This is a genomic window from Rhodoferax sp. GW822-FHT04A08 (assembly GCF_058801025.1).
Map to the genome: position 1 here is coordinate 1 of NZ_JBXAMW010000001.1, position 113,420 is coordinate 113,420.

Here is a 113,420-nt window from a genome sequence, read left to right on the forward strand (position 1 = left end):
TGTGTTGGACGCCAACGGCAAGCCGCGCGCGCTGGCTGTGCGCTTGGGTGTCAGTGACGGCAGCATGACCGAACTGTTGGCAGACGGGCAGGGCGCGCAGGATATCAGGGAAGGCGCAGAGGTCATCGTGGGCACCAAATCCATGGCCAGCGGCAGCGGATCGCGCCCGGCTGGCAGTGGTCCGCGGCCCCCGTTCTGAAGCAGCATGGCACCGACCGGCAGCGTGCTGATCCAGGCGCGCAAACTCAACAAGACCTACCACATGGGTACGCCTGCACAGCAGCGCGCAGGCGACGGCCAGGCCGTGCACGCCTTGCGCGACGTGTCGCTGGACATTGCTGAGGGTGACTTCGTCGCCATCATGGGCGCTTCGGGCTCGGGCAAGTCCACCCTGATGAACATCCTGGGTTGCCTGGATTTGCCCACCTCCGGCACCTACCACCTGGCAGGCGAGGCGGTGCAGGACATGGAGCAGGATCAACTGGCCTCCATCCGCAACCGGCGCATCGGCTTTGTGTTCCAGCAGTTCAACCTGCTGCCGCGCACATCGGCCCTGGAAAACGTGGAGCTGCCCATGGTGTACAGCGGCATCAAGGCCGCCGCGCGGCGTGAGCGCGCGCAAGCCGCCTTGCAGCGCGTGGGGCTGGGCGAGCGCATGCACCACACGCCTGCCGAACTGTCGGGCGGGCAGCAGCAGCGCGTGGCCATTGCCCGTGCGTTGGTGAACCAGCCGCAACTGATTCTGGCCGACGAACCCACCGGGGCGCTGGACTCGCAGACCAGTGAAGACATCATGCGGCTGCTGCGGGAACTCAACCAGCAGGGCATGACCGTGGTGCTGGTGACGCACGAGGCCGACATTGCCGCCTGGGCGCGGCGCAAGCTGGTGTTCAAGGATGGGCAGGTGGTGCAGGACGTGGTGCAGGAGGCGGCGGCGTGAACAGCATGGCCGCGCTTCGTAGCGCCTTGCGTGCGTTGGGCGCCAATGCCTTGCGCAGCGTGCTCACCATGCTGGGAATCATCATCGGCGTGGCCGCGGTCATCACCATGATTGCGGTGGGGCGGGGCGCCACCGATAGGGTGCAGGAACAGATGAAGGGCCTGGGCTCCAACATCATGCTGGTCATTCCCGGCGGCGTGTCGCAGGCCGGCGTGCGCCTGGGCGCGCAGACCCGCCAGCGCCTGACCGAAGAAGACGCCACCGCCATTGCCGTGGAAATTCCCGAGGTGCAAGTGGCCGCGCCCACCTCGCGCACCAGCGGCCAGTTGGTCTATGGCAACACCAACTGGGGCACCAGCATCATCGGCGTGAACAACGACTATCTGGAAGCGCGCGACTGGCCGCTGGCCAGCGGCCGCATGTTCGATGCCGCCGAGCTGGCCGGCTCGGCCAAGGTGGCATGGATCGGAAGTACCGTGGCGCGCGAGCTGTTTGGCGACCAGGACCCGGTGGAGCAGATGATCCGGGTGCGCAACATCCCCATGACGGTGATTGGCGTGCTCTCTACCAAGGGACAGAACTCCATGGGTCAGGACCAGGACGACGCCATCATGGTGCCGCTGTCCACCTTGCGCAACCGCATCTGGGGCGGCGACGCCACCAGCCGCCTCAAACGCGTGGGCGCCATCTCCGTCAAGGTGCGCGAGGGCGAGGACATGAAGGCGGTGGAGGCCAGCATCACCGACCTGCTGCGCCAGCGCTTCAAGGTGCCCCCCGGTAGCGAAGACCCGTTTGCGGTGAAGAACCTCACCGAAATCCTGCAGGCACAGGAGGAGTCCAGCCGTGTGATGACGCTGCTGCTGGCGGCTGTGGCCGGTATCAGCCTGCTCATAGGCGGTATAGGCATCATGAACATCATGCTGGTGAGCGTGACCGAACGCACCAGAGAGATCGGCCTGCGCATGGCTGTTGGTGCACGCGGGCGCGACATTTTGGTGCAGTTCCTGATTGAAGCAGTGACGCTGAGCCTGATTGGCGGAGCCATCGGCGTGGCGCTGGGAACCGTGGCAACCTGGGGCGTGGGCGCGTTTGCCGGCTGGCAGGTGAGCTTGAGCGCGGGCTCGGTGCTGCTGGCCGTGGGCTTTTCGGCGGGGGTGGGCGTGTTCTTCGGTTTTTACCCGGCGCGCCGTGCATCTAAACTGCTGCCGATTCAAGCCTTGCGTTACGAGTAATTTTTTGGAGAGTATTTTGGATATTGTTTTGCTGATCAAAGCCACCATCATGGGCATCGTGGAGGGTCTGACCGAGTTCCTTCCCATCTCCAGCACGGGGCATCTGATCCTGACCGGCGCCCTGCTGGGCTTTGATGACGACAAGGCCAAGGTCTTTGACATTGCCATCCAGACCGGCGCCATTTTGGCCGTGGTCATCATCTACTGGGAAAAGCTGCGCAGCACCCTGGTGAACCTGGGCAGCAGCCACCGCGCGCAGCGCTTTGCGGCCAATGTGTTCATCGGCTTCCTGCCTGCGGGCATTGTGGGCTTCACGGTCTACAAGATCATCAAGAACTACCTGTTCACGCCCGGCGTGGTGGCGGGCGCCTTCATCGTGGGCGGCTTCATCATCCTGTGGGTGGAGAAGGTGGCCAAGCCGGTGCCGCGCATCCATGACATCGATGACATGTCCGGACTGGACGCGCTCAAGGTGGGACTGGTGCAGTGCCTGGGCATGATCCCCGGAACCAGCCGCAGCGGCGCCACCATCATTGGCGGCATGTTGCTGGGCCTGTCACGCAAGGTGGCGGCGGAGTTCTCATTCTTTCTGGCCATCCCGACCCTGGTGGGCGCGGGTGTCTACAGCCTCTATAAGGAGCGCGCCAACCTCAGCATGGCCGACCTTCCGCTGTTTGGTGTGGGTTTTGTGGTGTCGTTCATTGCGGCATGGCTGTGCATACGCTGGCTGCTGAGGTTCATTGCCTCTCACAGCTTCGTGGGCTTCGCCTACTACCGCATCGCCTTTGGTGCAGTGGTGCTGGCCACGGCCTACTTCAACCTGGTGCAGTGGTCGGCGTAGCCATCGCGCGAATGGCTGCCTCGATGGCGGCGGCGGTGGCTACCGGTTGCTCCATGGGGAAGAGGTGGCTGCCTTCGAGCATGGTGATGTGCTCACCCACCACCTTGCGCGTCAAGGCCATACCCACTTGCCGCATTTCCTCGGACTCGGTGCCACCAATGAAGTGTGCCGGGCATTGCAGCGGGTGGCGCTTGAGCTGACGCTCCAGGTTGTGCGGCAGGCCGTTGTAGATGGCGGTTTCCACGTCGCGGTCAAAGGCCAGCACGCGCTTGCCGTGGTGCTCCACTGTGCCGTGGTTCACATAGTCGTGCAGTACCTGCTCATCCCATTTTGCAAAGGGCTTCTTGTGGCGGAAGTGGGCGAAGGCCTCTTCGGTGCTGTCCCATGTGGTGCGCCTGCGCTTGCTCACAGCACCGGGTGAAAACGAGCCCACCAACTGGGTGCGTTTGGCGATGGCCACCGCGTTGGATTTCCAGCCCCCCAGCAGGGGCGAGTCGATCATCACCAAACCCTTCACCCGGGCGGGCACGCGCATGGCGGCCATCAGGCTCAGGTAGCCGCCCAGCGAGTGGCCCACCAGCCAGGCCGGCTGGCCGGCCCTGTCGGTTTCCTGCTCGATGAAGTCACACAACTGCCGCACCAGATACGGCCAGTTGCTGGTGACCGGATAGTGCGGGTCGTGGCCCACCTTCTCAATGGCCTTGACCGTGAAGCCGCGGCCCCGCAGGCTGCGAAACAGCACTCGGTAGGTGCTGGCGGGAAAGCTGTTGGCGTGGGAAAAGATGATCACGGCGAAGGTTCCGCTTTAGATCAGCTTCTCGTCCGGCGTGGTGATTTTTTTGAGCGGCAGGCTGCGGGTGGGAGCAACCATCAGCGGAACTTCGGTCTTGCCGCCGTCCCAGGTCGGGTCTTCGATGCTGTCAAAGACTTCGCGCAGCTTCTGGCCCCAGCTACCGTGCAGCATCTGGAAGTAGGGGTTGTTCTCGTCGATGCAAACCACCTTGTCGGTGTGGAAGGTGCCGGCTTCGTATACCACCATGTCCAGCGGCAGGCCCACCGAGAGATTGGATTTGAGGGTGGAGTCCATGGACACCAGCGCACACTTGGCGGCTTCGTCCAGCGGCGTGGTGGGCGTGATCACGCGGTCCAGCACCGGCTTGCCGTATTTGGATTCGCCGACCTGGAAGTAGGGCGTCTCGGGTGTGGCTTCGATGAAGTTGCCGGCGGAATACACCTGGAACAGGCGCATGCCTTCACCCTTGATCTGGCCACCAAAGATCAGCGAGACATTGAAGTCCACGCCCGCCAGCTTGAGCGATCCGGCATCGCGCTCATGCACCTTGCGGATGGCCGAGCCCAGCACCCGGGCGGCGTCAAACATGCTCTTGGCATTCCAGATGGTGATGCCTTCGTCTTCGTCATGTTCCTTGAGGCGTTCGACCTGCAGAATCTCGCGCACCGACTGGGAGATGCTCAGGTTGCCGGCCGACAGCAGCACCATGAAGCGGTCGTCTGCCTTCTCATAGACGATCATCTTGCGGAAGGTGCTGATCTGGTCGAGCCCGGCGTTGGTGCGGGAATCGGAGAGGAAAACCAGGCCAGCGTTGAGCTTGATGGCTACGCAATAAGTCATTTTTTGGGGGAAGCGATAAAAGGTAGGAGTGTAAAGGGCCTACCTTTCACCACGGGCTCAGGCTGGCAAGGCCAGATAGGAGCTGTTCCCCACTTTGAATACCGACACGGCTTCCACCAGTTCTGCGGCTTGGTTGCGCAGGGTGTTGGCCGCAGCGGAGATTTCTTCCACCATGGCCGCGTTCTGCAGCGTGGTCTGGTCCATGTTGGAGATGGCACCGCCCACCTGCTGCACGCCGTTGGCCTGTTCGATGCTCGAGTGGCTGATCTCGCCCATGATATGGGCCACCTTCTGGATAGCCTCCACCAGCTCCTTCATGGTCTGGCCTGCCAGGCCGACCTGCGAGCTGCCGTGTTCCACCCGCTCCACGCTGGCGTTGATCAGTTGCTTGATTTCCTTGGCGGCTTCGGCGCTGCGTCCGGCCAGGGAGCGCACTTCGGACGCCACCACGGCAAAGCCGCGGCCCTGTTCACCGGCACGGGCTGCCTCCACTGCCGCGTTGAGCGCCAGGATGTTGGTCTGGAAGGCGATGCCATCGATCACGCTGATGATGTCGGCAATGCGGCGCGAGCTGTCGTTGATGCCCTTCATGGTCTCCACCACTTGGTCCACCACGGCTCCGCCGCGCACGGCCAGGCTGGACGCGTTCTGCGCCAGCTGATTGGCCTGGCGGGAGTTCTCGGCGTTTTCTTCCACGGCACCGCTCAGGCGCGACATATGGGCGTTGGTTTGCTCCAGTGCGGTGGCCTGCTGTTCGGTGCGGTTGGACAGGTCCTGGTTGCCCGAGGCAATCTCTTCGCTGGCCGAGGACACGCTCTCCGAGCCATGGCGCACCTTGCTGACCACTTCGATCAGGCTCTTCTGCATGTTGTGCAGGGCATGCAGCAGCTGGCCGGCTTCGTCCTGGGTGGTGGCGTGAATCTCCGAGGCGAGGTCGCCGGAAGCCACGCGTTCAATGGCGTTCACCGCCTCCGACAGCGGGCGGGTGATGGAGCGGATCAGCACAAAGGCGGCACCGGCTGCCAGCGCCACGCCCACTACTGCAATGACCAGCATGGCAACGCGGGCCGTGGTGTAGGAAGTGACGGTCAACGCACTCTCGTCAGATGCCCCCTTCTGGCTGATGGCCACCAGTTGGTCCAGTGTGGCGGTGGACTTCTCGAACAACTTGGCAGCGGTGGTGTTGAGCAGGCGCTTGCCCTGGTCGGCCTGGAACTGCTTGGCCAGCGTAATCACCTGTTCGTGGATTTGCAGGTAAGCCTTCCAGTCGGCGGAAAAGGAGTCAAACAGCTTGCGCTCGTTGTCGTCGCTGATGCTGTCGGCAAAGGCCTTGCTGTCGGCCTGAAAAGCGGCCTGGATCTTGGCCATCTTCTTTTCGAGGTCGGCCATATCGGAGTCCACCGTGCTCATCACGTGCTGCAGCTCGGCCATGCGAAAGCTCGCAAGCTCCGAGCTCATCTTGTTCACCGCCACCGATTTGGGTAACCAGACGCTGGAAATCTCATCGGCGTTGCGCCACATGAGTCCCATCTGGAATACCGCTGTTACAGCGATTGCCAGCATGGCCAACACCACCATGGCAAAGGTCGACGTCAGGCGCGTCGAAATCTTGAGGTTATTGAGCGTGTTAATGGCAGCCTCTTTCGGTATGGATGTATCTTGGAGCGGCTCCGTTCTGGGTGAAGGAGCCGCAAATCATCATACGGATAGGGGCCACGGTGAAATGGCAAAAAGCGGCGTCTATTCGTCCATTCGCGACAAGATGTCAGCCTCTGTTGGCCAGCGCCTTGAGCTGGTAGAGCGCTTCCATGGCTTCGCGCGGGCTCATGGCGTCCGGGTCGATGGCAGCAACCGCTGCTTCCACTGCACTGGCAGCAGGTTCTTCTACCTGCGGAGGTGGTGCAAACAGATCGACCTGGCGTTGCGACGCCGTGGCCTGTGCCTCCAGCGCATCCAGCGTGTGCCGAGCTTGGTTCAGCACCGCTGCGGGCATGCCCGCCAAGCGCGCCACCTGAATCCCATAGCTGCGGCTGGCAGGGCCCGGCTCGATGGCGTGCAGGAACACGATGTCGCGCCCGGCCTCGGCAGCGCTCACATGCACGTTGACGGCGGCATGGTGCGTGGCCGGGAACTCGGTCAGCTCGAAGTAGTGGGTGGCAAACAGTGCAAAGGCCTGCGTCTTGTCGTGCAGGTGGGTGGCAATTGCGCTGGCCAGTGCCAAGCCGTCGAAGGTGGAGGTGCCGCGGCCGATCTCGTCCATCAGCACCAGGCTTTGCGGCGTGGCGGCGTGCAGGATCTGGGCGCCCTCGGTCATTTCCAGCATGAAGGTGGACTGGGCGTTGGCCAGATCGTCCGCCGCACCAATGCGGGTGTGGATGGCATCGATGGGCCCCAGCGTGCAGGCACTGGCCGGCACGTAGCTGCCCATGCTGGCCAGCAGCACGATGAGCGCGACCTGGCGCATATAAGTGGACTTACCGCCCATGTTCGGGCCGGTAATCACTTGCATGCGCTGCTTCGGCCCCAAGTGGGTGTCGTTGGCGATGAAGTTTCCGCTGGACAACTCGGCCAGCCGCGCCTGCACCACGGGGTGGCGGCCCTGGGTGATGTCGATGCAGGGTTGCTCCACAAAGCGTGGGGCGCACCAGTCCAGCGTCAGCGCACGCTCTGTCAGCGCGCATAGCGCATCCAGCGCGGCCAGCGCCTGTGCGGTGCGGGTCAGCGCCGGGACAAAGGGCTGCAACTGGTCCAGCACCTGTTCGAACAACCACTTCTCGCGGGCCAGGGCGCGCTCCTGCGCGCTCAGGGCCTTGTCTTCAAAGGCCTTGAGTTCGGGGGTGATGAAGCGCTCGGCGTTCTTGAGGGTCTGGCGGCGGCGGTAGTCATCCGGCACCTTGTCGGCCTGGCCGGTGGTCACCTCGATGTAGAAGCCGTGCACCCGGTTGAATTGCACCCGCAGGTTGGCAATGCCGGTGCGGGCTTTCTCGCGCACTTCCAGGTCCAGCAGAAAGGCATCGCAGTTGGTCTGGATGGCACGCAGCTCATCCAGCTCGGCGTCGAAGCCGCTGGCAATCACGCCGCCGTCGCGCACCAATGCGGCAGGCTCGGGGGCAATACCGGCGGCTATCAGCGCGGCGCACTCGGGTGGCGCCAGCAGGGCGTTGGCAATATCGAGCAGGTAGCCGTTGAGGCCCTGCAGTTGCGCTGCCAGCGCCTGGGTCTTCTGCAGGGTGAGCAGCAGGGCCACCAGCTCACGCGGGCGTACCTGGCGCAGCGCCATGCGGGCGGTGATGCGTTCCACATCGGCACAGCCCTTGAGCTGCGCGCGCAAGCTCTGCCATAGGTTGGCGTGGTTGCCGGTGTGCAGCGTCTCGATGGCGTGCAGCCGCTGCATCGCCTCGCTGCGGTCGCGTTGGGGCTCCAGCAGCCAGCGCTTGAGTGCGCGGCTGCCCATGCCGGTCATGCAACTGTCCAGCAGCGAGAACAGGGTGGGGGAGTCTTCGCCACGCAGCGTTTGCGTCAGCTCCAGATTGCGGCGGGTGGTGGCAGGCAGGTCGATGAGCGCGTCGTCGCACTGCACCTGCACGCTGCTGATGTGGGTGAGGCTGCGGCCCTGCGTGTGCTCGGCGTAGGCCAGCAGCGCTGCCGCGGCGGCGTGGGCCAGAGGCAGGTCCTGCGCATTCCAACTCACCAGGCTGGCGGCCTGCAAGGCATCGAGCAGCTTGCGCTGGCCCAGGGCACTGTCGAACTGCCATTCGGGGCGGGCCGTCAGGAAGACCGCAGTGCCCATGCGCATGCGCTTGAGCCGGTCTTCAAAGCTGCCGGTCACGGTGGCGCTGTAGGCCAGTTCGCTGGGCGCAATGCGGCTAACCCAGGCACCCAGCGCATCGGGTGCGCACTCGGCCAGAAACACAATGCCCTGCGTGACCGACAGCCAGGCCAGGCCGCAGCGGTTGCGCGGGCCCTGGTGCACCGCCATCAGCATGGACTCGGTCTTTTCGTTGAGGAGCTCGGAATCGGTCAGCGTGCCGGGCGTAACCACCCGCACCACCTTGCGCTCCACCGGGCCCTTGCCGCCGACTTCACCCACCTGCTCGCAGATGGCCACCGACTCGCCCTGGCGGATCAGCTTGGCCAGATAGCCTTCCATCGCGTGAAAGGGCACACCGGCCATCTGGATAGGCTGCCCGGCGGATTGGCCGCGCGTGGTCAGCGTGATGTCCAGCAGCCGCGCCGCCTTTTCGGCATCGGTGTAGAACATCTCATAGAAGTCCCCCATGCGGTAGAACAGCAGCGTGTCCGGGAAGTCCGCCTTGAGGGCGAGGTACTGCTGCATCATGGGGGTGTGTTGCTTGGTGTCTTCTGTCATCGCAGAGAGTCTAGCAACAAGAAGCCGACCGCAATGGCCGGCGCCCATGCGGGTGTGCAACTGTGGAGGGGCAAACAAGCTGCTGGCCGTACCAGCTCCAGGGTCAGGGCCGCCTGCTTTTCAGAAGTGACCATAGGGTCACGCTGACCATGGCGGCAGACAAGGGGAAGACCAGCCCATTGACAGTGCCCCAGCCGCTGGCGTCAAAAGTGGCGCCGGCCAGCAGGGAGCCGATAGCCACAGCGGCAAAGGTCAGGAATTCGTTTGCTGCCTGGGCCCGTGCACGATCGCCGGCTGACGCGTGGGCAAGTACCTGCGTCAGCAGGTTGGTGCCCCCCACAAACGAGAAGTTCCAGGCCACGCCATACAGGGCCAGCGCACATACAAAGGTGGATAGTGTGGTTCCTGTCAACGCCACCACACCGCCCAGCACATACAAGGCGCCCCCTGCAAGCTGGATGGAGTAGACACCCCAGCGCTCTATCAGACGCCCGGTAAAGAACCCCGGCGCAAACATGGCAAGCAGGTGCCACTGGATGACCGATGCTGCATTGCCTACCGTGAGCCCGCAACCCAAGACTGCCAGCGGAGTTGCCGTCATCACGAAGATCATAGTGGCGTAGCCAAAGGTGCTGTTGGTGACTGCAGCGATGAAAGAGGGATTGCGCAGGAAGACACGCAAAGGCGTAGATGCCGTCTGCGCCGGACCGGGCGCGTTGCGCGGCAGCTTCAGACGCGACAAGACCAGTGCTGAGGCTGCGGACAGCGCCAGAACCGATAGGTAGGAGCCAGCGAACGTGTGGGGTGCCAGGGCGTCGCGGGCCCATGCGGCCAATGTGGGGCCGGCTACCGCAGCCACCACACCACCTGCAATGACCAGACCAATGGCCTTGGGTCGGAAATCCAGGCTGGCTGCTTCGGTGGCCGCAAAACGGTAGTACTGGGCACTGGCCTGAAACACGCCCAGGAACAGATTGGCGATGCAGAACCACAGAAAGCTGGACTGGACGATCGCCATTGCCGCAAGGCATCCGCCCGTGACGCCGGCAAGCGTGCCAAGCAGGAAGAGCGGCTTTCTGCCCCAACGCGCCATGGACAGGGAAACCGGAATGGTGCTCAGCGCCGTGGCCACGGTAACCAGGGCAAAGGGCAATGTGGCCAGGCTGCGGGCGGGGGCCAGCATCGCGCCCACCAGACCGGTCAAGGTCAGTCCGATGGCGGAGGCACACAGATACAAAGCCTGGCACACGACCAGGAGCGCCACGCTGCGATTGGGTTTGAGAAATATTTGCATACCCGTAGCCTAGGTGTGGGTAGCATGGCGGTTAGGACAACATAACCGCAAAATCAGCCATGACGAAAAAACCTGCAGATTCTGAGGAACGAACCCGCGTGGTTGTTCTGGTGGCTTATGACGGTTGCCAGTCACTGGATTTCACCGGGCCCTGGGAGGTGTTTTCCAAAGCCTCGCGATATGCCGCCGACAAGGGCCTCGGACCCGGCTACCGGCTGGTGCTGGCGTCGCCGCGTGGCGGTAAGGTGGTGACCAACTCCGGGCTGCAACTGGCGCATTCCACGGCCATTGCAGATATCCGTGGTCGGGTAGACACCATCATGGTGGTGGGAGGTGATTCCAGGGTGTTTGAGCCATCCGGTTCTGCCGTCGATGTACTGCCATGGCTCAGGCAGTGGTCGGGTTCCGCCAGGCGAATTTGCAGTGTGTGCACCGGCGCATTTGCCCTGGCCGCTGCCGGTTTGCTGGATGGGCGCAGAGCGACCACGCACTGGAACGCATGTGCGGAGTTGGCCAACACATATCCCAAAGTCAAGGTGGAGCCCGATGCCATCTATGTGGCCGATCCACCGTTCTACTGTTCCGCCGGCATTTCCTCCGCCATCGATTTGTCTTTGGCGCTGGTTGAAGCGGATCTGGGGCAGCCCGTCGCGCTGGCCGTGGCCCGTGAGCTGGTTGTGTATCTGCGCCGCCCGGGCGGCCAGTCACAGTTTTCCGCGGGGCTGCAGGCGCAAATGTCCTGCTCGCATGTTTTGCGCGATTTGATGATGTGGGTGGTCGAGCACCCAAAGCACGATTTGAGTGTGGCCGCGCTTGCAGACCGCGTGGCGATGAGTGAGCGGCATTTCTCGCGCCAGTTCCTGCGTGAAACCGGTCAGACGCCGGCGCGGTTTGTGGAAGCGGTGCGTCTGGATCACGCCAAGAACCTTCTGGAACAGACCGCCTGGCCGCTGGTCCGCGTGGCGCAGCGGTCGGGGTTTGGCTCGGTGGACAGTCTGCAGCGCAGCCTGCGCCGCCACACAGGTATTTCACCGGAGTTGTATCGCCAGCGGTTTGCCCGACTACCCACGCCCTAAAGCGCGCCAGCTTGACTCTGGTCAACGTCTTTTGCGGGCTGCAGTTCATAATTTGCCGGAGTGCTTTGAGGGCAATTCCATGAATGTGAGTACCCAACGGCCCGGCTCTTCCCGGGCATCGTCCGGCGCGCCGGCTTCGCAGAAGGCCAATGCCATAGACCAGGCGTTTCACGCCCAGTTGGCCCGTTTCACCCAAGGTATTTCGCCAGCATCCCTGCTCAGTGCCTACCTGGACTGGATGGTGCATCTGGCCGTGTCGCCGGGCAAGCAAAGCGAACTGGTAGCCAAGGCGCTGGATGATGTGCGCCGGCTTGCTGTAGCCGCAGTGCCAACGGCAGGGGAGGCGGGCCAGCCTTGTATTGAGCCGCTGGTGCAGGACAAGCGCTTTGAAGCGCCCGAGTGGCAGACGTGGCCGTTCAACCTGATTTACCAGGCCTTCCTGCTCAACCAGAGCTGGTGGCACACCGCCACCAAAGGGGTGGAGGGCGTCAGCGCCCACCACGAGCAGTTGACCAACTTCTTTTCGCGCCAGTGGCTGGACATGGTGTCGCCCTCCAACTTTCTGGCCACCAACCCGGAAGTATTGGCAGAGACCGTCAAGACCGGGGGCATGAATCTGTTGCGCGGTGCGCAGAACCGCTTCAATGACGCCCTGCAGAACATCCGGGGCGAACCGGCGCCGGCCATGCGCCTGTTCCGCCCGGGGCACGAGGTGGCCGTCACGCCGGGCAAGGTGGTCTACCGCAACCGGCTGATCGAGCTGATCCAGTATTCGCCTGCAACCGACACGGTGTACGCCGAGCCGGTGCTCATCATCCCGTCCTGGATCATGAAGTACTACATCCTGGACCTGTCGCCACAGAACTCGCTGGTGCGCTACTTGGTGGAGCACGGTCACACGGTGTATATCGTTTCCTGGAAGAACCCCGACGCGTCTGACCGGGACGTGGGTATGGATGATTACCTGAAGCTGGGCGTCATGGCCGCTGTCGATGCCATTTCCGCAGCGTTGCCCCGGCGCAAGATCCAGGCGCTGGGCTACTGCCTGGGCGGAACCCTGCTGGCCATTGCTGCGGCCTATATGGCGCGCAATGGCGACAACCGGCTGAAGTCGCTCTCGCTGCTGGCGTCCGAGCTGGACTTTACCGAGCCAGGCGAACTGGCACTGTTCATCGACGAAAGCCAATTGGCTTACCTGGATGATGTGATGGCCGAGAAGGGCTACCTGGACGGAAAGCAGATGGCCGGCGCCTTTGCGCTGCTCAACTCGCGCGACCTGGTGTGGTCGCGCATGCAACACGAGTACCTCATGGGGAGCACCATGCCCGTGAGCGATCTGATCGCCTGGAATGCGGACGCCACGCGCATGCCGTACCGCCAGCACCACGAATACCTGCGCAGCCTGTACCTGCGCAATGACTTGGCCGAGGGCCGCTACCTGGTGGACGACAAGCCGGTGGCGCTGTCGGACATCCGGGTGCCGGTGTTTGCGCTGGGCACGCAGCGCGACACGGTGTCGCCCTGGCGCTCGGTGTACAAGATCCACCTGCTGATGGACACCGACGTGACCTTTTGCCTGTGCACCGGCGGGCACAACGTGGGCGTGGTCAACCCGCCCGGACCCGGAGTGAAACGCAGCTTCCAGCTCGCGCGGCATGCGCATGGGGAGCGCTATGTGGACCCCGATAGCTGGACCGAAAAGGCGGCTGTGACCGAAGGTTCCTGGTGGCCCGCCTGGCAGGAATGGCTCGCGGCGCACAGCGGCCGTCGGGTGGCACCACCGCCCATGGGCATTGGGGCGCACGACGGCGAAGCCCTGGACGACGCACCGGGCCGGTACGTGCTGGCCGCCTGAGAGGAGCGCAATTTTGGACAACACCCCAGTTCGCTACATCGCCGGAGCACCCGATCCGGACTTTCTGGAAAACCGGACCTTCCAGGAAATCCAGGTAGGCGACACCGCTAGCATGGAGCGCAAGGTCACCCAGCGTGACATCCAGCTGTTTGCCGCCGTGTCGGGCGACGTCAATCCGGCCCATGTGGATGCGCTGTATGCCAAGAGCAGTCGGTTTCACGGCATCATCGCCCACGGCATGCTGGGAGCGTCGCTGATTTCCACGTTGCTGGGCACGCGCTTTCCGGGCCCTGGCACGATTTACCTGGGGCAGTCGCTAAAGTTCCTCAAGCCGGTGCACATCGGCGATGTGCTCAGCGTGACGGCCACGGTCAAGTCCATGGACGCGATCAAATACCGGCTGGTGCTGGACACGTACTGTGTCAACCAGGATGGAGAGACGGTGATCGCAGGAGAGGCTGAAGTGATGGCACCCCTGGAGAAGCTGCACATCCATCGCACAAGCCTGCCAGAACCTCTGATGGCCGACAAGAACCTGCGCTACAACGAGCTGCTGCAGGCGGCCAAGCGTTGGAGCAAGATCCGTATGGGAGTCGTACATCCGTGCAGTCAGGACGCGTTGGAAGGTGCGGTGGACGCCGCGGCCCTGGGCCTGATCGACGCGGTGCTGATCGGTCCGGCAGAGCGCATTCGGGCAATCGCCGCAGAGCACCGGATTGACCTGGGTGGAGTCGCGCTGGTGGATGTGCCGCACAGCCATGCCGCAGCCGCCAAGGCTGTTGCCATGGCGCGCAATGGGGAAGTGGATGCCCTGATGAAAGGCAGCCTGCACACCGATGAGCTGCTTGCCGAAGTGGTGAATACCCAGACCGGGCTGCGCACTGCGCGGCGCATCAGCCATGTGTTTGTGCTCGACGTTCCGCGCTACCCCAAACCCCTGCTGATCACCGATGCGGCCATCAATGTGGCGCCGGATTTCGAATCCAAGGTCGACATTGTTCAGAACGCCATCGACCTGGCGCACGCGCTGGGCATCCCTTGTCCCAAGGTGGCGGTGCTTTCTGCCGTGGAGACGGTCACTCCCAAGATGCGCTCAGCCATGGATGCAGCCGCCCTGGCCAAGATGGCCGACCGTGGCCAGATCACCGGCGGGCTGGTGGATGGCCCGCTGGCGTTTGACAACGCGGTTTCCATGGCCGCAACCCGGACCAAGGGCATCCAATCCGCAGTGGCCGGTGATTCCGATGTTCTGGTGGTGCCGGACCTCGAGTCGGGCAACATGCTGGTCAAGCAGCTCGAATACCTGGGGGATGCGCAAGTGGCGGGCATCGTGCTGGGTGCCACCGTACCTATCGTGTTGACCAGCCGTGCGGACACGGCCCATTCACGCATCGCGTCGTGCGCGATTGCATTGTTGTGGGCCGCCTTCAAGCGCGCCAATCCGGAATGAGCACAGCCTTGGCCCCAGCGGGCGAAACCATTGTTGTGCTCAACGCGGGCTCTTCGAGCATCAAGTTCGCAGCCTTCGCCCGCAGCATGGACGACGCGGTAGACCCGCCACGCATACTGCACGGCGAGATCGATGGCCTGGGCAAGGAAGCCAGACTGCTGGCCTGGCGTGACGATGGGCAGGCTTTGCCATCCGGTGGTCTGTCCGGTACGGCGGAGGCCGGACAGTGGTACGCCAGTGAATTGCGCATGCTGTTCGAGTGGCTGGAGCAGCAATTGCCAGGCCACAGCTTGTGCGCGGTGGCGCACCGGGTGGTGCATGGTGGCACGCGCTTCACCAAGCCGGTGCGGGTCACTGCGGAAGTGCTGGAGCAGCTCAAGACGCTCTGCCCGTTGGCGCCACTGCATCAGCCACACAACCTCGCGGCGATCGAAGTGATTGCGGCGCTGGAGCCTGCCTTGCCTCAGTTCGCCTGCTTTGACACGGCATTTCACGCGGACCAGCCATGGGAGGCGCAAACCTACGCCTTGCCGCGGCGCCTGCGTGATGCGGGCGTCAAGCGCTACGGTTTTCACGGGCTGTCGTATGAATACATCGCCAGTGTTCTGCCGGCGCACCTGGGTGCCTTGGCGGACCAACGCGTGGTGGTGGCGCATTTGGGCAACGGAGCCAGCATGTGCGCTCTGCGCAACCGCCGCAGCGTAGCCACCAGCATGGGCTTTACGGCACTGGATGGACTGATGATGGGCACGCGCTGCGGCAGCCTGGATCCCGGCGTGGTGCTCTATCTCGCTACGGAACTCGGCATGGACGCAAAGGCCATCGAGCACATGCTCTACCACGAGTCCGGTCTGCTGGGTGTGTCGGAAATATCGTCCGACATGCGTGTGCTGGAGGCCAGCGACGACCCTAGGGCCAAGGCGGCCATAGATTTATTCGTGCACCGTATCTATCGGGAGTTGGGCAGCCTCGCCGCCGCACTGGGCGGTCTGGACGTGCTGGTGTTCACCGCGGGAATCGGCGAACACAGCAGTCTGGTCCGGGAGCGCGTGTGCCACGCCGCGTCTTGGCTGGGTATTGCGCTCGATGAAGAGGCGAACCGGGCCGGGGCGCGCCGCATCAGTTCGGCAGCCAGCCGCGTGTCCGCCTGGGTGATCCCGACCAACGAGGAATTGATGCTGACGCGCCACGCCCAGGACCTGCTGCTGCAAGTGTGTTGACCCGCATGCCTCGCGCGAAGATACTCCGCCCCATGCACACTGATTGCCCTCATGGACGAATTGCCTAGTACCCCGGTTGCAGCCGCCGCACCAGCCTATCTGCTGGAGCCCTTCAAGGATCTGGCCGGTTGGACCCGCTTTTTTCTTCAAGCCGAAGTTCCGGTGCTGGAAAAGACCTCGCTTGCACTCGAAGAGTTGCGAGCCCGGGAAGAAGATGTGGATGCCAGCATGTTGGCCGATCTGGTGGACTCCGATCCTCTTTTCACCATCAAGGTGTTGGCCTATGTGTCGGCCAAGCGCCGCAATACCGATTCGACGCAGACCGAAACGGTGATCACGTCCCTGGTGATGATGGGCGTGGCGCCTTTTTTCCGCGAGTTCGGCAAGCAGCCCACGGTGGAAGAACGCCTGTGCACGCAACCGGCAGCGTTGGTGGTCCTGCAGGGCCTGATCCGGCGGGCACGGCGTGCGGCGCACTTTGCCACCGGCTTTGCAGTGCATCGTGGCGATACCGATGTGGCCGTGATCCGTCAGGCGGCCTTTCTGCACGACTTTGCGGAAATGCTGATGTGCTGCTACGCCCCGGCCATGGAGATGGAAATCCGGGCCATGCAACAGGCCAATCCGACCCTGCGCACCATCAGTCTGCAACGGTTTGTCTTCAACATCGACTTGAACGACCTGCGCCAGGCCTTGATGAAGCACTGGGCACTCTCCGAGCTGCTGGTGCGCATCAGCGATGGCAAGCACCCCGAGCACCCGGCCGTGCGCAACGTGTTGCTGGCGGTGCGGCTGGCGCGCCATACCGAGAGCGGCTGGGACAATGCGGCTTTGCCGGACGACATCGACGACATCGCCGTTCTGCTCAATTCAACGGCGCGCGTGGCGCGGGCGTTTGTCTACAAGATCGACCAGACGGCGTAGTGCAGCTCCCCTGTGAGGGCAGCTTTGTACAAGTTTCGACAGGGGTTGATGTAAAACAAAGTAATTTCCGGCAGGTGGGCATGTGGGTACCCAGCCTGCGGGCACCGCGCAACGTAAAATCGCTTCCTGTCCGCAGCAAAGCGCCAAATGGTCTCTCACCGCAATACAACATCCAGCTTATTGGCTGGCTTCTCCCTTTTCCTGTTCCTGACATGCGCCGCGCCGGCCCAAGCCGCAAGCGCTGCCTCGGGGTCGGTGTTTCTGGAGGACCTCACTTCGTTTGAATTGCGCGCCATGGTTGCCAAAGGGGCGACCACGGTGCTGGTGCCCATAGGCGGAACCGAGCAAAACGGTCCGCATATGGCGCTGGGCAAGCACAATGTGCGGGCCAAGGCGCTGGCCGGGCAGATTGCGCAGCGCCTGGGCAACGCGGTGGTGGCGCCGGTGCTGGGTTATGTGCCGGAGGGGTCCATCTTTCCGCCGGTCGCGCATATGCGCTTTAGCGGCACCATCTCCATTTCCGAGGCGACATTCGAGTCCATTCTGGAGTCCACCGCCCGCAGCTTCAAGCAGCACGGTTTTCACCACATCGTTTTTCTGGGTGACCACGGCGGTTACCAGAAGAGCGAGGTGCGGGCTGCCGACAAGATCAACAAGGAATTTGCCAAGGGCGGCGATTTCCACGCCCTGGCGCTGACCGCCTATTACGAGGCCACGCAGGCGCCGTTTATCCGTGATCTGCGCGCCAAGGGCTTCTCGGACGCCGAGATTGGAACCCACGCCGGTCTGGCTGACACCTCGCTCATGCTGGCCATTGACAAATCGCTGGTGCGCATGGACCTGCTGGCAGAGGGCGCCAAGACAGGCCCGTCCGACGGTGTCTACGGCGATCCGCGCAAGTCCACGGCGGAACTGGGGCAGATCGGCGTACGCCACATCGTGGACCAGTCGGTGCAGGCCATCCAGGAAGCCATCAAGCAAGGCAATTGAAGTTCATCTGATACATCGAGTCTTTCCTCATGCACTACAAAAAACTCAGCATCGTTTCTTTCTGCGCAGTGGCCGTAGCCGCGCTGGCGACCTTGGGCAATGCGGCCAGCAATGCGCCGGCCACGACCAAGTCTGCAGTCAATACCGTTCCTGGAATGCCCGTTGTGGCAGACCCGGACAACCTCTACAGTGAAACCCGCGCCGACCAGATGCTGCCCGAGGTCAAGGCCGATCTGGAGCGTGTCTATGTTCCGAACCTGCGCGGCAACAACGTCACCGTCATCGATCCCGCCACCTTGAAGGTGGTGGATACGTTCAAGGTGGGACGTGCACCGCAGCATATTGTTCCTTCCTGGGACATGCGTACCCTGTGGGTTGCCAACAACGCAGAGCGGGGCAGCGATGGCAGCCTGACGCCGGTGGACCCGCGCACAGGCAAGCCCGGCAAGTCCATTCCGGTGGACGACCCCTACAACGTCTACTTCACGCCCGACGGCCAGTCCACCATCATCGTGGCCGAAGCCAAGCACCGTCTGGACTTCCGTGATCCCAAGACCCTGAAGCTCCAATACGCGATCGAGGCGCCCAAGTGCGGTGGCATCAACCACGGCGACTTTTCCATCGACGGTCGCTATGCCATCTTTACCTGTGAATTTGAAGGTAGCGTGGCCAAGATCGACCTGGTCAACAAGTCTCTGGTGGGCTACCTGAAACTGGAATTGCCCAAGACACGTTTCAAGGACAACCCCAAACCGTTCAACCCGCTGGAGACGGAAATCTGCACGGCCAAGAAAGGCATGCCACAGGACATCCGCATCTCGCCCAACGGCAAGACTTTCTATGTGGCAGACATGGAGTCCGACGGCGTGCATCTGATCGACGGGGAATCGTTCAAGGAAGTCGGGTTCATCAGCACTGGCGTGGCAGCGCATGGCCTGTATCCCAGCCGCGACGCCAAGCAGATGTATGTGGCAAATCGTGGCTCCCACGCCATCCACGGCAAGCGCAAGGGCCCGGGCAGCGTGTCGGTGATTGATCTGGCAACCAACAAGGTGCTCACCACTTGGCCCATCCCCGGCGGTGGCAGCCCGGACATGGGCAATGTCAGCAATGACGGCAAGTGGCTGTGGCTGTCTGGACGCTTCGATGACGTGGTCTACCGCATCGAAACCGCCTCGGGCAAAGTGGATCAGATCGCTGTGGGTCAAGAGCCACACGGTCTGGCGGTGTGGCCGCAACCTGGCCGATATTCACTGGGCCATACTGGCAACTTCCGCTAGGGCGTTGCCAAGGCGATGATCCGCTCCACTTGGATGGCAATGGGGGTGGGCACCGGTAGGGCGCCACTCAACACGGACTGGATGTAGGCCGCCGTCGTTGGTGCATCGCAACTGGTGGGCAGGTCGGGTAGGGTGCTCAGAGTCCCGGCCTGCTGCTCCTGCACCGAATCCACCACCCCTTCGCGCATGCACGTCATCTTCGGAAGACGGCGTGGGTCGGCCACGGCCTCGCCCTCGGTACCGCGTATCAGCATGGCGCTGGCTCCCAGCACTTGCAGTACTGCGGCCATGGAGACGGCGTATTCCGGATGCGTGTAACTGGTCACCAGCACTTGTGGCCCTTCGCACGGCAATAGCAATTTGACCAGGCTGTGCGCCGGGTTGCGCAACTGCACCACGCGGCGAACATCCAGCAATGCCTGCAGTCCGCGGTGCAAGGCCTTGGTTGGGACAAAGGCTACCTCCCCTGGATGCACCGGTGTGCTGGCGTCGCGCGGCAGGATTCCGAGTGCCGCGAGCACATCGGATGTAAACACGCGCTGCCCCTCCGTTGCGTTGCCGTGCAGGGCGACTGCAAACCCTTTGCGCGCCAAAAGCAAGGCCAGTAAAGGCGTGAGCACCGGCAACTTGCGTGCGCCGTTGTAGGTTGGTATGACGATGGCCGGCCGGGATTCCTTGGCGGGCGCAATCCGAATCTTGGCGATGCGCTGCTGCGTCGCGTCCCAGAATCCGCACATTTCTTCGGTGGTTTCACCCTTGATGCGCATCGCCAGACAAAACGCCCCAATCTCTAGGTCCGAGACCGCTCCGTCCAGTATCTGGCCAAACAAGTCTGCCGATTGCTCTCTGGAAAGCGCGCGTGCGCCGTCTTTTCCGCGCCCGATTTCTTTGATGAAGTGTCCTATTGCCATGGGCCCATTGTCGACGAAGCAGGCCAGTTTGGGTTGAGCGCCCGGGCCACGCCTTCGCGCGGATTCCTTCAGACCATCAATTTTTGATCAAGTAGTTTTTTGAGGCCGTGGGCAAGATGCCGCGACGCTAACCCTGAGGCGGCTGCCGCAAAGGCATCCGAGGTAAACATGAAATGCAATCAAAATTCAAACCAGGCGCTGCAAGTGGTGCTTGGCAGCCAGACTATCAAGGCTTTCGTGGCTTCGCCCAAGGAATTCAAGGTAATCGGGATTGTCCGCATGGGCATGGAATTCGGGCTCCTCGCGACCTCGGCCTCCGGCGCATACGTGAGGGTAAACGGGTCCACGGTACAGCGCCTGAATAGTGCCGCAGTGGAAGAAGCCATCCGGATAGCGCGCATCAGTGGCAGAGGCGAATCGTATGCGGCTTCGCGTGCGCATACGCCCGCAGCAGCGCAGGCACCCGCCGTCATCGTTCGAAAGCGCCGCCGCTACATCGAAGTTCCCACGGCTACAGTGGCACCTCTTCGGCCAACGCCTCGGTGCGGGTAGCAGCTGCCTGAAGTTACTTTCGCCAGTAGTGGTAACGCCAGGTGGTCTGAAAGCCCAGCCGGCTGTACAACGCGATAGCATTTGCGTTGCCTTCTTCAACCTGCAGGAAGCACCTGTCCAGATTTCTCAGGCGAGCCTGGCTGCCAAAAGCCAGGATCAGGGCAAAGGCAGCGCCTTGGCCCCGCACCCTCTTCAAAGTACGCAAGCCATGCAAACTCATCCAGCCTTGGCTGAAGGACGCCGTACCTGCGGCCACGGCGCCGCTCGAATCCTCAATCCATCCATATTGCAGAAAACGGCTGCGGCTTAGCGCTTTCAGCCGGTTGGCACCGTCTATCGGATCAAAGTCGTCTGCAAGATAGACGGATTCCCAACCGGCCGATGGCTTGTCGTCCTGTTGGACCGTCCATGCAGTGGTTGCTTGCGGCCAATCCCGGATATCGCTCACCATGGTCAGTGTGGGTTGGTGCGCGGCGTAGCCTCGCGAGCGCAAGGCGGCATGCAGCTCGCTCAGGCCAGCCACGTCGGCCACACGGAACTGCGCCTTCCACCCTTTGGAAACGTAGCGGGATTCGATCAAGGCGATGTCGCCGGGGTTCACGCCGTCATGGCGCAACGGTACGGCTGAAATGGCGCGGCCCACCGTGGTGCTGTCAAAGGGCAGTGCCCAGTTGGGGAGAAACTCGGTAGCCTCGGGTGCAACTGCGTCCAATGTGGCTTTTTCCAAGGATTCAATTTCGATGTGCATGGGGCGTACTCTAAACTCTGGCCCCATGTCACAAAAGTTGTTGGTACTGGGGATTGAGTCGTCTTGCGACGAGACGGGCGTCGCCCTGGTGCAATGCCATTCCGCAGAACACAAGGGTGAGGTGCCGGAGTTGTTGGCGCACGCACTATTCAGCCAGATCGAAATGCACAAGGCTTTTGGCGGGGTTGTTCCGGAATTGGCCAGCCGCGACCACATCCGGCGCGTGCTTCCCCTGGCGCAGGAAGTGTTGAAAGGCTCAGGGCGCAGTTTGTCGGAAGTGGATGTGGTTGCCTATACCCGCGGCCCCGGTCTGGCAGGTGCCTTGCTGGTGGGGGCTGGTGTGGCTTGCGCACTGGGTGCTGCTTTAGGTAAGCCGGTTCTGGGGGTGCATCACCTGGAAGGGCATTTGCTGTCGCCATTTCTGAGTGCTGACCCACCGGAGTTCCCTTTTGTTGCCCTGCTGGTTTCCGGCGGCCACACCCAGCTTATGCGGGTGGATGGCGTGGGAAGCTATGTGCTGCTGGGTGAGTCGATTGACGATGCTGCAGGCGAGGCGTTTGACAAGTCAGCCAAGCTGATGGGGCTGGATTACCCCGGCGGGCCGCTCCTGGCGCGCATGGCGGAGACTGGTAGTCCTAAAGCCTACGCCTTGCCCAGGCCCTTGCTGCACAGCGGGAACCTGGACTTTTCTTTCGCTGGGTTGAAGACAGCGGTGTTGGTGCAGTCGCAAAAGATGGTTGCCGCTGCGGGCGTTTCCGCCTTCAAGGACTTGCCGCAGGATGAGCAGCACGATCTGGCGGCTTCCACGCAGGCCGCCATTGTGGAGGTGCTGGTGAAAAAGGCCATGATGGCCCTGAAGCAAACCGGCCTGAAGCGGCTGGTGGTGGCTGGGGGAGTGGGGGCGAACCGGCTGCTACGTGCGCAACTCAACGAAGCCTGTGGTGTGCGCAAGATTCGGGTGCATTACCCGGAGCTGCATTTGTGCACCGACAATGGTGCCATGATCGCCTTGGCTGCAGCCATGCGGCTGCAAAGTGGCAAACAGCAAGCCAGCGCGAACTATGCTTTTGACGTCAAGCCGCGCTGGCCCCTGGATTCACTGTAGGTCGCCTGTTACTGGATGGTGATTTCGGCAGCATTGCTGACGGGAATCTTCTTGGTCAGCTTCAGGGTCAGCACGCCGTTTTCCAGCTTGGCTTCGCTCAGGGTGGGCTCAATGTCCTGGGGCAATTCGTAGGCCACACGGTACTGGCGCGGTGCACCTTCGCGGCTGGAGATGCGCACTACGGAGCCTTCGATGGAGATGCTCAGTTGGTCACGTGCAATGCCGGGAACGTCCAGGCTGAGGTGAAAAGCGGTCTCATCCTGCTTGTATTGGGGGGCGGGCTGGCGCGAATCCAGCGCGGCATTGCTCAGAAAGCGCTCCAGTGCACGTCCTGCAGGTGCATAGGCATTGCGGCGAAAAGCGGGGTGGGCGGTGGCAAACATCATGGTGAACTCCTGGTTCTTGGCGCGCCGCTCACCGTGAGCGCCGCATGGTCCACAACTGCGTCCTGCCGCTGCGAATTCAAGAGAATTTCAAGGTGTTTATTGTTGCGTCCACGGGCTTGAAAATCGTCGTGATGGCGCTATTTGCGTTGGCCCACGCATCTCGGTCAAAGCGGCGATTTGGCTACCTACGGAGGCTCGGCTATAATCTCAAGGCTTTGCATACCGCAAGGCGCACGTTTGGAGCAGTTCCAGCACCAGACGCAAGTTCAACCACCGGGACGTCACTCGCAGGAGCGGGGTCGCCCAAATCAGGAAGTAAGACATGATCGCATCCAGCATCAAAGCAGCCGTTGTCAAGGACAATGCACGTAGCGCCGGCGACACCGGATCCCCCGAAGTTCAAGTAGCACTGCTGACCGCACGCATCAACGAACTCACCCCCCACTTCAAGACCCACGCCAAGGACCACCATGGTCGCCGTGGTCTGTTGCGTATGGTGAGCCGTCGCCGCAAGCTGCTGGACTACCTGAAGGACAAGGACGCTGACCGTTACACCGCGCTGATCGCCAAGTTGGGTCTGCGCAAGTAAGCGAAAGCCAAAATAAGTGAGGCGCCTGAGTTAGGTCACTAGCTCAGGCGTTTTTTACTTCGGAGACGGCAAAAGCAGAGCGAAGCTGTGTCATTCCAGCGTCATTTGACGCAAGTGCCGCTGGAATGGCATCGTGGACTGCGACGTTGAATCCGGGCTTGGGCGAGGTGGCCTGCACCTCCCAATTCATATCCGTAATCAATGGAGATAAGCAATATGACGATGTTCAAAAAAGTAAGCAAGACGTTCCAGTGGGGCCAACACACAGTCACCATGGAAACCGGCGAAATCGCCCGTCAATCCAGCGGCGCCGTGCTGCTGGACATGGACGGCACCGTGGTGCTGGCCACCGTGGTCGCCAAGACCGAAGGCAAGGCCGGTCAGGACTTTTTCCCCCTGACCGTTGACTACCTCGAAAAGAGCTATGCCGCTGGCAAGATTCCCGGCAGCTTCTTCAAGCGCGAAGGCCGCCCCAGCGAATTCGAGACCCTGACCAGCCGCCTGATCGACCGTCCAATCCGCCCCCTGTTCCCTGAAGGCTTTTTCAACGAAGTGCACGTGGTTGTGCATACCGTGTCGCTGAATCCTGAAGTCGATGCCGATATCGCTGCCATGATCGCCGTGAGCGCCGCACTGTCCGTCAGCGGCGTGCCTTTCAGCGGCCCCATTGGTGCCGCCCGCGTGGGTTACGTCAACGGTGAATACGTGCTCAACCCTGGCCAGACTGCCCGCAAGGATTCCTTGATGGATCTGGTGGTGGCTGGTACTGAAGCCGCAGTGCTGATGGTCGAGTCCGAAGCCCAACAACTGTCCGAAGAAGTCATGCTGGGTGCTGTGGTTTACGGCCACCAGCAAGGCAATATCGCCATCAACGCCATCCATGAACTGGTGCGTGATGCGGGCAAGCCGGTGTGGGACTGGAAGGCTCCTGCCAAGGACGAAGCACTGATCGCCAAGATCGACAGCCTGGCCAAGGACAAGCTGGTTGCCGTATACCAGATCCGCAACAAGCAAGCCCGTACGCAAGCGTGCCGCGCGGCTTACGCTGACGTCATGGCCGCCCTGAAGGCCGATGGCGCTGCGTTTGACAGTGTGGCTGTCGAAGGCCTGCTGTTTGAAATCGAAGCCAAGATCGTGCGCAGCCAGATTTTGGCAGGCGAACCCCGTATCGACGGCCGCGACACCCGTACCGTGCGTCCGATCGAAATCCGTAACAGCGTGCTGCCGCGCACCCATGGCTCTGCCCTGTTTACCCGTGGCGAGACCCAGGCTTTGGTGATCACCACCCTGGGCACCGAGCGTGATGCGCAGCGCATTGACGCACTGTCCGGTGAGTACGAAGACCGCTTCATGCTGCACTACAACATGCCTCCCTTCGCCACCGGTGAAACCGGCCGCGTCGGAACCCCAAAGCGCCGCGAGATCGGCCACGGCCGTCTGGCCAAGCGTGCCCTGGTTGCCGTGCTGCCGAACAAGGAAGACTTCCCCTACACCATGCGTGTGGTGTCGGAAATCACCGAGTCCAATGGCTCCTCTTCCATGGCTTCCGTTTGTGGCGGCTGCCTGTCGCTGATGGATGCTGGTGTGCCGATGAAGGCCCACGTGGCTGGTATCGCCATGGGTCTGATCAAGGAAGACAACCGCTTTGCCGTGTTGACCGACATCCTGGGTGACGAAGACCACCTGGGTGACATGGACTTCAAGGTGGCCGGTACCACCAACGGTATTACTGCTCTGCAGATGGACATCAAGATCCAGGGCATCACCAAGGAAATCATGCAGGTTGCTCTGGCCCAGGCCAAGGAAGCCCGTATGCACATCCTGGGCAAGATGCAGGAAGCCATGTCCGAAGCCAAGACCGAAGTGTCCAACTTCGCACCGCGCCTGTTCACCATGAAGATCAACCCCGAGAAGATTCGTGACGTGATCGGCAAGGGCGGCGCAGTCATCCGTGCGTTGACCGAAGAAACTGGCACCCAGATCAACATCGAGGAAGACGGCACCATCACCATCGCTTCCGCCGATCCAGCCAAGGCTGAAGAAGCCAAGCGCCGTATCGAACAGATCACCGCAGAAGTGGAAATCGGCAAGGTCTACGAAGGCCCGGTTACCAAGATTCTGGACTTCGGCGCCCTGGTCAACCTGCTGCCCGGCAAGGATGGCCTGCTGCACATCAGTCAGATCGCCCATGAGCGCGTCGAAAAGGTCACGGACTACCTGTCCGAAGGTCAGATCGTCAAGGTCAAGGTTCTGGAGACCGACGAAAAGGGTCGTATCAAGCTGTCCATGAAGGCGCTACTTGACCGTCCGGCAGCAAACGGCGAACAGCAAGGTTAAGTACGCAAGCAAGCCGGGGTCTCTGAGTCCGTCTCGGACGACCCCTGCGGTACACACTTCATGAAAGTCGTCGAAATAGCATCCTTTGGCGCGCCGGACGTTTTACGTCTGGCAGAGCGCCCCATGCCGACAATGGCGGCGGGGGAGCTGTGTCTGCGCGTGTCTGCCAGCGGGGTGAACCGTCCCGATGTGCTGCAGCGTGGCGGACACTACCCTGCGCCCGAGGGGGCATCCGACATTCCCGGACTGGAAGTGGCCGGGACGATCGTTGATGGCGATGCGCAGGCGCTGGCGGCCGCAGGTTTGCATGTGGGAGACCGCGTGTGTGCGCTTGTGGCGGGCGGCGGCTATGCTGAATTCTGCGTGGCACCGATTGCGCAATGCCTGCCCGTTCCGCGGGGCTTGAGTGATGTCGAGGCTGCGAGCCTGCCGGAGACTTTCTTTACCGTCTGGAGCAATGTGTTTGACCGCGGCCGCCTGGCCGCTGGTGAAACCTTGTTGGTGCAAGGCGGTACCAGCGGCATTGGCGTAACCGCCATTCAGTTGGCCAAGGCTTTGGGGGCCAAGGTGATTGCCACCGCCGGCAGCGATGCCAAGTGCGATGCGATCCTTGTGCTCGGTGCTGACCATGCCATCAACTACAAGACGCAGGATTTTGAAGCCGAAGTCAAACGCCTGACCGATGGCCGCGGCGTGGACGTGATACTGGACATGGTGGCGGGAGCCTATGTGGCACGTGAAGTCAATTGCCTGGCTGAGGACGGCCGTCTGGTCATCATTGCCGTGCAGGGTGGTGTGAGAAGTGAAATCAATGCAGGTCTGGTGATGCGCAAGCGCCTGACGGTGACCGGTTCCACGCTGCGCGTGCGGCCGGTGGCCTTCAAGCAGGCCATCGCACAAGCCTGTCTGCACAAGGTCTGGCCGCTGCTGGAATCCGGGCGCGTTAAGCCGGTGATCCACAGCGTATTTGCTGCGGTGGATGCCGCAAGCCCGACGGGAAGTGGAGCGGCTGCAGCGCATGCATTGATGGAGTCCAATCGGCATGTGGGGAAAATTGTTTTGAATTGGGGAACAGCATGAAAAAGAAGCTGATCGCTGGCAATTGGAAGATGAACGGCAATGCAGCCTCCAATGCCGCTTTGCTGCAAGCCTTGCTGGTTGGTTCTGCAGATTGGAAGAGCCTGGTGACGGTGTGTGTGCCCGCGGTCTATCTGGCGCAAGTTCAACATTTGGTTGAGGGTACCGCCATTGCCCTGGGCGCACAGGATGTCTCGGCGCAGGAGTCCGGTGCTTATACCGGTGAAATTTCTGCTGCCATGCTCAAGGACTTTGGCACTCGCTACGTGATCGTGGGTCATTCCGAGCGTCGTCATTACCATGGCGAGACAGATAGCACAGTGGCAACCAAGGCCCAGCGTGCCTTGGCGGCAGGCATTACTCCGATCGTGTGTGTGGGTGAGACCTTGGCGGAGCGTGAGGCTGGTCGTACGGAAGAGGTGGTCAAGCGCCAGTTGGCGGCGGTTATTCATGCCAATGGCCATTGCATAAGTGAAATCGTTGTGGCGTACGAGCCTGTCTGGGCCATTGGTACTGGCAAAACTGCGACGCCCGAAATGGCACAGCAAGTACACGCTGTGCTAAGGGCGCAACTGCATGCCGCCAGTGAGAAGGCTGACCGCGTCCACATTCTGTACGGCGGCAGCATGAATGCAGCCAATGCGGCCCAATTGCTGGCGCAGCCGGATATTGATGGCGGCCTGGTTGGCGGAGCCGCACTCAAGGCGGCAGATTTTCTTTCCATCATTGCCGCAGCCAACTGATGCGCGCGGCAGGTTTACGAATTAGGAGAAGAGTATGAGTATTGTGGTTACGATTATTTTGACGGTTCAAATGTTGTCTGCTTTGGCCATGATCGGCCTGATTTTGGTACAGCACGGCAAAGGTGCGGATATGGGTGCTGCCTTTGGTAGCGGAAGCTCTGGCAGCTTGTTCGGCGCCAGTGGCAGTGCCAATTTCCTGTCGCGAACAACCGCTATCCTGGCCACGGTGTTCTTTGTGTGCACGTTGGCTTTGGCCTATTTCGGCAACCAGCGCCCCAGCAGTTCTGGCAGTGTCTTGGAGTCTGTGGCACCTGCTGCGCCGGCTGCCGCTGTGGCCCCGGCTGCGCCTGCAGCCCCTGCATCGGGCGCCGCACAAATTCCATCGAAGTAATTCCCTTCACCCCAGGGGAACCGGGGTGATTTCAGGGTAAACTCTAAGGTTGCTGGATGAGCAAAAAGCCGTGGGGCTCCTCACGCAAGTCCTGCAACATAAAGCCGCCGTCGTGGTGAAATTGGTAGACACGCTATCTTGAGGGGGTAGTGGCGAAAGCTGTGCGAGTTCGAGTCTCGCCGACGGCACCAAATGTGGTGACTTCACTCCGGAGTTCTCCGGTGTGAAGCAATTTACGGTGATCAGATCCAAAGATGAACCTCGATCAATATCTCCCCGTCCTCTTGTTCATCTTGGTTGGTATCGGCATCGGTGTCGCACCCCAAGTCATCGGCTATGTGCTCGGCCCCAATCGGCCAGACCCCGCCAAAAACTCTCCTTACGAATGTGGCTTCGAGGCATTTGAAGATGCCCGCATGAAGTTTGACGTGCGCTACTACCTGGTAGCCATCCTGTTCATCTTGTTTGACCTGGAAACGGCATTTCTGTTTCCCTGGGCGGTTTCGTTGAAAGAGACGGGCCTGATTGGTTTCCTGGTTGGGCTGGAATTCGTGGCGGTGCTCACGATCGGTTTTGTCTACATGTGGAAAAAAGGCGCCCTCGATTGGGAGTAAACAAATGATTGAAGGTGTACTCAAAGAAGGATTTGTCACCACGAGTTACGACTCGGTGATGAATTGGGCCAAGACCGGCTCCATTTGGCCCATGACTTTTGGTCTGGCGTGCTGTGCGGTGGAGATGATGCACTCTGCGGTTGCGCGCTATGACCTCAGTCGCTTTGGCGCTGAGGTGTTTCGTGCCAGCCCCCGCCAGTCCGATCTGATGATCGTGGCGGGTACGTTGACCAACAAGATGGCTCCTGCCTTTCGCAAGGTGTACGACCAGATGTCGGAGCCACGCTGGGTGCTCTCCATGGGTTCCTGTGCGAATGGTGGCGGCTACTACCACTACAGCTATTCCGTGGTGCGCGGCTGTGATCGCATTGTTCCCGTGGATGTGTATGTGCCGGGATGCCCGCCTACAGCTGAAGCGCTGATTTACGGCATCCTGCAGTTGCAGCTGAAGATTCGCCGTACAGAGACGATTGCACGGGCGTAAAGGATCAGCATGACAACATTTTCTGTCCGTCCCGAGGCCACACGCGATGCAGTGGTGGCCGCTCTTGGCGACAAGGTTCAAAAGATATCCATTGCGCTGGGTGAGGTGACTGTTGAAGTTGCTGCTTCCGACTATCTTGCTGCCGCACGTGCACTCAAGGATTCTGCAGGCTGCAAATTTGAGCAATTGATCGATCTGTGTGGCGTGGATTACTCCGAGTACAAGAATGGGGAGCATGATGGCCCGCGTTTTTGTGCGGTGTCACACCTGCTTTCCGTGTCTTTGAATCAGCGCTTGCGTCTGAAAGTTTTTGCCACGGATGACGACATGCCGGTGGTGGATTCGTTGAGCAAGGTATGGGCTTCTGCCAACTGGTTTGAACGCGAAGCGTTTGACCTGTTCGGCATCGTGTTTGAAGGCCACGAAGACCTGCGTCGCATTCTGACCGACTACGGCTTCATCGGGCATCCCTTCCGCAAGGACTTCCCTGCCGAAGGTCACGTGGAAATGCGTTACGACGCCGAGCGTGCACGCGTGGTGTACCAGCCGGTCACCATCGAAGCGCGGGAAATCACCCCGCGCGTGATTCGTGAAGACAAATACGGGGGCCTGCAATAAGCAGTAGAGCGCATGGCTGAAATCAAGAACTACACCCTGAACTTTGGACCCCAACACCCGGCAGCACACGGTGTGTTGCGTCTGGTGCTGGAGCTGGATGGCGAAGTCATCCAGCGTGCAGATCCGCATATCGGGTTGCTGCACCGTGCCACCGAAAAGCTGGCTGAGACCAAGACCTACATCCAGACCTTGCCCTATATGGACCGCCTCGATTACGTGTCCATGATGAGCAATGAGCATGCGTATTGCCTGGCGATCGAAAAGCTGCTGGGTATCGAGGTGCCGGTGCGTGCCCAGTACATCCGTGTGATGTTTGCCGAAATCACGCGCCTGCTCAATCACCTGATGTGGTTGGGCTCGGTGGCCAATGACCTGGGTAGCTCCACTATCCTGATGTACACCTTCCGTGAGCGCGAAGACCTGTTCGACATGTATGAATCAGTCAGCGGTGCACGTATGCACGCGGCCTACTTCCGTCCGGGCGGCGTGTATCGCGATCTGCCGGAGACCATGCCGAAGTTCAAGGCCAGCAAGGTGCGCAATGTCAAGGGCGTGGAAGAGTTGAACCGCAATCGCCAAGGCTCTTTGCTGGATTACATCGAGGATTTCACACGTCGCTTCCCGGTGTGCATGGAGGAATACCACACACTGCTGACCGACAACCGCATTTTCAAGCAGCGTACGGTGGATATCGGCATCGTCACGGACGAGCGCGCACTGAATCTGGGCTTCACCGGCCCCATGCTGCGCGGATCTGGCGTGGCTTGGGATTTGCGCAAGCAGCAGCCGTATGAGGTCTATAGCGAGTTGGAGTTTGACATTCCAGTGGGCAAGACGGGTGATGTGTATGACCGTTACCTGGTCCGCATGGAGGAGATGAAGCAGTCCAACGAGCTCATCAAGCAGTGCATAAAGTGGTTGCGCGCCAACCCCGGCCCAGTGATCACGGAGAACCACAAGGTTGCACCGCCTTCGCGTGAATCCATGAAGACCAGCATGGAAGAGCTGATTCACCACTTCAAGCTGTTTTCTGAAGGCTTTCGCGTGCCGGAAGGCGAGGCGTATGCGGCGGTGGAGCATCCCAAGGGCGAGTTTGGCATCTACATCGTGAGTGATGGTGCCAACAAGCCGTACCGCATGAAGATCCGTCCGCCAGGCTTTGTGCACCTCTCAGGCCTCAACGAAATGACCACCGGTCACATGATCGCTGATGCGGTCGCCGTGATCGGCACGATTGATATTGTTTTTGGAGAGATTGATCGATGATCTCTGAAGCTACCAAAGCGCGCTTTGCCAAGGAAGTAGCCAAGTACCCCGCCGACCAGAAGCAGTCAGCCGTGATGGCTTGCCTGTCCATCGTGCAGCAGGAACTGGGCTATGTCAGCGCCGAAAGTGAAAAAGTAGTGGCTGACTACCTCGGCATGGCGCCTATGGCTGTGCATGAAGTGACCACGTTCTACAACATGTACAACCAGCGCCCGGTTGGCAAGTTCAAGCTCAATGTGTGTACCAATCTGCCTTGCCAGTTGCGCGATGGCCAAGTGGCCCTGCACCATCTGGAAAAAAAGCTGGGCATCTCCATGGGCGAAACCACGGCAGATGGTCTGTTCACCTTGCAGCAGAGCGAGTGCCTGGGCGCCTGCGCCGACTCGCCTGTGATGCTGGTGAATGACCGCAAGATGTGCAGCTTCATGAGCAATGAAAAGCTGGACCAGTTGGTAGACGGCATCCGCGCCGCGGAGGGCAAGGCATGAGCGCTCAAGACATCATCAACCAGTTCAGCGCCACTGGCGTTCAGACCTGTTTCCATGACCGCCACATCAATCCGCAAATCTACGCAGGATTGAATGGCTCCAACTGGCGCATCAAGGACTATGAAGCCCGTGGTGGCTATCAAGCGTTGCGCAAGGTGCTTGGCAAGGACGGCGGCGAAGGGCTGAGCCAGGACCAGGTCATTACGACCGTCAAAGAGTCGGCCCTGCGTGGTCGCGGCGGCGCCGGTTTTCCCACCGGCTTGAAGTGGAGCTTCATGCCGCGCAAGTTCCCGGGACAGAAATACCTGGTGTGCAATTCGGACGAAGGCGAACCCGGTACCTGCAAGGACCGCGACATCCTGCAATTCAATCCGCATATCGTGATTGAAGGCATGATCATTGCGGCCTACGCCATGGGTATCAGCGTGGGTTACAACTACATCCATGGTGAAATCTTCTCGGCCTACGAGCGCTTTGAAGAAGCACTGGAAGAAGCCCGCGCTGCCGGCTATTTGGGTGACAACATTTTGGGTAGCGAGTTCAGCTTCCAGCTGCACGCGGCCCACGGTTTTGGCGCTTATATCTGCGGTGAAGAAACCGCACTGCTGGAGTCGCTGGAAGGCAAGAAGGGGCAGCCCCGGTTCAAGCCGCCTTTCCCGGCCAGTTTTGGCCTGTACGGCAAGCCCACCACAATCAATAACACCGAGACCTTCGCGGCGGTTCCCTGGATCATCCGCAACGGCGCCCAGGCCTACCTCGAATGCGGCAAGCCCAACAACGGCGGCACCAAGATCTATTCAGTAAGCGGTGACGTGGAGCGTCCTGGCAACTACGAAGTTCCCATGGGTACGCCTTTTGCCAAACTGCTGGAGTTGGCTGGCGGTGTACGTGCCGGACGCACGCTCAAGGCCGTCATCCCCGGTGGATCTTCTTCGCCTGTGCTGCCTGCTTCCATCATCATGGAATGCACCATGGACTACGACTCCATCTCCAAGGCGGGTTCCATGCTCGGTTCTGGCGCTGTGATTGTGATGGACGACAGCCGTTGCATGGTCAAAGCGCTGCAACGACTGAGCTACTTCTATGCCCACGAATCCTGCGGTCAGTGCACACCTTGCCGCGAAGGCACGGGCTGGTTGTCCCGCGTGGTGGATCGCATCGAAGAAGGACAAGGGCGTCCTGCAGATATGGATCTGCTGGACAACGTGGCAGAGAACATCATGGGTAGAACCATCTGTGCTCTGGGCGATGCAGCGGCCATGCCGGTGCGCGCCATGATCAAGCACTTCCGGCACGAATTTGTGCACCACGTTGAGCACAAGACCTGCATGGTCACTGCCAACGTTTGAGCGAATCGAATATGACCCCCAAGCTCACTTATCGTTCGCGGCCCCCCGAGGGGGCGCATGCCTTCCTTGGGACGGCCCTGCGAAAGGCATCTCATGATTGAAATCGAACTCGACGGCAAAAAGGTTGAAATCTCTGAAGGCAGCATGATCATGCATGCTGCGGACCGAGCTGGAACCTACATCCCTCATTTCTGCTACCACAAGAAGCTCAGCATTGCGGCCAATTGCCGCATGTGCTTGGTGGACGTGGAGAAGATGCCCAAGCCCATGCCGGCCTGTGCAACTCCCGTAACGCAGGGCATGATTGTCCGCACCAAGAGCGACAAGGCTATCAAGGCCCAGAAGTCGGTGATGGAGTTCCTGCTGATCAACCATCCGCTGGATTGCCCGATCTGTGATCAGGGCGGCGAATGCCAGTTGCAGGACTTGGCTGTGGGTTATGGCGGCTCCACTTCACGTTACGAAGAAGAAAAGCGCGTGGTCTTCCACAAGGACGTCGGCCCGCTGATTTCCATGGAGGAAATGAGCCGCTGCATTCACTGCACACGTTGCGTTCGCTTCGGTCAGGAAGTGGCTGGCGTGATGGAACTGGGCATGTCCCATCGCGGGGAGCATGCCGAGATCGAAACTTTCGTCGGTCAGTCGGTGGATTCGGAACTGTCTGGCAACATGATTGACATCTGCCCTGTGGGTGCCTTGACCAGCAAACCTTTCCGCTACAGCGCCCGTACCTGGGAGTTGTCACGCCGCAAGTCGGTCAGCCCGCATGACTCCACCGGTTCCAACCTGATTGTCCAGGTCAAGAACAACAAGGTGCTGCGTGTTGTTCCGCTGGAAAACGAAGCGGTCAACGAATGCTGGATTGCCGACCGTGATCGTTTCTCCTATGAAGCCTTGAACGGTGATGACCGTCTGACCGCGCCCATGCTCAAGCAGGGCGGTGAATGGAAGACAGTGGATTGGCAGACCGCACTGGAATACGTGGCGAACGGCCTGAAACAGATCAAGACCAACCATGGTGCGCAATCCATTGGTGCGCTGGTCAGTCCGCACAGCACGCTGGAAGAACTGTATCTGGCAGGTGCCTTGGTGCGCGGCCTGGGTAGCGAGAACATCGACTATCGCCTGCGCAACGCCGAATTTGGAACCTCTGCACAAGCGCTCTATCTGGGCACCTCGATTGCATCGCTGTCGCATCTGGAGCGCGTTCTGGTCGTGGGTTCCAACCTGCGCAAGGACCATCCCCTATTTGCACAACGTATTCGCCAGGCCGCCAAGCTGGGCTGCCAGGTCAATGCACTCAATGCAGTGATGACCGACTGGGCTTTGCCAGTGGCCAACACATTGCTGGCTCCTGCGCCGCAATGGGTACAAGCGCTGGCTGATATTGCCGCTGCAGTTGCGGCAGAGCAGGGCGTCAGTGCACCAGCTGCTGGCAACGTTACTTCTCAGTCGCAAGCGATTGCGAAAAGTCTGTTGGGCGGTGCAAACAAAGCCATCCTGCTGGGCAATGCTGCGGCACACCATGCCAAGGCGTCCAGCCTGCTGGCACTGGCCAACTGGATCGCTGCGCAAACAGGCGCCACCGTTGGTTATCTGACGGAAGCTGCCAATACGGTTGGTGCGCAAATTGCGGGTGCCCTGCCGGGCACCGGTGGTCTGAACGCAGGGCAGATGCTGGCCGGCGGTCTCAAGGCCGCGATCCTGCTCAATACCGAACCCGTGCAGGACAGCGCAGCTGGGGCCAAGGCTGCCCAGGCGCTGAACCAGGCGGAAATGGTGGTGACGCTCAGCCCATTCAAGGCCAATATGGCCTTCAGCGACGTGCTGTTGCCCATTGCACCCTTCTCGGAAACGGCAGGTACCTTTGTGAATGCCGAAGGTCGCGTGCAGAGTTTCTATGCGGTTGTGCGCCCAGCTGGCGAAACACGTCCTGCGTGGAAGGTCATTCGCGTGCTGGCCAATCTTTTGGGTATTCCGGGCTTCGACTATGAGTCGGCACAGGACGTCCTGCTGGCGATGCACAAAGACGCAGGTGCTGTGCCTGAGTTTGTTCCTGCGGCCCGCTTGGGTAACGCGACCAATGCGGTCATTGATTTGACGCCGACGACTGTCGAGCCCGCGGTAGCGTCGATTTATCAACTGGACGGTTTGGTGCGTAGAGCATCCTCCCTGCAATTGACCGCCGATGCGCGATCCGCAAATGCACAGCAGTCGGCACAGGAGGCACTGGCATGATTGACACAATTTTCAATGCAGGCGCTGGCCTCAGCGGCGGAGCGTGGTGGACTGGTCTGGTCTGGCCCATTATCTGGACGCTGATCAAGATCATTGTGGTGGTGCTTCCTTTGATGGGCGCTGTCGCATATACCACCCTGTGGGAACGCAAATTCCTGGGTTGGATGCAGGTCCGTCTCGGACCCAACCGCGTGGGCCCCTGGGGCATTCTTCAGCCTATCGCTGATGCGCTCAAGCTGTTGACCAAGGAAATCCTGGTTCCTACGGCTGCGAACAAAGGCTTGTTCTTTATCGGCCCAGTGCTGACCATCATGCCGTCCATGGCGACTTGGGCTGTGGTTCCCTTTGGCCCGGACATCGCATTGGCCAACGTCAATGCGGGCTTGCTGTACCTGATGGCCATTGCCTCCTTGGAAGTCTATGGCGTGGTGATTGCCGGTTGGGCTTCCAACTCCAAGTATGCGTTCCTCGGTGCCATTCGTGCTTCGGCGCAAATGGTGAGCTATGAAATTGCCATGGGCTTCTGCCTGGTCATTGTGCTCATGGTGAGCGGCAGCATGAATCTGACGCAGATCGTGCTGGGCCAAGGCAAGGGCCAATTCGTGGATATGGGGCTGGGCTTCCTCTCCTGGAACTGGTTGCCTTTGTTGCCGATTTTTGTGGTGTACATCATCTCCGGTCTGGCTGAAACCAATCGCCACCCATTTGACGTTGTGGAGGGTGAAGCGGAAATTGTGGCCGGTCACATGGTGGAGTACTCCGGCATGTCGTACGCCATGTTCTATCTGTCGGAATACGCCAATATGTGGCTGATTTCCGTCATGGCCTCCGTGATGTTCCTGGGCGGGTGGCTATCTCCAGTGGCCGCGCTGGACTGGGTTCCCGGCTGGATCTGGCTCGGTATCAAGTCTTTTGCCATCATCAGTTTCTTCATCTGGGTGCGTGCGACGTTCCCACGGTTCCGCTATGACCAGGTCATGCGTCTGGGCTGGAAGGTGTTCATTCCTGTCACGCTGTTCTGGCTGACTGTGGTGGGCGTGTGGATGCAGACTTCCTTCAGCATCTGGAAGTGAAGGATTCAATCATGACAAGCAAAACTGTAAAGAGCATTCCTCTGCCCTTTTCCGTCAAGGATTTTCTCTACAGCTTCCTGTTGGTGGAGCTGTTCAAGGGACTGGCACTGACTGGTCGCTATCTGTTCCGTCGCAAAGTGACGGTGCAGTTTCCGGAAGAAAAAACGCCGCTGTCGCCGCGCTTCCGTGGCCTGCATGCACTGCGTCGTTACGAAAACGGTGAAGAGCGCTGCATCGCCTGCAAATTGTGTGAAGCGGTTTGCCCGGCTATGGCCATCACCATTGAGTCTGATGTGCGTGCCGACGGCTCCCGTCGCACCACGCGTTACGACATCGATCTGACTAAATGCATCTTCTGCGGCTTTTGCGAAGAGAGTTGCCCGGTGGATTCGATTGTGGAAACGCATATCTTTGAATACCACGGTGAAAAGCGTGGGGATCTGTATTTCACCAAGGACATGCTGCTGGCCGTAGGCGATCGCTATGAGAGCGAAATTGCTGCAAGCAAGGCCGCAGACGCCAAATACCGATAAGACCAATGACAGAAAGAATTTGAACCATGAGTGTCACGACAGGTCTTTTCTATATTTTTTCCACGGTCCTGCTGATTGCAGCGTTCCGCGTCATCACCGCGCGCAATCCGGTGCATGCCGTGTTGTTTCTGGTGCTGACATTTTTCCAGGCTGCCATGATTTGGATGTTGCTCAAGGCTGAGTTCCTGGCCATCGTGCTGGTACTGGTCTACGTGGGTGCTGTCATGGTGCTGTTCCTTTTCGTTGTGATGATGATGGACATCCATCTCGATACGTTGCGACAGGGTTTCTGGAAGCACTTTCCCTTTGCGGCCCTGATCGGTGTGGTCATCGCGCTGGAAATGTCTGCCGTTTTGATGGGGGGCTTCCGCGGTACGGATCTGGCGGCCGGAGCCGCTGGTGCTCCTTCCATATCCAACACCCAGGAGCTGGGCAAGGTTCTTTTCACGCAATACCTGTTCCCGCTTGAAGTGGCCGCTGCGATTCTGATGGTCGCCATGTTCGCTGCCATTGCGCTCACCTTGCGTGCACGCAAGGACAGCAAGCATGTGAGTGCTGGACATCAGGTTCGCGTGAAAGCCAAGGATCGTATGACAGTGGTGAAGATGACTGCTACGCAGGCAGCACCCGAGCCCGAGTCGCAAGCTGCGGAGGTAAAAGCATGACGCTCACACTGGGTCACTTTCTCACATTGGGCGCCATTCTGTTCGCCATGTCGGTAGTGGGTATTTTTCTGAATCGGCGCAACCTGATCGTGTTGCTGATGGCCATCGAACTGATGCTGCTGGCGGTCAATACCAACTTCGTGGCGTTTTCCTATTACTTGCATGACATGCATGGTCAGATCTTCGTGTTCTTCATCCTGACCGTCGCTGCCGCTGAGTCCGCCATCGGATTGGCGATTCTGGTCTTGCTGTTCCGTAACAAGTCCACCGTCAACGTGGATGAACTTCATTCGCTCAAGGGTTAATAAGATGAGTCAAACCCTTTCTGCTTCGACCCTGATCTGGGTTCCCTTGGCGCCATTGGCGGGCTCGGTGCTGGCCGGTGTGCTGGGTACCAAGTTCGGTGGCAATCGTATCGGGCGCGCTGGCAGCCACACGCTCACCATTTTGGGCGTGTTGATTGCCTTTGTACTGTCTGCCATGACGCTGATGAGCGTGGTGCAAGACGGTGCCCATTTCAATGAGACCCTGTACACCTGGATGTCCGTCGGTGGTCTCAAGATGGAAGTTGGCTTCCTGGTGGATGGCCTGACCGCCATGATGATGTGTGTGGTGACCTTTGTGTCCCTGATGGTCCACCTCTACACCATCGGTTACATGCATGAGGACGAGGGCTACAACCGCTTCTTCGCCTACATCTCATTGTTCACCTTCTCCATGTTGATGCTGGTGATGAGCAACAACCTGCTGCAACTGTTCTTCGGTTGGGAAGCGGTGGGTCTGGTGTCGTACCTGCTGATCGGTTTCTGGTTCAACAAGCCCACGGCCATCTTCGCCAACATGAAGGCTTTCCTGGTGAACCGCGTGGGTGACTTTGGCTTCATTCTGGGCATCGGGTTGATCGTTGCCTTTGCCGGCACCCTGAACTACACCGAAGTATTCAGCAAGTCCGAAGAACTGGCCAAACTGACCTTTCCGGGTACGGACTGGATGCTGATCTCCGTGACTTGCATCTGCCTGTTCATCGGCGCCATGGGCAAGTCGGCCCAGTTCCCGTTGCACGTGTGGCTGCCTGACTCCATGGAAGGCCCTACACCCATCTCCGCGTTGATCCACGCTGCAACCATGGTGACCGCCGGCATCTTCATGGTGGCACGTATGTCGCCACTGTTCGAGCTCTCCGATACGGCGCTGAATTTCATCATGGTGATCGGCTCCATCACTGCCTTGTTCATGGGCTTCCTGGGCATCATCCAGAACGACATCAAGCGCGTGGTAGCGTATTCCACGCTGTCGCAACTGGGCTACATGACGGTGGCGCTGGGCGCATCGGCCTACTCGGTCGCCGTGTTCCACCTGATGACGCACGCGTTTTTCAAGGCGCTGCTGTTTCTTGGTGCTGGTTCGGTCATCATGGGCTGCCACCACAACCAGGACATCCGCTGGATGGGTGGTCTGCGCAAGTACATGCCCATCACCTGGATAACCTCCTTGCTGGGTTCGTTGGCGTTGATCGGTACGCCGTTCTTCGCAGGTTTCTATTCCAAGGACAGCATCATTGAGGTGGTATCTGAGAGCCATCTGCCGGGCGCAGGCTTTGCATCCTTCGCCGTATTGGCTGGTGTATTCGTCACGGCGTTCTACTCCTTCCGCATGTATTTCCTGGTGTTCCATGGAAAAGAGCGCTTTGACCAGAATCCGGACGCACACCACCATGGCCATGACGACCATGGTCACCATGGCGATCACCATCCGCATGAGTCGCCCTGGGTGGTGTGGGTACCTCTGGTCTTGCTGGCTATTCCCTCGGTCATCATTGGTTTCCTGACCATTGACCCCATGCTGTTTGGCGATTTCTTCAAGGGCGCGATATTCATCGATGCCGAGAAGCATCCTGGTATGGAAGAGCTGGCCCATGCATTCCACGGCCCCGTTGCCATGGCCCTGCACGCGCTGACCAGTGCACCTTTGTGGCTGGCGCTGGCGGGTGTGGCCTTGTCCTATTACATGTATATGGTGAACCCAGCACTGCCCGCTGCCATCAAGCGCGCCGTGTCGCCTATCTACACCCTGCTGGAAAACAAGTACTACATGGACTGGTTCAATGAAAATGTGCTGGCACGCGGTGCGCGTGGCCTGGGTACCGGTCTGTGGAAGGGCGGCGATCAGATGCTGATTGATGGTGCCGTGGTCAACGGTTCCTGGAAGCTGGTGGGATGGGTGTCGGGAGGTATTCGCAGAATCCAGACCGGCTATCTGTACCACTACGCGTTGGCCATGATTCTGGGCATCTTTGTCCTGATGACGTATTTCGTTTGGCTCAAGTAGGAGAAAGAAAAAATGGGATTGTTGAGCCTTGCGATCTGGACGCCTATCGCGTTTGGTGTTGTTCTTCTGGCCCTGGGGCGTGATGACCAGGCAAAAACCGTACGTTGGGTGGCGCTGATTGGCGCAGTGGTCAGCCTGCTGGTGACCTTGCCCTTGTATGGGCAATTCGACAACCACTCTGCGGCCATGCAGTTTGTGGAAAACACGCCCTGGATTGAGCGTTTCAATGTCAGCTACCACCTGGGCCTGGACGGCATTTCCTTCTGGTTCGTGTTGCTGACCGCCTTCATCAACGTCGTCGTGGTGATTGCGGGCTGGGAAGTGATTACCTCCCGTGTCAACCAGTACATGGGTGCCTTCCTGATCCTGAGTGGATTAATGATTGGCGTGTTTTGCGCACTGGACGGCATGCTGTTCTATGTGTTCTTCGAAGCGACGCTGATCCCGATGTACCTGATCATCGGTATCTGGGGCGGTCCGAACAAGATCTACGCAGCGTTCAAGTTCTTCCTCTACACCTTGATGGGTTCCTTGCTGCTGCTGATCGCCCTGATTTATCTGTACACCCAGTCGGGTGGCAGCTTTGATCTGTCGGTCTGGTACGCTTTGCCGCTGGGTCGCACGGCGCAGACATTCATCTTCTTTGCCTTCTTTGCAGCCTTTGCGGTCAAGGTGCCGATGTGGCCGGTGCACACCTGGTTGCCCGATGTGCACGTGGAAGCGCCTACTGGTGGTTCTGCCGTTCTGGCCGCCATCATGCTGAAGCTGGGTGCTTACGGTTTCCTGCGCTTTTCGTTGCCCATCGCCCCGGACGCAGCGCATGAGTGGGCCGGCTTCATGATCACGTTGTCGCTGATTGCTGTGGTCTATGTGGGGTTGGTGGCAATGGTCCAGCAGGACATGAAGAAGCTGGTGGCTTACTCTTCCGTGGCACACATGGGTTTCGTGACCTTGGGCTTCTTCATCTTCAACGATCTCGGCATTTCCGGTGGCATTGTTCAGATGATTGCGCATGGCTTTGTGTCGGGTGCCATGTTCCTTTCGATCGGCGTCTTGTACGACCGCGTGCACTCCCGTGAGATTGCAGCCTACGGTGGCGTGGTTAACACCATGCCCAAGTTTGCCGCTTTTGCGTTGCTGTTCTCCATGGCCAACTGTGGTTTGCCGGGAACCGCAGGCTTTGTGGGTGAATGGATGGTGATCTTGGGGGCGGTGAAGTTCAACTTCTGGATCGGCTTTGTTGCAGCCAGCGCACTGATTTTTGGTGCAGCCTATACGCTGTGGATGTTCAAGCGTGTGTACCTGGGTGCCATTGGCAACGACCATGTACGTGACCTGCTGGATATCAATGCGCGTGAGTTCCTGATGCTGGCCCTGTTGGGCGCAGCAGTGCTGTACATGGGTATCTATCCCAAACCCTTCACCGACGTGATGGATGCATCGGTTGCGCAACTGCTCAAGCAGATTGCGGTTTCCAAATTGCCCATTTTGAATTGATCACACTGAATTGAGAGATACAAGATGATTGACAACATCAGTTTGATCGCGGTTCTGCCCGAGCTTGTTTTGTTTTTGATGGCGTGCTTCATCGCCATATTTGACCTGGGCGTCAAGACGCCGTTGCGTGGTGCAACCTACGTTCTGACCCTTCTGACGCTGGCCGTGGTTGCCTATCTGGAATTGACGACTGCTTCCAGCGGTGAGACGGTCTATGCGTTTGGCAACATGGTGGTCAGTGACTCCATGGGAAACTGGCTCAAGTGTTTTGCCACGGTTGCGGTCATGGTCACCTTGGTCTATGGTCGTCCCTATGCCGGTCAGCGTGACATGCTGCGCGGTGGAGAGTTGTTCACACTCAGCCTGTTTTCGCTGCTGGGCATGTTCGTCATGATTTCCGGCAACAACTTCCTGGTGATCTACCTGGGATTGGAGCTGCTGACGCTGTCGAGCTACGCGCTGGTAGCATTGCGTCGTGACCATGTGGTGGCTACAGAAGCTGCGATCAAGTATTTTGTGCTCGGTGCCATGGCCTCCGGTTTCCTTCTGTATGGCATGTCCATGCTGTACGGAGCTACTGGCTCGCTGGATATCACTGCGGTGTTCAAGGCAATCGCTTCCGGTCATGTAACCCACCAGGTGCTGGTCTTCGGTGTGGTGTTCATCGTGGCGGGTCTGGCGTTCAAGCTCGGCGTGGTTCCCTTCCATATGTGGATTCCCGACGTTTACCAGGGTGCTCCCACAGCCGTTACCCTGATGATTGGCGGCGCCCCCAAGCTGGCGGCGTTCGGCATGACCATTCGCCTGCTGGTGGAAGGTATGCTGCCGCTGGCAGTGGACTGGCAGCAGATGCTGATGGTTCTGGCGATCGGTTCGTTGCTGCTGGGAAATCTGGCCGCCATCATGCAGACCAACGTCAAGCGGATGTTGGCTTTCTCCACCATTTCGCAAATGGGCTTTGTGTTACTGGGCTTCATTGCTGGCGTTGCCAACGGCAAGACCGAGTTGGCGGCAAACGCCTACAGCTCGTCCATGTTCTATGTCATCACCTATGTGCTGACGACTTTGGCCAGCTTCGGCGTGTTGCTGCTGCTGTCGCGCGAAGGATTTGAGAGCGAAGAGATTGCAGACTTCGCCGGTCTGAACCAGCGCAGTCCGCTGTATGCCGGCATCATGGCCGTGGCGATGTTCTCGCTGGCAGGTATTCCGCCTCTGGCAGGTTTCTACGCCAAACTTTCGGTGCTGCAGGCGCTGATTGCAACAGGCAGTTCTCTGTACCTGTACTTGGCCGTGTTCTCGGTTCTGATGTCGCTGATCGGCGCTTTCTACTACCTGCGACTCGTCAAGGTCATGTACTTTGATGCCCCCATTACCGCCAGCACGGTGGTTGCGGGTGCAGATGTGCGTTTGGTCTTGTGCCTCAATGGTGTCCTGATTGTTGTTCTGGGTCTGTTGCCTGGCGGCCTGATGGCCCTGTGTGCCAAGTCAGTGCTGCAGATGCTGGGAACCTGAGCCCGGTTTCTGTTCTTTTACCTAAGCGGGCTGCAGTCAATATGCAGCCCGTTTTCATTGGCAATAGGGGAATTGATTGAGCAAGCCTGAATACAAGCATCTGGTGGAAACCAGAAAGTCGTCACAAGAGCTGTTCAAGGGCAGCTTTCTGCATGCATTCCGGGATGAGGTGTTTTTGCCGGACGGTGCAGTGGCCACCCGTGAATACGTCGTGCATCCCGGCGCGGTGATGGTGGTACCTCTTTTGCAAGATGCAGATGGCACTTGGAAAGTGGTGCTAGAGCGTCAGTTCCGCTATCCCCTTGGCCAAACCATGATCGAGTTCCCGGCAGGCAAGCTGGACCCCGGGGAGGCGAGTGCTGCGTGTGCCCAGCGTGAATTGCTGGAAGAGACTGGCTATACCGCCACCGAATGGGCCCGCGCCGGCGTGCTGCATCCGGCGATCGCCTATTCGTCGGAATTCATTGATGTCTGGTTTGCGCGCGGACTGGTTGCAGGCGCGCAGCATCTGGATGCAGGAGAGTTTCTGGACGTGTTCACTGCCACGCCTGCCGAGCTGCTGCAATGGTGCATGCAAGGTCAGGTCACTGATGCCAAGACCCTGGCCGCGGCTCTGTGGTTGCAGAATGTGCTTTCCGGCGGCTGGACATTGGACTGGCAGCCGACACAGGGTTGAGCCCATAGGTGAAAATACCCGCATGAAAGTTCTGGATCTGCAATGCTCACACGGCCATACCTTTGAAGGTTGGTTCGCGTCCGAGGACGACTATCTGTCCCAATCCCAGCGCGGCATGGTGCAATGTCCCTTGTGTGGCGACGCATCGGTGCAAAAGAAGCTGAGCGCGCCGCGACTGAACCTTTCGACCCAGCGCCTGGAAAAGACCACCGAGGTGGAGATGGTGAATGGCGCCCAGCCGAATCAGGCGCTGATGGAAGCCTGGCTGGAGCTGTCCCGCAAACTCATCGCTCAAACGCAGGATGTGGGTGACCAGTTTGCCGAGGAAGCACGCAAGATGCACTATGGCGAAAAGGAAGAGCGTGCCATTCGCGGCAAGACCACGCTGGACGAGGCGCGCGCCTTGCTGGACGAGGGCATAGACGTGCTCCCCATGCTCCTGTCACCTGCGGTCAAAGAGACGCTGCAGTAAGCCGGGCAGGGCAGGCTGGCTGGCCCGCCCCCGGGCCGGGATCAGGGATACAGGCCGCGCAGCTCACGCGCACGCAACATGCGTGTGCAGGCCACAATGAAGGTGGCGGTGCGCAAGCTGACCTTCTTCTCCTGCGCCACATGCCAGACGCCGGCAAAGGCTTCCTTCATGATGCGCACCAGACGGGCGTTGATCTCGTCTTCGGTCCAGAAGAAGCTGGAAAAGTCCTGCACCCATTCAAAGTAGCTCACCGTTACGCCACCTGCGTTGGCAATCACGTCTGGCAGCACCAGGATGTTGCGTTCATGCAGGATGTCATCTGCCTCGGGCGTGGTGGGACCATTGGCCCCTTCAATGACCATGCGGGCCTTGATGCGCCCAGCATTCTTGCTGGTTATCTGCTGCTCCAAGGCCGCGGGAATCAGGATGTCGCAGTCTACGTCCCAAAAAGTATCGGGTTCAATGGATTCTGCCTGTGCGAACCCGGCCACACTGCCTTGCGTGGCCACATGGGCCAGCAAAGCCGGCACGTCCAGACCCGCCTCACGGTAGATGGTTCCGCCATGGTCCTGCACCGCGACGATGCGAGCGCCTGCCTGCGCAAACAGCTTGCCTGCGATGCCCCCCACATTGCCAAAGCCCTGCACGGCAACGCGGGCCTTGGAGATATCCATACCCAGGTGATGTGCAGCCTCGGCACCTACGGTAAACACGCCACGGCCCGTGGCTTCCCGCCGGCCCAGGGAACCGCCCAGATCAATCGGCTTGCCCGTCACCACGCCCGTGGCCGTGGCACCTTCGTTCATGGAGTAGGTGTCCATCATCCAGGCCATGATTTGTTCGTTGGTGTTGACGTCGGGTGCCGGGATGTCCTTGGTAGGTCCGATGATGATGCCGATCTCACTGGTGTAGCGGCGTGTCATGCGCTCCAGTTCACCGCGCGACAGCGTCTTGGGATCGACCCGGATGCCGCCCTTGGCGCCACCGTAGGGCACATTGACCGCAGCATTTTTGACTGACATCCAGGCGGATAGGGCCATGACTTCAGACAGCGTGACGTCCTGGTGAAAACGCACGCCACCCTTGCCGGGGCCGCGCGAGGTGTTGTGCTGGACCCGGTAGCCCTCGAAGTGGGCGATGGTTCCGTTGTCCAGTTCAATGGGGACGTCCACGATCAGGGCCCGCTTGGGGCGCTTGAGGGTTTCGGCCCAGCGCGCCAGATGGCCCAGATAGGGGATGACACGATCCACCTGTTGCAGATACACGCCCCAAGGCCCCAGATTGTCCGCCTGCAGATAGGAGGGCAGCGAGTGACCGTAGGGATTGGGAATCTGATTGATGGGTGCCAGATTAGGGGTGTTTGCGTTCATGTTGCTCCAGTGAGTGCTCTTGTGATGCCCGCACTGTATGCCCCTGCCGACCAACTGTCTAAGGCCGGAATAATCTCAAACTATGCAAAAAAATTATGACCTGGCTTGAGGGCACGTGGCGCCGCATCAGGCCGTCTGATCGACAAATCTGCCGCTTTTCGGGTTCTGGCTGAGCGAAGCCCAAGGGTTGCTGCTCGTTTGCAGCGGATTGCTAGGAAAGGAAAAACTGTTGTCTGCGGCCGCAACCACTGGCGCCAGAAAGTCCTGCACCTTCTTGGATTCGGACACTGCGACCTTCTTACGCAGCTGCGAAGCGTAAGTGCTGTCTGCCTGGGCCAACTGGTTGCTCAGAGTGTTCACTTTGGCCTGGCTTTTTTGTGCATCCTGCTCGGCCTGGTCTGCCTCGGTACGCAACTGCTTGGCTTCGGACTCCGCCTCGTCGGCTTCACGGCGCGCCTGTTCCAGCTTGGCACGGCCCTGCCACGCCTGGGCAGAAGGCGTGGCGTAGGTGGTGGCGGTAATGGCGACCATGGTGCGCTTTGCCGTTTTGGGTGTGAAACTCAGGCGACCGCGTTCAGATGCTGCCCCAGCTTTTCGCCGCGCGTGTTGGTGGTGGGTTTGGGCTGGGCGTCGGCAGACTTCTTCGCCGCATTGGCGTCTGGTTGCACTTCAGTGCGGTCCTTTTGTGCGGACTGCTTGGGTTTGCTGCTTTCGGTCGCCTGCACCGGGACCGTGGACTTTGCCTTGACTGGATCCATTGCGCGCTCCTGAAGTGGATAGGGTTACACCGCCAAGTGTACGAGCGCAGAGGCACCAATTCAAGCGCGCAGAGCCCCTTCCACCGGGGCCCGGTGCCTCAGGCGTTGAATTGCAGGGCGGCCAAGCCAGCGTATACACCGCCCAGCGCAACCAGTTGCGCATGGGTGCCTTGCTCCACCAGGCGACCGTGGTCCAGCACCACAATCAGATCGGCCTTTTGCACGGTGGCCAGGCGGTGCGCAATGACCAGCGTCGTACGGTTTTGCATGGCGGACTCCAGTGCTTCCTGCACGACACGTTCACTCTCCGCGTCCAGCGCGCTGGTGGCTTCGTCCAGCAGCAGCAGAGGCGGGTTCTTGAGCATGGCACGCGCGATGGCGATGCGCTGGCGCTGTCCCCCTGAAAGGCGTACGCCGCGTTCACCCAGAAAGGTGTCATATCCCTCCGGCAGGTTGGCGATGAAGGTGTCGGCAAAGGCCGCCTTGGCTGCTGCCCGCACCTCGTCGTCGCTGGCACCCGGTTTGCCGTAGCGGATGTTTTCCATGGCCGTGGTGGAGAAGATGACAGCATCCTGCGGAACAATGCCCACACGCTGGCGCAAGGCGTGCAGCGACATCTTTCGGGTATCGACTCCGTCGAGCACAATGCGGCCGCTTTGCGGGTCATAAAAGCGCAGCAGCAGCTGGAACACCGTGCTCTTGCCCGCGCCGCTGGGACCGACGATGGCCACGGTCTGCCCCGGTTGAATGACCAGCGAAAAATCGCTCAACGCCGCCTGACCCGGCCTGGATGGGTAGTGAAAGCCCAGTGCCTCAAAGGCAATGGCGCTGCCACTGACGGGCATGGGCGCCTCAGTCGGACTGGCTGGCGAGGTCACGGGCGATTGCGTATGGAGCAATTCCATCAGGCGTTCGGTGGCACCCGCAGCCCGCAGCAAATCCCCGTACACCTCGCCCAGCACTGCAAATGCCCCCGCCAGAATGATCACGTAAACCACGGTCTGACCCAGATGCCCCGCGGTGATACGCCCGGCAACTACGGCCTGCGTGCCCTGGTACAGGCCCCACAGCAGCGCTGCAGAAGTGGCAATGATGATGAAGGCCACCAGCACCGAGCGTGCACGTGTGCGGCGCAGGGCGGTGTCAAATGCCTGGCCGGTGGATTGGGTGAAGCGGTCGGATTCACGGTGTTCGGCGGTATAGCTTTGCACCACCGGAATGGCGTTAAGCACCTCAGCCGCAATGGCACTGGAATCGGCCACGCGGTCCTGGCTGGCGCGGGAGAGCTTGCGCACGCGGCGCCCGAACCACAGGCTGGGCAGCACGATGAGCACCAGCACCAGCGCCACTTGCAGCATGACGACCGGGTTGGTCCATATCAGGATGCCCAGTGCGCCCACTCCCATCACGAGGTTACGCAGGCCCATGCTGAGTGAGGAACCCACCACGGTCTGCACCAGCGTGGTGTCGGCCGACAGGCGCGAGAGCACTTCACCGGTCTGCGTGGTTTCAAAAAATTCGGGACTTTGATGCAGCACATGCCGGTACACCGCATTGCGCAAATCCGCAGTGACCCGTTCACCCAGCCAGCTCACCATGTAAAAGCGTGCAGCAGACGTCAACCCCAGCGCCACCGCGACCGCGAACAGCACCGCGAAATGCTCCCGCAAAGCCATGACCTGTTCACCCTTGTTGGCCTGTACCAGGCCTCCGTCGATCAGGCTGCGCAGTGCCAGGGGAAACGCCAGCGTCGCCATGGCTGCCAGAACCAGAAACACCAGAGCCAGGCCAATGCGGCCACGGTAGGGCCTGAGAAACGGCAGAAGACCGGAAAGGGATTTGGGATTGCTGGCTTTGGGGCGTTCTTTGGTCATGGCAGCGAAGGTGGGGGCGATTGCTGCAATAGCAACCGCCAATTTGCAGGGATTGGCAAGCGGGGATCAGCCCTGGAGTCTGAGCGCCGAAGCATATCCGGTCATTTCCAGATATCCACGGCCGACCCGGTGGTTGTTGCTGTCCCACACTTCGCACAGGCCTTCCCAGTAGATCGCGCCCGTGGAGTTACGGCTATCGAGTTCCTGGTTGTCCACCACGGCCTTGACCGTATAGAAATCAGCGGGGGTGCGCACCACCCATTCCACCGGGTAGCGGGCCTGGCTCAGCGGACTTTGCCAAAAGCGTACCGGTTTGAAGATCACCTCGCCCTGGCTGAAGGTGTACTGGGTGACGCCGGAGCGGAACGAGCCGCCATCCCAGATGGCGTTGCCACGGTTGTCGCGCAGACGAAAGGCTGTGAGGGCGCTGCCGTCAAACAGGTTGATGCCCATCCAGTCCCACCCCACGGCGCCACCGGCCAGCATTTCCTCGCTCCACTCATGGTCCAGCCACGCAGTGCCCGTATCCGCCTTGGCGGGCGTGCCTTGCAGCGTCAGTACGCCGCTGGCCTTGAGCTGCGGCAGGCTGTAGTAATAGCTGGACTGGCGCGTATCTGGCCCTTTGCGCGAGAGGCCTTGCTGACCCTGCAGAAGCACTGCCTGGGTGGTGCCAAAGCGCAGGTCCATGGAGAAGTCCTCGGCCGTCACGCGGGCCCGCAGATCGCTTCCCTCACGCAGCAGGGACCAGTCGCGCAGGACGACCCCCGTGTCCAACATGCTGGCCGAAGCATTGTCGGCAGGGTTTTGTCCGGGTGTTTCACCAGACCAGCGGGCGATGCGCTGGTCGTGCCACATGCGCTTGCCCTGTACATCGGTGATGGCCGCATGGGCGAACAGCAGTTGTCGCGCTGCCAGGCGTGATTGCATGCCCTGTGTGCCGTCCACACGGCTGCGAAAGAAGGTGATCTGAAAGCCATGGCTGGCTTCCGGTTGGCCCAGCCAGCCGGTGATGTACCACCACTCTGTCTTGAACTCCGGGTGGGCGCCGGCATCCCGCGGAAACACCAGGTGGCGCGGCCTGACTTCGGCCACCGACGTTGCTGCTGGCGCGGCACGCAGATCGGTAGCGCCCAAGCCAGACCGGGCTGCCAAGGCACCCAGCAAGCCCTTGCCCAACAGGCGTCGACGGCTTGCGTTGGTCATTCAGGAAGCGCTATTTGCTATTCCCCAGCTTGGCCAGTCGGGGTGCCAAGGGCATGGGCGGCGTTCCAGAGAATTGGTCCAGGCGCTGCCCCATGGCGACTTCCAGTTGATCCAGGCGGACTTGGGCCGGTGGATGGGTGCTCATCTGCAAGGTGAACATGGGGTTGTCGGGCGCAGCCGTGCGCAGTTGCGTCAGGACGGCCACCAGACCATAGGGGTCGAAGCCGGCGCGTGTTGCCAAGGCCACGCCATTGCGGTCTGCTTCCAGTTCGTCGCTCTGGTCCAGACCCTTGGAGTAAAGGTCCCGCCCGATATTGAGCAATTGCTCGGACAGGCCGGCTGGCACGTTCTTGCTGAGTTGGCTGGCCACCAGCTTGGTCAACAGACCGGTCTGCGCCGATTTGCGGATCGCCTTGAGATGGTGCTTGGAAATCACGTGGTTGATTTCGTGCGCTAGCACACCGGCAAGTTCGGACTCGTCCTTGAGCGAATCAATCAGCCCCTTGGTCACAAAGATGTAGCCACCGGGGGCGGCAAAGGCGTTGTAGCCGTTGTCATCCAACACGGTAAACGTCCAGGGCAGGTCCGGACGCGAGGATTGCAGGCTGATCCAGCGTCCCAGCCGGTTGACGTAGCGCTGCAGCGCCATGTTGGGATGCATGGGTTTGGCACCCAGCAACACCGCGGCCAGGTTGCGTCCGATTTCGATTTCCTTGGGCTCGTCGATCTGGTCCAGTGACTGCGTCAGCAGGCCAACCAGATCTTGCCCTTCGGACTTGGCGTTGTTGGTCGGCGCAGCATTGTTGCTGCCGTTGAGGTTGAGCAGCTTGCCCAGACCTTCGGAATTGCTGCTGTTGGAATTGTTGCCGGACTTGCCCAGGTTTTGCAGCAATCCCCCCAGGGCCGATCCCAGATCCTGAGCTTGTGCACCGCTCAGCAGGGCACAGCTCAATCCCAGCGCGAGTGTGAGAGTTGGTATGGCGCGTTTCATCAGTTTCTCCGTTTGCCGGTGCCAAATACGTCATCCCCAGCCGGGGCCGCCGCCGGAGGTTGCGGCGCAGGAAGTGGGTCCACCGCCCTTGCCGTCAATTGTTCGTCGCTGGCAAAGCGTTTGGCTTGTGCCGCGTCCACACGCAGGCCTTCGGCCTGCTTCAAGGTCTGCATATTGGGTTGCGAATTGGCAATGTCCTCGGCGCCCAGGCCGCGTATGCCCACGGTGGATGTGGCAGTAGTGGTGGTCTTGGCGCCGTTGTTGACAAAGAAGTTGGTCAGCCCGCGCAAGGCACCGCTGGCGCCGCCGCCTGAACTGGCGGTGGACGCTGCCGAACCCACGTCGAACATATGGATCCAGCCGACCTGTCCGGCATCGGTCTTGACGTGCATCCACGGGCCCTGACGTTCAGGCAGGCGCGTGATCTGTGTTTGTGCTGGCAGGGAGATCACCGTCGGTGTGGTTTCTGAAGGGCCTTGCCGCAATTCGGCGGCGCGTTTGACCATCAGGGTCTCGGTTTGAGCATGTGCCCCCCACGCCACCAGAGCGGCGCAGGCAAGGGCAATCGACTTCCATCGCATGTTGCGTTTCCTTCCCGGAGAGTACAGGGCGCGGCAAAGCCATCAGCCCGTCGTTTATATGGCTGCCATTGTCGGCCATGGCGAGGCCCCAGGCAACCTGAGCCAACCTTCAATCCGACGCATTACCAGTCTTCCTTGACGGCCATCAGCGAGTCGCGACCGGCGGCCGATCGCCCGGACACCCAGGCGGTGATGGTGCCTGCCGCAATAACGGCCACAGAAAGCGTTAGCATACGTAACCACGGAATGGTGAGCTCCATGGTCCAGTGAAAGCTTTGCGGATTGACCACGTGCACCAGCACCACGGATACGGCCAGGCCGAGCAGCACACCTGCCAGTGCGCCCAACGCGGTCCATGTCGCGCCCTCCATGGCAACCACGCGCAGAATCTGCCGCCGAGTCAGCCCCAGATGGGCGAGCAACCCGAACTCCTTGCGCCGTGCCAATACCTGTGCACTGAAGCTTGCCGCCACGCCAAACAGGCCTATACCCACTGCCACCGCCTGTAGCCAGTAGGTGACGGCAAAGCTGCGATCAAAAATCTTCAGCGTGATGGCACGTATTTGCGCTGCCGAGCCGAATTCCAGCAACTGACCCGCATGGCCGCCGCCCGCGGGGTCCAGTCGGTCGGCCAGATCGCGCAGGGTTTGTTCCACGCCATCCACGCTGGCTTCGGGTGTGAGCCAGAACGCAATGTCGTTGACCCGGGTGTCATCGCTGAGCCGGGCAAAGTCAGCCCGGTCCAGTGCAATGCTGCCGAACTGGCGGGCGTAGTCACGCCATACACCGGCCACGAAAAATACCGGCGCGGCAGCGGAGCCTGGGTGAGGGGCTGCGGCAAATATCTTCTCCAGGGGCGTGAATCGGGTGCCCGTCCGCGCGCCGTACAAATCCACCATGGCTTCGCTCACATAGATGCCAATCTGTCCTACGGGCACCGGCAACGCTTCTCCCACCAGCGGCAGGCCCAGCACACCGCTTGCAGGGTCGCGCAGGCTGCGCACCATGAGGGCAACCGCAGGGCGCGAATCGTCCAGGTTCAAAGGCACGTTGCGCTGCACGCTGACGCGCTCCACGCCTGGCACATGCGATGCAGCCTGCACGAAGGCGGCATCGAAGTAGCTCAGCTCATTGGCGCTGCCATGCACGGCGCTGCGCACGTAGAGGGATGCAGGCAGCACGGTGTCCAGCCAGCTGGTCACGGAAAGCCGGAAGCTGCTCACCATGACGGTCAACGCCACGGCCAGACTGAGGGAGGCAACCACGCCGCTGACGGCCACGGCCGCACTCTCCCGCACGCGGCGCGCGCGCTCCACGGCGAGCATGGGCAAGGCCTTGTGGGCCACCCAAGGCGCCAGCCGATCCAGTACCACGCCCACCAGCCAGGGTAGGGCGACGATGCCGCCCATCAGCAACAGGCCCACGCTGACGTAGGCCGCCAAGGGCACTCCAGCCACGGGTGGCATCAAGGCCAGCAAGACACCCGTCAACAGTACCAGCGGTCCGACCCAGGCGCGCTGGTGCCGCGCCAGCGAGGCACCGAGCCCCTTGAGTGTTTGCGCCGGGGGCAGCGCCTGAGCCAGGCGGGCAGGCCACCAGGCTCCCAGGAGGGCCGTGGCAACGCCCAGGGTGGCGAAGACCATGGCAGCGACATAGCTCCACTGCAATGCTGGCGCAGCGCCGGAAAAATAACCGCCACCCAAATCCCCGCCCAGCAGTCGAAGCGCTGTGGCGGCCAGCCCGGTCCCCAGCGCGATACCCAGTGCACTGCCCAAAAGCCCCAGCACGGCGGCCTCGAGCAGGACCAGTTGTAGCCGTTGGCGCCCGGTCAGGCCCAGCACGCCCAGCAAGGCAAACTGCTGTGCCCTGCGCGACACACTCAAGGCCAATACGGAAAACACCAGAAAGCCGCCAGTGAACAGGGCGATCAACGCCAGCACCGTGAGGTTGACACGGTAGGCGCGCGAGAGGTTGCCGACGCGCTCGGCCGCATCACCGGGTGGGGATAGCACGACATCCTTGCTCCAGCCGGGTGTGGACTGCACGGCGCGCACGAAAGCGTCTCGGTCGGTGCCGGGCTTGAGGCGTATGTCCACGCGGCTGAGCTGCCCTTGTCTGCCAAAAAAGTCCTGTGCTGCCCCAATGTCCATCACCGCCAGCGGACTGCCACCGGCCCGCACCGTGCCTTCCACCCGCGCAGACTTCAGTTGCATACCCTGCTGCAGGTTCACTTGGGTGCTGCCCAGACGCAGGCTGGCCATTGCATTCAGGAATACCGTGTCGGGAGCAAACAGGGCCATGCGACCGTCATTGCCCGACGGCAGTGGCATAAGGTCCGGCGCCAGCAGGCCCATCTGCAAGGCGTCCACGGCGACGATGCGCAGCAGCTGACGTTGTGGCGGTTTGCCGCCGGTGCCGTCGAGTAGGGCGTAGGTGCTGAGCTCCAGCACCGGTGCTGCAATGGAAACCTCAGGGCGTTGCAGCAAGGTGGACAGGATCGCTTCACTGAATTCGGCATTGACCGATGTACTGCGCAACTCCAGATCTGCCTTTCCATCCACGGAACGCACCGCCTGCGAGAACTCGGCCAGTGCGGACGCGTTGATCAGGTGGACGGCAAATGCCAGTGCCACACCCAACATGACAGACACCACGGCGGCCACATTGCGCCAAGGGTGGTGCAAAAGCTCCTGCAGGGAAAACGTCTTGAGCAGTGGCCACAAAGGGGAAAACATCCCCGCATTGTGCGGGTTTGCGGGCGCGCCCGTGGTGCCACGCCCAAACCTAGTTTCTGCGTTGGCTGCTGGCGAACTGGGCAGCGGGCACGTGGCCGCGAAACAGCTCGGTAATGGCTTGAATCTTTCGGGTGGCCAAGGTCTCACCGCAATAGTCACACAGCAGGTGCATGACTTCGCTACGCAGATACCACAGCGACTGTATGTCGGGCGCATTCATGACTTTGCGCCATACCGGGCGCTGCGTGCAATGGCGGTCCAGGTAATCGGCCATGCAATCCATCATGCGTGCGCGTATCAGTTCGGTCTGGGAAGGAGCTTGCGTTTCGACATCCGCATCACGCAGGAGCCCCAGCAGGCTCGATGAAAAGCGTGAAATTTTCCAGCTCATGGGTCGGGTTTCCTCCAGTCCCGCCGAGCTTAATTGCTGCCCGCGGGAAATGGCCTGCCCAAGGTGTAACAGTCTGTGAGAATCCGCGGCAATTGCAACCGGCGCCCAGGCCGCATGCCCTAGCCAGCAAGCGGCTGCAGACCGTCGGCACGCAGTTGCAGAGCACGGTCCGCCTGTTCCGTAGCGGCTACCGAATGGGTGACCAGGACCAGGGAGGCGCCGTGGGCCCGGCATTGGTCCACCAGCGCGCGCATGACCAAGGTTGCCGTGGTCGGATCCAGATTGCCGGTGGGCTCGTCTGCCAGCAACAGGCGCGGCTTGTGCACCAGTGCACGGGCGATGGCCACCCGCTGTAACTGACCGCCACTGAGCTGCTGCGGCAGCCTCCGACCCAGCATGCCCATACCCATGGCATCGAGCATGGCCTGCACCCGTGCGTCGTCGGGCCGGTTGAGCAGCAGCAAGGGCAGGGCAATGTTCTGTGCCACGTCCAGATGCGGCAGCACGTGGAAAGCCTGGAAGACAAAGCCCACCTTTTCACGACGCAGCAGCGCGCGTGCGTCTTCGTCCAGTGTGGCGAGGTCCGTGCCTTGGAGTTGCACGCTGCCGCTGTCCCAATGGTCCAGGCCGGCCATGCAATTGAGCAAGGTGGATTTGCCCACGCCCGATTCCCCCACGATGGCTACAAACTCGCCTGGCGCCACGTCCAGCGTCACGTTGGCAAACACCGGTGTATCGCCATAGTGTTTGCTCAAGTTTCGAATGTGCAGGGTCATGGTGTGGGATGGTGCGCCCGGCAGGCCAAATCCACCTGGTGCAGTACGTGGCTCAGTGCATCTTGCTGATCGCAGGCCACGATGTGACGCTGCGGCATGGAGCGCAGCCAGGTGATCTGGCGTTTGGCCAATTGGCGCGTGGCAAAAATGCCCTTGTCGCGCAGCTCGGCCATGGGCCACAGGCCATCCAGCGCCTCCCAGGCCTGACGGTATCCCACGCAGCGCATGGAGGGCAGATCGATATGCAGGTCACCGCGCGCGCGCAGTGCCACGACCTCTTTCAGGAAACCTGCCGCCAGCATGGCGTCAAAACGCTGCGCAATGCGTGCGTGCAGCCAAGCGCGGTCGGTGGGCTCCAGGGAAATCAGGGCGCCGGTGTGCACGTTCGCGTCGCCTTCGGATTGCCGCGCATGAAAATGCGAGAGTGGCAGCCCGCTGACGCGAAACACTTCCAGCGCACGCTGGATGCGCTGGCTGTCCGCCGGCGCCAGGCGCTGTGCGGTAACGGGGTCCACCAACGCCAGTTGGGCATGCATGGCGGGCCAGCCTTTTTCCAGGGCTTCCTGCGAGAGGGCCTCACGTACGGCTGCATCGGCCGGTGGCATGTCGTCCAGTCCGTCAAACAAGGCCTTGAAGTACAGCATGGTGCCGCCCACCAGCAAGGGCAGTTTGCCGCGCGCCTGGATGTCCCGCATCAGTGCGCGGGCATCACGCACAAATTCGGCCGCGCTATAGGCCTGCAAAGGGTCGCGGATGTCGATCAGATGGTGGACTACGGCGGCACGCTCCTCAGCGCTCGGCTTGGCGGTGCCTATGTCCATGCCGCGGTAGACCAGCGCAGAGTCCACGCTGATGATTTCCACGTCCCAGCGCCTGGCGATTTCCAGCGCGGCTGCGGTCTTGCCCGAAGCAGTTGGCCCTGCCAGCGCGATGTGAAAGGGCAGGGGTGCGGACTCAGTTCTCGCCATAGCGTTGCACCAGGGTCCAGGCGCTCAGGACCAGTAGCACACTCCAAAAGCCCATGCCCCAGGCCAGTGGCAACACGCTTCCATCCATATGCGTGCCCAACCATTGCCCGGTGAAAAAAGCTGCCAGCATCATCAGAAAACCATTCATGGCAGAAGCTGCGCCAGCCGCTTGCGGGAAGGGGCCTACCGCACCACTTTGCCCACAGGGCTGGTGTATGCCATGACCGAAGATGAAGGCGCTCATGGGCAACATGATGGCCCAACCCGCGCGAAAGCCCAACCAGGCCAGCAAGGGCATGCCGATGCCGCAGGCCAGCGAAGCCAGCCCAGCCCAGGCCACCGTGCGTCGTACGCCCAGATGACGCACCATGCGGCGGCATGCAAATGTGCCGGCCAGGTAGATGGAGGAGTTCAGGAACATGGTCAGACCATATTGCGTGGTGGTGAAGCCCAGTACCTTGATGTAGACGAAGGACGATGCTGCCAGAAAGGTGAAGAGTCCGCCGTAGGAGCACAGTGAGAGTGCCGAGAAGGCAACGAATTCCGGGTTGCGCAGAATGTGCAGCCAGGTGCGCAACAAGGTTCGCCACTCCAGTGCGCGCGGATTTTTTTGGGGCACGGTCTCTTCAAAGCGCAAGGCGATCAAGACCAGAGCCAGCGCGCCAAACGCGGCCAGCGCCGACAGGGCCGCATGCCAACCCCACAGCGCGGTCAGCATGCCCCCCAGCGGCGCTGCAATGCAGGCCAGAACGCCCAGGCCGCTCAAGCCCTTGGACATGGCGGTGGCGCCTTGTGCCGGCGCATACAGGTCACGCACGATGGCGCGTGCGCACATCACGGCAGCACCCATGGCAATGCCTTGCAGCGTGCGCCAGTAGATCAGTTGCTCCATGGTGGACACCAGCGCACAGGCGATGGACGCCACCAGGTAGGCCAGCAGGCCAACCAGCAGAACCGGCCTGCGCCCGAAGCGGTCAGACACCGGGCCCCACACCAGCTGCGAAGCGCCAAAAGCCAGCAGCAGGGCAGAGAGCGTGAGCTGGGCCTGCGCCATGCTGGCCCCCAGGTCTTGTGTGAGACCGGGCAGGGCCGGCAGATAGAGATCGGTGGTGATGGGTTGCAGGCCCAGCAGCATGGAAAGCGTCAAGACCACCATGGCGGTGGACATGCGGTTGTGGGCGGGAGTGTCGGTCATGGCTATAGGCTGCATGGGTCAGCTCGCAAGAACGCGTTTGCGCGTTACGTTGTGCAGCATGAACGCCAGGCCGGTGGCAGCGACGGTCAGGCCGACTACCAGCGCAATCCAGAATCCCTGCGCTTGCATGGGCTGCGCTGGCGCAAAAGGCAGCCACTGCGGCGCTAACCCCAACACCACGCCCAGGGGTAGTGAAAAACCCCAGAAGGCCGCCAGATGCAGCACCATGGGCGAGCGCGTGACCTTGTAGCCGCGGATGGCACAACTCAGGACCACCTGTGTGCAGTCGGATATCTGGAACAGGGCGGCAAAGAGCAGCAGGTGCGCGGCCACTGCCGCAACAGTGGCGTCACTGGTATAGGCAGACGCAATGCCATGACGCATCAGTGCCATGCCGGCCGCCGACAGGATGGCAAAGGCCAGCGACACGCCCACCCCGACCCAGGCGCGAAAGCGCGCTGTCACCGGGTCCTGTGCCCCCAGACTCTGCCCCACGCGGGTCAGCAGGGCCAGCCCCAGACTGAGCGGCACCATGAAAGTCAGCGAGGTGAAGTTCAATGCAATGGCGTGCGCTGCCACCTGGGCACTGCCAAACTTGGCAACCATGAGCGCGATCAGGCTGAAGGCGCTGGTTTCGGCAAAGTAGGTCACGCCTATGGGTAATCCCAGGCGGAACAGGCTGCGCAGCTTGGCGGCATTGGGTCCTTCAAAGTGGGTGAACGGCCAGGTTCGGCGGTAGGCGGGGCTTAGCCGCATCCACAGCAACATGGCACCCAGGTTGAACCACACGCACAGCATGGTGGACCAGGCGCAGCCCACGCCGCCCAGGGCAGGAAAGCCCCCGTTGCCAAAGACCAGCAACCAGTTGATGCAGCCATTGAGCAGCAATGCCACCAGGGCAATCACCATCATGGGCTTGGTCTGGTTGATGCTGGTGCTGTAGCCGTACAGCACGCGGTAGCAGGAGAAGGCCGGCAGGCCGAAGCTGGCGACGTGCACAAAGTCCTTGGCCACCGCACGCACCTTGGGCTCCAGGTTCATGACATCAAATACCTGGGCCGCCAGATTGGCGATGCCGAAAGCCAGCAGCCCCACTGCCAGAGCCTTCCACAAACCTTGGCGCACCAGGTGGGGAATGGCATGATGCTCTTCGGCACCCACGTGGTGGGCCACTAGCGGATTGATGGACATCAACAAGCCCATCAAGGTGAGCATGGTCATGTTCCAGATGGACACGCCCAGTGACACGCCGGCCAAGTCCTGCGCGGACGCGTGCCCTGCCATGGCCACGTCGGTAACAGACATGCCAACCGTGGCCAGTTGCCCGATCAGAATGGGCCAGGCTAGGTGCCACAAGGAGCGTATTTCTGTCAGAACGCGTCGGTTGCGAGGAAGGCGCGCGGCATGCGTAGTTGTAGAGTCGGGAGGGAGGGTCATCAGCCGGATGATTCTAGTGGGCCGTTGCATCAAGGCGGGATAAAGCATGAACTGGTTGTATCTGGCAGTTGCCATCGTTTTGGAAGTCATAGCCACTTCGGCGCTGAAGGCGTCCGATGGCTTTACCAAATTGCTGCCCTCCGTGCTGGTGGTGTTGGGCTATGCCGCCGCCTTCTACACTTTGTCGCTGACCCTGCGCACCATGCCTGTGGGCGTGGTCTATGCGGTGTGGTCGGGCGTGGGTGTGGTGCTGATCACGCTGGTGGGCTGGCTGCTGTTCAATCAGGAGCTGGATGTACCCGCGTTCATCGGCATTGGATTGATCTCTTCAGGCGTCATCGTTCTCAACTTCTTTTCTCGGGCAGTGCCGCACTAAATCTGTGCGAGTCTCCCCGGCGACAGGGGTTAACCCTTAAGTATTTTGACGATTAATTTTTTTGGGCTTGCCACTGAAAATTTCTCAAGGCAAATAAGTGCCTTTTGCTATCGGCAAGCAAAAAGAACGACGGCGAAGTTTGATAAATTCGTTTAGATTACTGCATCGACCCGAACATCAGATTTGGGCGTTGACGGCAACAGTCAGCAAGCTGGTTGGCAAGCACGTCGCAGGATTTATTTTCAATATGGAGACAACATGACATTTCAATTCGCCAAACGCGCCTCCCTTATCGCCATTTCCACTGCCATCCTCGGTTTTGCCGGCATGGCACAGGCTGCAGACCCCATCAAGATCGGCGTATCTGGCCCCTTCACCGGTGGTTCTTCTTCCATGGGGGTGAGCATGCGTGACGGCGTCAAGCTGGCCGTGGATGAAATCAACAAGGCTGGCGGTGTGCTGGGTCGGCAATTGCAAGTCGTCGAGCGTGACGACGAGGCCAAGAACGAGCGTGGCGTGCAAATCGCGCAAGAACTGATCAACAAGGAAAAGGTCACCGCGACCGTGGGCTTCATCAACACCGGTGTGGCCCTGGCTTCGCAACGCTTCTACCAGGAAGCCAAGATTCCCGTCATGAACAACGTGGCCACCGGCTCCGTCATCACCCACCAGTTTGATGACCAGCCCGAAAACTACATCTTCCGCAATGCCGCGCACGATAGCATCCAGGCCCCCATGATCGTGGAAGAGGCCATTGCCAAGCGTGGCTTCAAGAAGGTCGCCATCCTGGCTGACAGTACCAACTACGGACAGCTCGGCCGCGCCGACCTGGAGGCCGCGCTCAAGCTCAAGGGTATTTCGCCAGTGGCTGTAGAGAAGTTCAACATCAAGGATGTGGACATGACGGCACAGCTGCTCAAGGCCAAGGAAGCCGGTGCAGAAGCCATCCTGACCTACGGCATCGGACCTGAGCTGGCACAGATTGCCAACGGCATGACCAAGCTGGGCTGGAAAGTTCCCATGGTCGGCAGCTGGACCCTGTCTATGGCCAACTACATCGACAACGCCGGCCCCGGTGGAGAAGGTGCACGCATGCCGCAAACCTTTATTCAAGAACCTACAACGCCCAAGCGTCAATCCTTCATCATCAACTACCTGAAGACCTTCAACCCCAAGAATGCCCGCATCGACTCGCCTGTGTCGGCAGCGCAGGGTTATGACTCCATCTACCTGCTGGCCGCCGCCATCAAGCAGGCCAATTCCACCGAAGGCCCGAAGATCAAGGCCGCACTGGAAGACCTGAAGGCTCCGGTTGAAGGCGTGGTGACCACTTACAACAAGCCCTTCACCGCCAAGGACCATGAAGCCATCACCGCCAACATCCCCGTGTTCGGTGAAGTCAAGGGCCAGCGCGTGGTGTACGCCTATGAAGCCGACTTCAAGAAGGCTTCCGAAGTGCGTGTGAAGGACGTGAACGCCAAGGGCGCTCTGGTCATCAAAAAATAAGCCTCGCATTGCTGGCAATGCTCCGGGCATCGCCCCAGTCCACAAGGCTGGCGCGGTGCCTTTTTTCAGCCGGAGCGCAGTTCATTCACTGATTTTTTGCAAGAGACCCACTTATGGAAATCCTGTTACAACTTGTCTATAGCGGTATTGCGCTGGGCATGATTTACGCGGTCATTGCCTTTGGCTACCAACTGACCTTCCAGACCTCCGACACCTTGAACTTCGGTCAGGGTGATGCGCTCATGCTGGGTGCCATGGTGGGGCTGACACTGGTCAACAAGGGTATGAACTACTGGGCCATGCTGCCGGTGGTGATTGTGTTTGGTCTGGTACAAGGTGCGGTGGTAGAGCGCATCGGTGTGGCTCCCGCCATCAAGATCAAGAGCGAGTTCGGCTGGATCATGTCCACCATCGCGCTGGGCATCATCTTCAAGAATGTGGCTGAGAACATCTGGGGTCGTGACGACCTGAAGTTCCCTTCGCCCCTGCCGGAATCTCCCATGAAGTTCCTGGGCGCCAATGTGCTGCCCATGGAAGTGCTGGTGGTGGTAGGTGCGGTGCTGATGATGCTGGCGGTGGAGTTCTTCAACCGCAAGACCATTTACGGCAAGGCCGTGGTTGCCACCTTCAATGACCGTGACGCGGCCAAGCTCATGGGTATCAATACCGGGCTGGTGATCACCTTCTCCTACGCGCTGTCGTCCGCCACAGCGGCATTTGCCGGCGCATTGATTGCGCCCCTCACATTGACCGGTGCCACCATGGGGGCGGTGCTCGGTCTCAAGGCGTTTGCGGTGGCCATCATCGGCGGCCTGACCAGCGGTATGGGCATCATCGTGGGTGGCATCATCCTGGGTGTGGCCGAGACCACCACCGGCTTCTACCTGTCCACCGGCTACAAGGACGTTCCCGGTCTGGTGCTGCTGCTCTTGGTACTGGCACTCAAACCTTCCGGCTTGTTCGGCAAAACCGCGATCAAGAAAGTCTGAACATGAACAGCAAGTCTCTAATTTCCGGCATCGTTGGTATTGCCGTCCTCGCGGCTGCGCCGCTCTACACCAGCAACCCGTATTACATCCACATGATCGGAACGATCATGATTTACGCCATCCTGCTGTTCGGTCTGGACATTGTGGTGGGGTACACAGGCCAGGTCTCTCTGGGACACGCAGGTCTGTTCGGTGTGGGCTCCTACACGGCTGGCGTGTTCTTCATGAAACTGGGTGCGCCGCTGTGGGTGATCATCCCGGCCAGCATAGGCGTGACGGCAGGCTTCGGTGCGCTGCTGGCCCTGCCGGCCTTGCGGGTGACGGGCCCTTACCTGGCCATGGTGACATTGGCCTTTGGCACCATCATCCAGATCCTGATCAATGAGATGGACTTCCTCACCGAAGGACCTCTGGGCATCAAGATCCCCAAGCCCAGCATTGCGGGAATGCAGCTCAATGAAAACGGTTTCTACTGGACCGTGCTGGCCTTGATGGTGATCTCGCTGGTGGTGGTGGACCGCATTCTCAAGTCCCAGTTGGGGCGCGCCTTCGAAGCCCTGCGTGGCAGCCCGGTCGCGTCGGACTGCATGGGCGTGTCGGTGTATCGCTACAAGGTGTATGCCTTTGTGATCAGTGCCGGCTTTGCCGGTCTGGCCGGCTGCCTGTATTCCTATTCCGAGCAATACATTTCGCCCAATACCTATAACTTTGAGTTGACGGTGCTGTTCCTGCTGGCGGTGATCATGGGCGGACGCAAGTCACGCGTGGGTTCGCTCCTGGGGGCGGCCATCATCGTGATCTTGCCCAAGCTGCTGGATGATCTGGACTTGTTCCGTCAGGTGGCCTCTACGCTGGCGGTGCTGATGCTGGTGGGAGGAGCCATTGCCATTGCTCGCAAGATGACCACGCCCAAGGCCATGGCACTGCCAGTGGTGGGCACGATGGCGCTGGCGGGCTTTTCCTTCTGGCTGCAGTCGATTACCGATTGGCGCCTATCCATCTTCGGTTTGATGATCCTGTTCGTGGTGTATTACCTGCAGGACGGCATCGTCGGCTTTGTGCGTACCCTGTTTGTACGCAAGGGTCCGCGCGCCGGCCGTGCCGTGGTGCTGTCCGCTGGCGCCCACAAGGACGCCATCATGAACGCCTCGGCCACGGACGCTGGTAAGGACTTGCTGGTGGCCAAGGGCGTGCTGATGCAGTTTGGCGGTCTCAAGGCCATCAACCAGGTCGACATCTCGGTCAAGCGCGGCACCATCCACGGACTGATTGGCCCCAACGGCTCCGGCAAGAGCACGATGATGAACGTGCTGACCGGTATTTACGTGCCCACAGCCGGCGCCATCGAGTTCGCTGGCCGCTCCGTCGTCGGCCGCACATCCTCCGACATCGCTTTGTCAGGCATTGCACGTACCTTCCAGAACGTGCAGCTATTCGGTGAAATGACGGCGTTGCAAAACGTGCAGGTCGGCTTGCACCACACCTTCCGCAGCAACATCGTGGACGTTGCCCTGCACAGCCCGCGCTACAACCGGGAAGAAGCATCTTCCATTGAGCGTGGCTTGGGATTGATCGAGTTTGTCGGTCTGGCCGATCTGGCCAACGAGGAAGCGCGCAATCTGCCCTATGGCAAGCAGCGCCTGCTGGAAATTGCCCGCGCGCTGGCGTTGGACCCTCAATTGCTGCTGCTCGATGAGCCAGCTGCAGGCCTGACCGCGCCCGACATCAAGGAATTGATCGCCATCATCCGCAAGATCCGTGACCACGGCATCACCGTGATCCTGATCGAGCACCACATGGACGTGGTGATGGGCGTGTGCGACAACGTGTCGGTGCTGGACTTTGGCCAGAAGATTGCCGAGGGCAAGCCCGCTGAAGTGCAGGCCAATGAAAAAGTGATCGAGGCTTACCTCGGTGGCACCGCTGCATAAGAACAGGATTTCACCATGTTGAGTATCAAAAATCTGGCAGCCGGCTACGGCAAGGTGCAAGTGCTGCACGGTATCTCTATTGAAGTGCCCAAGGGCAAGGTGGTCACGCTGATTGGCTCCAACGGCGCGGGCAAGACCACCACCATGCGCGCGGTCTCCGGCATGATCAAACCTACTGCGGGCGAAATCAGCCTGCATGGCAAGCGTGTGGATGGACTGGAGTCCTACACCATTGCCAAGCTGGGGCTGGCCCATTCGCCCGAAGGTCGGCGCGTATTCGCCACCATGAGCGTGACCGACAACCTGATCCTGGGCGCTTTCCCGCGCCTGACCGGAAGCCGCCCCAAAGGGGATGTGCAAGGGGATCTGGAAAAGGCCATGGAGCTGTTTCCCCGCCTGAAAGAGCGTCGCAACCAGTTGGCCGGCACGCTGTCCGGTGGTGAGCAGCAGATGCTGGCCATGGCCCGCGCCGTCATGCTCAACCCCGAGATCGTGCTGCTGGACGAACCCTCCATGGGCCTGGCGCCGATTCTGGTGGAGGAGGTGTTTCGCATCATCGAGGACCTGAAATCCCGTGGCGTAACCATGTTGCTGGTGGAGCAGTTCGCTGCTGCGGCGCTCAAGGTGGCGGACTATGGCTATGTGCTGGAAAACGGCCGTATTTCGGTGCATGGCGAAGCTGCCAAGCTGCGCGACGACCCGGCCGTGAAGGCGGCCTACCTGGGCGGCGGGCACTGATGCTCCCGATGGGGAATGGGTAGGGAAGGGTTTGCTGGAAATCGCTTGAAAAACCGCTGTCAGTCGTTAAACTGCAATTTCTTTCAAATTTTGCGGTCCTTGTGGGCCTGCAGGGTTGAAGGCAAAGGTGGCTCCAAGCCAAATCAAAAATACCCAGTGAATCCACGTGAGTTCCCGCAAGTCCCCCCCACCTGCCTCCGAAGCAGCCCCGGCCAAGGTTGGCCGGGTCCCCGAAAAATCCAAAGCCATGGATCTGGGGCTTGTCGAGCGTAGACGCACTGTCAGACCATTGCCAGTGCCCGATGCGGTGGAGAGCAATGGCGATACCGATTGGGCGACCTTTCAGGCGCTCAGCACCGATCAGCCCGACAAAACCTAACGTACCCCTATGTCCTCTGGAAAAATCCTGGTAGCCCAAGGCGGTGGTCCCACTGCAGTCATCAACCAGTCGCTTGTGGGGGTTGCCTTGGAAGCCAGACGCTTCCAGCAAGTGGCGCACATCTACGGCGCCATGCATGGCGTACGTGGCATCATCAACGAGGACTTTCTGGACCTGACCCAGGAGACCAGCCACAACCTGGAGCTGGTGGCCAACACGCCTTCGAGTGCGCTGGGCTCCACCCGCGACAAGCCCGATGTGCCGTATTGCAAAGAGATCTTCAAGGTGCTGCGGGCGCACCAAATCGGTCACTTCTTCTACATCGGTGGCAACGACTCCAGCGACACCGTGCGCATCGTCAGCGAAGAGGCGCGCAAGGCCGGCTACCCGCTGCGCGCCATCCATATTCCCAAGACCATTGACAACGACCTCGTGGGCAACGACCACACGCCCGGCTTCCCATCCGCCGCACGCTTTGTGGCGCAGGCCTTTGCCGGGGCCAACCTGGACAATGCCGCGCTCCCCGGTGTGTATGTGGGCGTTGTGATGGGGCGCCATGCCGGATTTCTGACAGCCGCATCCGCACTGGGAAAGAAATTCCCTGACGACGGTCCGCATCTGATCTATCTGCCGGAGCGCACTTTTGTGCTGGAACAGTTCCTGGCCGACGTGAAGGCAACCTACGAGCGCTACGGCCGCTGTGTCATTGCAGTTTCCGAAGGCATTCACGACGCCAGCGGTGCGCCCATTGCTACCTTGCTGGCTAAGGATTTGGAGCACGATGCCCATGGCAATGTGCAGTTGTCCGGCAATGGGGCGCTGGCAGATCTGCTGTGCGAGGAGATCAAGAGCAAGCTCAAGATCAAGCGGGTACGTGGTGATACCTTCGGTTACCTGCAGCGTTCCTTCATCGGCTGCGTGTCCGATGTGGACCAGCGCGAGGCGCGCGAGGTTGGCGAAAAGGCCGTGCAGTTTGCCATGTGGGGTGGCAAGGATGGCTCTGTTTCCATCAAGCGCACCGGCTTCTATTCCGTGGACTATGAGCTGCTGCCGCTGGACGCGGTGGCAGGCAAGACCCGCACCATGGAAGACGAGTTCATCGATTCTTCCGGCACCGGGGTGACGGACGCATTCAGGCTCTACCTGCGCCCTTTGCTGGGCTCGGGCATGCCCGACGCATTCCGGCTGCGCAACAACCGCGTACCCAAGGTTCTTTCCTGAAAGGGAAGGGGCCTAGCGGCCGCGCAGGAACAGCGCATCCAGATCGCGCAGGCTGATCTGGCGCCAGGTTGGGCGGCCGTGGTTGCACTGGTCGCTGCGCTCGGTGGCTTCCATGTCGCGCAGCAGGCCGTTCATTTCTTCAATCGTCAGCTTGCGGTTGGCCCTGACGGCACCATGGCAGGCCATGGTGGCCAGCAACTCGTTTTGCGCACGTTGGATCACCGTGCTGGCGTCGTGTTGGCTGAGTTCTGCCAATACGCTGCGTGCCAGCTCCACGGCATCTCCTTGCGCCAACGCGCTGGGCACGGCGCGCACGGCCAGTGTCTTGGGTGAGAACGGTGAAATTTCCAGACCCAGTGTGTGCAGCGTATCGGCATGCGCTTCTGCCGTTGCCACCTCGGTCGGTGTGGCGGCAAAGGTCACGGGAATCAGCAGCGGCTGGCTGGACAGACCCTGCAGCAAGCCGTCCGCTGTGCTGGCTGTGCCCAACTGGTTCTTGAGCCGCTCATAGACGATGCGCTCATGGGCTGCGTGCATATCCACCACCACCAGACCCTGCGCGTTCTCTGCCAGGATATAGACGCCTTGCAGCTGTGCCAGTGCACGGCCCAAAGGCCAGTCTTCGCTGGAAGCCGCGGGGGCAGATGCAGCACCCGTTGCAGGCGTGGATGGCGCGACGGTGGGCGCAGGGCTCTTGGACCACAGGGCGCCCAACTCGCTGACGCGGTGTCCGCCCTGGGGTTGTGTGCCAAAGGACATGCTGGGCTGCGCCGAGTACATCGGCGTGCTGATCGCCTGGTTGGACTCCGGGGCAAATGCCGCCGAACCCAAAGCAGAAGGAGACCAAGTGGGAGAGGGCGTTGCTGCAGTGCCGCCATCTCCTGCGCTTTGCGCCGCCTGTGCGCGCGGCACGGCCAGTGCGTCTTCCACCGCGTGGCGCACAGCCTGGTGCACTTCGCGGCTATCCCTGAAGCGCACCTCGATCTTGGTGGGGTGCACGTTCACGTCCACCCGGGTCGGGTCCATGGCCAGGTAGAGCGCATAGATGGGTTGGCGGTTGCCGTGCAGCACATCCTCATAGGCGCTGCGCGCTGCATGGGTGATGACCTTGTCACGCACAAAGCGGCCATTGACGTAGGCAAACTGCTGGTCTGCGCGTGAGCGTGCGGCGTCGGGGATGCCGGCACGGCCCCAGACGCGCAGCGCGGGTTGTGCGTCGGGGCGTGGCAGTTGCGACGGGTTGCGGCTGACCCATTGGATGCGAATGCTTTGCGCTACAAAGTCGGCACCCAGCACGTCGTGCAGGCGCTGGTCCAACGCGTCCATGGCCTCGGTGGAGTCCGCCACCGGGCCCGTGCTGACGTCATAGGCCACGCACCGGCGCCATTGCTCAATCAGCTTGCCCTCGTGCCAGATGGCAAAGCCCACGTCGGGGCGGGCCAGGGCATGGCGCCGCACGGATTCGATGCAGTGCGCCAGCTCGGTGGCATCGGTCTTGAGGAACTTGCGTCGTGCGGGAGTGCTGTAAAACAGCTCCTTTACTTCCACGGTAGTGCCGGTGCTGCGTGCCACTGGCCGCAATTCACCCGTGCGTCCATCCAGCAGGAACGCTTCTGACGTACCCGCAACCCGGGAAAGAATGGCGCAGTCTGCAATCGCATTGATGGCCGCCAACGCTTCACCGCGAAAGCCCATGGTTGCTACCGACTCTAGATCCAGCAGGCTGCCGATCTTGCTGGTGGCATGGCGCCTGAAGGCAATGGGCAATTCCTCGCGCACGATGCCCATGCCATCGTCCTCGACGCTGATCAGGCGCACGCCGCCAGCCAGCAGGCGCACGGTGATTTGCGTGGCGCCGGCGTCCAATGCGTTGTCCACCAATTCGCGCACGACGGAAGCGGGGCGCTCCACCACTTCACCGGCGGCAATCTGGCTGATGAGTTCGTCGGGCAGCTCGCGTATGGGGCGACGGGGGGAGGGGGATGAGAGGACGGCGTTCACCCAGCCATTTTAGGGCGATGGCCGGGTGTCACAGGAGCGGCAAACAAGCCAGAGATAATCGAAGGTTATGGACATTCTTCCCCAACTCCTTGATTTCATTCTGCATGTCGACAAGCATCTGGAGCTTTTTATCCAAAACTACGGCTTGTGGGTGTATGCGTTGCTGTTCCTGATTATTTTTGTGGAGACCGGGGTGGTGGTCATGCCCTTCCTGCCGGGCGATTCGCTGCTGTTCGTGGTGGGTGCCATGTGCGGTGCGGGGCTGATGCACTACGGCTACTCGGTGGCCTTGCTGCTGGCCGCGGCCATTCTGGGCAACCAGTCCAACTACACCATTGGCCGTTTCATTGGACCCAAGGTTTTTCACTGGGAAGATTCGCGCTTCTTCAACAAGAAGGCCTTCAACCAGGCGCATGCGTTCTATGAAAAGTACGGTGGCATCACACTCGTTGCGGCGCGTTTCATGCCTTTCCTGCGCACTTTTGCGCCTTTTGTGGCCGGCGTGGCGCAGATGACCCGTTCACGTTTCATGGTGTTTGATGTTCTGGGCGGCACCTTGTGGGTGGTGGGCATCATCAGTGTGGGTTACTTCTTTGGCAACATTCCCTGGGTCAAACTGCATCTGGACAAAATCATCTGGGCCATGATCCTGATCCCGGGCTTGGTCATCCTGGCGGGCGCATGGAAATCACGGCGCAAGACGGCGGCATGACAGCAGCGCATTCGCCAATGTGGCGCCTGGGGGTGGACATGCCGCAGCACCGCAGGGTGTTTGCATGTTTCTTCCTGTATTCGTTCTGCATGGGCGGTTTCTTTCCACGCCTTGCTGAGATCCAGCACGCCATGGGCGTAGGGGAAGGCCCTTTCGGATTGGCACTGATTGGCGTTGCCGCCGGAACCCTGATTTCGCTTACCTTTGGTGCCAACGTGATCGAACGGCTGGGGCACAGGCGCACCCTGCTCTGGCTACTGCCGTGCCTGCCCATCTTCTACGTACTGGCCTCGCTGGCGACTTCGCCGCTGATCATGTTTTGCTGCCTGTTTCCTGCCGGGCTGTTGATTGGCTCGGTGGAAGTGGTGGTGAATCTGGAGGCCGATCGCGCCGAGCACCAGAGCGGGCGTCGCCTGATGAATCGCTCGCATGCGTTCTGGAGCATTGGTTTTTTCACTGCAGCGGCTCTGGGCGCCCTGATGGCCTATCTGGGCGTGACTCCGCTGCAGCATCTCAGCGGTGTGGTGGTGCTGGCACTGCTGGGTACCGCCTTGTTGCTGGGCAAGTTTGAAGCGGCGCCTTTGCGCGAAGCCGATCACAACCATGCGCAGGCTGAGCCACAGCGTTTTGCCTTGCCAACCGCTGCCATTCTGGTGTTGGTGGTGGTCACTCTGCCTGCCATGGTGCTGGAAGGCGCCGGTTTTGACTGGTCTGCCATCTACATGCGAAACGTGTTTGGCACCAACGCATTCTGGGGAGGGGTGGCGGTGGCCACCGGTGCCGCCGCGCAGGCCCTCACGCGCTATTTCGCCGACGGCTTTGTGGAGCGCCACAGTCCGGTCACGGTGGCGCGCATTCTGGTCAGCGTATTGGCAGTGGGCGATGTGCTGGTGTTCGTGTCACCGGTGCCCTGGCTATCCTTGCTGGGCTTTGCCTTGCTGGGTGTGGGCAGCAGTGCCATCTTCCCCCTGGCCATGTCAGCTGCGGCACAGCGCACCGATCGGCCTTCCACGGTGAACGTGGCCTCGCTGGCGCAAACTGCGTTCGTGATCTTTCTACTTGCGCCGCCACTTCTGGGCTATGTGGCGCAGAGCTTTGGCATCCGCTGGTCCTTTGGCATTGCGCTGCCTTTGGTGGTGGCGAGTCTGTGGCTGAGCCGCGCCATGGGGGCTTCGGGCGTGCGACGCTCCTGATAATGGCCGTGCCTAAGGCACGCCCTCAAGCAGCCTCAGCCGATTCTGTTTCCGGTTCCTCATTCATGCGTTCCAGGCACTCGTCAATGACGGCGTGCAGACGGCTCACCAGATCCTCACCCACCCGCTCGTTGAAAGCCAACTGAGCGCGTTTCCATTCCCGTTGGGACAGCGCGCGCTTTTCACGTCCCAGTGCCGTGATGCTGACCAGGCGGCTACGTCCGTTCTCGCCGGGGCCGACCGATACCCAGCCCTGCGCCACCAGCGGTTGCAAATTGCGGGTCAGGGTGGATGCGTCCATTTCCATGGCATGGGCCAGATCGCCCGGGCGAATCGGCCCCAGCGTCTGGGTCTGGGACAGCAGCGAATACTGCGTGGTCTTCAGCCCGGCGTGGGCAACGATGGCATCAAAGTGCTGGCTCACCCGGCGCGAAAGTTGACGCAGCTTCTTGGCGCTGCAGCCGCTGGGGGCGGTATGCGGGCTGCTTGCCTTCACAGAACTTGACTTGGTTTTCATGGCATTTGATTGTATCTACAATATTTGTATATGCAACTGTAATGGAATGCCGATGATTGCCCAATTCACCACTTCTATGCTTCAGCGCCGTGGCGTCCACTACGCCTGGGTGATTGCCATCGTCACCTTTCTGGCGATGCTCACCACCTCGGCTGCGCTAGGACTTCCCGGCGCCATGCTGCAACCGTTGAGTCGTGAGTTCGGCTGGACCACTGACCAGCTTTCATCGGTTTTTGCGGTGCGCTTTGCACTGTTTGGCCTGTTGGGGCCGTTTTCTGCCATCTTCATTGCGCGGTTCGGCCTGCGCCGCATCATGGTGGTGGCCGCTTGCTGTATTGCCGTGGCAATGGCCTTGGCCACTGGCGTGACGCAGCTGTGGCAACTGTTTTTGCTATGGGGTGTGGTGCTGGGTTGCGGTACCGGCCTCACGGCGCTGGTTCTGGGAGCCATGGTGGCCAACCGGTGGTTCACCACCAATCGCGGGCTGGTTGTCGGTCTGTTTGCGGCCAGCACCGCCACTGGCCAGCTGCTGTTTCTCCCGGCAGCGGCCTGGATCATCGAGCACATGGGCTGGCGATACGCGGTGCTGCCCGTGGTCATTGCGTGCGGTGTAGTGGGTGTGTTGGCTACGCTCTTCATGCGTGACCATCCGCAAGAGATAGGCCTGCGCCCCTTTGGTGAACCCGAAGGCAAGCCCCATGAAGCGGCTCCAGCGCCTCTGCCCATGAACTTTTTGGGGCCGTTCACGATTCTGGCGGAAGTGGCAAGCAACAAGGTCTTCTGGATTCTGGCCGCCAGCTTCTTCATCTGCGGCCTGAGTACCAACGGTTTGCTGCAGACCCATTTTATTTCGCTGTGTGGCGACAACGGCCTGAGTGCAGTTCCAGCCGCATCGGTGCTGGCCATGATGGGTGCCTTTGACCTGGTGGGAACCACGCTGTCGGGCTACCTGTCTGACCGCTATGACAACCGCAAGCTGCTGTTCTGGTACTACGGTTTGCGCGGCCTGTCGTTGTTCTGGCTGCCGTTTTCAACCTTTACGTTGTATGGGCTCTCGCTGTTTGCCATGTTTTACGGACTGGACTGGATTGCCACGGTGCCCCCCACGGTCAAGCTGGCGGCGCAAACCTTTGGCAAGGAGCGGGCGGGTCCGGTGTTCGGCTGGGTGTTTGCTGCGCACCAACTGGGCGCGGCCACTGCGGCCTACGGTGCCGGGCTGACCCGCACGCTGTTGCTGACCTACAACCCCGCATTGTTCGCCGCAGGCGCAGCCTGTTTGCTGGCCGCCGTGCTGGTGATGCGCATACGACGGGCAGTGCCCATCTAGTCCCTTGGTTGTGCGGCGTTAGCGGGCCGCGCGAATGCGTTGAGTACCGGTCCACACCTGGGCCGCACCCAGCGCCACGGGGCGCCCGATCTGGGCAGCTTCCACGCACAGAAAGTGCTGGTAGCCATCTGCAGGGAGGTCCGGGGGAGGGGTGGCCTTGCTGCCAGGGTTCCATACCACCACATCGCAAAAGCCCGATTGCTGCAAGTCCATTCGCCCTGAAGCGGACTGCAGCTGCAACTGATTGGGCGCGTCATAGTAAATACGGTCTATGGCTTCCAGGGGTTTCAACGCCACATGGCGCTTCATCACCATAGGTTGCGCCTCGGTGGTATCTTCAAAATCGGATCCGTCCAGACCCGTGAGGTTGACACTCTGAATGGAGCCCACCGCCAGATAGGTATGTAGCGCCGCCTGGAAGCTGAAGGTTTCGCTTCCGTCATTGCGAACCGTCAGCGTCATGGCCAGGCTGTCGTCCTGCAACCCAATATGGAGCTCGCAGCCAAAGGCATAGGGCCAAAGGGACTTGATGACCTTGTTGCCAGGCAGCGAAAGTGTGGCACTGGCTTGGTTGTCCAGTGGCTGCGTCTCAAGCAGATTCCAGGCGCTGGTGCGGGCGAAGCCATGGCGCGGCAGCACGCCGCGCGTGTTGAACTGCGGGAACACCACCGGCACGCCGCCCCGAATGGCCTGGCCTGGCTCGAAGCGTGTGTTGGGACTGAGATAAAGCTGCTCCACGCCCGTGGGACTGGTCCACGATACGACGTGGGCACCATGGAGTGTGACCGTGGCAGTTGCGCCGTTGCTGGCGCAGATGCGTACTGCGGGCAGGCCATGAAAGAGGCAGTGTTCGAGACGGTTCATGGGGCTGTTACAGGCAGGTAGGGGGTGATGTTTGCCATGGCGCGGTCCACATAAAGCTCTTTTTCGCCGACCGGTGCCACATAGTGCATGGCTGATTTCGCTGCGTCCAGACCTTCCAGGCGGGCAATCACCCAGGCGGCCAGATACTGGGATGACAGGCATCCGCCCGCGGTCGCCACGTTGCCGGCTGCATAAAACGGCTGGTTCAGCACGTCCACGCCGGCCTCCTGCACCCAGGGTTTGGTGAGCAGATCGGTGCAGGCAGGAATCTTGTTCAACAGCCCGAGCTTGGCCAGCATCAGGGTGCCGGAGCACTGCGCGCCTATAAGCTGCCTGGCAGGGTCCAGCTTGAGCTGCGCCATGATGTGCGCGTCGTTGGCGATGTCACGGGTCTTCATGCCGCTGCCGAACAAAACGGCATCCGCATCACTTGCCTGTGCCAGACTGGACTGCGCGTGCAGAGTGACACCGTTCATGGAGGTGACCGTCTCGGTGGGGCAGGACAGGCTGACCCGCCAGTCCGGTTTTTTCACCCGGTTCAAAATGCCCAGGGCAATCAACGAGTCAAGCTCGTTGAATCCGTCAAAAGTGAGTATGGCGATATGCATGCCGTCACTGTAACCGGCACGGAAGAAATTTTTTTAACCTAGACTCGGCCGGTTCAGAATCTGCGGTCGGTTCGATCTTCAAGAAAGCGGGGTTGGCGGTGGCGAAACGTATGTTGATATTGATTTCCGGTCCCTACCTGACGGGCACGGATGGTGACCCAGTCAAGGTGGCGAAGAATCTGGCCGCCATGGAGCAGATGGCCCTACCGATCTTTGAGCGGGGTCACCTCGCATTGGTAGGTGAGTGGCTGGCCTGGCCCGTCATCCGCGCTGCGGGTGGTCTTAGTCATAACGATGCCGTATTCAAGACCTACCAGTACCCGGTTGCGCACCGACTGTTGGGCCGATGTGATGCGGTCTATCGCATCCCGGGTGCCTCCAATGGTGCAGACATTGAGGTGGCCAAGGCCAGGGAGATGGGTTTGCCTGTCTACACCAGTCTGGACGAAGTGCCCTACGTTTCCGAAGGCGACTAGGCCCCTATGTTCTCTGGCGCGCGGTAGCTTGCAAGCCACGCCTGGAAGGTCTCTGAGGGCATCGGCCTGGCGATGAAATAGCCTTGTGCGATGTCGCATCCTAGAGCAGAGAGCATGTTCCAGTGCTCCTGCGTCTCCACACCTTCGGCCACGGTCCTGTGGCCCAGGTCATGTACCAGATCGATGGTGGATCGCACGATCATGGCCGAATCGCGGTTGTTTCGCATGGCAGCTACGAAGGACTGGTCGATCTTGATGTAGTCCACCGGTAATTTTTGCAAGTAGCTGAGTGACGAGTATCCCGTTCCGAAATCGTCCACATAGAGTGGCACGCCTTCGTCGCGCAGGGCGTGCAACACCCGCAGGGCGTATTCGGCATCGTCCATCACGGTGCTCTCGGTGATTTCGGCTTCCAGCAGTCCGCGAGCCACACCGCGCTCGGATTGCCAGAGGCGGAACTTGTCGAACAACTGTTCGTCACGGAAATTGCGGGCGGAGAGGTTGACGGCAATGGGCAGGGCGCAATCTTGTGTCTGCCAGGCCTGCAAGAGGTCGAGCGTGGTGATGACTAGCCACTCGGTCAGTGGTTTGATCAACCCGGTCTTTTCCGCCAAGCCAATGAAGACACCCGGCGCCACCAGGCCGAGCCGAGGATGCTGCCAACGTACCAGGGCCTCGGCACCGCACACCTTTCCACTGGAAAATTCCACCTTGGGTTGCAGGTAGAGTCGCATCTGGCCACTTTCGATGGCGCGTCGAAGCTCGCCGGCCATGCTCAGCCGTTCGATCTGGTCCTGTTGCTGGCCCGGGTCAAACACGCAGCGGCTCACACCCCTGGATCTGGCCTGGAACAGTGCCTTGCCCATGCCGCGCATCAGATCCTGGGCGGTAGAGCCATGGTCGGGGTACAGCGCGATGCCAGCCTTGGCCGTCACATCCAGCTCAATGTCAGCGATGGCAAATGGGGTCGACAGGCTGGCCTCCAGGGTCTCGGCCAGTGCCAAGGCCGCCGCCGCATCGCAGGCTGCGGTCAGGACGGCGAACTCGTCGCCACGCAGGCGCGCAACGATGGCCGTCTCTGGTACGCTGTCGCGTAGGCGTCGGCCAAAGTCCCGCAGCACCTGATCGCCGTGGTTGAAGCCCAACACTTCATTGATTTCACCCAGGCGTTCAATATTGAATTGCAGGATTGCCACGGGTTCCTTGGCAGAAGCGACGCGGCCCACGGCTGCTTCCACTGCTTCGGTGAATTCAATAGCGTTGGGAAGGCCGGTAAGCGTGTCGTGTCGCAACATGTGATGCATTGCGGCCTGCACACGGGCCTGCCCATCGCGGGCGCGCAGGGTGGCGATGCCAAAAGCCAGGTCGTCAGCCAGCTCGGTCAGCAACGTGATTTCGTCGTCGTCAAAAGTGTCGGGCTCCGGGTCGTAAATGGTCAGCGCGCCTATGACGTCTCCGTCCACCCGCAAGGGGCAGGACAGTCCCGACTTCAACCCTTCGAGCCGCGTGGCCCAGGGCGCGTGATTCAGGTCCGACTGCATGTTGCGTACCTTTTTCACCACGCCTTCGCGTATCGCGGCAGAGGTCACACTGTTGCCCAGCGTGCTGCTGTGCGGGCTGAGGCCGAAGGTCTGCAGCATCTCCATGCCGCCGGGGTAGCCGCATTCCGCGATCGGTCGCAAAGCGGCCTGCGGATCGCTGCCCTTGAACCAGACCACGGCCATACCGTAGCCACCCGAAGTGACTACGGCGCGACACATGTTCTGCAACAGATCTTCTTCGTTGTAGGCACGCAGCATGGTGCGGTTGCCACTGCTGAGCGTGCGCAGTGCGCGGCTGACGTGCTCCAGATCCCGGACTCTTTGTGCCAGCTCGCCATTGAGCGATTGAATGCGGTTCTCGAAGAGTTTGCGCTCGGTGACATCGGTGCCCAGCACGTAATAGCCTGTCACCTCGCCATTGTCATCCTGTCTGGGGATGTAACGAATGGTTTGCCAGGAGTTGGTCGTTGGTTGCCAGTCGTAACTTTGGGGCTGTCCTTCCAGAACCTTGTCGACCAACGGGCCGGCGACTGCATAGCGCGCTTCGCCAAGAATCTCCCGCACCGTGCAACCGGAAAGGTCATCGCGCTCGGGCGCAAAGTGTTCCCTGTATTGGTTGTTGACGTAGACGTAGCGGCGCTCGGTATTCACATAGGCGATGAGGACCGGCACTGCCCGCATGATGCTGCGCAAATGGGTCTCGCTCTCGTGCAGCCGCGCGGTGCGGTCACGCACATGCGAAGCCAGAAGGGCGTTTTGATCCCGGATGATTTTTTCTGCCATGTGCTCGGCTGTCACGTCCCGAAAAATCAGGACAACGCCACGTATGGCGCCATCGGTTCCCTTGATGGGGGCGGCGCTATCGGCAATGGGATGCTCGGAGCCATCGCGTGCAATCAAGGCCGTATGGTTCGCAAGGAGCTGTGGTTCCCCCGTGGTCAGCACCTTGGCGATAGGCACTTCAGCCGGTGCTCGCGTGCCCTCGTGAATGATGTGGAACACTTGTTCCACAGGGCGCCCCATTGCCAGTTCCACTGGCCATCCTGTGAGTTGCTCGGCCACTGGATTCATGCGTGTAATGTTTCCACGGACGTCGGTTGTCACCACGCCATCGCCAATGGACTGCAGTGTGGTGGAGAGGTTTTCCTCGCTGTCTGCCAACGCGCGTTGGCTAGCTTCCGTTTCGTGCAGTTGCCGGCGTATCAGCAGGTAGGTGGCCAGCAGCAGAGCTGCCAGTGCAACTGCCACCAAGGCACCCGCGCGTACCTGGGTCTGGCGTGCATGGTCATGTGCCGCTACGCGTTCGTCCAATCGTGCCCGTTCCTCTGCATCCATTTCCTTGAGCAACTCGTAGGTGCGCGCGCGTGTGGCACGCAGCGGTGCCGTGGCAACAAAGGCACTGGCAGCCGCTTGACCCTGGGTTTTGCGCAGCTCTTCAATCCGTTTGGAGAACGCCAGACGCTGGTCCATCAGCCGGCGCAGCTCAGTCCAGTGTTGCAGCAGCTGGGCATTGTCACCAATGGATTGGCGCACTCGTTCCAGCGCACGTTCGCGTGCCGCCGCCGCCTCATCACGTTCTACAAGGCTCTGCGGGTCGCCGGTCAAGCGAAAGCTCTGTGTGGTCAATTCGGCCTGCAGCGTAAGGGCTCGTATGTTGGTCAGGTCGTTGATGATTTCATGGGTGTGGGTCACCAGGCGGGCCGCCACTGTGGCGTCATCTGCCACTTTCCAGGTCGAAGCCGCAAGTACTGCAACCACCACCATGGCCGTACCGAATGCGGTCACCACCTTGGTTTCGAAGCGGTTTGAGAGGGTCACGGTCTTTCCTTGCATATGCGTTGCCCCAGCAGTACCTGAAGCATGGAATGCATCATGCTTCCAAGCAGGAAAGACTGCTATCGGAAAGGTCGTTATTACGGGCGGAATTTTCCGCCCTGCATCGGAATTTTCTGAATGCCGGAGCCAGACTCAATCCCTCAGGCCGTGTTCGACCGCATACAGCACGAGGTCAGCCAGACTGCTCACTTCGAGTTTTTCCATGATGCGCGTCTTGTGTGAACTGACGGTTTTGTTGCTGACGCACAGGGCAGAGGCAATTTCGTTGTTGCTCAGACCCTTGACGAGAAGGCGCAAGACCTCCAGTTCCCTGTCCGAAAGACCTTCATGCGCGGCCTTTTGCTCGGAACGCGCGGAATCGAACACCATTTGCTGGGCCATTTCGGGTGCCACAAACCGGCCACCCTGGGCCACCTTGCGGATGGCCGCAATCAGTATTTCCGGTTCGCTTCCTTTGGTGACATAGCCGCGTGCGCCGGCCTTGAGCGCTCTGGAGACGGCCTGCACCGTGTTGTGCATGCTCAGCACAATGATGGGTTTGTCCGGGAAATGCGCGTTGATGCGTGCGATCAGATCCGGCCCGCTCAGTCCGGGCATGTTCAGGTCGGTCAGCAAGACGTCAAACTCCAGCGACCTGAGCAACTGCTGCAGTTCGGCGCCGTCCACGGCTTCACCGACCACTTCAATTCCTTGCGCCAGCGCCAATATCTGTTTAACACCGTTGCGCACAATGGCATGGTCTTCTGCAATGAAAACCTTGATCATGGTGCTGTTTCCTGTGCTTGCAGGCCGCAGGGAATGCTCAGATAAATTTGTGTGCCCATGCCCACCTCGCTGGAGATTTTGAGAGACCCGTTCAATGAAATGGCACGCTCCTGCATGCCAAGAATGCCGAAGGTCTTCTTGCCGCTTCGGCTTTGCACATCGAAACCGCAGCCATCATCGCTGATTGCCATGGAGACCAGCCCTTCTTTGCACTGGAGCAGGACATCGACGCGCTTGGCCTTTGCGTATTTGGTAATGTTGGTCAGCGATTCCTGAAAGATGCGGTAGACCACCATGGAGCGGGTTTCGTCTAGAACCAGATCCCGGTCCTTGATGATGAGAAAGCAAGGCACCTTGGTTTGGCGCACAAACTCATCGCGCAACCATTCGATGGAGGGCACCAGACCCATGTCCATGGCCGTGGGGCGCAGATGTGTCGCAATGCTGCGTACTTCGTTGATGGCTCGGTCCGTCATGGATGCCATGCTTTCGATTTTGGTGTCCAGGTCAGCAAATCGGTTTCCAAATTGCATGCGCACCAGGGAAAGTTCCATGCGCAGCCCGGTGAGCACTTGGCCGAACTCGTCATGCACTTCCCGCGCAATCGACTTGCGTTCGTCTTCGCGGGCCATTTCAATTTTGACGGCATAGTCGCGTAGCGTCTGGCGCGACTCCTCAATGTCAGCGAGCATGCGCTTGCGGTCTGTGTTGTCCTGCACGACGATCACAAACAAGCCGCCGTTAACAGTTCTCAAGTGCCCGAACATCACATCCGCAGTGAATGCAACCCCATCACCGCGCCTGCAATTCAGCTCCACAATGCCCAGGGGGACTTCGGGCGCGTCTAACGTGTCGCTGGGTGTATAGGCTTGTACATGGTGCGGACCATGCGGGATGAACTCTTGCAAGGGCTTGCCCTGCATCGCGGCGCGCGGCAGATCAAACAGCTGCATAGCAAGCGCATTGACCTGGACGATATGAAGGGACGGATCCGCAATCAGGAAGGCAATAGGGGAGAACTCTATGACGTCCCTGAAATTGCCTTCCAGACTGCGTCGTTGGCGGTACATGGCAATGTGCACCTTGACCCGGGCAAGCAGCGCATGGGCCTTGATGGGTTTGGCGATGAAGTCCGCGCCGCCAACCGCGTAGGCCTGGATTTCCGCCTCGACGTCGTTTTCCGCCGTCAGGAAAATGACCGGTATGTGCCGCGTGAGTTCCGATGCCTTGAGCCGATTGCACACCTCAAAGCCATCCATGTCGGGCATACGCACATCCAGCAGGATCAGATGCGGCGTGTCCTGTGCCGTCATGGCCAGCGTGGTCTTGCCGTCTTCGGCGGTTTCGACCCGATAGCCTGCCTTCTCCAGAATGGCAACCGCCAGCCTGCGGATGATGGCGGAGTCGTCCACGACCAGGACCGTACTCTGACTTTGCATCTGCCTCCCGGTGTTCGCTAGAGTGGTGTACGACGCCATTCTGGCAGCTTTTGGAAGCCTTGTTGGCTATTTGAGCAGTGCCTGGGTCCAGTCCATTGCCCACTGCGCGGCAGCTTCCAGATGCTGCTCAGCGACCGCCGTCATGGGTTCACCCAGCTCGAAGGATGAAGCGCGTATGGCCAAGACCGTTGCGAGCGGCGGGGCTTGGCTCTGCACCGTCACAAAGACCTGCAACAGCGCCTCGGGTGAAAGGGCGTGGCTGCTGATGCTGCTGTCCTGCCGGGGCCGCGCCTGGCGCACCTCAAACGGCGCAATGCAGTCCACACTGGCGTCGATGAAAAGCACGTGCTTGCGGCCCACCAGATCCAGCGCGAATTCCACCTGCAACTGGTAGTCTTCCAGGAACTCCACCCTGTGCATCAGGTGTGGTGGCAGCGCCTCGCGCAAGGCGGTCAGGCAGCGCGGCCCCAGTGCATCGTCGCCGCGGCTGAGGTTGCCCCAACCCAGCACCAACAGTTCAGGTGGGGCTGGATTCATGCCTGCAGGCCGACCGGGCTGCAGATATCGGTGCGATTCAGATGGCCCTCGCTGCCTTTTTGTACCCGGTCCAGTACCTGGCCTTGGGGGTCCAGCAGTGTGACGTCCAGCGGCATCTGCCCCAGAGCATGGGTAGCGCAGGACAGGCAGGGGTCATAGGCGCGTATGGCCACCTCAATATGGTTGAGCAGTCCCTCGGTCAGCTCGTGGCCGCTCAGATAGTCGCGGGCGACCGCGCGCACTGCCTCATTCATGGCTTGGTTGTTGTGCGTGGTGGAAACGATCAGGTTGCAGCGGGTGACGAGGTCATCGTCACCCACGTCGTAGTCGTGAATCAGCGTGCCACGCGGAGCTTCAATCATGCCCACACCGCTGCGCCGCCGCGTGCCCGTGGTCACCAGATCGCCGCTGAGCAGGGCAGGGTCCAGCAACAGCTCGGCGATCACTTCCGCCGCGTGCAGCATCTCAATCATGCGTGCCCAGTGGTAGGCCAAGGTGGCATGCACCACATCGCCTTGCCCCCAGGCCACAAAGGCCTGCCGCTCGGCTTCCGCGCGCGGCGTGGGGATGAAGTCGCAGTTCTGCACCCGCGCCAGGGGACCGACACGGTACCAACCCTGCTCGCGGCCCAGGCTGCGCAAATGCGGGAACTTCATGTAGCTCCAGGAGCGCACTTCTTCCTCGATCAGCGAGAGGTAATTCTGGTCGCTCACACCGTCAAACAGGATAGTGCCCTTGTCATCGCGAATACGCAGCACGCCGTCATACAGCTCCATGGCGCCATCTGCGCGCACCAGCGACATCATGTTGGAACGGAAGCTGGCAAAGTTGCTGTAGAGGTTGCGGTGGTTTGCATGCAGCTGTTTGGCAATGTCCACTGCGTCCTGTGCCCAGGCAAGCATCTGCGGCATATCGCGCAACAGGGCGTCTCGCTCTTCGACCGTCACCAGTTTGTTGATGCCACCTGGCACAGCGCCCGTGCCATGCACTCGCTTGCCGGACGTGATGCGAATGACCTCCTGCCCGAATTTGCGCAGCAGGATGCCTTTCTTGGCGACCTCCGGGTAGGCCTGGGCCACACCCACGATGTTGCGCTGGGCTACATCCGATTCAAAACCGAACAGCAGGTCGGGCGACGACAGATGAAAGAAGTGCAGGGCGTGGGATTGCAGCATCTGTCCGTAATGCATCAGGCGACGGACACGGTCGGCGCTGGCAGTCACCGGCACCGCACCCACGATGCGGTCAAAGGCCTTGGCTGCTGCCAGGTGGTGCGACACCGGGCAGATACCGCACAGCCGCTGCACCATGACCGGCACTTCCCAATAGGGGCGACCCTCTATGAACTTTTCGAATCCGCGGAACTCCACAATGTGCAACCGTGCCTGCTGCACCACGTTGTGCTCATCCAGCAGAAGCGTTACCTTGCCGTGGCCCTCTACCCTGGACACCGGGTCTATGGCCACGCGTCGCAGGCCTTGCGGGTTGGCGGCAGTTTCCATTGCAAAACTCATGGCGCTCATTCCTAGTCGTAATGGATCAAGCCGTGGCCCAGCGTGGGCGTGCGTCCGGCGATCAGGTCGTTCAGAAAACTCCAGATTGCGTCGCCGGAAGGCGGGCAGCCTGGCAGAAAGTAATCGATATGCACGACTTCGTGGATGGGGTGTACATGGTTGAGCGGTAGCGGCAGCTCGGGGTCGTTGGGAATCTGATTGCCCACGCTGCCCCCAGTTTGATTGCAATACACGTCACGCAGCATCTGGCCTACGTCGCGCTGGTTACGCTGGGCCGGCAGGCCGCCATTGATGGCGCAAGCACCCATGGCTACCAGCACCTTGCAGTGCGCGCGGAATTCACGCAGCACTTCCACATTCTCTGCATTGCACAGACCGCCTTCGATCAAGCCGATATCGCAGCGCCCAATGTGCTTGATATCTGTGAGCGGGGAGCGGTCAAATTCCACCAGCTCCAGCAGCGGCAGAATGCGCTCGTCGATATCCAGCAATGACATGTGGCAGCCAAAGCAGCCCGCCAGCGACACGGTGGCCAATTTCAGCTTGCGCGGCGCATGCAGTGGCTGTTGCGCTGCCGTGTCGTTCAATGCGGCGCTCATGTCTGGCCTCCTTCCACCTGCTCTGAAATGGGTTTGGCATCGAACCGGCGCTGCCCAATGGGCACCTGGAAGCCGCGACGTTTGTGCAGTATGACGCCGGTGGGGCAGATGTCGGCGGCACGGTCGGTTTCGGCAAATGTGCTGTCGCCTAATCTGCCGCTGTTGCTGTTGACCAGCAAATGTGTCTGGATGCCGTGGCCGCCAATGGCGAACACATTCTTGTGGTCTGCCTCGTGGCTGGCGCGCACGCACAGTCCGCACAGGATGCAACGATTGAGGTCCAGCATCATGTCGGGGTGGCTGGCATCCACCGGACGGTCCGGGTAAAACTCTTCGAAGTGCGGTCCCTCCATGCCCATGGCATAGGCCGTGGCCTGCAGGCCGCAATTGCCACTCTTCTCGCACGAGGGGCAGAAGTGGTTGCCCTCCACAAACAGCATCTGCAACATGGTCTTGCGCTGGCTGTTGAGTTCGTCGGTGTTGCTCTCCACCTCCTGGCCAGATGCGGCCTGCACCGTGCAGGCTGCGCCGGTGCGCCCATTGACCTTGACGGTACAGATGCGACAGCTGCCAGTGGCCCCAAATTCAGGGTGCCAGCACAGATGCGGGATGTAGTGTCCGGCACGTGTTGCGGCCTGCAATATGGATTCCCCGTTGCCGAATTCGACTTCTTCACCATCCAGTGTGAAAGTGCCGGGGGTGAGTGCATCAATGCGGTTGCTCATGCCAGTGTCTCCAGGTGTGCGCCAGAGTCATCACGCCCGGTGGCCAGACGTGCTTGCGATAGCTCAGCGTCCATGTCAAAGCCAGGCGCAAAGTGCAGTGATTTCAGATGCCGCTCGTAGGCCGGACGGAATTTTGCGATGGTGTCGCGCAGCGGATTGCAGGCAGCCGCGCCCAGGCCGCAGTGCGTGGCGCCGTGCATAAGCTTGTCCAACTCATACAAAACCTGGATATCCTCGCTGGAGCCATATCCCCGCTGGAGTTTGTCCATGCGGCGCACAACCAACTCGGTACCTACGCGGCAAGGGGTGCAAAAGCCGCAGCTTTCGTGTGCGAAGAATTGGGCAAAATTGCGCGCCACTTCAAACATGTCGCGACTGCGATCAAAGACCATGAATGCGCCTGCGGTGGGCACGTCCTCAAAGCCGATGTGGCGGTTGAACTCCAATGCAGACAGGCACACTCCCGAGGGACCACCGACTTGCACGGCCTGCGTGTCGCGCGCACCGCAGTCTTCCAGAATGCGGCCGATGCGCGTGCCCATCGGGTACTCATACAAGCCTGGGCGTTCACAGTCGCCGCTCACCGAATGGATTTTGGTGCCTGTGCTTTGCGGCGTGCCGATCTTGCTCCACCATTCACCGCCATTCAGTGCAATGTGCGTGGCAGCGCAGAATGTCTCCACGTTGTTCACCGTGGTGGGCTGGCCCAGATAGCCAGCCTCTACCGGGAATGGGGGGCGAATACGGGGCGTTCCGCGCTTGCCTTCCAATGATTCGATCAACGCCGACTCCTCTCCGCACACATAGGCCCCGGCTCCCACATGGATCTCGATGTCAAAGTCGAAGCCAGCAAGACCTTGTATGGACTTCCCCAACAGTCCTTGGTTGCGTCGACGCTGCAGAACCGCCTCCAGATGGTCCAACAGATAGCGGTATTCGCCACGCAAATACATCAGACCTTTTGCCGCGCCGACTACCAACGCCGCAATGGTCATGCCTTCGATTACCGTGTCGGCATAGCTGGCAAGCAGGACGCGGTCCTTGAAGGTTCCCGGTTCCCCTTCGTCGGCATTGCAGACCACGTAGTGCGTGGAGCCGACAGCACGCCGGCACAACTGCCATTTGGTTCCCGTGGCAAAACCGGCGCCACCACGACCACGGAGCTTGGACTTCTTGATTTCATCCAGCGTGCCCTGAGGTCCCCGCGCAATCGCCGCAGCAATGCATCGGCCTGGCACTGGCTGCGGCCCCAACTTGATGTCGGTCAAGCGGATCTGGTCTTCAACTTGAAACCATTCCGCGGGCCATTGCGACACCGGCACCTGCGTTTCAATCAGCGCTGCCACATGTTCAATGCGTGCAGGTGTAAGCCGCGTCACTACATGGTGATGGTTGATGATGGCGGCAGGTCCTTGGTCGCACATGCCGGTGCAGGACGTGGGTGCTACGCTCACCCGTCCGTCAGTACGCATGGTATTTGGCACAACACCCAGTCGTTGGCATAGCAACTGCATCAGCGCAGTGCTCCCGAGCATGCGGTCCGTGATGTTGTCGCTGAACAGCACACGATATTGGCCTACGGGCTCTCTGTGAAAGAAGCGATAAAAGCCTGCAACTCCTTCCACATGGCCCAGTGGCAAATGCAGACGTTCCGCTATGGACTGAAGTACAGGACGAGCCAGCCACTGTTGTCGCTCCTGCACTTCGCGCAACACCTGCACCAGTCGGTGCGCAGCGTATTGGTGGCGCTGAAGGATTGCGTCAATTACGGCTTCTGGATGGCTCATAGCTGCTGAACTCCCTGTCATACGGTATGGATGACGTTGCTGAGAGAGGTTTTACCATAGACCGCCAAAAAGGGCGCGCGCAGCAGGGCGTCATGTGAAAAGACGGATGCATTCCGCTCTATTACAGCCCACACCTTTTCCTTCAGTGAAATTTACATTCTTCGCATCTATCAAGGCCACTGAGGCATACCAATAGCGCAAAAAAATTCTGAAGATTGTTTCGTGGCAAACAGTCTTCAAGACTAAAAGTGAAGCGTCCACCTACGATTTGCCTGGTCTGTTTTCAAGAGGTAAATCAAAGATGGGCTTCATAGCTTTGGCGCAGGTAGTTTTGATATGGGTTGCAGTATCAATCCCCGTAAGTCTGGTCGTTGGAAATTGCATTGCAGCCAGCGGTTTGACGGAATAGATCTTGATCAGCGGATTCAGGTTACCTAAGTGCTTGAGTGCGCTTGAAACCTGATTCGTCTGGCGTCCCTCAAGTGCGCTTTGTAATTAACCATTTACAAAAGTATGCGTCCGGGACTCGTCTCGAAACAATCCGTTCCAACCAGCTGCTCCTCGTTTAATGGCGCGCCTGAAATGGCCACAGCTAGGACTTGCCGGTAGGTGTCATCCACCAAAGCGTTCGACAAATGATTGGTGATTGACAAGCAATCGATATGAAAGGGTTCTTATGACGAACACAGTAATAAACGGTATCAAAGGTTGGTCAGTGCGTACGGTGAAGGTTATGGTATTTTGCCTGGGTGCGGCTCTGGCTCTATCTGCTCAGGCACAGGTTAAGACTGACGCAACCGCCACTCAAAAGGCAAACCCTGCAGAGAAGTCCCCAGTGTCTGTACATCTTGAGCAATTCAAGGTGCAGCGTAGCGAAAAAGGCGAAGAGAAGTTTTTGGCCGCCGAATCGGTAAAGCCGGGTGATGTCATCGAGTACCGCGCGACCTACACCAATGTAAGCAAGAAGCCCGTCAAGGCCTTGGTAGCCGTATTGCCGTTACCTGAAGGACTTGAGTACATCCCCGATTCCAGCAAACCCGCAGCTCCGGCCGCAGAGGCGGCCGCCAAAGACGGTCGCTATGCGGCACAGCCGTTGGTGCGAGAGGTCAAGGGCAAAGACGGGAAGGTACATACAGAGCCTGTCCCCTACTACGAATACCGCTCACTACGCTGGAACGTGGGCGACTTGGTTGTGGGCAAGGCATTTGAAGTTAAGGCTAGGGCACGGGTGGGGACTTCCCAGCCAGATGCTCAGCCACAGGCAGCGCAGGCTCCTCCCAGGGGCTCCGTGTCGCCGACTTCAGTTTTGGCGGCTCATTAAAGAGCCACTTGAACTGAGGTCTTTCATGGACCCCAGCAGCACGGAGAAATCCGCCCGTTGTCTGGGTTTTTTTTCGCTTGAGAAAGTGCACATATGAGAAACAGTAACTCGGCGCAGAGTTTCGCTCTGAAAAGACTGAAGGCTCTGGCATTGGCAGTTGGGTTCGGTGCCGTGCTGGGGGCAGGGGGGGTATCCCAATCTGCCCATGCGGCCACACCACCCGCAAACACTGCAATATCCAACGTGGCAACCGCCAGCTATACCGACGGCAATGGGGTACAGCAGACGGCTACGTCCAACGTGGTTCAAACCATTATTCAGCAGGTCGGAAGCTTTACGCTTTCTCCACCTACTGCAACACCGGCCGCCGCCACCGGCTCGGGCTATACCAAACAGGGGGCACCAGGCTCCACCATCTATGCCCAGTACACTTTGACCAATACGGGTAACGGCAGTGATTCCTTCACTATCGCCGTAACCGACAAGAACAACACGGGGTCATTTGCCTCAACGGCTGTATATCCCGATGTGACTTCTAGTGGTCAGCCCAGCAGCACCACGCCTGTGAGCGGTGCGGTCACTGTGGGGGCTGGCAGTACCTACACCTTCGTGGTTGCCTACACCATTCCAGCATCTGCAACCGGTAGCTGGACAGATCAGGCAGACGTCAAGGTGACGGCGGCCGGGACCACGTTGGGATACAGCAATCTCACACTGACCCGTACTGATACCGTGAATGCGACGACGAATGCCGCCTACTCTGTCAATACTTCGATAGCGCTTCCGTCTTCGGGCGCTCCGAGCTATTGGACGGGTGGCACTGCAGCAGCGTCACCGGTCAGTGGCAAGGTTGGTACCTACACCGCTTACACCATCAACTATGTCAATAACGGTGGCACTGCCGGGCCGGTCTATATCAAGGATCAGTTGCCCGTAGGTTTCACTTACGTGAATGGCTCAGGTGCATGGAATGGCGCAATCGGTACCGCTTTGTCTGACACTGACACCTCCAACCCTTCCGGTATTTCCTACAAGGTGGGAGCGTATAGCGCCTCTACCGGAACGCTGGTGGAAGCCGTCGTGCAAAACGTGCAACCGGGTCAAAGTGGCACCATCAGCTTCCAGGTTCTGGCATCTGCAGGTACCGCTGGAGCTAATACTCTGGTAGGCACCGCCAGCACCAACAACACAGCCGCGTTTACCACGGGTGTTCCCACTGGTGCGAGCTGCACTGCAGGCAACTACACGGTGGCAAACTGCAATGGCTCAACCACTGTGGCAACCAACGCCGCTCCGTTTACGGTGCTGGCAAGCCGCGGTGTCATCATGACCGGTTCCGGTGATGGTGGTGCAGTAGCAGCTACCAGCGGTGCAGACGCAACAGCACCTTCTGGCGGAAATGCAGCCGGTGACGCTTTGGGCAGCAAGGACGTTGTGACGGTGTCCAGCGGAGTTCCCGGTGCTGCCATACGTTACACCTTCAAGGTCTATAACAAGGGCAATGACGTTGACACATTCCTGCTCAGCCTCAGCACTGCTTCAGGAACCAACACATTCCCCTCTGGCACAACCTTCAACTGGTTCCAGTCTGATGGCGTGACTCCATTGTTGTCCACCGCTGGCAAACCCAGTGTGGATACCGGTCCGTTGGCCGCTGGCGCAAACACCACGGTCGTATTGCAGGTAGTGGTTCCCGCTGCCACCCCTGCACCTGCTACAGGCGCTCCGCTGTACACCGCTACTGTGCAGGCACTCTCGGTTAACGACTCCACAGTCGAAGACGGTGCCAAAGCCCAGTTGACCAGCTTGAGCGCTGGCTACATTGACTTGACGCAAACTGTACTGGCCGGTACAGCTGGTTTGGACCAAGGTCCTGGCAGCACAACCGTTGTGCAAGGCATCGCCGTCACCGCCGGTGCTTCGGGCAATAACTCCAGTGCAGCCAATGGCCCCACTCCTGCTCCTACAGCGTCCGCTCTGGGCAGCGCAGTGTTCAAGCTCTACGTCAACAACAACGACACAGGCGCCCTGGACTTCGCGTTGTCGGCCAGCTCTACCAACAGCTTCCCTGGATCGCTGCCGGCCGGCTGGACGGTTGACTTCTACACCGATGCAGCTGCGGTCACCCCCGCTGGCGGTACAGCCGGTGCCCGTACTACGGGATCCATTGCAGCAGGTTCCTCCGCCACGATCTATGCCAAGGTAACGCCTCCGTCCAACGCATCTGCCAACACCTACGATGTATTCTTCCAGGTGAAGTCCACGACCAATGCGTCCAGTGGAGCACAAGTTAGCGATTACCTGCGCGACCAAGTCGTTGTTGCAGTTGCCAGCACTTACAGCATGAATCTCGCCGCCAATGGTGCTTTGCAATCGGCTGGTGGCGGTTCTGCGACCTATGCGCACAAGCTGACCAATACCGGAACCAGCACCTGTGGCTCCGTAGGTACGCCTCTGACCTTGACTGTTGCAGGTCTGCCCAATGGATGGACTTACTCTGTCTATGTGGACACGGGCGTTATCGGTGTTATCGACGGTGAAACACCTTTGACTGGTACTGGCTCCGGTGGCACCAGCCCATACACACTCCCGACTACGGTTGCTGCGGGTGGCAACATTCCTCTGTTGGTTCGTGTGTTCCCGCCAGCTGGCGCCTCGGTTGGCGATGTGGGTAACGCCACCATCACCGTGACAGATGGCAACAGCCCTGGCTGCGGCACCACCATCGTGACCGACACCACCACAGTGGTTGCCAATGGCCAACTGCAGGTTACCAAGTACCAGGCTTTGAGCAGCGGCACCTGCGGAACATGGGTTGAGCCCACATTGTCTTCCAACATCAACACTGCCAAACCTGGCGACTGCCTGATGTACAAGTCTGTGGCAACCAACCTGGGTACCACTGCGGTGACCAACGTGTCCCTGAGCGATCAAGTACCAGGCTACACCACATGGGCTGCAACCCAGCCGTCTGGTGGCACACCGGCCTGCACTACCTCTACCGGCCACACCGTGTCGCTCTCCTCGGTGAGTAGCGGTGCCGCCGCGGGTACGACGTTTGTGTGCGGATCTGAGACCAGTCTGCCACCCAACGGAACCATGACTTTGCGCTTCTCCGTGCAAATCAACCCTTAAGCAAACCTACTGAATGAGTAGCCACCGCCCCTTCGCAAGAAGGGGCGGTTTGGGGAACCTTGTTCCTTTCTTTTTAAAGAAGCCTATTCGGGTTCTTCAAAAAGAATGATGCGGCAGTTGACATTGGTATTTGGACTACACATGAGACTCTTGCAAGACACCAACTGGCGGACGCTCGCCATGCTACGCAGCTTCAAGAGCTATGCGGCCTTGGTTTGCTTACTTTTGGGGGCCTGCACATCCATGTACGTGTGCAGGAACGCACGCCTGCAGAAGTCGTGCTGCGCTTCGAGGTGAGCGATACCGGCATAGGATTGACCGAAGAACAGATACCCAGACTTTTCCAGAGTTTTGCCCAGGCCGACAGCTCTACAACCCGCCAATACGGTGGCACCGGCCTTGGATTGGCCATCAGCAAAAGTCTTGCGCAGGGGATGGGCGGCGAGGTGGGGGTCAGCAGTGTCTTTGGCAAGGGCTCTACCTTCTGGTTCACTGCCCGCCTTGGCCTTGTGGCGACTACGGGTCGGAGCCTGGACTCCATTGCTGTTGATTTGCATGGCAAGCGTGTGCTGGTCGTCGACGATAACGAGGACGCAACGTTGATATTGTGCGAAATGCTGGATGCGATGCGCTTTGTGGTGCAGCATGCCAATAGTGGAGAGCGCGCATTGCAGATGATCCAGGCGGCCCATGATCAGAACTCTCCATTTGATTTTGTGCTGATGGACTGGCTCATGCCAGGTATGGATGGCCTGGAAACCATACGGGCGATCAAGGCGATGCCACACAAGGTGGTGCCATTTGTTCTGATGGTTACTGCGCACAGGCGCCAGGAACTGGTGCGCAGTGCCGAGCTGCTGGGCGTGGAGCACGTTTTGGCCAAGCCCGTGAGCAGCTCTCTGTTGCTCAACACCATGATGGAGGTCGCAGGGAAAGCGCCGCCGCCGCCCATGTCTCTACAACCCGTGCCTCAGAGTGCGCGGGACAAGCTCGATGCGAAGCTGCAGCAGCTCAGGGGGGCACGCATTCTGCTGGTAGAGGACAACGTCCTCAATCAGCAGGTGGCTTATGAACTGTTGACCGATGCCGGCTTTGAGGTGGACATCGCGGAAGATGGACAGAAGGCGGTGAACAACGTGGAAGCACGCGCACTGGAGCACCTTCCCTACGATCTCATTCTCATGGACATGCAAATGCCGGTAATGGATGGCGTTACTGCTACACGTTTGCTGCGGCAAAACCATGGCGCCAAGGAACTTCCCATTTTGGCCATGACCGCCAACGCCATGCAGGCAGACCGGGATCGCTGCTTGGAGGCGGGGATGAATGACTTCATTTCCAAACCCATTGCGCCTGCCCAGTTGTGGGGATCCTTATTGCGATGGCTTACGCCACGTGATGGGTTGGGTCAGAAGGCCGACTTGGGCAAAGTGCAACAGGTAGATGTGCCGCACGGCTCCAAACTACAGGTCCGGTTGCCGGCCCACATTGACGGTCTGAATATGGAAAGTGGGCTTGCACTCATGGGCCATAACGAGGGTCTGTACCTCCGAACGTTGCAGTCCTTTGTTGCCACCCAACAAGGGGCCATAGAGGATATGCGGCGATCGCTGCAAACCGCGCAGGTGGCGTTGGCGGAACGGCAGGCGCACACGCTCAAGGGACAAGCGGCTTATCTGGGGGCGACTGGTCTGCAGCACTCTGCAGGCGAGTTGGAGGACATGCTCAGAGACGAGGCAAGAGATGCTGCCGGAATTGAGCGCACACTGCAGACTGCGGCGCAGCAACTGCACGCCTTATTGACATCTGTGCGTAGGGCATTGCCCAATCTGCAATCTGACGGACCTGAGCCGGTGGATGCGGCCGTCGTGACACACGGGCAACTTGACGCGCTGATGCTTGAAATGCAGCGTCTGATTCAAGGCAACGATCCCTATGCACTCGATGTTCTGGAGCACAACAAAGGTGTATTGCAGCGCCATCTGGGTGACCGATTTACCGAACTGGAGCAGGCCTTGCAGGGTTTTGATTTCGAGACTGCCGCCAAGTCTCTGAATAAATAAAGTGTTTGCGGCGCAATATGAGCCCCTGATCTTCGGGAGGTGGAGCCTGTTCAGGCTGGAGTCAAGTTTTGCGTGAAGTTGCCACCAAAAGGACACCGACACCCAGTGCGCCCAGACCCATCCAAAGCGGAATGTTGACGCGTTCCTGCTCAGTCATTTGCAAATGGATAGGGCCGATGGTGGCGGCATGGGTTTGCTTGGTATAGCTGAACCCGCCGTAGGCTGCTGCCAGCCCACCTGCGATGATGAGAAGAATGCCGATTAGCCTTGCTGTGTTCATGGTTCTTTGCTGCTAAAGAGGGCTGTTTCCGCGGATCACGCGAATCAATACAACCACGACTGCGATGACCAGCAGTATGTGGATGAAGCCTCCCATGGTGTAGGCCGTGACCATGCCCAGTGCCCAGAGCACGAGCAGAATGATTGCAATTGTTTCAAGCATCGGGATTTCCTTTTAGATGGGGTGCCATCGATGCAGTTTGCCGTGACCGGCCGGTCCTGTCCGTGTGCTGGCACACTTTGAAACTAAATGCGGCTCAGATACCATTACATTGATCGGAATCAATATATCGGTCTGTAGCTGCGGGACACTTGCTGTGTCTCCGCATTCATTACCCGCTATGGGTAGGGTGTTCTGATCGACGCAAGAATGCTCCTGAACGTGTTCAGGCTTGGAGACATAACTTTAGAGGAGTGAACATGCTGAAACTTTCGAAACTCGCCACGGCTGTGGCGTTGATGGTGGCTGGTACTGCCGTGATGGCTGGCGAAGTGGAGGTGCTGCACTGGTGGACTTCCGGTGGCGAAGCCAAATCGGTCGCGGAACTCAAGAAGATCATGCAGGAGAAGGGGAACACCTGGAAGGACTTTGCGGTCGCTGGTGGCGGTGGTGACAATGCCATGACCGTGCTCAAGAGCCGTGTGGTTTCGGGCAATCCGCCTGCCGCTGCCCAGATCAAAGGCCCAGCTCTGCAGGAGTGGGCTGCCGAAGGTGTTCTGGCCAACCTCGATCCGGTGGCCAAGGCAGAGAACTGGGATGCATTGCTGCCCAAAGTCGTCGCCGACATCATGAAATACAAAGGCAACTACATTGCAGCGCCGGTCAACGTGCACCGCGTGAACTGGATGTGGGCCAACTCCGCTGTGCTGAAGAAGGCCGGCGTCACTGCGGCACCCAAGACCTGGCCTGAATTCTTTGCCGCTGCAGACAAGGTCAAGAAGGCAGGCTTCATTGCCGTCGCACACGGTGGACAGAACTGGCAAGACTTCACCACGTTTGAATCCGTGGTTCTGGGCATTGGCGGCGCCAAGTTCTACAACGATGCACTGGTCAAGCTGGACCAGAAGGCACTGACCAGCCCGACCATGTCCAAGGCGCTGGAAACCTATCGCAAGGTACATAGCTATGTAGACCCCGCTTCGCCCGGACGTGACTGGAATCTGGCCACGGCCATGGTGATCCAGGAAAAGGCGGCCTTCCAGTTCATGGGTGACTGGGCCAAGGGCGAGTTCAGTACCGCAGGCAAGGTGCCCGGCAAGGACTACATCTGCGCCGCAGCTCCGGGAACTGACAACGCCTACACTTTCAACGTGGATTCGTTTGCCATGTTCAAGCTCAAAGATGCTGCGGCGCAAAAGGCGCAAGCCGACCTGGCCTCCAGCATCATGGGTGTGCAGTTCCAGGAAATATTCAACCTGAACAAGGGCTCCATACCGGTCCGCCTGAACATGGACATGTCCAAGTTTGACGACTGCGCCAAGCTCTCGGCCAAGGACTTCGTGAGCACCGCCAAGGCTGGTTCGCTGGAACCTTCCATTGCCCACGGCATGGCAGTGTCACCCGCTGCTGCAGGCGCCATCCAGGACGCTGTGAGCCAGTTCTGGAACGATGACAAGATCTCGGTTGCCGACGGTGTGAAGAACATCGCCAAGGCCGCCAAGACCCAGTAATCGTGTTGCAGCAAGGGGCCGCATCGCAAGGTGCGGCCCCTTGTCTGCCTGTTAAGCTCCCTCTTTTGGATTGCCCATGAAAAAGCTGGAAGACCTGTTGCCCAAACTGGTGGTGGCACCCGGATTTGTATTCGGCTTTGCCTTCATTTATGGCTTCATGATCTGGAACGGCATTCTTTCCGTTTCCAACTCGCACATGCTGCCCAATTACAGCGAGTTCGTAGGGCTGGATCAATACGCCAGACTCTGGGACATGGACCGCTGGTATGTCGCCCTCAAGAACCTGGGCATCTTCAGCAGCCTGTATGTCGGTGGCTCACTGATTCTGGGCATGGTGCTGGCAATCTTTCTGGACCAGAAGGTGCGCGCAGAAGGCTTCTTGCGCACCATCTATCTCTATCCCATGGCCTTGTCCTTCATCGTGACGGGAACGGCCTGGAAATGGATTCTCAACCCCAGCCTCGGGCTGGAAAAACTGATGCACGATTTTGGCTGGTCCAGCTTCAGCTTCGACTGGCTGGTGCAAAGCGAAACGGCTATCTACTGCGTTGTCATCGCCGGAGTCTGGCAGTCCGCAGGATTTGCCATGGCGCTGTTTCTGGCGGGTCTGCGTGGCATTGACGACAACATCATTCGGGCGGCCCAGATTGACGGCGCTTCGTTGCCCCGCATCTACTGGCGCATCATCCTGCCCATCATGCGACCGGTGATGTTCTCCATCATCCTGGTGCTCTCGCACCTGTCGATCAAGAGTTTCGATCTGGTCATGGCGCTCACGGCGGGCGGCCCCGGCTACTCCAGCGATGTGCCGGCGACCTTCATGTTCACCATGAGCTTCAACCGTGGTCAACTGGGTCTGGGGGCGGCGAGCGCCACCATGATGCTGGTGACCGTGGCCGCCATCGTGGTGCCCTATCTGTATAGCGAACTCCGCTCCAAACCCCACGAGCGCTAAGCATGAAAACCCAATCCTTTCATCGTCTGGTGGTCTACAGCTTCCTGGTCGTTGCGGCCCTGCTGTTTCTGGCCCCGATGTACGTGATGCTGGTGACGTCCTTCAAGGATGCGGACCAGATCCGCGCCGGCAACTTGATGAGCCTGCCCACGAGCATGAACTGGTCTTCCTGGCAGCTGGCTTGGGAGCAGGCTTGCACCGGCGTGGATTGCCGCGGACTGCGCCCTTATTTCTGGAATTCGGTCAGCATGGCGGTGCCGGCAGTACTTATCTCCACAGCCTGGGGCGCCATCAACGGCTATGTGCTGAGCATGTGGAAGTTCAAGGGCAGTGACGTTCTGTTTGGCTTCTTGCTGTTTGGCGTGTTCATGCCGTTCCAGGTGGTTCTGCTGCCCATGAGCCAGGTGCTTGGCTATCTGCACCTGTCGAGTTCAGTGGGTGGGTTGGTGCTTGTCCACTGCCTGGCGGGTATCGCCAGCACGACGCTGTTCTTTCGCAACTACTACACGGCCATTCCAGGTGAACTGGTGAATGCTGCGCGTCTGGACGGTGCCGGGTTCTGGCGCATCTTCTGGCGCATCGTCATCCCCATGTCCACGCCCATCATGATGGTGACCCTGATCTGGCAGTTCACCAATATCTGGAACGACTTCTTGTTCGGCGTGGCATTCAGCGGAGCCGACAGCAAACCCATTACCGTGGGCTTGAACAACATGGCCAACACCACCAGCAGCGTGAAGAACTACAACGTGGACATGGCCGCTGCCGTCATCGCCGGCTTGCCCACCATGCTGGTCTACATTCTGGCCGGTCAGTATTTTGTAAAAGGACTCACGGCCGGCGCCGTGAAAGGATAAGAACAATGGCTTCCTCTCTTGAAATCGCAGGCATCCGCAAGGTCTTTGGCAAAGGCGCTGCCGCCGTGGAAGTGCTCAAGAAAATCGACATCACGGTACCACCCGGTGAGTTCCTGATTCTTGTGGGCCCCTCGGGTTGCGGCAAGTCCACCTTGCTCAACATCATTGCCGGGCTGGAGGAGCCGACCGAAGGCTCCTTGCGTATTGGCGGACGCGACGTGATTGGTGTGGCCCCGGCCCAGCGCGACATTGCCATGGTGTTTCAGAGCTACGCTCTGTATCCGACCATGAGCGTGGAAGACAACATCGGTTTTGCGCTGGAGATGCGCAAAGTGCCCAAGGACGTGCGTACCAAGCGCATTCATGAAGTGGCGGCCATGCTGCAGATCGAGAACCTGCTGGACCGCCGCCCCTCGCAGCTCTCGGGCGGCCAGCGCCAGCGCGTAGCCATGGGGCGGGCTCTGGCGCGCGACCCGCAACTGTTCCTGTTTGATGAACCGCTGTCCAATCTGGATGCCAAGCTGCGCGTGGAAATGCGTGCCGAAATCAAGCGACTGCATCTGGTCAGCGGGATCACCAGTGTCTATGTGACCCATGACCAGATCGAGGCCATGACGCTGGGCAGCCGCATCGCCGTGATGAAGGACGGCGTGCTGCAGCAGATCGGCACACCCGACGAGATCTACCGTACGCCCATCAACATCTACGTGGCGGGATTCATTGGCTCACCGATGATGAACTTCATCGACGGGCGTGCAGAAGGCGAGGGCGCGCAAACCCGTTTCGTCTTTACCGGTGGCTCGCTAGAACTGCCCGCGCCCACGGGGCGCGCCATTACCCTGGGCCAACGCCCTGAGCACATCCACCTGGATGAAAACGCTGCTTGGCGCGGCGAGGTACTGCTGGTGGAACCCACAGGCGCAGACACCTACGTGGTGGTCAAGACGGCTGCCGGGCTGATCACGGTACGCGCTCCGGCCAATACCAAGCTCAATATCGGTGAGCACGTCGGCATGTCGGTCAGCGGCCGCCACAACAACTGGTTCGACAAGGCCACTGGCATCCGCATTGAGGCATAGACCCGCGCACGCCGCGGGCGTGCCGTCTGCTCAACTGGTCGTGCGCACCCGCGACAGCGGCGGGTTTCTGGCGAAGTAGGCTTCTATTCCGCGCATCAGCGCATCGGCCAATTTGATCTGGAACTCCTCGCTGTTGAGCTTGGCTTCTTCACTGGGGTTGCTGATGAAAGCCGCTTCCACCAGCACGCTGGGAATGTCGGGCGCCTTCAGCACGGCAAAGGCTGCCTGTTCCACCGTGCCCTTATGGAGCTTGCCCACCCGCTTGATTTCACCGAGCAGACCTTTGCCCAGCTTGAGGCTGTCGTTGATCTGGGCGGTGGTGCTCATGTCCAGCAGCGCGCGCTGCACAGTGGCGTCCTTGGCCTTGACGTTGAGGCCACCAATCAAGTCGGCCTTGTTTTCCTTGGCCGCCATCCAACGCGCTGCACTGCTGGAGGCGCCGCCTTCGCTGAGAGCAAACACGCTGGCACCCTGTGGGTCCGGGGTGAAGAATGCATCGGCATGCAGGCTGACGAACAGGTCGGCCTGCACCCTGCGTGCCTTTTGCACGCGCACACCCAGCGGCACAAAGAAGTCCGCATCACGCGTCAGGTAGGCGCGCATGGCGTTGCCCTTGACCGAGCCCTCATTGATCCGGTCGCGCAGCAAATGGGCAATGCGTAGCACCACGTCCTTTTCGCGTGTGCCGCCCGGTCCGATGGCGCCGGGATCTTCGCCGCCGTGGCCTGGGTCCAGCGCAACGATGATGAGGCGTTCGGTACCGCTGCGCAGGTCTTCGTTGTTGCGCGTGTCGGGTGCGCCAGCCACTGCAGCCGGGGCAGTTGGTTTGGTGGCTGTTGTGGGTGCGCTCGCTTCCGTCTTGGGTTTGACAGGCTTTTGTGTTTGGCGCGCCATCAGATCACCCAGCGGATCGCTGGCCGCGGTTTGGGATGCAGCGGAAGCCGGTGCAGCCGGTGGGGTCGCCGCCGCGGTGTGATCCCCGAACTTTTCGCTGATCAACGCCTCCAGCGGGTCCACCTCCTGCTCGGGGTAGAGGTCAAACACCAGCCGATGCTGGTAGGCGCCTACCGGTGTCAGGCTGAACACCTGCGGGCGGATCGGCTTCTTCAGGTCCACCACCAGACGCACGACGGTGGGGCTGAACTGGCCCACACGGATGCCTGCAATATTGGGGTCATCGGACTTGACCTTGGCCACCAGCTCCTTGAGCGTGGGGCTGAGCACCAGTCCTTCGATGTCCACGGCCAACCGCGGCGGGCTGGCGACAAAGGTTTGCCGGGCGGTGAGCGCCGTGTCGGATTCAATGGTCACGCGCGAGTATTCCGGTGCTGGCCACACGCGCACGCTCACGATGGTGGCGCCGCGCACGATGTGGGGCAGGCCCAGCGCCAGCACCACGCTGCCTGCGCGTATCAGGGCGGCGCGACGCTTCATGGTTGTGCACTTTCGCAAGACGGGGCCAAACCTTGTAGCAGTTCCTTGCCGAGTGACGTGTGGGCACTGAGCGTGACCTTGCGTGCGCCATCGGCGTCGGTTTCCAGATAGATGTCCAGGTCGGCCACGGGCAGCAGCCTAGCGGCCTTTTGCGGCCACTCCGCCAGCTTCAGGCCAGGGCTGGCAAAGATGTCGCGAAAGCCCGCGTCTTCCCATTCCTGTGGGTCGTTGAAGCGGTAGAAGTCGAAGTGGGAGACGGCACAGCGGTCCGTTTCATAGGTTCCCACAATGGTGTAGGTGGGGCTCTTGATGCGCCCGGTTACCCCCAGGGCCTGCAGCAGGTAGCGCGCCAGCGTGGTCTTGCCCGCGCCCAAGTCTCCATGCAACGTAATGAAGGCATGGCCAAGTTGTGGCTGCTGAGCCAGCGCTTGCGCAAAGGTTTGCGTAGCCGATTCATCGGCCCAGTGCAAGGTGGGCGAGGGCGCGCCGGCACGGGGTCCAAGCCCTTGGGCCGCTCCGGTTTCTACAATAGGCAGTTGATGATCCACAGCACTCCATTCAATACGGCACTGGTTGCACACATACGCGCAACGGCTCGCCAGCTTGGATTCTCCCAAATTGGCGTGAGCGGTGTGGATTTGCGTTCGGCCGAGCTCGGATTGCTCGCATGGTTGGAGCGTGGATTCCACGGCGATATGCATTACATGGCCAGCCATGGCCTCAAGCGCGCGCGACCGGCCGAGCTGGTGCCCGGCACGGTGAGCGTCATCACCGCACGCATGGACTACCTGCCGGCCACTGCGCCCGATGACTGGTCGACGCAGGAACTGAGCCGACTGCAGCGCCCGACCGAAGGCATCGTGTCGCTCTACGCCCGGGGGCGGGATTATCACAAGGTGCTGCGCAGCCGCCTGCAAAAGTTGGCCGAAGCCATAGCGCTGCAGGCAGGGCCTTTGGGCTACCGCGTATTCACCGACTCCGCCCCTGTGCTGGAGGCCGAACTGGCGGTGCGCAGTGGCCAGGGCTGGCGCGGCAAGCACACGTTGGTGCTCAACCGGGAGGCTGGGTCCATGTTCTTCCTGGGCGAAATCTATGTGGACCGCGCCTTGCCCGAATCGGCGCCGGTGCAGGAGCATTGCGGCAGTTGCAGCGCCTGCATGGACGTCTGCCCGACTCGCGCCATCGTGGCCCCGTATCGGCTGGATGCACGGCGTTGCATCTCTTACCTGACCATTGAGCATGCAGGCTCCATTCCGCTGGAGCTCAGGCCCTTGATGGGCAACCACATCTATGGCTGCGACGACTGCCAGCTGGTCTGCCCTTGGAACAAGTTTGCCAAGCGGGCTACGCTGCCGGACTTTGATAGCCGCGCGCATTTGAGCGGCCAGGGGCTGTGCCATTTGCTGGACTGGACCGAGGCGCAGTTCCTGCAGTACACCGAAGGCGGGCCGATCCGACGCATTGGACACGAGCGCTGGCTGCGCAATGTGGCAGTGGCGCTGGGCAATGCACTGCGCAACGAACCCGACTCCACGTTGCGACAAAGCATGCACGATGCCCTGCAACGCCGCGCTGCCCACGAGAGTGCCCTGGTGCGCGAACACGTGCAATGGGCGCTGGAACAGAACACAACCCTTGGCTGAAAGGACCGCTATGGCTGCCTACGACCTACTGGTGATTGACCCGCAAAATGATTTTCTGGATATCCCCCAGGCCGCGCTGCCGGTGACGGGCGCCAACGCCGATATGCAGCGCTTGGCAGACTGGCTGCTGCAGCATGCGGACGAGGTCGGCAGCATCACGGTGACGCTGGACTCCCATGCCAGCGTGGGCGTGGAGCGCACCACTTTCTGGGAGGACGCACTGGGCCAGCCGGTGCCACCTTTTACCTTGATCACGGCGGCAGATCTCGCAGCCGGAACCTACCGGCCACGCCACAAGGAATTGTGTGAGGAAGTGCTGCAGTATCTCCAGGCCTTGGAGGCGGGGGGGCAGCGCCAGTTGGTGGTCTGGCCGGTGCATTGTGTGCTGGGTACCTGGGGCCACAACATCCACACCGGCCTGTCCGAGGCGATAGCACGCTGGGAGGTGACAAGTGGCAAGACCTGCAACAAGGTGCTCAAGGGCATGCATCCGCTGACGGAACAGTACAGCGCCTTTCGTGCCGAAGTGCCGCGGCCGGACGACGCACGCACCCAGCTCAACCAAAGCCTGCTGAATACGCTGGCCGCAGGCTCACACTCTTTACTGGTGGCGGGTGAGGCATTGAGTCATTGTGTGGCCGCTTCCGTGGACGACATGATGGCCCACCTGAGCGCAGCACGGTTGTGGCAGACCGTGCTGTTGACCGACTGCATGAGTCCGGTGACTGGGTTTGAAGCGGCTGGTCAGGACTTCCTGCAACGGGCCCGTCAAAACGGCTTGCGTACAGCTGAGTTGCAGACCCTGGCGTAGGCCTGTGCCAGTTGCCAGCGTGGCTACAGCTGCCGCAAGACACCCAGCGCAAAAGGCAGGCTGAGCATGCCCAGCACGGTAGACAGGGTGACCAGCCCGGCCACGTAGGCACCGTCATAGCCCATGCGTGCGGCCAGCACGTAGCCGGTGGGGGCCGTGGGCAAGGCGGAAAAAGCCAGCAGGATGGTGGTCTGCAAGGCTGACAGCCCATACCACCGTGCCAGCGCAAAGGCCACCAGTGGCGAGATGAAGTGCCGCACCGTCAATACCGAAATGCCCAGCGCCCGGTCGCGTGTCAGCGCGCTGAACTGCATGCCTGCACCGGCGGCCATCAAGCCCATTGCCAGTGCGGCCGCGCCCACCCGTGTCACCGTGGGCTCCAGCCAAGGCGGAATATGAAAGCCCGCAATGTTTGCCAGCAGGCCCGAGGCGGTTCCAATGATCAGCGGGTTGCGCACCAGCTCGCGCAGGAATCCGCGCTCGGCGTGCCGTGCCATAGGCCACACCGCAGCCGTGTTGAAAACCGGTACGCACACACCAATCAACACGGCAATCAGCAGCAGGCCTTCAGGCCCCGCCAGCCGCTCGGCGATGGCCAGTCCAATGAAGGAGTTGAAGCGAAATCCCACCTGCGCGCAGGCCGCATGCTGGCGCTTGTCGATGTGGCGACCCAGTACTGGCAGGTAGGGCAGCACATAGGCCAGCGTGATGCCAATGGCACCCAGCGTCCAGCCCGCGCCAATCAGTCCGGAGGCGGCGCGCAGATCCAGGGTGCTCTTCACAATGGAGTGGAACAGCAGTACCGGGAACAGAAAGAAATACACCAGGGCATCCACCTGTTGCCAGACGGTGCGGTTCAGGGCCGTGTAGCGGCACACCAGAAAGCCGCACAGGATGAGGGAAAAGTCGGGAAAGAGGAGTTGGGCGTAATTCACTGCAGCGAGAATAGCAGCCTTGCCCTTACACTGCGGCACCTATGAATGCGCAACTGGTCTCCAGCCTCGAAGCAGTCGACGTCTTTATCGACGCACTCTGGCTGGAAGAGGGACTTTCCAAGAACACCCTGGCAGCCTACCGGCGAGACCTCACGCTGTATGCGCGCTGGCTGGCAGAACGTGCACGCGGCCTCAACGACAGCACCGAGACCGATCTGCAAGCCTACTTTGCTGCGCGCCATGCCGATACCAAGGCCACCAGTGCCAACCGACGCCTGACCGTGTTCAAGCGTTACTTCCGTTGGGCCTTGCGCGAGAGCCGCATTACCGTGGACCCCACGCTCAAGCTGCAATCGGCCAAGCAGGCGCTGCGCGTGCCCAAGACTTTGAGCGAGGCCCAGGTGGAAGCCTTGCTGGCGGCGCCGGATACCTCCAATGCGTTGGGCGTGCGCGATCGCACCATGCTGGAACTGATGTATGCCAGTGGCCTGCGCGTGAGCGAACTGGTAGACCTCAAGGTGTTCAACATCAGCCTCAACGACAACGTGCTGCGCGTGCTGGGCAAGGGTTCCAAGGAGCGGCTGGTGCCGTTCGGCGAGGTGGCGGCCATGTGGTTGCGCCAGTACCTGGGTGCGCCGCGTCAGGAGTTGCTGGCAGGCAAGCAGTCGCAGGACCTGTTCATCACGGTGCGTGGAGCCACGGCAGGCGAAGCCATGTCGCGTGTGATGTTCTGGTACGTGGTGAAGAAATATGCGCTGGCGGCGGGCATCCGCTCGCCCTTGTCACCGCACACCTTGCGCCACGCGTTTGCCACGCATCTGCTCAACCACGGTGCTGACTTGCGTGCGGTGCAGATGCTGCTGGGCCATGCCGACATATCCACCACCACCATCTACACCCATGTGGCCAGGGAACGATTGGCTCAGTTGCATGCGCAGCACCACCCGCGGGGCTAGGGTCTGTGCAGGCCCTAAATGGACAGCGTTTCGGCCCAGGCCAGGGCTTCCAGATGGGCCAGGTTGACCTCGCTGCTGGTCATACCCAGGGCCTTGGTTGCCGAAGCAAATGCGGTGTCATCCGAAGACTCGCAGGCCAGGGTAAGCGCCAGAAACGGCGCCAAGGGGCCGGTCTGGTGCAGCAGTGCATCAACCACCTGTTGCGGCAATGTCAGGCTGGCCAGTGCCTTGTCCATGGGCATTCCCAGCATGGTGTCCAGCAGGGAGAACACACCGGCCACAAAGGCGTTGTCGCTTTCTTCCGGAGGCAATTTCTGCAGCGCCAGCAATTCCATCAGGCGGCCACGCACCACGGCGGTGGTGCCCACCGCGGGCGGGGTATCGCCGCCTAAGGAGGTGGTCATCAACAATGCCGCCCATTTGAAGAGTCGGTTCAGGCCTAGCAACATCACAGCGTGCTTGAACGACGTGACTTCGGTGCGCATGCCAAAACCGGCTGAGTTGATGAAGCGCAGCAGGTTGAACGACAGCATGGGGTCGTGCTTGAGCACGGTTTCGATTTCGTCGGTGCTGGCTTGCTTGCGCACCAAGTCGATGAGGCGCAGGATGTTGGCCTGCGACGGACGCACACTTTGCCCTTCGACGATCACGGGCTTGGCAAACCAGAAGCCCTGGAACAGCTTGACGTCCAGCCCTTCGACCATGGCGTATTGCTTGTGGGTTTCCACCTTTTCCGCAATGAGGCGCGCCGTGGATTTGGCCTGAGCCAGTTTGACAAACCCGGCTATCGCCTCGGCCTTGAGCACGGACAGATCAAACTTGATGAATGAGGCCAGTGGCAACCATGATTCATAGGACTTGGTCAGCACCGAATAGTCAAAGGCCAGACGAAAGCCACGGCGTTGCATTTGTTGCAGATTGGGCAAGTGGTTTCCGATCTGGTCGATCTGCGACAGCGGCAGGGGCGGGATTTCCAGCACCACATGTTCGGGCTCTACCAGGTCCAGATGTCCGGCAGCCAGACTCTCGTGGGTGCAGTTCACGAAAATGGTCTTGCGGCTGGCCAGCGAGTCGTATTCGGCCAAGGACAAGGCATTGAACAGGAGTTGTGCATCGCTGGCGGCGGTGTGTTCGCTGGATTGCATGGAACGATCGAACAGTTCGTATCCGAATACGGTCCGTTTTTCGTCCAGGATCGCTTGCCGCGCAATCACCCGGTTTCCTCCGTGAGGCTGGGCGTTCAGCGGACTGGGACTCAGGTTATCTGGCATGTGTGACAGGGGTGGGCAGTTATCCGAACCATTCTAGACGTAGTGCGCTCAAATGGCATGGATTACAGAGGTGCTGTTGGCAGGGCATCGAGCTCCTGCTGGCTGAAGCCGGCTCTCTTGCGCGCTTCCAGATTGAAGGGCGGTTTGAGGCTGGGGCCACCATACTGACTGCTGGCCTGGGCATAAAAAAGGTGGCTGTCCAGCCCTTTTCGCTCGCACAACCAGTGGTACCAGTGATTACCAATGGCCACATGGCCTACTTCTTCCCGCAAGATGACATCCAGGATGGCGACCGCTTCCAAGGCCGCAGGGGAGCCGACCTTGCGCAGTTTGGTCTGGATGATCGGTGTTGCGTCCAGCCCACGCGCTTCCAGCGTTCGCGGCACCAATGCCATGCGGGCGGTCACGTCATGGCGCGTGTTCTCGGCCATAGTCCACAGCCCATCATGCGCAGGGAAATCTCCATAGGCATGGCCCAAACCAGCCAGATGGTCGCTCAACAGCTGGAAGTGTTTGGCCTCTTCCTGCGCCACGTGCAACCAGTCCAGGTAATAGGCGTCGGGCATGTCGGCAAAACGCCAGATCGCATCCAGGGCCAGGTTGATGGCATTGAATTCGATGTGCGCAATGGAGTGAATCAGCGCGGCATGGCCATCGGGCGTGTAGGGCGAACGGCGCGGCACATCCCGTGGTGACACCAGCTCGGGTTTGGTCGGGCGACCAGGGGATGTCGCGGAGTCAAAACGTATCTGGGGATCAATGGGCAGGTTCGCCTGCGGCTGCGCCAAGTCTTGCACGGCCAGTACCTTGGCACCGGGGTCGGCGCACAGGAAAGCGGCGCGTGCGCCAAAGCGGATGTCAGTCATCCCTACAATTCTAGGCAAACCAGAAAGCAGGAGAACCGATGGCCATCTACGAATTGAACAGCATTGCACCCCGTGTGGCGGAGGGAGCCTGGGTTGCCGACAGCGCGCAGGTCATGGGCAACGTGGAGCTGGGCCAGGACAGCAGCGTGTGGTTTGGCGCCGTCGTGCGTGGCGATACCGAAGGGATCCGCATAGGCCGTGCTACCAACATCCAGGACGGCAGCGTGCTGCATGCCGATGCAGGCGAGCCGCTGACCATCGGCGATGACGTTACCGTGGGCCACATGGTCATGCTGCATGGCTGTACCGTGGGTGATGGCTCTCTGATCGGCATAGGCGCGATCGTGCTCAATGGTGCGAAAATCGGTAAGGGCTGCATTGTTGGGGCTGGTGCTCTGGTAACCGAGGGCAAGGAGTTCCCGGACGGCAGCATGATCATTGGCAGTCCGGCCAAGGCGGTGCGTGAACTCACGCCCGAGCAGCAACGGGGTTTGCGTGCCACCGCGAAACACTATGTGGACAACGCCGCACAGTTCCGCAGCGGCCTCAAGAGAATCGGATAACCCGGGCAGCTGTCAGGCTGCCCTCACATTGGGAGTGGTGCATGTCTGAACTGCACAAGTTTTTATTTGACGGGCTGCCAGTGCGCGGCATGGTGGTACGCCTGACGGACGCATGGACCGAAATCCTGCGGCGGCGCGCCAGCAACAGCCAGACTGGCGCCTATGCGGAGCCTGTGCGCAATCTGCTGGGTGAGATGACTGCAGCAGCGGCACTGATGCAGGCCAATATCAAGTTCGACGGATCACTGGTTCTGCAGATCTTTGGCGATGGTCCGGTCAAGGTGGCGGTGGTGGAGGTGCAGCCTGATCTGTCGCTGCGGGCGACGGCTACCGTGACGCAAACGGTGGCTGACGACGCAAGCCTGAGCCAGATGGTCAATGCCACCAACAAGGGGCGCTGCGCCATTACCCTGGATCCCAAGACCAAATTCCCCGGTCAGCAGCCCTATCAAGGCGTGGTGCCCCTGTTTGACGACCACGGCAAACCGATTGAAGACCTGAACGCAGTGTTGGAGCACTACATGCTGCAAAGCGAGCAGTTGGACACCACGCTGGTGCTGGCAGCAGATGATAAAGTCGCTGCCGGTTTGCTGATCCAGCGCCTGCCCATGGCCGGAGCGAGCAACCTGGCGGGCAGCATGGTCTCCAAGGAAAACGAAGACCAGATCGGCATGAACGAGCACTACAACCGGATCGCCACACTGGCGTCCAGTCTCAAGCGCGAAGAGCTGTTGACCCTGGACGTGGACACCATTCTGCGTAGGCTGTTCTGGGAAGAGAGCATTACCCGCTTCGAGCCGCTTGTGGGCGAAAGTGCTCCACGTTTTGGCTGCAACTGCAGCCGCGAGCGTGTCGGCAAGATGATTGTGAGTTTGGGGCGCGAAGAGGTCGAGGAAATCCTGGCCGAGCGTGGTGACATCGAGGTGGGTTGCGAGTTCTGCGGATTGCAGTACCGCTTTGATCCGATCGATGCAGCGCAGCTTTTCGTGGATGCCATTCAGCTGGGCAGCGGCAGCGCCGACGCCCATTGACGGGCGTAGGCCGACCCCGGCTTGTCCTGTAGATGCGAGGACTTCAACGGTCTCGCAATAAGTTGCTGAAGAGCTGATGCTCGCAATCCGGATCGGAGCACTTTTCGCATGCCCAGAGCCAGCGGCTGACGGGTTGTTGCAAACCGTTGGTGATGCGCAGGTGAAATCGAATGGACATCAGCGCGTTGTCGCTGCGTGCCTTGCCTTGTCCATAGACCAGAGAGTAGGGTAGACCGTACCGGGACAGCGCGTCCCTGAAGGTCTGATCCAGGGCGCCCAAACGCGCATGGTCTGCGGAGGCTGGCAGCAGATCCAGTCCGGTCAGCAAGGTCAGATCAAAGAGTTGTCGATGCTGGCGGGCTTCATCGTCATCTGAAGGCGCGACCTGCAAGACGGTGGGGGATACAGCGTGCTGCAGCGCTGCAGCCAATGTGGATTTGCCAGTGCCGGGTACTCCCAGAATGGCGAGGCGAGGGGGCTCTGACACGGCCGCTGGCCTAGCGGGCGATCTGCACGAAGATTTCGTTGTTCTTGACCATGCCCAGTTCGCTGCGGGCTTTTTCCTCGACGATCTCCAGACCTTCTTTCAGGTCCCGGATCTCGGCACTCAGGCGGTCATTGGCCAAGGCTGCCTGTGCATTCTTGACCTTCTGGGCTTCCAGCTGGTACTGCAGCTTGCTCACATTGCGTACGCTGCCGCGGCCAAACCACAACTGCCCGTGCAGCACCAGCAGCAGGGCAATCAGAACAACGGGAACCAGGCGGTTACTCATTCAGTGGAGATGTTTCGCCGCAGGGCCGCCCCAAGGCGAAACGCGGCCCCCTAGGGGGGCAGCGAACGACTCGAAGAGCGAGAGCGTGGGGGCCACGTTACTTGAGGTTGTAGAACGCGGAGCGTCCAGGGTACACAGCCACATCGCCCAAGTCTTCTTCGATGCGCAGCAACTGGTTGTACTTGGCCATGCGGTCAGAGCGGCTCAAGCTACCGGTCTTGATCTGGCCGGCATTGGTGCCCACGGCAATGTCGGCAATGGTGGAGTCCTCTGTTTCACCGGAACGGTGGCTGATCACGGCGGTGTAGCCGGCGCGCTTGGCCATTTCGATAGCGGCGAAAGTTTCAGACAGTGTGCCGATTTGGTTGATCTTGATCAGGATGGAGTTGGCAATGCCCTTGTCGATGCCTTCCTTCAGGATCTTGGTGTTGGTCACGAACAGGTCGTCACCCACGATCTGCACCTTCTTGCCCAGACGGTCGGTCAGCAGCTTCCAGCCGTCCCAGTCACCTTCGGCCATGCCGTCTTCGATGCTGATGATGGGGTATTTGTCGACCCAGGTGGCCAGGATGTTGGTCCACTCTTGCGCGTCCAGCACCAGGCCTTCGCCTTCAAGGTGGTACTTGCCGTCCTTGTAGAACTCGGATGCGGCGCAGTCCAGGCCCAGGGCAATCTGTTCACCCGCCACGTAGCCGGCCTTGTCGATGGCTTCCAGAATCATCTGGATGGCGGCTTCGTGGTTGGCCACGTTGGGGGCGAAGCCGCCTTCGTCACCCACGGCAGTGCTGATGCCCTTGTCGTGCAGGATTTTCTTGAGTGCGTGAAACACTTCGGCGCCGTAGCGCAGGGCTTCACGGAAGCTGGGAGCACCCACGGGAATGATCATCAGCTCTTGCAGGTCCAAATTGTTGTTGGCATGCTCGCCGCCGTTCATGACGTTCATCATGGGCACAGGCATCTGTACTGCGGCCATGCCGCCAAAGTAGCGGTAGAGCGGCAGGCCGGCTTCTTCTGCAGCTGCGCGGGCCACAGCCATGGACACGGCCAGCATGGCATTGGCGCCCAGGCGGGACTTGTTCTCGGTGCCGTCCAGATCGATCAGGGTCTTGTCCAGGAAGGACTGCTCGGAAGCATCCAGGCCCAGCACCGCTTCGGAGATTTCGGTGTTGATGTGCTCCACCGCCTTGAGTACACCCTTGCCCAGGTAACGCTTCTTGTCGCCGTCACGCAGTTCAATGGCTTCACGTGAGCCGGTGGACGCGCCGCTAGGCACAGCCGCACGGCCCATGGTTCCGGATTCCAGCAAAACATCGCACTCCACCGTGGGGTTGCCACGGGAGTCCAGAATTTCGCGGCCTACGATATCAACAATTGCGCTCATGGATTTTTCTTTCTAGAACAAAACAAACAAACTATTGGCGACTCTGATCTTGCACCCATTACTGGAAATTGTTTTCCAGAAACGGTGTCTTTTTGGTTACGGAATCCAGTGCCACCAGGGTTTCCAGCAATGCCTTCATGTGCTTGAGCGGTACCGCATTGGGGCCGTCGCTCAACGCCTTGCTGGGGTCTGGATGGGTTTCCATGAACAACCCGGCCACACCCACGGCCACAGCCGCACGTGCCAGCACCGGCACCATCTCGCGCTGGCCGCCGCTACTGGTGCCTTGGCCGCCCGGCAGTTGTACCGAGTGGGTGGCGTCGAACACTACGGGTGCGCCGGTTTCCCGCATGATGGCCAGTGAGCGCATGTCGCTCACCAGATTGTTGTAGCCAAAGCTGGCGCCGCGTTCACAGGCCATGAAGTTGTCTTCATTCAGTCCGGCCGCCTTGGCGGCAGCACGGGCTTTGTCGATGACATTCTTCATGTCACCCGGTGCCAGGAATTGGCCCTTCTTGATGTTGACGGGCTTGCCGCTCTGCGCCACCGCATGGATGAAATCGGTCTGTCGGCACAGGAAGGCGGGCGTCTGCAACACGTCCACTACAGACGCGACCTGGGCAATCTGGTCCTCCGAGTGGATGTCCGTCAGTATCGGCACACCCAGTTCGCGCTTGACCTTGGCAAGAATCTCCAGCCCCTTGTCGATGCCGGGGCCGCGAAAGCTGGTGCCGCTGGAGCGGTTGGCCTTGTCAAAGCTGCTCTTGAAGATGAAGGGAATGCCCAGCGCCTGGGTGATTTCCTTGAGCGTACCGGCCGTGTCCATCTGCAATTGCTCGGACTCGATGACGCAGGGGCCCGCGATCAGAAAGATGCGGTGTTGCAGGCCGACGTCGAAACCACACAGTTTCATGCGGCAACTTTCAAGTTCTTGCCCTGGGTCTGGTGGTCCAGAGCAGCTTTCACAAAGGCATTGAACAGCGGATGGCCATTCCAGGGAGTGGACTTGAACTCGGGGTGGAATTGCACGCCGACAAACCAGGGGTGCACGCTTTGCGGCAGTTCGACCATCTCGGTGAGTTGCTCGCGCTGTGTCAGCGCAGAGATCACCAGGCCGGAGGCGCGCAGCTTGTCCAGGTAATTGACGTTGGCTTCGTAGCGGTGGCGATGGCGCTCGGTCACCACGTCGCCGTAGATGTCGTGCGCAATCGTGTGTTGGGCCACGTCGGAACTTTGTGCACCCAGGCGCATGGTGCCGCCCAGGTTGGAGTTCTGGTCGCGCGTCTTGATGGTTCCGTCCGCGTCTTTCCACTCGGTGATGAGGGCGATGACGGGGTTGGGGCTTAGCGGATCGAACTCGGTGCTGTTGGCGTCCTTGAGGCCGGCCACATGGCGGGCAAATTCGATGGTAGCAACCTGCATACCCAGGCAAATGCCGAGGTAGGGCACCTTGCCTTCACGTGCAAAGCGGGCCGCTGCAATCTTGCCTTCGATGCCACGCTTGCCAAATCCCCCGGGGACCAGAATGGCGTCAAAGCGCGCCAGCTGGGACACGCTGTCGGGCGTGATGGTTTCGGAGTCTACGTATTCGATCTTGACCTTGACGTGGTTCTTCATGCCAGCGTGGCGTAGCGCTTCGTTGAGCGACTTGTAGCTGTCCGACAGGTCCACGTACTTGCCGACCATGGCGATAGAGACTTCACCTTGCGGATGCTCGGTCTCGTAGACCAGATCGTCCCAGCGCTTGAGGTTGGCAGGCGGTGTGTTCAGACGCAGCTTGTCGCAGATCAGGCCATCCAGGCCTTGCTCGTGCAACATGCGCGGCACCTTGTAGATGGTGTCCACATCCCACATGGAGATGACGCCCCATTCGGGCACGTTGGAGAACAGCGAAATCTTTTCGCGCTCTTCATCGGGCACCTTGCGGTCGGCGCGACAGATCAGGGCGTCGGCCTGGATACCAATCTCGCGCAATTGCTTGGCCGTGTGCTGGGTCGGTTTGGTCTTGAGCTCACCGGCTGCGGCGATCCAGGGCAGGTAGCTCAGGTGCACAAACGCACTGTTGTTGGGACCGAGCTTGAGGCTCATCTGGCGCACGGCTTCGAGGAAGGGCAGGGACTCGATGTCACCCACGGTGCCGCCGATTTCGACGATGGCCACATCGACCGCATCGGGTTCGCCGTAGCGCGCGCCGCGCTTGACGAACTCCTGGATCTCGTTGGTGACATGGGGAATGACCTGCACGGTCTTGCCCAGGTAGTCGCCACGGCGCTCCTTGTCGAGCACGCTCTGGTAGATCTGGCCGGTGGTGAAGTTGTTGGATTTACGCATGCGCGTTTCAATGAAACGCTCGTAATGGCCCAAGTCCAAATCAGTTTCTGCGCCGTCGTCGGTGACGAAGACCTCGCCATGTTGCAGGGGCGACATGGTTCCAGGGTCTACGTTGAGATAGGGGTCGAGCTTGATTAAAGTGACTTTGAGGCCTCGCGATTCCAAGATCGCAGCTAAGGAGGCTGAGGCGATTCCCTTGCCAAGGGAGGACACCACACCGCCGGTGACGAAGACAAATTTGGTCATGTCAGGGGCGAACCGAAAGGTTCGATGAGGTGGTAAAGCGAGATTATACGTGTGCCCGCACGACCCTTTGACGCTCTGCTACATTGCAGCCCATCTGTATACCGCGCCCAGGCGCACACACCATGGACTTGAACGGCAAACATATTGTTCTGGGGCTCACCGGCGGCATCGCGTGCTACAAGGCTGCCGAGTTGTGCCGTGCGCTGATCAAGCAAGGCGCCACGGTGCAGGTGGTCATGACCGAGGCGGCGGCCCAATTCATCACGCCGGTGACCATGCAGGCGCTGAGCAATCGGCCGGTATTCACCTCGCAATGGGATGCGCGTGAGCCCAACAACATGCCGCACATCAACATCAGCCGTGAGGCCGATGCCATTCTGATAGCCCCCTGCAGTGCCGACTTCATGGCCAAGCTCCTGCACGGACGTGCGGACGACCTGCTCAGCCTGATGTGTCTGGCACGTCCCATGGATCGCGTGCCTCTGCTGATTGCTCCGGCCATGAACCGCGAGATGTGGGCGCATCCTGCTACGCAACGCAATATGACGCAGCTCAAGGCCGATGGCGCCACGTTGCTCGGCGTGGGCAATGGCCTGCAGGCCTGCGGCGAGACTGGCGATGGCCGCATGCTGGAGCCGCAGGAATTGTTACAGGATGTGATTGCGTTCTTTCAGCCGAAGGTTTTGGCGGGGCACCACGTGCTGGTGACTGCTGGCCCCACGTTTGAAGCCATTGATCCCGTGCGCGGCATCACCAATCTGTCCAGCGGAAAGATGGGCTTTGCCGTGGCACGGGCAGCACAGGAAGCCGGTGCCACGGTGACACTGGTTGCCGGGCCGGTGGCACTGGCTACGCCACGCGGTGTAGACCGTATCGACGTGGTTTCAGCACAGGACATGTTGGACGCATGCCTGCGACAAGCACCACTTGCCAGCGTTTTTGTCGCTACTGCGGCCGTGGCCGATTGGCGTCCGGAAAACTCAGCCCAACAGAAGATCAAGAAGGACGGTTCGGGCCAGGTGCCGCAACTTGGATTTGTGGAGAACCCGGACATTCTGGCTACGCTTGCGAAATCTGCGCGCGCGACCAGCGGGGCTTTGTATTGCGTAGGCTTTGCCGCAGAGAGCCATGATCTTCTGGCCCACGCAACGGCGAAGCGCGCGCGCAAGAACGTGCCCCTGCTGGTGGGCAATATTGGTCCTGCCACGTTCGGCCAGGATGACAATGCCTTGCTGCTGGTGGATGCCAACGGTTCGCGCGAAATTCCGCGCAACAACAAACTTGCGTTGGCACGGCAGCTGGTGGCCGACATTGCCGCCCGCCTGGCCAGCGCGACCGCTTGAATACTCAAGGGGCGCAATTCGCCTCTTTTTCCGAATCATTTCACTGAAAAGAACAAGCATGCAAATCGACGTCAAAATTCTCGACAGCCGCCTCAACGACAACATGCCGGCCTATGCCACACCCGGAAGTGCGGGGCTGGACTTGCGCGCCTGTCTGGATGAGCCGCTGACGCTGCGCCCCAACGCCTGGCAACTGGTTCCCACCGGAATGGCCATTTATCTGGCAGACCCCGGTTATGCAGCGCTCATCCTGCCGCGCTCCGGTCTGGGCCACAAGCACGGCATCGTGCTGGGCAATCTGGTGGGACTCATTGACAGCGATTACCAGGGCCAACTGATGGTGAGCGCCTGGAATCGCAGCTCCACCGCCTTCACCATCGAGCCCATGGAGCGAATCGCTCAACTGGTCATCGTGCCGGTGGCGCAGGCCCGCTTCAATATCGTTCAGGAGTTTCCTGCTTCCCAGCGCGGGGAGGGTGGGTACGGCTCTACTGGGAAGAATTGATACACCCCTGTTGCGGCTCACTGCGTGTAGCCGCCTCTCCCCTTGCAGGGGACAAACCCAGTGGCCCGGCGGAGCCGGTTCCACGGGTTTTCTGATGGCTAGTGGAGGGTGTCGTCGCCGGGGACTTCGGTGTGCAGGGGCTGGATGCGGAAGAAGCCGGTGCCGGCGGAGCCGCGGCCGATTTCTTCTTCGGTGGCTTCACGCACGGTGTGCACGTTGAGTGTGATGCGAATGGCAATGCCGGCCAGTGGGTGGTTGCCATCCAGCACGACGTGTTCCGGGTAGATATCGGTGATGGTGTAGAGCGCGTCCTTGGGCGCGTCGGGGTTGCATCCCGCAGGCAGAGCGGATCCTTCCATGGTCAGGCCTTCTTCCAGGTCGGCGGGAAAGAGCGCACGCGGCTCCAGAAAGATGAGCTGGTCGTTGAAATCGCCAAACGCCTGCTCCGGCTCAATCTGCAGATTGAGTGTGGCACCGGCACTGTGGCCCTGCAGCGCTTCCTCGATCGTGGGGAACAGGTCATGGCCGCCGATCAAAAACTCCACCGGATCGTCCAGCACGTCCAGTTCTTCGCCCAAAGTATCTTTCAGCGTCCAGGTCAGGGCAACCACGCATTGTTGAGAAATTTCCATGCAGAATTGTCCCATGAACATAAAAAACCCTCTACAGCTGCTGGGCGGCTTGTCACCAGATACCTTCATGCGCCGTTACTGGGAGAAAAAGCCCCTGCTGATTCGCGCGGCCATTCCGGGCTTTGCGCCCTTGCTGGACCGCGCCGAGTTGGTCGATCTGGCTGCGCAGGACGATGTGGAGTCGCGCTTGGTGGTGCAGGCGCAGGCCGACAAGCAGGGCAAATGGCGTCTCAAGCACGGCCCTTTCGCGCGCAAGTCACTGCCGCCTTTCAAGCAGGCAGGTTGGACGGTGCTGGTGCAGGGCGTAGACCTGCATGACGAGCGCGTGCACCAGTTGATGCAGCAATTCCGCTTCATCCCCGATGCGCGACTGGATGATCTGATGATCAGCTATGCCACGGACGGCGGTGGCGTGGGGCCGCACTTTGACAGCTACGACGTGTTTCTGTTGCAGGCCCATGGGCGTCGGAGATGGCGCATCGGACGCCAGAAGGACATGAGCCTGGTGCCGGACATGCCGGTCAAGATACTGGCCAACTTTATACCGGAGCAGGAGTTCGTGCTGGAACCGGGCGACATGTTGTACCTGCCGCCGCACTATGCACACGATGGCATTGCGGTGGGCGAGTGCATGACCTATTCGATTGGTTTTCGGTCGCCAGCCAAAGGTGAAATGGCGCGGGAGCTGCTGCAGTGCTTGGCCGAGCAGGCGGCTGATGAGGCGGGTACTGCAATCTATCGCGATCCGCAGCAGCAGGCCGTCAGCACCAGCGCGGAAATTCCGGCAGCCATGGTGCAGTTTGCCCAGGAAGCGCTGCAGGCAGCACTCAAGGACCCGTTGGCATTGCAGCGCTCGTTGGGTGAAATCCTGACCGAACCCAAAGCCCATGTGTGGTTCCATGCAGGTGAATCCAGCCAGGGCGGTGGCGTGCGTCTGGACCGGCGCACGCGCATGCTGTATGACAGCAAACATGTCTTCATCAATGGCGAAAGCTTCCGCGCTGCTGGCAGCGATGCTCGGCTAATGCGTTCGCTTGCGAATGCCCGGGAACTGTCGGCTCGGGATGTGGAAAAACTCAGCGAGCCTGCGCAGGATCTGCTGATGCAATGGTGCGAGGACGGATGGTTGCATGGTCTCGACTGAAGCCACTGGCGATGGCACCCCGGCACCTTTGCTGCAGGGGCCCTTTGCAGGTCCGTCGGCATTTGCAGATGCTGTTCGCGGTGCCTTGCTGCATGCCGCTACAGCGCAGTGGTCTGAAATGATATGGAGCGACGCCAATTTTGAAGATTGGCCTTTGCACGAGAAAGCCACCATAGACGCCCTGAACGCCTGGTCGCGCAAGGGCCGCAAACTCACGCTGCTGGCCCATCGTTTCGACGCCATGCGCCGCGTCCACCATCGTTTTGTGGAGTGGCGTATTCGCTGGGATCATCTGGTGGAGTGCCGCGTATGCAAGGGTGTGGAGCCATCGGAATTCCCCAGTGCACTGTGGACGCCTACCTGGGCACTTCGGCGCCTTGATTTGGTGCGCAGTACGGGAGCGGGAAGCACGGAGCCACGCATGCGGCTGTTATTGCGCGAGGAATTGGAGGAGCGTAAACGCCAAAGTTCACCAGGTTTTCCGGCCAGTACCTTGGGTTTATGAGGTGCCGGAAAGGGTTTTCCCTGTACGCCTGTTGCGCTTATGTATAATTCGGGGCTCTGACAAAAAGAGATCGA

107 protein-coding genes and 1 tRNA gene are annotated in these 113,420 nt (G+C 60.3%); 62 read left to right on the forward strand and 46 right to left on the reverse strand.

The genetic code is table 11. The annotated features are described in order from the left end of the window. The 4 genes from AC1RMF_RS00005 to AC1RMF_RS00020 all read left to right on the forward strand — a co-directional run. Positions 1 to 199, forward strand: a 199-nt coding sequence (locus AC1RMF_RS00005) for a hypothetical protein (protein WP_493138574.1), incomplete at its 5' end; no start/stop codon positions are given. Positions 200 to 205: 6 nt separating this feature from the next. Continuing rightward, a complete protein-coding gene (locus AC1RMF_RS00010; RefSeq protein WP_493138576.1) occupies positions 206 to 940 on the forward strand; it encodes an ABC transporter ATP-binding protein in 735 nt (244 codons plus the stop codon). 5 nt (positions 941 to 945) lie between these two features. After that, complete coding sequence (locus AC1RMF_RS00015; RefSeq protein ID WP_342621171.1) at positions 946 to 2,172, forward strand: ABC transporter permease; 1,227 nt, start codon at positions 946 to 948, stop codon at positions 2,170 to 2,172. Between the two features lie 16 nt (positions 2,173 to 2,188). After that, positions 2,189 to 3,013 (forward strand): undecaprenyl-diphosphate phosphatase, encoded by an 825-nt coding sequence (locus AC1RMF_RS00020; protein WP_342618206.1) that lies wholly within the window; start codon positions 2,189 to 2,191, stop codon positions 3,011 to 3,013. Here AC1RMF_RS00020 and AC1RMF_RS00025 read toward each other — a convergent pair. The 5 genes from AC1RMF_RS00025 to AC1RMF_RS00045 all read right to left on the reverse strand — a co-directional run bounded on the left by AC1RMF_RS00025 (position 2,988) and on the right by AC1RMF_RS00045 (position 10,309). Further along, complete coding sequence (locus AC1RMF_RS00025) at positions 2,988 to 3,803, reverse strand: alpha/beta hydrolase (protein ID WP_342618205.1); 816 nt, start codon at positions 3,801 to 3,803, stop codon at positions 2,988 to 2,990. The genes AC1RMF_RS00020 and AC1RMF_RS00025 overlap by 26 nt on opposite strands. A 15-nt stretch (positions 3,804 to 3,818) precedes the next feature. Next, positions 3,819 to 4,646, reverse strand: a complete 828-nt coding sequence (locus AC1RMF_RS00030; protein ID WP_342618204.1) for a proteasome-type protease — start codon at positions 4,644 to 4,646, stop codon at positions 3,819 to 3,821. Between the two features lie 57 nt (positions 4,647 to 4,703). After that, entirely contained in the window at positions 4,704 to 6,296 is a 1,593-nt protein-coding gene (locus AC1RMF_RS00035; protein ID WP_493139900.1) for a methyl-accepting chemotaxis protein, read from the reverse strand. A gap of 115 nt (positions 6,297 to 6,411) precedes the next feature. Next, positions 6,412 to 9,015, reverse strand: a complete 2,604-nt coding sequence (mutS, locus tag AC1RMF_RS00040; RefSeq protein WP_493138580.1) for a DNA mismatch repair protein MutS — start codon at positions 9,013 to 9,015, stop codon at positions 6,412 to 6,414. 103 nt (positions 9,016 to 9,118) lie between these two features. Further along, a complete protein-coding gene (locus AC1RMF_RS00045) occupies positions 9,119 to 10,309 on the reverse strand; it encodes an MFS transporter (RefSeq protein WP_493138582.1) in 1,191 nt (396 codons plus the stop codon). A 59-nt stretch (positions 10,310 to 10,368) separates the two neighbouring features. Here AC1RMF_RS00045 and AC1RMF_RS00050 point away from each other — a divergent pair, with 59 nt between their 5' ends. The 7 genes from AC1RMF_RS00050 (at position 10,369) to AC1RMF_RS00080 (ending at position 19,104) form a co-directional block, all read left to right on the forward strand. Further along, the gene (locus AC1RMF_RS00050; RefSeq protein ID WP_493138584.1) at positions 10,369 to 11,385 is read left to right on the forward strand and encodes a GlxA family transcriptional regulator; all 1,017 of its coding nucleotides are present in this window, start codon (positions 10,369 to 10,371) and stop codon (positions 11,383 to 11,385) included. A gap of 79 nt (positions 11,386 to 11,464) precedes the next feature. Continuing rightward, positions 11,465 to 13,240, forward strand: a complete 1,776-nt coding sequence (locus AC1RMF_RS00055) for a PHA/PHB synthase family protein (RefSeq protein WP_493138586.1) — start codon at positions 11,465 to 11,467, stop codon at positions 13,238 to 13,240. 13 nt (positions 13,241 to 13,253) lie between these two features. Then, complete coding sequence (locus AC1RMF_RS00060; RefSeq protein WP_493138588.1) at positions 13,254 to 14,690, forward strand: bifunctional enoyl-CoA hydratase/phosphate acetyltransferase; 1,437 nt, start codon at positions 13,254 to 13,256, stop codon at positions 14,688 to 14,690. After that, positions 14,687 to 15,910 (forward strand): acetate/propionate family kinase, encoded by a 1,224-nt coding sequence (locus AC1RMF_RS00065; protein WP_493138590.1) that lies wholly within the window; start codon positions 14,687 to 14,689, stop codon positions 15,908 to 15,910. The genes AC1RMF_RS00060 and AC1RMF_RS00065 overlap by 4 nt, the downstream gene beginning before the upstream one ends. 51 nt (positions 15,911 to 15,961) lie before the next feature. Further along, positions 15,962 to 16,834: an HDOD domain-containing protein gene (locus tag AC1RMF_RS00070; protein ID WP_493138592.1), complete on the forward strand. Its 873-nt coding sequence runs from the start codon at positions 15,962 to 15,964 to the stop codon at positions 16,832 to 16,834. Positions 16,835 to 16,981: 147 nt separating this feature from the next. Continuing rightward, positions 16,982 to 17,824 (forward strand): creatininase family protein, encoded by an 843-nt coding sequence (locus AC1RMF_RS00075; RefSeq protein WP_342618194.1) that lies wholly within the window; start codon positions 16,982 to 16,984, stop codon positions 17,822 to 17,824. Between the two features lie 29 nt (positions 17,825 to 17,853). Then, positions 17,854 to 19,104, forward strand: coding sequence for a YncE family protein (locus tag AC1RMF_RS00080; protein ID WP_493138594.1), 1,251 nt, complete (start codon positions 17,854 to 17,856; stop codon positions 19,102 to 19,104). On the opposite strand, the gene ybiB is transcribed toward AC1RMF_RS00080, so the two are convergent. Then, positions 19,101 to 20,015: a DNA-binding protein YbiB gene (gene ybiB, locus AC1RMF_RS00085; RefSeq protein WP_493138596.1), complete on the reverse strand. Its 915-nt coding sequence runs from the start codon at positions 20,013 to 20,015 to the stop codon at positions 19,101 to 19,103. The genes AC1RMF_RS00080 and ybiB overlap by 4 nt on opposite strands. 168 nt (positions 20,016 to 20,183) lie before the next feature. On the opposite strand from ybiB, the gene AC1RMF_RS00090 reads away from it, so the two are divergent. Further along, positions 20,184 to 20,567, forward strand: coding sequence for a hypothetical protein (locus tag AC1RMF_RS00090; RefSeq protein WP_493138598.1), 384 nt, complete (start codon positions 20,184 to 20,186; stop codon positions 20,565 to 20,567). A 13-nt stretch (positions 20,568 to 20,580) separates the two neighbouring features. On the opposite strand, the gene AC1RMF_RS00095 is transcribed toward AC1RMF_RS00090, so the two are convergent. Beyond that, positions 20,581 to 21,315 (reverse strand): GNAT family N-acetyltransferase, encoded by a 735-nt coding sequence (locus AC1RMF_RS00095; RefSeq protein ID WP_493138600.1) that lies wholly within the window; start codon positions 21,313 to 21,315, stop codon positions 20,581 to 20,583. Positions 21,316 to 21,352: 37 nt separating this feature from the next. Between AC1RMF_RS00095 and tsaD the strand changes: the two genes are divergently transcribed. Continuing rightward, on the forward strand, positions 21,353 to 22,420 hold the full coding sequence (gene tsaD / locus AC1RMF_RS00100) for a tRNA (adenosine(37)-N6)-threonylcarbamoyltransferase complex transferase subunit TsaD (RefSeq protein WP_493139903.1): 1,068 nt from the start codon (positions 21,353 to 21,355) through the stop codon (positions 22,418 to 22,420). An 8-nt stretch (positions 22,421 to 22,428) separates the two neighbouring features. Here the strand turns inward: tsaD and AC1RMF_RS00105 are convergent, their stop codons facing one another. Next, entirely contained in the window at positions 22,429 to 22,806 is a 378-nt protein-coding gene (locus AC1RMF_RS00105) for an Hsp20/alpha crystallin family protein (RefSeq protein WP_493138602.1), read from the reverse strand. A 322-nt stretch (positions 22,807 to 23,128) separates the two neighbouring features. Here AC1RMF_RS00105 and rpsO point away from each other — a divergent pair, with 322 nt between their 5' ends. The 22 genes from rpsO (at position 23,129) to AC1RMF_RS00215 (ending at position 43,756) form a co-directional block, all read left to right on the forward strand. Further along, a complete protein-coding gene (rpsO, locus tag AC1RMF_RS00110; protein WP_342618188.1) occupies positions 23,129 to 23,395 on the forward strand; it encodes a 30S ribosomal protein S15 in 267 nt (88 codons plus the stop codon). A 216-nt stretch (positions 23,396 to 23,611) separates the two neighbouring features. Next, a complete protein-coding gene (gene pnp, locus AC1RMF_RS00115; RefSeq protein ID WP_493138603.1) occupies positions 23,612 to 25,732 on the forward strand; it encodes a polyribonucleotide nucleotidyltransferase in 2,121 nt (706 codons plus the stop codon). Between the two features lie 60 nt (positions 25,733 to 25,792). After that, positions 25,793 to 26,812: an NAD(P)H-quinone oxidoreductase gene (locus AC1RMF_RS00120; RefSeq protein ID WP_493138604.1), complete on the forward strand. Its 1,020-nt coding sequence runs from the start codon at positions 25,793 to 25,795 to the stop codon at positions 26,810 to 26,812. Continuing rightward, the gene (gene tpiA, locus AC1RMF_RS00125; protein ID WP_493138606.1) at positions 26,809 to 27,552 is read left to right on the forward strand and encodes a triose-phosphate isomerase; all 744 of its coding nucleotides are present in this window, start codon (positions 26,809 to 26,811) and stop codon (positions 27,550 to 27,552) included. The genes AC1RMF_RS00120 and tpiA overlap by 4 nt, the downstream gene beginning before the upstream one ends. Before the next feature lie 34 nt (positions 27,553 to 27,586). Then, complete coding sequence (secG, locus tag AC1RMF_RS00130; RefSeq protein ID WP_342618184.1) at positions 27,587 to 27,943, forward strand: preprotein translocase subunit SecG; 357 nt, start codon at positions 27,587 to 27,589, stop codon at positions 27,941 to 27,943. A 106-nt stretch (positions 27,944 to 28,049) separates the two neighbouring features. Continuing rightward, positions 28,050 to 28,134, forward strand: a tRNA-Leu gene (locus AC1RMF_RS00135). A gap of 63 nt (positions 28,135 to 28,197) precedes the next feature. Then, positions 28,198 to 28,557, forward strand: a complete 360-nt coding sequence (locus AC1RMF_RS00140; protein ID WP_493138608.1) for an NADH-quinone oxidoreductase subunit A — start codon at positions 28,198 to 28,200, stop codon at positions 28,555 to 28,557. 4 nt (positions 28,558 to 28,561) lie between these two features. Next, on the forward strand, positions 28,562 to 29,041 hold the full coding sequence (locus tag AC1RMF_RS00145) for a NuoB/complex I 20 kDa subunit family protein (RefSeq protein ID WP_342618182.1): 480 nt from the start codon (positions 28,562 to 28,564) through the stop codon (positions 29,039 to 29,041). Between the two features lie 9 nt (positions 29,042 to 29,050). Then, complete coding sequence (locus tag AC1RMF_RS00150) at positions 29,051 to 29,659, forward strand: NADH-quinone oxidoreductase subunit C (protein ID WP_342618181.1); 609 nt, start codon at positions 29,051 to 29,053, stop codon at positions 29,657 to 29,659. Between the two features lie 12 nt (positions 29,660 to 29,671). Continuing rightward, complete coding sequence (locus tag AC1RMF_RS00155; RefSeq protein WP_493138611.1) at positions 29,672 to 30,925, forward strand: NADH-quinone oxidoreductase subunit D; 1,254 nt, start codon at positions 29,672 to 29,674, stop codon at positions 30,923 to 30,925. Then, the gene (gene nuoE, locus AC1RMF_RS00160) at positions 30,922 to 31,413 is read left to right on the forward strand and encodes an NADH-quinone oxidoreductase subunit NuoE (RefSeq protein WP_342618179.1); all 492 of its coding nucleotides are present in this window, start codon (positions 30,922 to 30,924) and stop codon (positions 31,411 to 31,413) included. The genes AC1RMF_RS00155 and nuoE overlap by 4 nt, the downstream gene beginning before the upstream one ends. Then, positions 31,410 to 32,762: an NADH-quinone oxidoreductase subunit NuoF gene (nuoF, locus tag AC1RMF_RS00165; protein WP_342618178.1), complete on the forward strand. Its 1,353-nt coding sequence runs from the start codon at positions 31,410 to 31,412 to the stop codon at positions 32,760 to 32,762. The genes nuoE and nuoF overlap by 4 nt, the downstream gene beginning before the upstream one ends. 93 nt (positions 32,763 to 32,855) lie before the next feature. Further along, positions 32,856 to 35,000 carry an NADH-quinone oxidoreductase subunit NuoG gene (nuoG, locus tag AC1RMF_RS00170; RefSeq protein WP_493138613.1) on the forward strand — a complete coding sequence of 715 codons (2,145 nt, stop codon included), beginning with the start codon at positions 32,856 to 32,858 and terminating at the stop codon, positions 34,998 to 35,000. Beyond that, positions 34,997 to 36,073 (forward strand): NADH-quinone oxidoreductase subunit NuoH, encoded by a 1,077-nt coding sequence (gene nuoH / locus AC1RMF_RS00175; RefSeq protein WP_493138615.1) that lies wholly within the window; start codon positions 34,997 to 34,999, stop codon positions 36,071 to 36,073. The genes nuoG and nuoH overlap by 4 nt, the downstream gene beginning before the upstream one ends. 11 nt (positions 36,074 to 36,084) lie before the next feature. Further along, entirely contained in the window at positions 36,085 to 36,606 is a 522-nt protein-coding gene (nuoI, locus tag AC1RMF_RS00180) for an NADH-quinone oxidoreductase subunit NuoI (protein ID WP_493138617.1), read from the forward strand. Between the two features lie 26 nt (positions 36,607 to 36,632). Beyond that, positions 36,633 to 37,271 carry an NADH-quinone oxidoreductase subunit J gene (locus AC1RMF_RS00185; RefSeq protein ID WP_342618172.1) on the forward strand — a complete coding sequence of 213 codons (639 nt, stop codon included), beginning with the start codon at positions 36,633 to 36,635 and terminating at the stop codon, positions 37,269 to 37,271. After that, a complete protein-coding gene (gene nuoK / locus AC1RMF_RS00190) occupies positions 37,268 to 37,576 on the forward strand; it encodes an NADH-quinone oxidoreductase subunit NuoK (RefSeq protein ID WP_342618171.1) in 309 nt (102 codons plus the stop codon). Before AC1RMF_RS00185 ends, nuoK begins: the two co-directional genes overlap by 4 nt. A gap of 4 nt (positions 37,577 to 37,580) precedes the next feature. Further along, positions 37,581 to 39,599: an NADH-quinone oxidoreductase subunit L gene (gene nuoL / locus AC1RMF_RS00195; protein WP_493138620.1), complete on the forward strand. Its 2,019-nt coding sequence runs from the start codon at positions 37,581 to 37,583 to the stop codon at positions 39,597 to 39,599. A gap of 12 nt (positions 39,600 to 39,611) precedes the next feature. Further along, positions 39,612 to 41,096, forward strand: a complete 1,485-nt coding sequence (locus AC1RMF_RS00200) for an NADH-quinone oxidoreductase subunit M (RefSeq protein ID WP_493138622.1) — start codon at positions 39,612 to 39,614, stop codon at positions 41,094 to 41,096. Between the two features lie 24 nt (positions 41,097 to 41,120). Next, positions 41,121 to 42,608: an NADH-quinone oxidoreductase subunit NuoN gene (gene nuoN / locus AC1RMF_RS00205; protein ID WP_493138624.1), complete on the forward strand. Its 1,488-nt coding sequence runs from the start codon at positions 41,121 to 41,123 to the stop codon at positions 42,606 to 42,608. 76 nt (positions 42,609 to 42,684) lie between these two features. Beyond that, positions 42,685 to 43,284: an NUDIX domain-containing protein gene (locus AC1RMF_RS00210; protein WP_342618167.1), complete on the forward strand. Its 600-nt coding sequence runs from the start codon at positions 42,685 to 42,687 to the stop codon at positions 43,282 to 43,284. 22 nt (positions 43,285 to 43,306) lie between these two features. Then, positions 43,307 to 43,756, forward strand: a complete 450-nt coding sequence (locus tag AC1RMF_RS00215) for a DUF1178 family protein (protein ID WP_342618166.1) — start codon at positions 43,307 to 43,309, stop codon at positions 43,754 to 43,756. Between the two features lie 41 nt (positions 43,757 to 43,797). Here AC1RMF_RS00215 and AC1RMF_RS00220 read toward each other — a convergent pair whose 3' ends face one another. The 13 genes from AC1RMF_RS00220 to AC1RMF_RS00280 form a co-directional block, all read right to left on the reverse strand. Beyond that, positions 43,798 to 45,126 (reverse strand): Glu/Leu/Phe/Val family dehydrogenase, encoded by a 1,329-nt coding sequence (locus tag AC1RMF_RS00220; RefSeq protein WP_493138626.1) that lies wholly within the window; start codon positions 45,124 to 45,126, stop codon positions 43,798 to 43,800. Positions 45,127 to 45,252: 126 nt separating this feature from the next. After that, positions 45,253 to 45,657, reverse strand: a complete 405-nt coding sequence (locus tag AC1RMF_RS00225; protein ID WP_493138627.1) for a hypothetical protein — start codon at positions 45,655 to 45,657, stop codon at positions 45,253 to 45,255. A 29-nt stretch (positions 45,658 to 45,686) separates the two neighbouring features. Then, positions 45,687 to 45,884 (reverse strand): hypothetical protein, encoded by a 198-nt coding sequence (locus AC1RMF_RS00230; RefSeq protein ID WP_342618163.1) that lies wholly within the window; start codon positions 45,882 to 45,884, stop codon positions 45,687 to 45,689. 98 nt (positions 45,885 to 45,982) lie between these two features. Beyond that, a complete protein-coding gene (locus AC1RMF_RS00235; RefSeq protein ID WP_342618162.1) occupies positions 45,983 to 47,758 on the reverse strand; it encodes an ABC transporter transmembrane domain-containing protein in 1,776 nt (591 codons plus the stop codon). A 66-nt stretch (positions 47,759 to 47,824) separates the two neighbouring features. Next, positions 47,825 to 48,961 (reverse strand): lipocalin-like domain-containing protein, encoded by a 1,137-nt coding sequence (locus tag AC1RMF_RS00240; protein WP_493138629.1) that lies wholly within the window; start codon positions 48,959 to 48,961, stop codon positions 47,825 to 47,827. Between the two features lie 10 nt (positions 48,962 to 48,971). Beyond that, entirely contained in the window at positions 48,972 to 49,952 is a 981-nt protein-coding gene (locus tag AC1RMF_RS00245; RefSeq protein ID WP_342618160.1) for a M48 family metalloprotease, read from the reverse strand. Continuing rightward, complete coding sequence (locus AC1RMF_RS00250; RefSeq protein ID WP_342618159.1) at positions 49,952 to 50,533, reverse strand: SH3 domain-containing protein; 582 nt, start codon at positions 50,531 to 50,533, stop codon at positions 49,952 to 49,954. Before AC1RMF_RS00250 ends, AC1RMF_RS00245 begins: the two co-directional genes overlap by 1 nt. A gap of 122 nt (positions 50,534 to 50,655) precedes the next feature. After that, a complete protein-coding gene (locus AC1RMF_RS00255; protein ID WP_493138632.1) occupies positions 50,656 to 53,268 on the reverse strand; it encodes an FtsX-like permease family protein in 2,613 nt (870 codons plus the stop codon). A 49-nt stretch (positions 53,269 to 53,317) separates the two neighbouring features. Then, positions 53,318 to 53,659, reverse strand: coding sequence for a hypothetical protein (locus AC1RMF_RS00260; protein ID WP_342618157.1), 342 nt, complete (start codon positions 53,657 to 53,659; stop codon positions 53,318 to 53,320). Positions 53,660 to 53,778: 119 nt separating this feature from the next. Further along, complete coding sequence (locus AC1RMF_RS00265) at positions 53,779 to 54,435, reverse strand: ABC transporter ATP-binding protein (RefSeq protein ID WP_493138634.1); 657 nt, start codon at positions 54,433 to 54,435, stop codon at positions 53,779 to 53,781. Beyond that, positions 54,432 to 55,403, reverse strand: a complete 972-nt coding sequence (gene miaA, locus AC1RMF_RS00270; protein WP_493138636.1) for a tRNA (adenosine(37)-N6)-dimethylallyltransferase MiaA — start codon at positions 55,401 to 55,403, stop codon at positions 54,432 to 54,434. Before miaA ends, AC1RMF_RS00265 begins: the two co-directional genes overlap by 4 nt. Next, positions 55,390 to 56,598, reverse strand: coding sequence for a multidrug effflux MFS transporter (locus AC1RMF_RS00275; RefSeq protein ID WP_493138638.1), 1,209 nt, complete (start codon positions 56,596 to 56,598; stop codon positions 55,390 to 55,392). Before AC1RMF_RS00275 ends, miaA begins: the two co-directional genes overlap by 14 nt. An 18-nt stretch (positions 56,599 to 56,616) precedes the next feature. After that, positions 56,617 to 57,954 carry an MATE family efflux transporter gene (locus AC1RMF_RS00280; RefSeq protein ID WP_493138640.1) on the reverse strand — a complete coding sequence of 446 codons (1,338 nt, stop codon included), beginning with the start codon at positions 57,952 to 57,954 and terminating at the stop codon, positions 56,617 to 56,619. 127 nt (positions 57,955 to 58,081) lie between these two features. Between AC1RMF_RS00280 and AC1RMF_RS00285 the strand changes: the two genes are divergently transcribed. The 7 genes from AC1RMF_RS00285 to AC1RMF_RS00315 all read left to right on the forward strand — a co-directional run bounded on the left by AC1RMF_RS00285 (position 58,082) and on the right by AC1RMF_RS00315 (position 65,175). After that, complete coding sequence (locus AC1RMF_RS00285) at positions 58,082 to 58,411, forward strand: DMT family transporter (protein ID WP_493138642.1); 330 nt, start codon at positions 58,082 to 58,084, stop codon at positions 58,409 to 58,411. A 327-nt stretch (positions 58,412 to 58,738) separates the two neighbouring features. After that, the gene (locus AC1RMF_RS00290; protein ID WP_342621169.1) at positions 58,739 to 59,917 is read left to right on the forward strand and encodes an ABC transporter substrate-binding protein; all 1,179 of its coding nucleotides are present in this window, start codon (positions 58,739 to 58,741) and stop codon (positions 59,915 to 59,917) included. A gap of 113 nt (positions 59,918 to 60,030) precedes the next feature. Further along, positions 60,031 to 60,906, forward strand: coding sequence for a branched-chain amino acid ABC transporter permease (locus AC1RMF_RS00295; RefSeq protein ID WP_342618151.1), 876 nt, complete (start codon positions 60,031 to 60,033; stop codon positions 60,904 to 60,906). Positions 60,907 to 60,908: 2 nt separating this feature from the next. After that, positions 60,909 to 62,837, forward strand: a complete 1,929-nt coding sequence (locus tag AC1RMF_RS00300) for a branched-chain amino acid ABC transporter ATP-binding protein/permease (RefSeq protein WP_493138644.1) — start codon at positions 60,909 to 60,911, stop codon at positions 62,835 to 62,837. A 15-nt stretch (positions 62,838 to 62,852) separates the two neighbouring features. After that, the gene (locus tag AC1RMF_RS00305; RefSeq protein WP_342618149.1) at positions 62,853 to 63,575 is read left to right on the forward strand and encodes an ABC transporter ATP-binding protein; all 723 of its coding nucleotides are present in this window, start codon (positions 62,853 to 62,855) and stop codon (positions 63,573 to 63,575) included. 166 nt (positions 63,576 to 63,741) lie between these two features. Beyond that, entirely contained in the window at positions 63,742 to 63,954 is a 213-nt protein-coding gene (locus AC1RMF_RS00310; protein ID WP_342618148.1) for a hypothetical protein, read from the forward strand. 9 nt (positions 63,955 to 63,963) lie between these two features. Continuing rightward, positions 63,964 to 65,175 (forward strand): 6-phosphofructokinase, encoded by a 1,212-nt coding sequence (locus tag AC1RMF_RS00315; RefSeq protein WP_342618147.1) that lies wholly within the window; start codon positions 63,964 to 63,966, stop codon positions 65,173 to 65,175. Positions 65,176 to 65,187: 12 nt separating this feature from the next. Here the strand turns inward: AC1RMF_RS00315 and mutL are convergent, their stop codons facing one another. Beyond that, positions 65,188 to 67,176 (reverse strand): DNA mismatch repair endonuclease MutL, encoded by a 1,989-nt coding sequence (gene mutL / locus AC1RMF_RS00320; protein ID WP_493138647.1) that lies wholly within the window; start codon positions 67,174 to 67,176, stop codon positions 65,188 to 65,190. Between the two features lie 67 nt (positions 67,177 to 67,243). Between mutL and AC1RMF_RS00325 the strand changes: the two genes are divergently transcribed. Both AC1RMF_RS00325 and AC1RMF_RS00330 read left to right on the forward strand, forming a co-directional pair. Then, on the forward strand, positions 67,244 to 67,888 hold the full coding sequence (locus AC1RMF_RS00325; protein ID WP_342618145.1) for a VTT domain-containing protein: 645 nt from the start codon (positions 67,244 to 67,246) through the stop codon (positions 67,886 to 67,888). Next, a complete protein-coding gene (locus AC1RMF_RS00330; RefSeq protein WP_493138649.1) occupies positions 67,858 to 69,081 on the forward strand; it encodes an MFS transporter in 1,224 nt (407 codons plus the stop codon). Before AC1RMF_RS00325 ends, AC1RMF_RS00330 begins: the two co-directional genes overlap by 31 nt. A 25-nt stretch (positions 69,082 to 69,106) precedes the next feature. Here the strand turns inward: AC1RMF_RS00330 and AC1RMF_RS00335 are convergent, their stop codons facing one another. After that, positions 69,107 to 69,598 carry a MarR family winged helix-turn-helix transcriptional regulator gene (locus AC1RMF_RS00335; protein ID WP_493138651.1) on the reverse strand — a complete coding sequence of 164 codons (492 nt, stop codon included), beginning with the start codon at positions 69,596 to 69,598 and terminating at the stop codon, positions 69,107 to 69,109. 52 nt (positions 69,599 to 69,650) lie between these two features. On the opposite strand from AC1RMF_RS00335, the gene AC1RMF_RS00340 reads away from it, so the two are divergent. Continuing rightward, positions 69,651 to 70,925, forward strand: coding sequence for an MFS transporter (locus tag AC1RMF_RS00340; protein WP_493138653.1), 1,275 nt, complete (start codon positions 69,651 to 69,653; stop codon positions 70,923 to 70,925). An 18-nt stretch (positions 70,926 to 70,943) separates the two neighbouring features. Here the strand turns inward: AC1RMF_RS00340 and AC1RMF_RS00345 are convergent, their stop codons facing one another. Both AC1RMF_RS00345 and AC1RMF_RS00350 read right to left on the reverse strand, forming a co-directional pair. After that, the gene (locus tag AC1RMF_RS00345) at positions 70,944 to 71,789 is read right to left on the reverse strand and encodes a D-hexose-6-phosphate mutarotase (protein WP_493138655.1); all 846 of its coding nucleotides are present in this window, start codon (positions 71,787 to 71,789) and stop codon (positions 70,944 to 70,946) included. Then, positions 71,786 to 72,397, reverse strand: coding sequence for a DJ-1/PfpI family protein (locus AC1RMF_RS00350; RefSeq protein ID WP_493138657.1), 612 nt, complete (start codon positions 72,395 to 72,397; stop codon positions 71,786 to 71,788). Before AC1RMF_RS00350 ends, AC1RMF_RS00345 begins: the two co-directional genes overlap by 4 nt. A 110-nt stretch (positions 72,398 to 72,507) precedes the next feature. Here AC1RMF_RS00350 and AC1RMF_RS00355 point away from each other — a divergent pair, with 110 nt between their 5' ends. Continuing rightward, entirely contained in the window at positions 72,508 to 72,873 is a 366-nt protein-coding gene (locus AC1RMF_RS00355) for a DUF4406 domain-containing protein (RefSeq protein WP_493138659.1), read from the forward strand. Here the strand turns inward: AC1RMF_RS00355 and AC1RMF_RS00360 are convergent. The 8 genes from AC1RMF_RS00360 to AC1RMF_RS00395 all read right to left on the reverse strand — a co-directional run bounded on the left by AC1RMF_RS00360 (position 72,870) and on the right by AC1RMF_RS00395 (position 83,616). Then, positions 72,870 to 76,232: an EAL domain-containing protein gene (locus tag AC1RMF_RS00360; RefSeq protein WP_493138661.1), complete on the reverse strand. Its 3,363-nt coding sequence runs from the start codon at positions 76,230 to 76,232 to the stop codon at positions 72,870 to 72,872. The genes AC1RMF_RS00355 and AC1RMF_RS00360 overlap by 4 nt on opposite strands. 150 nt (positions 76,233 to 76,382) lie before the next feature. After that, positions 76,383 to 77,015: a response regulator gene (locus AC1RMF_RS00365; RefSeq protein WP_493138663.1), complete on the reverse strand. Its 633-nt coding sequence runs from the start codon at positions 77,013 to 77,015 to the stop codon at positions 76,383 to 76,385. Further along, complete coding sequence (locus AC1RMF_RS00370; RefSeq protein ID WP_493138664.1) at positions 77,012 to 78,454, reverse strand: response regulator; 1,443 nt, start codon at positions 78,452 to 78,454, stop codon at positions 77,012 to 77,014. The genes AC1RMF_RS00365 and AC1RMF_RS00370 overlap by 4 nt, the downstream gene beginning before the upstream one ends. Before the next feature lie 66 nt (positions 78,455 to 78,520). Further along, complete coding sequence (locus tag AC1RMF_RS00375; RefSeq protein ID WP_493138666.1) at positions 78,521 to 78,991, reverse strand: hydrogenase maturation protease; 471 nt, start codon at positions 78,989 to 78,991, stop codon at positions 78,521 to 78,523. Continuing rightward, entirely contained in the window at positions 78,988 to 80,505 is a 1,518-nt protein-coding gene (locus tag AC1RMF_RS00380; protein ID WP_493138668.1) for a Ni/Fe hydrogenase subunit alpha, read from the reverse strand. The genes AC1RMF_RS00375 and AC1RMF_RS00380 overlap by 4 nt, the downstream gene beginning before the upstream one ends. Positions 80,506 to 80,516: 11 nt before the next feature. Continuing rightward, a complete protein-coding gene (locus AC1RMF_RS00385) occupies positions 80,517 to 81,104 on the reverse strand; it encodes an NADH-quinone oxidoreductase subunit B family protein (RefSeq protein WP_342618133.1) in 588 nt (195 codons plus the stop codon). Next, the gene (locus tag AC1RMF_RS00390) at positions 81,101 to 81,829 is read right to left on the reverse strand and encodes a 2Fe-2S iron-sulfur cluster-binding protein (protein WP_493138670.1); all 729 of its coding nucleotides are present in this window, start codon (positions 81,827 to 81,829) and stop codon (positions 81,101 to 81,103) included. Before AC1RMF_RS00390 ends, AC1RMF_RS00385 begins: the two co-directional genes overlap by 4 nt. Then, positions 81,826 to 83,616 (reverse strand): NAD(P)H-dependent oxidoreductase subunit E, encoded by a 1,791-nt coding sequence (locus tag AC1RMF_RS00395; protein ID WP_493138672.1) that lies wholly within the window; start codon positions 83,614 to 83,616, stop codon positions 81,826 to 81,828. Before AC1RMF_RS00395 ends, AC1RMF_RS00390 begins: the two co-directional genes overlap by 4 nt. A gap of 835 nt (positions 83,617 to 84,451) precedes the next feature. Here AC1RMF_RS00395 and AC1RMF_RS00400 point away from each other — a divergent pair. From AC1RMF_RS00400 to AC1RMF_RS00410, 3 genes are all read left to right on the forward strand, one after another. Next, complete coding sequence (locus tag AC1RMF_RS00400; protein WP_493138674.1) at positions 84,452 to 84,937, forward strand: hypothetical protein; 486 nt, start codon at positions 84,452 to 84,454, stop codon at positions 84,935 to 84,937. A gap of 93 nt (positions 84,938 to 85,030) precedes the next feature. Continuing rightward, a complete protein-coding gene (locus AC1RMF_RS00405) occupies positions 85,031 to 88,072 on the forward strand; it encodes a beta strand repeat-containing protein (RefSeq protein WP_493138676.1) in 3,042 nt (1,013 codons plus the stop codon). Between the two features lie 215 nt (positions 88,073 to 88,287). Next, positions 88,288 to 90,135 (forward strand): response regulator, encoded by a 1,848-nt coding sequence (locus tag AC1RMF_RS00410; protein WP_493138678.1) that lies wholly within the window; start codon positions 88,288 to 88,290, stop codon positions 90,133 to 90,135. Positions 90,136 to 90,196: 61 nt separating this feature from the next. Here AC1RMF_RS00410 and AC1RMF_RS00415 read toward each other — a convergent pair whose 3' ends face one another. Together AC1RMF_RS00415 and AC1RMF_RS00420 are read right to left on the reverse strand one after the other, a co-directional pair. After that, entirely contained in the window at positions 90,197 to 90,415 is a 219-nt protein-coding gene (locus AC1RMF_RS00415; RefSeq protein WP_342618125.1) for a hypothetical protein, read from the reverse strand. A gap of 12 nt (positions 90,416 to 90,427) precedes the next feature. Continuing rightward, complete coding sequence (locus AC1RMF_RS00420; protein ID WP_342618124.1) at positions 90,428 to 90,577, reverse strand: lmo0937 family membrane protein; 150 nt, start codon at positions 90,575 to 90,577, stop codon at positions 90,428 to 90,430. Between the two features lie 257 nt (positions 90,578 to 90,834). On the opposite strand from AC1RMF_RS00420, the gene AC1RMF_RS00425 reads away from it, so the two are divergent. From AC1RMF_RS00425 to AC1RMF_RS00440, 4 genes are all read left to right on the forward strand, one after another. Beyond that, positions 90,835 to 92,085 (forward strand): ABC transporter substrate-binding protein, encoded by a 1,251-nt coding sequence (locus tag AC1RMF_RS00425; protein WP_493138681.1) that lies wholly within the window; start codon positions 90,835 to 90,837, stop codon positions 92,083 to 92,085. 76 nt (positions 92,086 to 92,161) lie between these two features. Continuing rightward, entirely contained in the window at positions 92,162 to 93,040 is an 879-nt protein-coding gene (locus AC1RMF_RS00430; RefSeq protein ID WP_342618122.1) for a carbohydrate ABC transporter permease, read from the forward strand. A 2-nt stretch (positions 93,041 to 93,042) separates the two neighbouring features. Next, the gene (locus tag AC1RMF_RS00435) at positions 93,043 to 93,897 is read left to right on the forward strand and encodes a carbohydrate ABC transporter permease (protein WP_342618121.1); all 855 of its coding nucleotides are present in this window, start codon (positions 93,043 to 93,045) and stop codon (positions 93,895 to 93,897) included. 5 nt (positions 93,898 to 93,902) lie between these two features. Beyond that, a complete protein-coding gene (locus AC1RMF_RS00440; RefSeq protein WP_342618120.1) occupies positions 93,903 to 94,976 on the forward strand; it encodes an ABC transporter ATP-binding protein in 1,074 nt (357 codons plus the stop codon). A gap of 30 nt (positions 94,977 to 95,006) precedes the next feature. Here the strand turns inward: AC1RMF_RS00440 and AC1RMF_RS00445 are convergent, their stop codons facing one another. After that, positions 95,007 to 96,410 (reverse strand): N-acetylmuramoyl-L-alanine amidase, encoded by a 1,404-nt coding sequence (locus AC1RMF_RS00445; RefSeq protein ID WP_493138684.1) that lies wholly within the window; start codon positions 96,408 to 96,410, stop codon positions 95,007 to 95,009. Then, a complete protein-coding gene (gene tsaE / locus AC1RMF_RS00450; RefSeq protein WP_493138685.1) occupies positions 96,407 to 96,958 on the reverse strand; it encodes a tRNA (adenosine(37)-N6)-threonylcarbamoyltransferase complex ATPase subunit type 1 TsaE in 552 nt (183 codons plus the stop codon). The genes AC1RMF_RS00445 and tsaE overlap by 4 nt, the downstream gene beginning before the upstream one ends. Here tsaE and queG point away from each other — a divergent pair. Beyond that, positions 96,950 to 98,053, forward strand: coding sequence for a tRNA epoxyqueuosine(34) reductase QueG (gene queG / locus AC1RMF_RS00455; RefSeq protein WP_493138687.1), 1,104 nt, complete (start codon positions 96,950 to 96,952; stop codon positions 98,051 to 98,053). The two genes, tsaE and queG, sit on opposite strands and share 9 nt — an antisense overlap. Before the next feature lie 10 nt (positions 98,054 to 98,063). Then, positions 98,064 to 98,864, forward strand: coding sequence for a cysteine hydrolase family protein (locus tag AC1RMF_RS00460; RefSeq protein ID WP_493138689.1), 801 nt, complete (start codon positions 98,064 to 98,066; stop codon positions 98,862 to 98,864). Between the two features lie 23 nt (positions 98,865 to 98,887). Here the strand turns inward: AC1RMF_RS00460 and AC1RMF_RS00465 are convergent, their stop codons facing one another. Next, positions 98,888 to 99,799: an AEC family transporter gene (locus AC1RMF_RS00465; RefSeq protein WP_342618115.1), complete on the reverse strand. Its 912-nt coding sequence runs from the start codon at positions 99,797 to 99,799 to the stop codon at positions 98,888 to 98,890. 41 nt (positions 99,800 to 99,840) lie between these two features. Between AC1RMF_RS00465 and xerD the strand changes: the two genes are divergently transcribed. Then, the gene (gene xerD / locus AC1RMF_RS00470) at positions 99,841 to 100,755 is read left to right on the forward strand and encodes a site-specific tyrosine recombinase XerD (protein ID WP_493138691.1); all 915 of its coding nucleotides are present in this window, start codon (positions 99,841 to 99,843) and stop codon (positions 100,753 to 100,755) included. Between the two features lie 14 nt (positions 100,756 to 100,769). On the opposite strand, the gene AC1RMF_RS00475 is transcribed toward xerD, so the two are convergent. Both AC1RMF_RS00475 and AC1RMF_RS00480 read right to left on the reverse strand, forming a co-directional pair. Further along, complete coding sequence (locus AC1RMF_RS00475) at positions 100,770 to 102,026, reverse strand: EAL and HDOD domain-containing protein (RefSeq protein WP_342618113.1); 1,257 nt, start codon at positions 102,024 to 102,026, stop codon at positions 100,770 to 100,772. Positions 102,027 to 102,088: 62 nt separating this feature from the next. Further along, a complete protein-coding gene (locus AC1RMF_RS00480; protein WP_493138693.1) occupies positions 102,089 to 102,892 on the reverse strand; it encodes a ferritin-like domain-containing protein in 804 nt (267 codons plus the stop codon). A 38-nt stretch (positions 102,893 to 102,930) separates the two neighbouring features. On the opposite strand from AC1RMF_RS00480, the gene AC1RMF_RS00485 reads away from it, so the two are divergent. Beyond that, positions 102,931 to 103,455, forward strand: coding sequence for a gamma carbonic anhydrase family protein (locus tag AC1RMF_RS00485; protein WP_342618111.1), 525 nt, complete (start codon positions 102,931 to 102,933; stop codon positions 103,453 to 103,455). 41 nt (positions 103,456 to 103,496) lie between these two features. After that, entirely contained in the window at positions 103,497 to 104,486 is a 990-nt protein-coding gene (hslO, locus tag AC1RMF_RS00490; RefSeq protein WP_493138695.1) for an Hsp33 family molecular chaperone HslO, read from the forward strand. Between the two features lie 43 nt (positions 104,487 to 104,529). Here the strand turns inward: hslO and AC1RMF_RS00495 are convergent, their stop codons facing one another. From AC1RMF_RS00495 to pyrG, 5 genes are all read right to left on the reverse strand, one after another. Continuing rightward, complete coding sequence (locus AC1RMF_RS00495) at positions 104,530 to 104,973, reverse strand: hypothetical protein (RefSeq protein WP_493138697.1); 444 nt, start codon at positions 104,971 to 104,973, stop codon at positions 104,530 to 104,532. 10 nt (positions 104,974 to 104,983) lie between these two features. Next, positions 104,984 to 105,259, reverse strand: a complete 276-nt coding sequence (locus AC1RMF_RS00500; RefSeq protein WP_342618108.1) for a septum formation initiator family protein — start codon at positions 105,257 to 105,259, stop codon at positions 104,984 to 104,986. A 97-nt stretch (positions 105,260 to 105,356) separates the two neighbouring features. Beyond that, on the reverse strand, positions 105,357 to 106,640 hold the full coding sequence (eno, locus tag AC1RMF_RS00505; protein WP_493138699.1) for a phosphopyruvate hydratase: 1,284 nt from the start codon (positions 106,638 to 106,640) through the stop codon (positions 105,357 to 105,359). Positions 106,641 to 106,698: 58 nt separating this feature from the next. After that, positions 106,699 to 107,553 (reverse strand): 3-deoxy-8-phosphooctulonate synthase, encoded by an 855-nt coding sequence (gene kdsA / locus AC1RMF_RS00510; RefSeq protein ID WP_342618106.1) that lies wholly within the window; start codon positions 107,551 to 107,553, stop codon positions 106,699 to 106,701. Then, positions 107,550 to 109,217 carry a CTP synthase gene (pyrG, locus tag AC1RMF_RS00515; protein WP_342618105.1) on the reverse strand — a complete coding sequence of 556 codons (1,668 nt, stop codon included), beginning with the start codon at positions 109,215 to 109,217 and terminating at the stop codon, positions 107,550 to 107,552. The genes kdsA and pyrG overlap by 4 nt, the downstream gene beginning before the upstream one ends. Positions 109,218 to 109,339: 122 nt before the next feature. On the opposite strand from pyrG, the gene coaBC reads away from it, so the two are divergent. Next, complete coding sequence (coaBC, locus tag AC1RMF_RS00520) at positions 109,340 to 110,560, forward strand: bifunctional phosphopantothenoylcysteine decarboxylase/phosphopantothenate--cysteine ligase CoaBC (RefSeq protein WP_493138702.1); 1,221 nt, start codon at positions 109,340 to 109,342, stop codon at positions 110,558 to 110,560. A gap of 58 nt (positions 110,561 to 110,618) precedes the next feature. After that, the gene (dut, locus tag AC1RMF_RS00525) at positions 110,619 to 111,065 is read left to right on the forward strand and encodes a dUTP diphosphatase (RefSeq protein WP_342618103.1); all 447 of its coding nucleotides are present in this window, start codon (positions 110,619 to 110,621) and stop codon (positions 111,063 to 111,065) included. Positions 111,066 to 111,163: 98 nt separating this feature from the next. Here dut and AC1RMF_RS00530 read toward each other — a convergent pair whose 3' ends face one another. Then, complete coding sequence (locus AC1RMF_RS00530) at positions 111,164 to 111,697, reverse strand: FKBP-type peptidyl-prolyl cis-trans isomerase (RefSeq protein WP_342618102.1); 534 nt, start codon at positions 111,695 to 111,697, stop codon at positions 111,164 to 111,166. A gap of 13 nt (positions 111,698 to 111,710) precedes the next feature. On the opposite strand from AC1RMF_RS00530, the gene AC1RMF_RS00535 reads away from it, so the two are divergent. After that, positions 111,711 to 112,841, forward strand: a complete 1,131-nt coding sequence (locus AC1RMF_RS00535; RefSeq protein WP_493138705.1) for a JmjC domain-containing protein — start codon at positions 111,711 to 111,713, stop codon at positions 112,839 to 112,841. Beyond that, entirely contained in the window at positions 112,828 to 113,346 is a 519-nt protein-coding gene (locus tag AC1RMF_RS00540; protein ID WP_493138707.1) for a hypothetical protein, read from the forward strand. Before AC1RMF_RS00535 ends, AC1RMF_RS00540 begins: the two co-directional genes overlap by 14 nt. The last annotated feature ends 74 nt before the right edge of the window (positions 113,347 to 113,420 follow it).

Excerpts from the sequence above, each read along its gene's own strand:
- AC1RMF_RS00010 (WP_493138576.1), top strand. The coding sequence starts at position 206 with ATGGCACCGACCGGCAGCGTGCTGATCCAGGCGCGCAAACTCAACAAG.
- AC1RMF_RS00015 (WP_342621171.1), top strand. The coding sequence starts at position 946 with ATGGCCGCGCTTCGTAGCGCCTTGCGTGCGTTGGGCGCCAATGCCTTG.
- AC1RMF_RS00030 (WP_342618204.1), bottom strand. The coding sequence starts at position 4,646 with ATGACTTATTGCGTAGCCATCAAGCTCAACGCTGGCCTGGTTTTCCTC.
- mutS (WP_493138580.1), bottom strand. The coding sequence starts at position 9,015 with ATGACAGAAGACACCAAGCAACACACCCCCATGATGCAGCAGTACCTC.
- AC1RMF_RS00045 (WP_493138582.1), bottom strand. The coding sequence starts at position 10,309 with ATGCAAATATTTCTCAAACCCAATCGCAGCGTGGCGCTCCTGGTCGTG.
- AC1RMF_RS00050 (WP_493138584.1), top strand. The coding sequence starts at position 10,369 with ATGACGAAAAAACCTGCAGATTCTGAGGAACGAACCCGCGTGGTTGTT.
- AC1RMF_RS00055 (WP_493138586.1), top strand. The coding sequence starts at position 11,465 with ATGAATGTGAGTACCCAACGGCCCGGCTCTTCCCGGGCATCGTCCGGC.
- AC1RMF_RS00065 (WP_493138590.1), top strand. The coding sequence starts at position 14,687 with ATGAGCACAGCCTTGGCCCCAGCGGGCGAAACCATTGTTGTGCTCAAC.
- AC1RMF_RS00070 (WP_493138592.1), top strand. The coding sequence starts at position 15,962 with ATGGACGAATTGCCTAGTACCCCGGTTGCAGCCGCCGCACCAGCCTAT.
- AC1RMF_RS00075 (WP_342618194.1), top strand. The coding sequence starts at position 16,982 with ATGGTCTCTCACCGCAATACAACATCCAGCTTATTGGCTGGCTTCTCC.
- AC1RMF_RS00080 (WP_493138594.1), top strand. The coding sequence starts at position 17,854 with ATGCACTACAAAAAACTCAGCATCGTTTCTTTCTGCGCAGTGGCCGTA.
- ybiB (WP_493138596.1), bottom strand. The coding sequence starts at position 20,015 with ATGGCAATAGGACACTTCATCAAAGAAATCGGGCGCGGAAAAGACGGC.
- AC1RMF_RS00090 (WP_493138598.1), top strand. The coding sequence starts at position 20,184 with ATGAAATGCAATCAAAATTCAAACCAGGCGCTGCAAGTGGTGCTTGGC.
- AC1RMF_RS00095 (WP_493138600.1), bottom strand. The coding sequence starts at position 21,315 with ATGCACATCGAAATTGAATCCTTGGAAAAAGCCACATTGGACGCAGTT.
- AC1RMF_RS00105 (WP_493138602.1), bottom strand. The coding sequence starts at position 22,806 with ATGATGTTTGCCACCGCCCACCCCGCTTTTCGCCGCAATGCCTATGCA.
- rpsO (WP_342618188.1), top strand. The coding sequence starts at position 23,129 with ATGATCGCATCCAGCATCAAAGCAGCCGTTGTCAAGGACAATGCACGT.
- pnp (WP_493138603.1), top strand. The coding sequence starts at position 23,612 with ATGACGATGTTCAAAAAAGTAAGCAAGACGTTCCAGTGGGGCCAACAC.
- AC1RMF_RS00120 (WP_493138604.1), top strand. The coding sequence starts at position 25,793 with ATGAAAGTCGTCGAAATAGCATCCTTTGGCGCGCCGGACGTTTTACGT.
- tpiA (WP_493138606.1), top strand. The coding sequence starts at position 26,809 with ATGAAAAAGAAGCTGATCGCTGGCAATTGGAAGATGAACGGCAATGCA.
- secG (WP_342618184.1), top strand. The coding sequence starts at position 27,587 with ATGAGTATTGTGGTTACGATTATTTTGACGGTTCAAATGTTGTCTGCT.
- AC1RMF_RS00140 (WP_493138608.1), top strand. The coding sequence starts at position 28,198 with ATGAACCTCGATCAATATCTCCCCGTCCTCTTGTTCATCTTGGTTGGT.
- AC1RMF_RS00145 (WP_342618182.1), top strand. The coding sequence starts at position 28,562 with ATGATTGAAGGTGTACTCAAAGAAGGATTTGTCACCACGAGTTACGAC.
- AC1RMF_RS00150 (WP_342618181.1), top strand. The coding sequence starts at position 29,051 with ATGACAACATTTTCTGTCCGTCCCGAGGCCACACGCGATGCAGTGGTG.
- AC1RMF_RS00155 (WP_493138611.1), top strand. The coding sequence starts at position 29,672 with ATGGCTGAAATCAAGAACTACACCCTGAACTTTGGACCCCAACACCCG.
- nuoE (WP_342618179.1), top strand. The coding sequence starts at position 30,922 with ATGATCTCTGAAGCTACCAAAGCGCGCTTTGCCAAGGAAGTAGCCAAG.
- nuoF (WP_342618178.1), top strand. The coding sequence starts at position 31,410 with ATGAGCGCTCAAGACATCATCAACCAGTTCAGCGCCACTGGCGTTCAG.
- nuoG (WP_493138613.1), top strand. The coding sequence starts at position 32,856 with ATGATTGAAATCGAACTCGACGGCAAAAAGGTTGAAATCTCTGAAGGC.
- nuoH (WP_493138615.1), top strand. The coding sequence starts at position 34,997 with ATGATTGACACAATTTTCAATGCAGGCGCTGGCCTCAGCGGCGGAGCG.
- nuoI (WP_493138617.1), top strand. The coding sequence starts at position 36,085 with ATGACAAGCAAAACTGTAAAGAGCATTCCTCTGCCCTTTTCCGTCAAG.
- AC1RMF_RS00185 (WP_342618172.1), top strand. The coding sequence starts at position 36,633 with ATGAGTGTCACGACAGGTCTTTTCTATATTTTTTCCACGGTCCTGCTG.
- nuoK (WP_342618171.1), top strand. The coding sequence starts at position 37,268 with ATGACGCTCACACTGGGTCACTTTCTCACATTGGGCGCCATTCTGTTC.
- nuoL (WP_493138620.1), top strand. The coding sequence starts at position 37,581 with ATGAGTCAAACCCTTTCTGCTTCGACCCTGATCTGGGTTCCCTTGGCG.
- AC1RMF_RS00200 (WP_493138622.1), top strand. The coding sequence starts at position 39,612 with ATGGGATTGTTGAGCCTTGCGATCTGGACGCCTATCGCGTTTGGTGTT.
- nuoN (WP_493138624.1), top strand. The coding sequence starts at position 41,121 with ATGATTGACAACATCAGTTTGATCGCGGTTCTGCCCGAGCTTGTTTTG.
- AC1RMF_RS00215 (WP_342618166.1), top strand. The coding sequence starts at position 43,307 with ATGAAAGTTCTGGATCTGCAATGCTCACACGGCCATACCTTTGAAGGT.
- AC1RMF_RS00220 (WP_493138626.1), bottom strand. The coding sequence starts at position 45,126 with ATGAACGCAAACACCCCTAATCTGGCACCCATCAATCAGATTCCCAAT.
- AC1RMF_RS00225 (WP_493138627.1), bottom strand. The coding sequence starts at position 45,657 with ATGGTCGCCATTACCGCCACCACCTACGCCACGCCTTCTGCCCAGGCG.
- AC1RMF_RS00230 (WP_342618163.1), bottom strand. The coding sequence starts at position 45,884 with ATGGATCCAGTCAAGGCAAAGTCCACGGTCCCGGTGCAGGCGACCGAA.
- AC1RMF_RS00235 (WP_342618162.1), bottom strand. The coding sequence starts at position 47,758 with ATGACCAAAGAACGCCCCAAAGCCAGCAATCCCAAATCCCTTTCCGGT.
- AC1RMF_RS00240 (WP_493138629.1), bottom strand. The coding sequence starts at position 48,961 with ATGACCAACGCAAGCCGTCGACGCCTGTTGGGCAAGGGCTTGCTGGGT.
- AC1RMF_RS00245 (WP_342618160.1), bottom strand. The coding sequence starts at position 49,952 with ATGAAACGCGCCATACCAACTCTCACACTCGCGCTGGGATTGAGCTGT.
- AC1RMF_RS00250 (WP_342618159.1), bottom strand. The coding sequence starts at position 50,533 with ATGCGATGGAAGTCGATTGCCCTTGCCTGCGCCGCTCTGGTGGCGTGG.
- AC1RMF_RS00255 (WP_493138632.1), bottom strand. The coding sequence starts at position 53,268 with ATGTTTTCCCCTTTGTGGCCACTGCTCAAGACGTTTTCCCTGCAGGAG.
- AC1RMF_RS00260 (WP_342618157.1), bottom strand. The coding sequence starts at position 53,659 with ATGAGCTGGAAAATTTCACGCTTTTCATCGAGCCTGCTGGGGCTCCTG.
- AC1RMF_RS00265 (WP_493138634.1), bottom strand. The coding sequence starts at position 54,435 with ATGACCCTGCACATTCGAAACTTGAGCAAACACTATGGCGATACACCG.
- miaA (WP_493138636.1), bottom strand. The coding sequence starts at position 55,403 with ATGGCGAGAACTGAGTCCGCACCCCTGCCCTTTCACATCGCGCTGGCA.
- AC1RMF_RS00275 (WP_493138638.1), bottom strand. The coding sequence starts at position 56,598 with ATGACCGACACTCCCGCCCACAACCGCATGTCCACCGCCATGGTGGTC.
- AC1RMF_RS00285 (WP_493138642.1), top strand. The coding sequence starts at position 58,082 with ATGAACTGGTTGTATCTGGCAGTTGCCATCGTTTTGGAAGTCATAGCC.
- AC1RMF_RS00290 (WP_342621169.1), top strand. The coding sequence starts at position 58,739 with ATGGCACAGGCTGCAGACCCCATCAAGATCGGCGTATCTGGCCCCTTC.
- AC1RMF_RS00295 (WP_342618151.1), top strand. The coding sequence starts at position 60,031 with ATGGAAATCCTGTTACAACTTGTCTATAGCGGTATTGCGCTGGGCATG.
- AC1RMF_RS00300 (WP_493138644.1), top strand. The coding sequence starts at position 60,909 with ATGAACAGCAAGTCTCTAATTTCCGGCATCGTTGGTATTGCCGTCCTC.
- AC1RMF_RS00305 (WP_342618149.1), top strand. The coding sequence starts at position 62,853 with ATGTTGAGTATCAAAAATCTGGCAGCCGGCTACGGCAAGGTGCAAGTG.
- AC1RMF_RS00315 (WP_342618147.1), top strand. The coding sequence starts at position 63,964 with ATGTCCTCTGGAAAAATCCTGGTAGCCCAAGGCGGTGGTCCCACTGCA.
- AC1RMF_RS00325 (WP_342618145.1), top strand. The coding sequence starts at position 67,244 with ATGGACATTCTTCCCCAACTCCTTGATTTCATTCTGCATGTCGACAAG.
- AC1RMF_RS00330 (WP_493138649.1), top strand. The coding sequence starts at position 67,858 with ATGGAAATCACGGCGCAAGACGGCGGCATGACAGCAGCGCATTCGCCA.
- AC1RMF_RS00335 (WP_493138651.1), bottom strand. The coding sequence starts at position 69,598 with ATGAAAACCAAGTCAAGTTCTGTGAAGGCAAGCAGCCCGCATACCGCC.
- AC1RMF_RS00340 (WP_493138653.1), top strand. The coding sequence starts at position 69,651 with ATGATTGCCCAATTCACCACTTCTATGCTTCAGCGCCGTGGCGTCCAC.
- AC1RMF_RS00345 (WP_493138655.1), bottom strand. The coding sequence starts at position 71,789 with ATGAACCGTCTCGAACACTGCCTCTTTCATGGCCTGCCCGCAGTACGC.
- AC1RMF_RS00350 (WP_493138657.1), bottom strand. The coding sequence starts at position 72,397 with ATGCATATCGCCATACTCACTTTTGACGGATTCAACGAGCTTGACTCG.
- AC1RMF_RS00355 (WP_493138659.1), top strand. The coding sequence starts at position 72,508 with ATGTTGATATTGATTTCCGGTCCCTACCTGACGGGCACGGATGGTGAC.
- AC1RMF_RS00365 (WP_493138663.1), bottom strand. The coding sequence starts at position 77,015 with ATGATCAAGGTTTTCATTGCAGAAGACCATGCCATTGTGCGCAACGGT.
- AC1RMF_RS00370 (WP_493138664.1), bottom strand. The coding sequence starts at position 78,454 with ATGCAAAGTCAGAGTACGGTCCTGGTCGTGGACGACTCCGCCATCATC.
- AC1RMF_RS00375 (WP_493138666.1), bottom strand. The coding sequence starts at position 78,991 with ATGAATCCAGCCCCACCTGAACTGTTGGTGCTGGGTTGGGGCAACCTC.
- AC1RMF_RS00380 (WP_493138668.1), bottom strand. The coding sequence starts at position 80,505 with ATGAGTTTTGCAATGGAAACTGCCGCCAACCCGCAAGGCCTGCGACGC.
- AC1RMF_RS00385 (WP_342618133.1), bottom strand. The coding sequence starts at position 81,104 with ATGAGCGCCGCATTGAACGACACGGCAGCGCAACAGCCACTGCATGCG.
- AC1RMF_RS00390 (WP_493138670.1), bottom strand. The coding sequence starts at position 81,829 with ATGAGCAACCGCATTGATGCACTCACCCCCGGCACTTTCACACTGGAT.
- AC1RMF_RS00395 (WP_493138672.1), bottom strand. The coding sequence starts at position 83,616 with ATGAGCCATCCAGAAGCCGTAATTGACGCAATCCTTCAGCGCCACCAA.
- AC1RMF_RS00405 (WP_493138676.1), top strand. The coding sequence starts at position 85,031 with ATGAGAAACAGTAACTCGGCGCAGAGTTTCGCTCTGAAAAGACTGAAG.
- AC1RMF_RS00415 (WP_342618125.1), bottom strand. The coding sequence starts at position 90,415 with ATGAACACAGCAAGGCTAATCGGCATTCTTCTCATCATCGCAGGTGGG.
- AC1RMF_RS00420 (WP_342618124.1), bottom strand. The coding sequence starts at position 90,577 with ATGCTTGAAACAATTGCAATCATTCTGCTCGTGCTCTGGGCACTGGGC.
- AC1RMF_RS00425 (WP_493138681.1), top strand. The coding sequence starts at position 90,835 with ATGCTGAAACTTTCGAAACTCGCCACGGCTGTGGCGTTGATGGTGGCT.
- AC1RMF_RS00430 (WP_342618122.1), top strand. The coding sequence starts at position 92,162 with ATGAAAAAGCTGGAAGACCTGTTGCCCAAACTGGTGGTGGCACCCGGA.
- AC1RMF_RS00435 (WP_342618121.1), top strand. The coding sequence starts at position 93,043 with ATGAAAACCCAATCCTTTCATCGTCTGGTGGTCTACAGCTTCCTGGTC.
- AC1RMF_RS00440 (WP_342618120.1), top strand. The coding sequence starts at position 93,903 with ATGGCTTCCTCTCTTGAAATCGCAGGCATCCGCAAGGTCTTTGGCAAA.
- AC1RMF_RS00445 (WP_493138684.1), bottom strand. The coding sequence starts at position 96,410 with ATGAAGCGTCGCGCCGCCCTGATACGCGCAGGCAGCGTGGTGCTGGCG.
- queG (WP_493138687.1), top strand. The coding sequence starts at position 96,950 with ATGATCCACAGCACTCCATTCAATACGGCACTGGTTGCACACATACGC.
- AC1RMF_RS00460 (WP_493138689.1), top strand. The coding sequence starts at position 98,064 with ATGGCTGCCTACGACCTACTGGTGATTGACCCGCAAAATGATTTTCTG.
- xerD (WP_493138691.1), top strand. The coding sequence starts at position 99,841 with ATGAATGCGCAACTGGTCTCCAGCCTCGAAGCAGTCGACGTCTTTATC.
- AC1RMF_RS00475 (WP_342618113.1), bottom strand. The coding sequence starts at position 102,026 with ATGCCAGATAACCTGAGTCCCAGTCCGCTGAACGCCCAGCCTCACGGA.
- AC1RMF_RS00480 (WP_493138693.1), bottom strand. The coding sequence starts at position 102,892 with ATGACTGACATCCGCTTTGGCGCACGCGCCGCTTTCCTGTGCGCCGAC.
- AC1RMF_RS00485 (WP_342618111.1), top strand. The coding sequence starts at position 102,931 with ATGGCCATCTACGAATTGAACAGCATTGCACCCCGTGTGGCGGAGGGA.
- hslO (WP_493138695.1), top strand. The coding sequence starts at position 103,497 with ATGTCTGAACTGCACAAGTTTTTATTTGACGGGCTGCCAGTGCGCGGC.
- AC1RMF_RS00500 (WP_342618108.1), bottom strand. The coding sequence starts at position 105,259 with ATGAGTAACCGCCTGGTTCCCGTTGTTCTGATTGCCCTGCTGCTGGTG.
- eno (WP_493138699.1), bottom strand. The coding sequence starts at position 106,640 with ATGAGCGCAATTGTTGATATCGTAGGCCGCGAAATTCTGGACTCCCGT.
- kdsA (WP_342618106.1), bottom strand. The coding sequence starts at position 107,553 with ATGAAACTGTGTGGTTTCGACGTCGGCCTGCAACACCGCATCTTTCTG.
- pyrG (WP_342618105.1), bottom strand. The coding sequence starts at position 109,217 with ATGACCAAATTTGTCTTCGTCACCGGCGGTGTGGTGTCCTCCCTTGGC.
- coaBC (WP_493138702.1), top strand. The coding sequence starts at position 109,340 with ATGGACTTGAACGGCAAACATATTGTTCTGGGGCTCACCGGCGGCATC.
- dut (WP_342618103.1), top strand. The coding sequence starts at position 110,619 with ATGCAAATCGACGTCAAAATTCTCGACAGCCGCCTCAACGACAACATG.
- AC1RMF_RS00530 (WP_342618102.1), bottom strand. The coding sequence starts at position 111,697 with ATGGAAATTTCTCAACAATGCGTGGTTGCCCTGACCTGGACGCTGAAA.
- AC1RMF_RS00535 (WP_493138705.1), top strand. The coding sequence starts at position 111,711 with ATGAACATAAAAAACCCTCTACAGCTGCTGGGCGGCTTGTCACCAGAT.
- AC1RMF_RS00540 (WP_493138707.1), top strand. The coding sequence starts at position 112,828 with ATGGTCTCGACTGAAGCCACTGGCGATGGCACCCCGGCACCTTTGCTG.